Annotated in this window: 100 protein-coding genes and 1 other RNA gene (2 of these 101 cut by a window edge); 63 read left to right on the top strand and 38 right to left on the bottom strand. The window is 50.1% G+C overall.

Annotation, left to right across the window (positions count from 1 at the left end; genetic code table 11):
* Positions 1-236: the 3' end of an NlpC/P60 family protein gene (locus CDA54_RS08855; protein WP_218962392.1), read on the top strand. 292 nt of this gene lie to the left of the window's left edge; the window shows 236 of its 528 coding nt (coding positions 293-528); its start codon lies beyond the left edge, outside the window; its stop codon occupies positions 234-236.
* Positions 237-322: 86 nt separating this feature from the next.
* Here the strand turns inward: CDA54_RS08855 and CDA54_RS08850 are convergent, their stop codons facing one another.
* Together CDA54_RS08850 and CDA54_RS08845 are read right to left on the bottom strand one after the other, a co-directional pair.
* Entirely contained in the window at positions 323-1,216 is an 894-nt protein-coding gene (locus CDA54_RS08850) for a DUF2306 domain-containing protein (RefSeq protein ID WP_229748036.1), read from the bottom strand.
* A 91-nt stretch (positions 1,217-1,307) separates the two neighbouring features.
* Entirely contained in the window at positions 1,308-2,618 is a 1,311-nt protein-coding gene (locus CDA54_RS08845; protein WP_229748035.1) for a helix-turn-helix domain-containing protein, read from the bottom strand.
* Between the two features lie 219 nt (positions 2,619-2,837).
* Between CDA54_RS08845 and CDA54_RS08840 the strand changes: the two genes are divergently transcribed.
* From CDA54_RS08840 to CDA54_RS08830, 3 genes are all read left to right on the top strand, one after another.
* Positions 2,838-3,167, top strand: a complete 330-nt coding sequence (locus CDA54_RS08840) for a hypothetical protein (RefSeq protein ID WP_099034634.1) — start codon at positions 2,838-2,840, stop codon at positions 3,165-3,167.
* A 301-nt stretch (positions 3,168-3,468) separates the two neighbouring features.
* Entirely contained in the window at positions 3,469-4,239 is a 771-nt protein-coding gene (locus CDA54_RS08835) for a type IV toxin-antitoxin system AbiEi family antitoxin (protein WP_099034633.1), read from the top strand.
* Positions 4,236-5,147, top strand: coding sequence for a nucleotidyl transferase AbiEii/AbiGii toxin family protein (locus CDA54_RS08830; RefSeq protein WP_099034632.1), 912 nt, complete (start codon positions 4,236-4,238; stop codon positions 5,145-5,147). The genes CDA54_RS08835 and CDA54_RS08830 overlap by 4 nt, the downstream gene beginning before the upstream one ends.
* A 50-nt stretch (positions 5,148-5,197) precedes the next feature.
* Here the strand turns inward: CDA54_RS08830 and CDA54_RS08825 are convergent, their stop codons facing one another.
* On the bottom strand, positions 5,198-6,283 hold the full coding sequence (locus CDA54_RS08825) for a DUF2891 domain-containing protein (protein WP_099034631.1): 1,086 nt from the start codon (positions 6,281-6,283) through the stop codon (positions 5,198-5,200).
* A gap of 334 nt (positions 6,284-6,617) precedes the next feature.
* On the opposite strand from CDA54_RS08825, the gene CDA54_RS08815 reads away from it, so the two are divergent.
* The 7 genes from CDA54_RS08815 to CDA54_RS08785 all read left to right on the top strand — a co-directional run bounded on the left by CDA54_RS08815 (position 6,618) and on the right by CDA54_RS08785 (position 10,502).
* Positions 6,618-6,947: a hypothetical protein gene (locus CDA54_RS08815; RefSeq protein WP_218962391.1), complete on the top strand. Its 330-nt coding sequence runs from the start codon at positions 6,618-6,620 to the stop codon at positions 6,945-6,947.
* A 113-nt stretch (positions 6,948-7,060) separates the two neighbouring features.
* A complete protein-coding gene (locus CDA54_RS08810) occupies positions 7,061-7,798 on the top strand; it encodes a GGDEF domain-containing protein (RefSeq protein WP_099034629.1) in 738 nt (245 codons plus the stop codon).
* A gap of 105 nt (positions 7,799-7,903) precedes the next feature.
* Positions 7,904-8,335 carry a DUF4398 domain-containing protein gene (locus CDA54_RS08805; RefSeq protein ID WP_099034628.1) on the top strand — a complete coding sequence of 144 codons (432 nt, stop codon included), beginning with the start codon at positions 7,904-7,906 and terminating at the stop codon, positions 8,333-8,335.
* A complete protein-coding gene (locus CDA54_RS08800) occupies positions 8,332-9,330 on the top strand; it encodes an OmpA family protein (protein WP_099034627.1) in 999 nt (332 codons plus the stop codon). Before CDA54_RS08805 ends, CDA54_RS08800 begins: the two co-directional genes overlap by 4 nt.
* Before the next feature lie 93 nt (positions 9,331-9,423).
* Positions 9,424-9,783, top strand: coding sequence for a hypothetical protein (locus CDA54_RS19705; RefSeq protein ID WP_218962390.1), 360 nt, complete (start codon positions 9,424-9,426; stop codon positions 9,781-9,783).
* The gene (locus CDA54_RS08790; RefSeq protein ID WP_099034626.1) at positions 9,773-10,195 is read left to right on the top strand and encodes a hypothetical protein; all 423 of its coding nucleotides are present in this window, start codon (positions 9,773-9,775) and stop codon (positions 10,193-10,195) included. Before CDA54_RS19705 ends, CDA54_RS08790 begins: the two co-directional genes overlap by 11 nt.
* Before the next feature lies 1 nt (position 10,196).
* Complete coding sequence (locus tag CDA54_RS08785; protein WP_099034625.1) at positions 10,197-10,502, top strand: hypothetical protein; 306 nt, start codon at positions 10,197-10,199, stop codon at positions 10,500-10,502.
* Between the two features lie 80 nt (positions 10,503-10,582).
* Here the strand turns inward: CDA54_RS08785 and CDA54_RS08780 are convergent, their stop codons facing one another.
* The 4 genes from CDA54_RS08780 to CDA54_RS08765 all read right to left on the bottom strand — a co-directional run bounded on the left by CDA54_RS08780 (position 10,583) and on the right by CDA54_RS08765 (position 13,712).
* The gene (locus CDA54_RS08780) at positions 10,583-11,347 is read right to left on the bottom strand and encodes a Crp/Fnr family transcriptional regulator (RefSeq protein WP_099034624.1); all 765 of its coding nucleotides are present in this window, start codon (positions 11,345-11,347) and stop codon (positions 10,583-10,585) included.
* Positions 11,348-11,648: 301 nt separating this feature from the next.
* Positions 11,649-12,401 (bottom strand): Crp/Fnr family transcriptional regulator, encoded by a 753-nt coding sequence (locus tag CDA54_RS08775; RefSeq protein WP_099034623.1) that lies wholly within the window; start codon positions 12,399-12,401, stop codon positions 11,649-11,651.
* A gap of 102 nt (positions 12,402-12,503) precedes the next feature.
* Positions 12,504-13,268, bottom strand: coding sequence for a Crp/Fnr family transcriptional regulator (locus tag CDA54_RS08770; protein ID WP_099034622.1), 765 nt, complete (start codon positions 13,266-13,268; stop codon positions 12,504-12,506).
* Between the two features lie 132 nt (positions 13,269-13,400).
* On the bottom strand, positions 13,401-13,712 hold the full coding sequence (locus CDA54_RS08765) for a BON domain-containing protein (protein WP_099034621.1): 312 nt from the start codon (positions 13,710-13,712) through the stop codon (positions 13,401-13,403).
* A 178-nt stretch (positions 13,713-13,890) separates the two neighbouring features.
* Between CDA54_RS08765 and CDA54_RS19455 the strand changes: the two genes are divergently transcribed.
* Complete coding sequence (locus CDA54_RS19455; RefSeq protein WP_143452276.1) at positions 13,891-14,037, top strand: lmo0937 family membrane protein; 147 nt, start codon at positions 13,891-13,893, stop codon at positions 14,035-14,037.
* 60 nt (positions 14,038-14,097) lie between these two features.
* Positions 14,098-14,895, top strand: a complete 798-nt coding sequence (locus CDA54_RS08760; protein WP_099034620.1) for a formyl transferase — start codon at positions 14,098-14,100, stop codon at positions 14,893-14,895.
* Between the two features lie 59 nt (positions 14,896-14,954).
* Here CDA54_RS08760 and CDA54_RS08755 read toward each other — a convergent pair whose 3' ends face one another.
* The 6 genes from CDA54_RS08755 to CDA54_RS08730 all read right to left on the bottom strand — a co-directional run bounded on the left by CDA54_RS08755 (position 14,955) and on the right by CDA54_RS08730 (position 20,249).
* Positions 14,955-16,118: a glycoside hydrolase family 18 protein gene (locus CDA54_RS08755; RefSeq protein WP_099034619.1), complete on the bottom strand. Its 1,164-nt coding sequence runs from the start codon at positions 16,116-16,118 to the stop codon at positions 14,955-14,957.
* A gap of 120 nt (positions 16,119-16,238) precedes the next feature.
* Entirely contained in the window at positions 16,239-17,072 is an 834-nt protein-coding gene (locus CDA54_RS08750; RefSeq protein ID WP_099034618.1) for a DUF4392 domain-containing protein, read from the bottom strand.
* A complete protein-coding gene (locus tag CDA54_RS08745) occupies positions 17,065-18,015 on the bottom strand; it encodes a 5-oxoprolinase subunit C family protein (RefSeq protein WP_099034617.1) in 951 nt (316 codons plus the stop codon). Before CDA54_RS08745 ends, CDA54_RS08750 begins: the two co-directional genes overlap by 8 nt.
* Positions 18,012-18,716 (bottom strand): 5-oxoprolinase subunit PxpB, encoded by a 705-nt coding sequence (gene pxpB / locus CDA54_RS08740; RefSeq protein WP_244903105.1) that lies wholly within the window; start codon positions 18,714-18,716, stop codon positions 18,012-18,014. The genes CDA54_RS08745 and pxpB overlap by 4 nt, the downstream gene beginning before the upstream one ends.
* Positions 18,713-19,438: a 5-oxoprolinase subunit PxpA gene (locus CDA54_RS08735; protein ID WP_099034616.1), complete on the bottom strand. Its 726-nt coding sequence runs from the start codon at positions 19,436-19,438 to the stop codon at positions 18,713-18,715. The genes pxpB and CDA54_RS08735 overlap by 4 nt, the downstream gene beginning before the upstream one ends.
* A gap of 10 nt (positions 19,439-19,448) precedes the next feature.
* Positions 19,449-20,249 (bottom strand): putative hydro-lyase, encoded by an 801-nt coding sequence (locus CDA54_RS08730; protein WP_099034615.1) that lies wholly within the window; start codon positions 20,247-20,249, stop codon positions 19,449-19,451.
* 337 nt (positions 20,250-20,586) lie between these two features.
* Here CDA54_RS08730 and prsT point away from each other — a divergent pair, with 337 nt between their 5' ends.
* Positions 20,587-23,337, top strand: a complete 2,751-nt coding sequence (gene prsT / locus CDA54_RS08725; protein WP_099034614.1) for an XrtA/PEP-CTERM system TPR-repeat protein PrsT — start codon at positions 20,587-20,589, stop codon at positions 23,335-23,337.
* 97 nt (positions 23,338-23,434) lie between these two features.
* Positions 23,435-24,541 (top strand): choice-of-anchor A family protein, encoded by a 1,107-nt coding sequence (locus CDA54_RS08720; RefSeq protein ID WP_099034613.1) that lies wholly within the window; start codon positions 23,435-23,437, stop codon positions 24,539-24,541.
* 836 nt (positions 24,542-25,377) lie between these two features.
* Here CDA54_RS08720 and CDA54_RS08715 read toward each other — a convergent pair.
* On the bottom strand, positions 25,378-27,276 hold the full coding sequence (locus CDA54_RS08715; protein WP_099034612.1) for a glycoside hydrolase family 3 N-terminal domain-containing protein: 1,899 nt from the start codon (positions 27,274-27,276) through the stop codon (positions 25,378-25,380).
* Positions 27,277-27,475: 199 nt separating this feature from the next.
* Here CDA54_RS08715 and CDA54_RS08710 point away from each other — a divergent pair, with 199 nt between their 5' ends.
* From CDA54_RS08710 to CDA54_RS08695, 4 genes are read left to right on the top strand one after another with little or no spacing between them, the layout of a single operon-like run.
* Entirely contained in the window at positions 27,476-29,068 is a 1,593-nt protein-coding gene (locus CDA54_RS08710) for a sodium:solute symporter (RefSeq protein ID WP_099034611.1), read from the top strand.
* Complete coding sequence (locus CDA54_RS08705; protein ID WP_099034610.1) at positions 29,065-29,967, top strand: glucosamine kinase nucleotide-binding domain-containing protein; 903 nt, start codon at positions 29,065-29,067, stop codon at positions 29,965-29,967. Before CDA54_RS08710 ends, CDA54_RS08705 begins: the two co-directional genes overlap by 4 nt.
* Positions 29,968-29,987: 20 nt before the next feature.
* Positions 29,988-30,923, top strand: a complete 936-nt coding sequence (gene murQ, locus CDA54_RS08700) for an N-acetylmuramic acid 6-phosphate etherase (RefSeq protein ID WP_099034609.1) — start codon at positions 29,988-29,990, stop codon at positions 30,921-30,923.
* On the top strand, positions 30,920-32,104 hold the full coding sequence (locus CDA54_RS08695) for an exo-beta-N-acetylmuramidase NamZ family protein (protein ID WP_099034608.1): 1,185 nt from the start codon (positions 30,920-30,922) through the stop codon (positions 32,102-32,104). The genes murQ and CDA54_RS08695 overlap by 4 nt, the downstream gene beginning before the upstream one ends.
* Positions 32,105-32,714: 610 nt before the next feature.
* Here CDA54_RS08695 and CDA54_RS08690 read toward each other — a convergent pair.
* Positions 32,715-33,572 (bottom strand): MurR/RpiR family transcriptional regulator, encoded by an 858-nt coding sequence (locus CDA54_RS08690; protein WP_099034607.1) that lies wholly within the window; start codon positions 33,570-33,572, stop codon positions 32,715-32,717.
* Positions 33,573-33,678: 106 nt separating this feature from the next.
* On the opposite strand from CDA54_RS08690, the gene CDA54_RS08685 reads away from it, so the two are divergent.
* Positions 33,679-36,531, top strand: coding sequence for an FAD-binding and (Fe-S)-binding domain-containing protein (locus tag CDA54_RS08685; RefSeq protein WP_218962389.1), 2,853 nt, complete (start codon positions 33,679-33,681; stop codon positions 36,529-36,531).
* A gap of 47 nt (positions 36,532-36,578) precedes the next feature.
* On the opposite strand, the gene CDA54_RS08680 is transcribed toward CDA54_RS08685, so the two are convergent.
* The gene (locus CDA54_RS08680) at positions 36,579-37,208 is read right to left on the bottom strand and encodes a YiaD family glycine zipper/OmpA-like lipoprotein (protein WP_099034606.1); all 630 of its coding nucleotides are present in this window, start codon (positions 37,206-37,208) and stop codon (positions 36,579-36,581) included.
* A 174-nt stretch (positions 37,209-37,382) separates the two neighbouring features.
* Between CDA54_RS08680 and CDA54_RS08675 the strand changes: the two genes are divergently transcribed.
* The 4 genes from CDA54_RS08675 to CDA54_RS08660 all read left to right on the top strand — a co-directional run bounded on the left by CDA54_RS08675 (position 37,383) and on the right by CDA54_RS08660 (position 43,610).
* Positions 37,383-39,347, top strand: coding sequence for a class I adenylate cyclase (locus tag CDA54_RS08675; RefSeq protein ID WP_099034605.1), 1,965 nt, complete (start codon positions 37,383-37,385; stop codon positions 39,345-39,347).
* A gap of 43 nt (positions 39,348-39,390) precedes the next feature.
* The gene (gene msrB / locus CDA54_RS08670) at positions 39,391-39,849 is read left to right on the top strand and encodes a peptide-methionine (R)-S-oxide reductase MsrB (RefSeq protein ID WP_099034604.1); all 459 of its coding nucleotides are present in this window, start codon (positions 39,391-39,393) and stop codon (positions 39,847-39,849) included.
* A gap of 139 nt (positions 39,850-39,988) precedes the next feature.
* Positions 39,989-41,053: a WD40/YVTN/BNR-like repeat-containing protein gene (locus CDA54_RS08665; RefSeq protein WP_099034603.1), complete on the top strand. Its 1,065-nt coding sequence runs from the start codon at positions 39,989-39,991 to the stop codon at positions 41,051-41,053.
* A gap of 124 nt (positions 41,054-41,177) precedes the next feature.
* Positions 41,178-43,610, top strand: a complete 2,433-nt coding sequence (locus CDA54_RS08660) for a S9 family peptidase (protein ID WP_099034602.1) — start codon at positions 41,178-41,180, stop codon at positions 43,608-43,610.
* Positions 43,611-43,671: 61 nt separating this feature from the next.
* On the opposite strand, the gene CDA54_RS08655 is transcribed toward CDA54_RS08660, so the two are convergent.
* Genes CDA54_RS08655 through CDA54_RS08645 form a run of 3 tightly spaced genes read right to left on the bottom strand, consistent with a single transcriptional unit; the run spans position 43,672 to position 47,792 of the window.
* On the bottom strand, positions 43,672-45,111 hold the full coding sequence (locus CDA54_RS08655) for a PepSY-associated TM helix domain-containing protein (RefSeq protein ID WP_099034601.1): 1,440 nt from the start codon (positions 45,109-45,111) through the stop codon (positions 43,672-43,674).
* Positions 45,112-45,123: 12 nt separating this feature from the next.
* Positions 45,124-45,663: a hypothetical protein gene (locus CDA54_RS08650; RefSeq protein WP_099034600.1), complete on the bottom strand. Its 540-nt coding sequence runs from the start codon at positions 45,661-45,663 to the stop codon at positions 45,124-45,126.
* 11 nt (positions 45,664-45,674) lie between these two features.
* A complete protein-coding gene (locus CDA54_RS08645; protein ID WP_099034599.1) occupies positions 45,675-47,792 on the bottom strand; it encodes a TonB-dependent siderophore receptor in 2,118 nt (705 codons plus the stop codon).
* A 131-nt stretch (positions 47,793-47,923) separates the two neighbouring features.
* Here CDA54_RS08645 and CDA54_RS08640 point away from each other — a divergent pair, with 131 nt between their 5' ends.
* Both CDA54_RS08640 and CDA54_RS08635 read left to right on the top strand, forming a co-directional pair.
* Complete coding sequence (locus CDA54_RS08640) at positions 47,924-48,457, top strand: TlpA family protein disulfide reductase (RefSeq protein ID WP_229748033.1); 534 nt, start codon at positions 47,924-47,926, stop codon at positions 48,455-48,457.
* On the top strand, positions 48,444-50,105 hold the full coding sequence (locus CDA54_RS08635) for an acyl-CoA dehydrogenase family protein (protein WP_099034598.1): 1,662 nt from the start codon (positions 48,444-48,446) through the stop codon (positions 50,103-50,105). The genes CDA54_RS08640 and CDA54_RS08635 overlap by 14 nt, the downstream gene beginning before the upstream one ends.
* Here the strand turns inward: CDA54_RS08635 and nspC are convergent, their stop codons facing one another.
* Both nspC and CDA54_RS08625 read right to left on the bottom strand, forming a co-directional pair.
* Positions 50,106-51,242 (bottom strand): carboxynorspermidine decarboxylase, encoded by a 1,137-nt coding sequence (gene nspC, locus CDA54_RS08630; protein WP_099034597.1) that lies wholly within the window; start codon positions 51,240-51,242, stop codon positions 50,106-50,108. It abuts the gene before it with no gap.
* A 136-nt stretch (positions 51,243-51,378) separates the two neighbouring features.
* On the bottom strand, positions 51,379-52,581 hold the full coding sequence (locus CDA54_RS08625; RefSeq protein ID WP_099034596.1) for a saccharopine dehydrogenase family protein: 1,203 nt from the start codon (positions 52,579-52,581) through the stop codon (positions 51,379-51,381).
* Between the two features lie 399 nt (positions 52,582-52,980).
* Here CDA54_RS08625 and CDA54_RS08620 point away from each other — a divergent pair, with 399 nt between their 5' ends.
* The 6 genes from CDA54_RS08620 to CDA54_RS08595 all read left to right on the top strand — a co-directional run bounded on the left by CDA54_RS08620 (position 52,981) and on the right by CDA54_RS08595 (position 59,826).
* The gene (locus tag CDA54_RS08620; RefSeq protein ID WP_099034668.1) at positions 52,981-54,594 is read left to right on the top strand and encodes an AbgT family transporter; all 1,614 of its coding nucleotides are present in this window, start codon (positions 52,981-52,983) and stop codon (positions 54,592-54,594) included.
* Positions 54,595-54,633: 39 nt separating this feature from the next.
* Positions 54,634-55,713 (top strand): ferrochelatase, encoded by a 1,080-nt coding sequence (hemH, locus tag CDA54_RS08615; RefSeq protein WP_099034595.1) that lies wholly within the window; start codon positions 54,634-54,636, stop codon positions 55,711-55,713.
* Positions 55,714-55,749: 36 nt separating this feature from the next.
* Entirely contained in the window at positions 55,750-56,526 is a 777-nt protein-coding gene (locus CDA54_RS08610; RefSeq protein ID WP_099034594.1) for a substrate-binding periplasmic protein, read from the top strand.
* A 68-nt stretch (positions 56,527-56,594) separates the two neighbouring features.
* Positions 56,595-56,792 (top strand): hypothetical protein, encoded by a 198-nt coding sequence (locus tag CDA54_RS08605; RefSeq protein ID WP_099034593.1) that lies wholly within the window; start codon positions 56,595-56,597, stop codon positions 56,790-56,792.
* Between the two features lie 105 nt (positions 56,793-56,897).
* Positions 56,898-58,823, top strand: coding sequence for a putative bifunctional diguanylate cyclase/phosphodiesterase (locus CDA54_RS08600; protein ID WP_099034592.1), 1,926 nt, complete (start codon positions 56,898-56,900; stop codon positions 58,821-58,823).
* A gap of 31 nt (positions 58,824-58,854) precedes the next feature.
* Positions 58,855-59,826 carry a GGDEF domain-containing protein gene (locus CDA54_RS08595; RefSeq protein ID WP_099034591.1) on the top strand — a complete coding sequence of 324 codons (972 nt, stop codon included), beginning with the start codon at positions 58,855-58,857 and terminating at the stop codon, positions 59,824-59,826.
* 91 nt (positions 59,827-59,917) lie between these two features.
* Here the strand turns inward: CDA54_RS08595 and CDA54_RS08590 are convergent, their stop codons facing one another.
* Positions 59,918-61,918 (bottom strand): TonB-dependent receptor, encoded by a 2,001-nt coding sequence (locus CDA54_RS08590; RefSeq protein ID WP_099034590.1) that lies wholly within the window; start codon positions 61,916-61,918, stop codon positions 59,918-59,920.
* A 185-nt stretch (positions 61,919-62,103) separates the two neighbouring features.
* Between CDA54_RS08590 and CDA54_RS08585 the strand changes: the two genes are divergently transcribed.
* The gene (locus CDA54_RS08585; RefSeq protein WP_229748031.1) at positions 62,104-62,619 is read left to right on the top strand and encodes a substrate-binding periplasmic protein; all 516 of its coding nucleotides are present in this window, start codon (positions 62,104-62,106) and stop codon (positions 62,617-62,619) included.
* On the opposite strand, the gene CDA54_RS08580 is transcribed toward CDA54_RS08585, so the two are convergent.
* The 4 genes from CDA54_RS08580 to CDA54_RS08565 are packed head-to-tail and all read right to left on the bottom strand — an operon-like array spanning position 62,616 to position 67,920.
* Positions 62,616-63,575: a diguanylate cyclase gene (locus CDA54_RS08580; RefSeq protein ID WP_099034588.1), complete on the bottom strand. Its 960-nt coding sequence runs from the start codon at positions 63,573-63,575 to the stop codon at positions 62,616-62,618. The genes CDA54_RS08585 and CDA54_RS08580 overlap by 4 nt on opposite strands.
* Entirely contained in the window at positions 63,572-66,766 is a 3,195-nt protein-coding gene (locus CDA54_RS08575; protein WP_099034587.1) for a tetratricopeptide repeat-containing hybrid sensor histidine kinase/response regulator, read from the bottom strand. The genes CDA54_RS08580 and CDA54_RS08575 overlap by 4 nt, the downstream gene beginning before the upstream one ends.
* A gap of 8 nt (positions 66,767-66,774) precedes the next feature.
* Complete coding sequence (locus CDA54_RS08570) at positions 66,775-67,050, bottom strand: hypothetical protein (RefSeq protein ID WP_099034586.1); 276 nt, start codon at positions 67,048-67,050, stop codon at positions 66,775-66,777.
* 48 nt (positions 67,051-67,098) lie between these two features.
* Positions 67,099-67,920, bottom strand: coding sequence for an SAM-dependent methyltransferase (locus tag CDA54_RS08565; protein WP_180237166.1), 822 nt, complete (start codon positions 67,918-67,920; stop codon positions 67,099-67,101).
* Between the two features lie 739 nt (positions 67,921-68,659).
* On the opposite strand from CDA54_RS08565, the gene rplM reads away from it, so the two are divergent.
* The 7 genes from rplM (at position 68,660) to CDA54_RS08530 (ending at position 73,828) form a co-directional block, all read left to right on the top strand.
* Positions 68,660-69,088 (top strand): 50S ribosomal protein L13, encoded by a 429-nt coding sequence (rplM, locus tag CDA54_RS08560; protein ID WP_099034584.1) that lies wholly within the window; start codon positions 68,660-68,662, stop codon positions 69,086-69,088.
* A 13-nt stretch (positions 69,089-69,101) separates the two neighbouring features.
* Positions 69,102-69,494 carry a 30S ribosomal protein S9 gene (gene rpsI / locus CDA54_RS08555; RefSeq protein ID WP_099034583.1) on the top strand — a complete coding sequence of 131 codons (393 nt, stop codon included), beginning with the start codon at positions 69,102-69,104 and terminating at the stop codon, positions 69,492-69,494.
* A gap of 534 nt (positions 69,495-70,028) precedes the next feature.
* The gene (gene petA / locus CDA54_RS08550; protein ID WP_099034582.1) at positions 70,029-70,622 is read left to right on the top strand and encodes a ubiquinol-cytochrome c reductase iron-sulfur subunit; all 594 of its coding nucleotides are present in this window, start codon (positions 70,029-70,031) and stop codon (positions 70,620-70,622) included.
* Between the two features lies 1 nt (position 70,623).
* Positions 70,624-71,892 (top strand): cytochrome b, encoded by a 1,269-nt coding sequence (locus CDA54_RS08545; RefSeq protein ID WP_099034581.1) that lies wholly within the window; start codon positions 70,624-70,626, stop codon positions 71,890-71,892.
* A complete protein-coding gene (locus CDA54_RS08540) occupies positions 71,889-72,623 on the top strand; it encodes a cytochrome c1 (RefSeq protein WP_099034580.1) in 735 nt (244 codons plus the stop codon). Before CDA54_RS08545 ends, CDA54_RS08540 begins: the two co-directional genes overlap by 4 nt.
* A 180-nt stretch (positions 72,624-72,803) precedes the next feature.
* Positions 72,804-73,436: a stringent starvation protein SspA gene (sspA, locus tag CDA54_RS08535; RefSeq protein WP_099034579.1), complete on the top strand. Its 633-nt coding sequence runs from the start codon at positions 72,804-72,806 to the stop codon at positions 73,434-73,436.
* 5 nt (positions 73,437-73,441) lie between these two features.
* Positions 73,442-73,828, top strand: coding sequence for a ClpXP protease specificity-enhancing factor (locus CDA54_RS08530; RefSeq protein ID WP_099034667.1), 387 nt, complete (start codon positions 73,442-73,444; stop codon positions 73,826-73,828).
* A gap of 69 nt (positions 73,829-73,897) precedes the next feature.
* Here the strand turns inward: CDA54_RS08530 and CDA54_RS08525 are convergent, their stop codons facing one another.
* The 6 genes from CDA54_RS08525 to CDA54_RS08500 form a co-directional block, all read right to left on the bottom strand.
* Entirely contained in the window at positions 73,898-75,796 is a 1,899-nt protein-coding gene (locus CDA54_RS08525) for an alpha/beta hydrolase family protein (RefSeq protein WP_099034666.1), read from the bottom strand.
* 83 nt (positions 75,797-75,879) lie between these two features.
* On the bottom strand, positions 75,880-79,050 hold the full coding sequence (locus tag CDA54_RS08520) for a TonB-dependent receptor domain-containing protein (RefSeq protein ID WP_099034578.1): 3,171 nt from the start codon (positions 79,048-79,050) through the stop codon (positions 75,880-75,882).
* Positions 79,051-79,395: 345 nt separating this feature from the next.
* Entirely contained in the window at positions 79,396-79,968 is a 573-nt protein-coding gene (gene dolP / locus CDA54_RS08515; RefSeq protein ID WP_229748030.1) for a division/outer membrane stress-associated lipid-binding lipoprotein, read from the bottom strand.
* Position 79,969: 1 nt separating this feature from the next.
* Complete coding sequence (locus CDA54_RS08510) at positions 79,970-80,566, bottom strand: D-sedoheptulose-7-phosphate isomerase (protein ID WP_099034576.1); 597 nt, start codon at positions 80,564-80,566, stop codon at positions 79,970-79,972.
* A complete protein-coding gene (locus CDA54_RS08505; protein WP_229748029.1) occupies positions 80,563-80,889 on the bottom strand; it encodes a YraN family protein in 327 nt (108 codons plus the stop codon). Before CDA54_RS08505 ends, CDA54_RS08510 begins: the two co-directional genes overlap by 4 nt.
* A gap of 19 nt (positions 80,890-80,908) precedes the next feature.
* The gene (locus CDA54_RS08500) at positions 80,909-82,705 is read right to left on the bottom strand and encodes a penicillin-binding protein activator (protein ID WP_099034574.1); all 1,797 of its coding nucleotides are present in this window, start codon (positions 82,703-82,705) and stop codon (positions 80,909-80,911) included.
* An 85-nt stretch (positions 82,706-82,790) separates the two neighbouring features.
* Between CDA54_RS08500 and rsmI the strand changes: the two genes are divergently transcribed.
* Positions 82,791-83,645, top strand: coding sequence for a 16S rRNA (cytidine(1402)-2'-O)-methyltransferase (gene rsmI / locus CDA54_RS08495; RefSeq protein WP_099034573.1), 855 nt, complete (start codon positions 82,791-82,793; stop codon positions 83,643-83,645).
* 9 nt (positions 83,646-83,654) lie between these two features.
* On the opposite strand, the gene CDA54_RS08490 is transcribed toward rsmI, so the two are convergent.
* Positions 83,655-85,106 (bottom strand): hypothetical protein, encoded by a 1,452-nt coding sequence (locus CDA54_RS08490; RefSeq protein WP_099034572.1) that lies wholly within the window; start codon positions 85,104-85,106, stop codon positions 83,655-83,657.
* 128 nt (positions 85,107-85,234) lie between these two features.
* A complete protein-coding gene (locus CDA54_RS08485; RefSeq protein WP_099034571.1) occupies positions 85,235-86,836 on the bottom strand; it encodes a methyl-accepting chemotaxis protein in 1,602 nt (533 codons plus the stop codon).
* A gap of 164 nt (positions 86,837-87,000) precedes the next feature.
* On the opposite strand from CDA54_RS08485, the gene rnpB reads away from it, so the two are divergent.
* Together rnpB and CDA54_RS08475 are read left to right on the top strand one after the other, a co-directional pair.
* Positions 87,001-87,400: RNase P RNA component class A (rnpB, locus tag CDA54_RS08480), an RNA gene on the top strand.
* 370 nt (positions 87,401-87,770) lie between these two features.
* Positions 87,771-88,166: a DUF3718 domain-containing protein gene (locus tag CDA54_RS08475; RefSeq protein WP_099034570.1), complete on the top strand. Its 396-nt coding sequence runs from the start codon at positions 87,771-87,773 to the stop codon at positions 88,164-88,166.
* Between the two features lie 202 nt (positions 88,167-88,368).
* Here CDA54_RS08475 and msrQ read toward each other — a convergent pair whose 3' ends face one another.
* From msrQ to CDA54_RS08460, 3 genes are all read right to left on the bottom strand, one after another.
* Positions 88,369-89,007 carry a protein-methionine-sulfoxide reductase heme-binding subunit MsrQ gene (gene msrQ / locus CDA54_RS08470; RefSeq protein ID WP_099034569.1) on the bottom strand — a complete coding sequence of 213 codons (639 nt, stop codon included), beginning with the start codon at positions 89,005-89,007 and terminating at the stop codon, positions 88,369-88,371.
* A complete protein-coding gene (gene msrP / locus CDA54_RS08465) occupies positions 89,007-90,005 on the bottom strand; it encodes a protein-methionine-sulfoxide reductase catalytic subunit MsrP (RefSeq protein ID WP_099034568.1) in 999 nt (332 codons plus the stop codon). The genes msrQ and msrP overlap by 1 nt, the downstream gene beginning before the upstream one ends.
* Before the next feature lie 86 nt (positions 90,006-90,091).
* A complete protein-coding gene (locus CDA54_RS08460) occupies positions 90,092-91,141 on the bottom strand; it encodes a PLP-dependent cysteine synthase family protein (RefSeq protein ID WP_099034567.1) in 1,050 nt (349 codons plus the stop codon).
* 188 nt (positions 91,142-91,329) lie between these two features.
* Between CDA54_RS08460 and CDA54_RS08455 the strand changes: the two genes are divergently transcribed.
* The 20 genes from CDA54_RS08455 (at position 91,330) to mutT (ending at position 114,780) form a co-directional block, all read left to right on the top strand.
* On the top strand, positions 91,330-92,109 hold the full coding sequence (locus CDA54_RS08455) for a SapC family protein (protein ID WP_099034566.1): 780 nt from the start codon (positions 91,330-91,332) through the stop codon (positions 92,107-92,109).
* A 259-nt stretch (positions 92,110-92,368) separates the two neighbouring features.
* Positions 92,369-92,827: a division/cell wall cluster transcriptional repressor MraZ gene (gene mraZ, locus CDA54_RS08450; protein ID WP_099034565.1), complete on the top strand. Its 459-nt coding sequence runs from the start codon at positions 92,369-92,371 to the stop codon at positions 92,825-92,827.
* On the top strand, positions 92,827-93,762 hold the full coding sequence (gene rsmH / locus CDA54_RS08445) for a 16S rRNA (cytosine(1402)-N(4))-methyltransferase RsmH (RefSeq protein WP_099034564.1): 936 nt from the start codon (positions 92,827-92,829) through the stop codon (positions 93,760-93,762). Before mraZ ends, rsmH begins: the two co-directional genes overlap by 1 nt.
* Positions 93,759-94,079, top strand: coding sequence for a cell division protein FtsL (gene ftsL / locus CDA54_RS08440; RefSeq protein ID WP_099034563.1), 321 nt, complete (start codon positions 93,759-93,761; stop codon positions 94,077-94,079). Before rsmH ends, ftsL begins: the two co-directional genes overlap by 4 nt.
* Positions 94,076-95,821 (top strand): peptidoglycan D,D-transpeptidase FtsI family protein, encoded by a 1,746-nt coding sequence (locus CDA54_RS08435; protein WP_099034562.1) that lies wholly within the window; start codon positions 94,076-94,078, stop codon positions 95,819-95,821. The genes ftsL and CDA54_RS08435 overlap by 4 nt, the downstream gene beginning before the upstream one ends.
* Positions 95,811-97,313 (top strand): UDP-N-acetylmuramoyl-L-alanyl-D-glutamate--2,6-diaminopimelate ligase, encoded by a 1,503-nt coding sequence (gene murE / locus CDA54_RS08430; RefSeq protein ID WP_099034561.1) that lies wholly within the window; start codon positions 95,811-95,813, stop codon positions 97,311-97,313. The genes CDA54_RS08435 and murE overlap by 11 nt, the downstream gene beginning before the upstream one ends.
* On the top strand, positions 97,310-98,704 hold the full coding sequence (gene murF / locus CDA54_RS08425; protein WP_099034560.1) for a UDP-N-acetylmuramoyl-tripeptide--D-alanyl-D-alanine ligase: 1,395 nt from the start codon (positions 97,310-97,312) through the stop codon (positions 98,702-98,704). The genes murE and murF overlap by 4 nt, the downstream gene beginning before the upstream one ends.
* Positions 98,698-99,780, top strand: a complete 1,083-nt coding sequence (mraY, locus tag CDA54_RS08420) for a phospho-N-acetylmuramoyl-pentapeptide-transferase (RefSeq protein WP_099034559.1) — start codon at positions 98,698-98,700, stop codon at positions 99,778-99,780. Before murF ends, mraY begins: the two co-directional genes overlap by 7 nt.
* Positions 99,781-99,786: 6 nt before the next feature.
* Positions 99,787-101,106 (top strand): UDP-N-acetylmuramoyl-L-alanine--D-glutamate ligase, encoded by a 1,320-nt coding sequence (gene murD, locus CDA54_RS08415; protein WP_099034558.1) that lies wholly within the window; start codon positions 99,787-99,789, stop codon positions 101,104-101,106.
* The gene (ftsW, locus tag CDA54_RS08410) at positions 101,103-102,308 is read left to right on the top strand and encodes a cell division protein FtsW (RefSeq protein WP_373286060.1); all 1,206 of its coding nucleotides are present in this window, start codon (positions 101,103-101,105) and stop codon (positions 102,306-102,308) included. Before murD ends, ftsW begins: the two co-directional genes overlap by 4 nt.
* Positions 102,305-103,387: an undecaprenyldiphospho-muramoylpentapeptide beta-N-acetylglucosaminyltransferase gene (gene murG, locus CDA54_RS08405; RefSeq protein WP_099034557.1), complete on the top strand. Its 1,083-nt coding sequence runs from the start codon at positions 102,305-102,307 to the stop codon at positions 103,385-103,387. The genes ftsW and murG overlap by 4 nt, the downstream gene beginning before the upstream one ends.
* On the top strand, positions 103,384-104,835 hold the full coding sequence (gene murC / locus CDA54_RS08400) for a UDP-N-acetylmuramate--L-alanine ligase (protein ID WP_099034556.1): 1,452 nt from the start codon (positions 103,384-103,386) through the stop codon (positions 104,833-104,835). Before murG ends, murC begins: the two co-directional genes overlap by 4 nt.
* On the top strand, positions 104,835-105,767 hold the full coding sequence (locus tag CDA54_RS08395; protein ID WP_099034555.1) for a D-alanine--D-alanine ligase: 933 nt from the start codon (positions 104,835-104,837) through the stop codon (positions 105,765-105,767). The genes murC and CDA54_RS08395 overlap by 1 nt, the downstream gene beginning before the upstream one ends.
* Entirely contained in the window at positions 105,764-106,504 is a 741-nt protein-coding gene (locus CDA54_RS08390; protein WP_099034554.1) for a cell division protein FtsQ/DivIB, read from the top strand. Before CDA54_RS08395 ends, CDA54_RS08390 begins: the two co-directional genes overlap by 4 nt.
* 58 nt (positions 106,505-106,562) lie before the next feature.
* Positions 106,563-107,792 (top strand): cell division protein FtsA, encoded by a 1,230-nt coding sequence (ftsA, locus tag CDA54_RS08385; RefSeq protein ID WP_099034553.1) that lies wholly within the window; start codon positions 106,563-106,565, stop codon positions 107,790-107,792.
* Between the two features lie 79 nt (positions 107,793-107,871).
* Complete coding sequence (gene ftsZ / locus CDA54_RS08380; RefSeq protein WP_099034552.1) at positions 107,872-109,044, top strand: cell division protein FtsZ; 1,173 nt, start codon at positions 107,872-107,874, stop codon at positions 109,042-109,044.
* Positions 109,045-109,218: 174 nt separating this feature from the next.
* A complete protein-coding gene (gene lpxC, locus CDA54_RS08375; RefSeq protein WP_099034551.1) occupies positions 109,219-110,133 on the top strand; it encodes a UDP-3-O-acyl-N-acetylglucosamine deacetylase in 915 nt (304 codons plus the stop codon).
* Positions 110,134-110,375: 242 nt separating this feature from the next.
* Entirely contained in the window at positions 110,376-111,287 is a 912-nt protein-coding gene (locus CDA54_RS08370) for a M23 family metallopeptidase (protein WP_099034550.1), read from the top strand.
* 336 nt (positions 111,288-111,623) lie between these two features.
* Positions 111,624-114,320, top strand: a complete 2,697-nt coding sequence (secA, locus tag CDA54_RS08365; RefSeq protein WP_099034549.1) for a preprotein translocase subunit SecA — start codon at positions 111,624-111,626, stop codon at positions 114,318-114,320.
* A 64-nt stretch (positions 114,321-114,384) separates the two neighbouring features.
* Positions 114,385-114,780 (top strand): 8-oxo-dGTP diphosphatase MutT, encoded by a 396-nt coding sequence (gene mutT / locus CDA54_RS08360; protein WP_099034548.1) that lies wholly within the window; start codon positions 114,385-114,387, stop codon positions 114,778-114,780.
* 146 nt (positions 114,781-114,926) lie between these two features.
* Here mutT and purU read toward each other — a convergent pair whose 3' ends face one another.
* Positions 114,927-115,343, bottom strand: the 3' portion of a protein-coding gene (gene purU / locus CDA54_RS08355; RefSeq protein WP_099034547.1) for a formyltetrahydrofolate deformylase. The gene runs 438 nt beyond the window's last position; only the last 417 of its 855 coding nucleotides appear in the window; the start codon falls outside the window, past its right edge; the stop codon is at positions 114,927-114,929.

Here is a 115,343-nt window from a genome sequence, read left to right as displayed (position 1 = left end):
AAGAATTCGGCCAGCGTATTGATAGTATCGAGGCGTTACAGCCCGGTGATCTGGTGTTTCTGCAAAACACCTACGGCAACTGGGCTGAAGGTGTGATCACCCATGTGGGTATTGCCACCGGTGAGGGGGAGTATATTCACCGCATGACCTCCAACAAGGGCGAGGTGCTGATTCAACCCATACCGGCCAGGTCTTTTAACGGCGCAATCCGTCTGGATCAAAAGTGGTGTCAGTAGCGGCCGTTTAAGATCCAGTAAGGTAGTGCCAGCGGGATTTCCCCATTTGAACAGTCCGTTGCAATCCAGAGTAACTTACAGCTGATTTAAAAGACAATGGCCTCGCCGTTTATGATTTTGATCAAAAATGGGGTCAGGCCCATTACGCCAATCAGCATCATCAAAGTCAGCCCGCATAGTACGCCACCGGTAAGCAGCTTGAGTCTGTTACTTCCTTTTTCAGAAGCGTAAAAATAAAGCTGTGCCGATGCCAGTGGCAACAAAAAGCATGCAAATGTCCAGATTGGGAAAAAGGGATCGCCAAAGGCCGGATTAGCGCCTGCAACTGTCCCTGTGACCATATAGCTGAACACACCAACCCGAAGAAACCATTGTGCATTCGATACCAGGAACAGCCGTATTGCCCATTTTCTGTGACTGGCAAGTTGTTTGTTTCTTGCCGTTTTCACCGTCAAGTAGGCAAACCCGAGGATAAGAAACCCATTAATACTGGTGCCTATGGCAGACAATGTATCCGGGCTGGTGCCTCTGACCCATGACAGATAAAAGCCTGACATGGCCAGACAAAAAACGGTTAGCAAATAAACATAGCCATTTATCTTGTGGAACCTTGGTGCGACGGTGCGCAATTTGGGAATTAATTGCAGTGCGCCGCCAAACGCGACGATACCCGCACCAATCGCATGGGCGGCGAAAAACAGATTACCTGTCGAATCATTGGCGTCATAGGGCTTGCTGCCTAAGGGTTCCCAGCGGTTCCAAATTTCCATGTTGTCGTTGATCACCGAAAAGCCGTAGAACGACATAATGTAGTAGAAGAACAACCACTGGCCGAGCATGATGCTGATGAACCAAAACGTCGCGGCGTATTTTAATACATTTTTTGCTAAAACAGCCTTTGCCTGCGCTGAATACCTGGCAGGTTGAACCGGGGTATTTTTCGCATTGGATACTGAAGTATTTACTGATGTCGTTTCCAAAACTATTCTCTCTTTGCATTGACGATATAGTGCAATTTTCGAGAAAACAGGTGTGGATGACGTCCGAATGTGCCCATTCGGACCAAATTGTTCAGCTTTCTGGCTGAATTTCGAGCAAATGTGATGCTCGATACGCCGATGGCGTCACGCCCTCAATTTTTTTGAAGGCGGCGTTAAAGGTCGATTTTGATTTATACCCCACTTCATAAACAATGGTGGTCACCGGCAGATTCGTATCGGTCAGTAGCTTTTTCGCCTCATTAATGCGAAAGGAATTAACAAACTGGAAAAAGTTAGTATTGAGTTCTTGTGACAGGGTTTCTGAAATGTAGTTTTCGCTGACCGATATTTCTGTTGCTAATCGATTCAGGGATAAATCTTCATCTTTAAACAAGGTTTTTTCTGACATTGCGACGGTTAACTGAGCCGCAATCTGTCGCATTGTGTCTTTTGGCAGTAAGGCACGTCTTTTTTGCGTCTCTTTGCTATTGTCTTTCTCGGTACTGCTCAATGTCGACTGATTGAGTGCAAGGTAGGTAAACGACAGCAAAACGGACAATTCGAACACAGGTAAAAAGGCATCGAGAACAAACCAGTTAACCCCTAAAAAGGTGGCTGCGTAGTTGACGGTGTAAATAAACCAGACCAGCCCCCATAAGATTAACACCACGCGCAGCCAGTCCATGGAGCGATGCTCAATGGCCGAGAACTTATCCATCAACTGTCGACGGTGTTGGGCGTGCAACCGCAGTGTTGCCGTCAGGTAAGCGAAAGTAAAAGCGATAAACGTGATAGCGGTAAACAGGCAGGTGAATTGTGCGATTTTCCACAGTTCCGGGTCCCGGGTTGCCGGATTTGCCAATGCCAGTTTTTGCTCACCACTGATCATAAACATAAAAGGTATCATGGCAACAATCACTACCATCGGGCCGAGCAAGGCCATGGAATAGCTTTTAACCGACAGTGTGCTGTCTGACGACATGGCCATATAAGCGTAAAAGTAGAGAGCCGGCCCCAACAACATTCTCAGCGGGAGCTGAAACCCCGCAATAGCCGGTGCGTATTGATAGGCGCCAGAGTAAATGTAAAGCTCGCCAATAATATGGGTTAGCATCAGCACTAACAGACCCAACAGATAATACGTCTGCTTATGTTTAGGCTTGTTGCAGGCTTGTATAATCGCCAGGGCAACGACCCCCATCATGCTTGAGTAAATTACCGTTGGCACTACATCCACTGTCATGTCATTTTCCTGTTGCGAAGCTGAGTTTGGACGACTGATAAAACGTCTGCTTACAATCACATAGTCTTGCCCCGAGAGGGGTTGCAATGGGCTATCTGCTATCGGCGGCAATTCTATACGCCAGTGAAGCGTTTGCCCACCGCCAATTGTTAAAGACATTGGCGCTGAACCAACGCTGAGACCGGTTATGCCGTGTCACACACCGACATAACGTTCAAATGTGGGCAGGCCTTCCTTTTTGTCTTTGCATTGCGTTTTCTGGCGCTTTCCTGGCTTTTTAGCAGAAGTTAACAGCAATTTTCTGGACACGGGGTCAAGTCTTGCATCGTGCAAAAACAAGAAAAAATAACTACTAATCAATAGCTTAAAGGGATAAAGATGCAAAGAATAATAACAGGGCTGTTGCTGTTACTGGCCAGCACTTTGGCCCAGGCTAACGTCAAATGCCCGGATGCCAAGGTGCAGATGTTGTATCCCACCGAAGAGAAGACCTTTATCCAGTTGGAAGGCCAGAACTGGCAGGTGCTGGGCTTTGTCGGTGATGACGACCTGCCCACCAAAATGGCCATCGCCCAACGGGCCAAACAGCAAAGCCAGCCGGTAGAACTCACCTTCAAAAATGGCCACGACAAAGAATGCCTGTCCCGAGACGACACCAGCCCGGTCATCAAAATCAAAGCTCGGAAAGAGAAGAAGAATAAAGACTGATACCGGCCTCTTGTTTGAAAAAACGCCTTTTGTTTCTGGCGTTTTTTATGTCTGATCGGGCAATCCTTACCAGCAGGGTGAGCATTCCTTACCGGTAGAAGCGATCACCGATGACCAGCCGGGCGGGCATTGTTGTGCAGCGCCGTTAATACAGAATCCGACCTTGGTTAATAAATAAGCCGAACTCTTAACAACACATTTGGTTTATAATTGTTTTTATATGGGTACTATAAGTACCACTATATTAAATAATATAAACTGATTTATTGGCGTAGTTTAAAAATAGTGATAAGTTGGTACTATGAGTACCGAAAATAGAAGTAAAATAAACCAGTTGATGTCAACAACGCCACGTGGCGTTGTACTGACCTCTGCGTGGCTGACAGAGCAAGGCTATAGCCCTGAGCTGCAAAAGCGCTACCGTAAAAGCAATTGGTTTACCCAGCTTGAAAGAGGTGCATTGGTCAGAAGCGGCGATGCCGTTGATGAGCTAGGGGGTATCTATACCCTGCAAACCCAGCTAGGTCTGTCCATACATCCGGGGGCTAAAACGGCGCTGTCGCTGCTGGGCAAATCACATTATCTAGAGCTATCCATGCAACGTTGCCAGCTCTTTGGCGCACAGTCGGAGCAACTCCCATCGTGGTTTAAAAAGCATGACTGGAAACTGCATGTCGAATACCAGTCATCCTCATTCCTGCCAGCAGAGCTGGGTCTGACGGAATACAGCTACAAAGACTTTCAGATAAAGCTATCAAGTCCTGCCAGAGCGGTAATGGAGTGCTTGTATCTGGCACCGGAAAGCCAGCCACTACTGGAAGTGTTTGAGTTGATGGAAGGGTTAAACAACCTACGCCCTAAGTCTGTACAGACGCTACTGGAAGCCTGTACCTCTGTGAAAGTGAAACGCTTGTTTCTGTACATGGCCGAAAAAGCCGGACACAGTTGGGTTAACTATCTCAACCTGGATTCCATCGATTTAGGCAAAGGTAAACGCCAGATAGTGCCTGATGGTGTGTATATCCCTAAATATCAGATCACTGTCCCGAAGGCACTGGAAGCACATACATGAGAGAGCAATATCTACGGCAGGTGAATCTGCTACTAAACGTGATTCCCGAAGTGGCGAAGGAAAAGTGCTTCGCACTACACGGTGGTACAGCCATCAATTTATTTGTGCTGGATATGCCAAGGTTATCCGTGGATATCGACTTGACCCATATACCCATTCAGGACAGGGACGAAAGCATCAGCGCAATCAACGATTCCCTTGCCAGAGTACAGGCCAACATCACTGCTTTGAGGCCAACGATTAGGATCACGCACAAAACGGACGTTTGCAAACTTATGGTTGAAGAAGGCGATGTGCAGGTCAAAATCGAAGTCAATATGATTGGCCGGGGCGTGCTTGGGAGTACTGCCCCAGTGCAGCCATTGTGTGACGCTGCACAGGAATACTTTGATGCATTCTGCGATATACAGGTTGTTCCCTTATCCCAGCTATACGGGGGTAAGATTTGTGCGGCATTGGACAGGCAGCACCCCAGAGACCTGTTCGATGTTCACTTACTGCTTCAAGAGCACAGCTATTCAACTGAGATAAAAGAAGGGGTTATCTATGCCCTTATCTGTAGCAACCGTCCAACCCATGAGATGCTCAACCCCAACCATATTGACCAACGCGTGGCTTTTGACAATCAGTTTAACGGCATGTCAGATCGGCCCTTTACCTATGAGGACATGGAGGCGGCCAGAAGTCAGCTTATTCGGCTCGTCAATGGAAGCCTGAATGATACAGATAGGGAGTTTCTGCTGAGTGTAAACCGGCTGGTGCCGAACTGGTCGATATATGACTTTTCGCATTATCCATCGGTGAAATGGAAGTTGATAAATCTGGAGAAGTTTAAAAAATCACGGCCAGACGACTATCACGCTCATGTTGAGGCATTGCAGGTGCAGTTAAAACGATCTGATCTTTAGCCAACTGGCCCGGGGCCCGTTGGCGGTCAGCGCTGCCTTAAACAGCGCTATTATCTGGCGCTGTTTAAGGCATGAATAGCAAAGCTGCCCAGCCAGTGGCTGCCTTCATAGCTGTCGCCTATCAGGTTGGGGTAGGAATGGGCCATATGTTTATCCGCCAGCGCGTTTAAATGGTGATACTTCGGATACTGCCCTGCCAGGGCATAGAGATTCCATGCACGGCTGAAATTTAAACCATCCAGATGCACCAGCTTGCCATCGGTGCGGTCGCTGACGCTCCCTACTGCTAACTGATAGTCCGGGTCGGCCAGTTGCGGCATAAAACTCTCTAACCAGGGCAGGAACTGATCTTCAGGCAGAATGCGCTGCATCAGGCCCACTTCTTCGAGGCAGGGTGAGATAAAATCGTAGCCGCTGGGCTCCCAGCTTATGGGGCAGTTCTTATCTTCCAGAAAATACGCCTTTGCCCGCCCGGCAATAAGTTGTTGCAGTTCGCTATGTTGGCGATTCACCGCGTAGTCATAGGCAAAACTTAAACCGAAGGCGATATTGGTGTGCTCGCCCACCCGGATGGGGTAGAGCAGTCGCGGCAGGAAATCCAGATAGCGTTTAACGATCAGATCGGCCAGTGGCTGCAGGTTATTCGCCAGTTGCTGGGCCATGGGATCCTGCCAGGTATGCAGTTCATCGGAGAGTTTCAGCAACCAGGCCCAGCCATAAGTGCGCTCGAAAGAGGCATTGATGTCTTTACTGAAAAAGGCCACTTCACCGGCCACTTTGTCGGCGGTTAAATTACGCTGGAGTACGGCTTTAACCTGGTCAGCCTGCTCTAAATCCGGAAACTGGCGCAGTAAGGTTACCAGCGACCAGTAACCATGTGCGGCGCTGTGCCAGTCAAAGCATCCGTAAAAAATCGGATGATGCACAAAAGGCTCTTGCAAATCTTCTGCGCTGCCCAGTACCACACCGGTTTTATAAGGGTAAGGTGTTTCAACACAATGTATTGGTAGGGTAACCAGCTTGTTGGCCTCAGTCAGGGTAAGGGCATGAGCCGCGCTGCTTTGTGAGCTGTTTGAGTGGCTGCTCAGGCTGATAAAAAGGAGTAGGGCGGTGCCGATAAGTGTGCGAAACATCATAGTCATGCCTTGTGGACAAAGAGCGATAGCGTGAAGATTAAAACAAATTTGTTCAATTGTCGCCTGTATGCTTTGTCGCGATCTGCCTGGAGCAGCAGATTTGAATGGCCTGCAATCCGGATAAAGGCGGATTCTGTGAACCCTGTTGTTACCTCAGGCTCAGTCGTGCCCGGCTTCAGGTTGACCTCTATATTGCGACAATAACAGTACAAACCATTGTGCATTAACTGCCCTTATGCGCGTTGGCGCACCGACTCAGATTTGACCATCGTTCAGACTTTGTTCTACCGGTCAGTGCAATCTTGTACTGAAGGAACCTATAAGGAGGTCTTTTATGAACACGTACAGCGAACAGAATCGTGGTGTGAAACTCGACAAAGCGAACAAGGCCGATATGGACGATAAAATGGAAGCTACGCCAATAAAACCCGAAGCCAGTGCTAAAACGGAGCAGGCCGGGCCGTCAGCTGGTGGCAAAGTAAAGTGGCCGAAACAGGTTAAAGCTGCCAAAAGTCAGTGGGGCAAGCTCAGTGAAGCCGAAATACTGAGAAGCGACGGTGATCAGCAACAACTGAGTAGTCTGGTGCAACAGCGCTATCACATCGACCGCCATCTGGCTGATAAACAGGTTAAAACCTTTCTTGATCAGTGCAACCTTGCTTAGCAGGCGAGCAAACTGGTGAACAGGCTGTTATTTTCCTGCGTTAATGTGTGATATCGCACATTTGTCGCAGCAATATCAGGATATCTTAATAGTCTCAATACAGGAGCCCTGTTATGAAAGACCCTCAGGATTTTAACCCGTTTCAGCTGCGCAGCACCATGCAAAAACTGCGGGCCAATCGTCAGAACGGTCACAGTGATCACAATGGTCAGCAGGCACAGCGTGATGGAATAAACTGTGACGTGATGTTGCAGCGCGATATCTGGAGTCTGCAAAACGAACAATTGCAGCAGGAAAATAAGCGTTTGTTACTGGCATTGCAACAGGCCAGAATGGAGCTACAGCAACTGATGCGGGACAGTCAGTGTGATGCACTTACCGAAACCCTCAATCGCAGCATTATGCAGGATCGCATTCAGCAGGCTATCAGTATCGCCAAACGGCAACACAGTCTGTTTGCCCTGTTGTTTGTCGATCTGGATAACTTTAAACCCGTCAATGATCAGTTCGGCCACGGGGCTGGTGATGAGGTGCTTCAACTGGTCAGCGCACGCTTGCGTTCCGCTATTCGTGAAAGTGACGCCATCAGTCGCCACGGTGGTGATGAGTTTCTGTTACTGCTGAACACTATCAGCAAAAAAGAGGATGTGAAGCCATTTGTCAACAAGATGGCACATCTGTTGGCACAACCCTATCAGATAAAGAGTGGCAGTGTGTCTTTGTCAGCCAGCATTGGTGTGGCACTCTTCCCGGCAGATGGCAACAGTACTCAGGAACTGATCCATCATGCCGATACGGCCATGTATCGATGTAAAAAAGAACACACTGGATGCTCCCCCGCTTCGCTCTGAAAAAAGCTCCTGCTATGCGCGCCAGCGTACCGACAGCGTTGTGCCGTTGGGACATAGTAAGTCAGGGCGCAGGTTTCTGCGGCCCCCGACTATCAGGAGTTTCTAATGAAAACATTCATTGCCGCCCCGGTAACAATGATTCCCGCCTTGCTCAGCAAGCGGCTGCTGAAGCCAGGCTTGATGCTGGCCATTGTTGCAGTACTGATGACTGGCTGCGCCAGCTCTCTTAACGCTCCATCTGCTGAACTTGACGCCGCTGAGCGCGCCATAGGCAACGCCGAAAGATCACAGACTATTCGTTACACCAGTACAGAACTTAATGCTGCCCGCTCAGAGTTGACCGCTGCCCGCAATGCGGTGACAGCAAAGGATATGCTCCAGGCTCAGCGGCTGGCCCTGCAATCACAGGCCAGTGCCGAACTGGCACAGGCTCGTGCCGACCTGATAAAAGCTCAGGCCATTAATCAGGATATGCAACAAAGCATTGATGTATTACAGCAGGAAGTGCAACGCAACTTGTCAGGAGTAAGACCATGAACCACATAATACCCTTTGGCAAATCATTGCTGAGTATCGGTTTTGCCGCTGTCTTTGTGACCGCCTGTGCCAGTGCTCCGAAGATGCCCGACGGTGCTGCTGATGTACGCCAGCAACTCACACAGCTTCAAGGCGACAGGCAACTGGCGCTACTGGCTCCGCTGGCAATAAAAGAAGCCGAGCAGGCGGTAATCCTGGCCGAACAACCGGATAAAAACACTCAACTGACCCGTCACCGGGTGGTGATGGCAGAGCGTAAAGTGGCGATGGCCAGCACCCAGGCACAAACGCGCCTGTTGGAGTCTCAACGGGATGCGCTGAGCCAGCAACGTGATGATGTAAGACTCAACGCCCGCACTCTGGAAGCGAAGAGGGCCCGTGCGGATGCCAGCGATGCCCGTAGTGACGCCGAGCAGGCGCGCTCTCAGGCTAGTAGTGCTCAGGCAGAGGCCAGTGATGCCCGTATCGATTCAGCGCGGGCTAAACGGCAGGCGATGTTGGCTGAAAACCGTGAACAAAGCGCACTTTCTGAGGCCCGCTCTGCACGTCAACAGGCTGAAAGCTCTGATGCTGCCGCTGCTGAATTACGCACACAACTGGATGAACTCAATGCTAAACCTACGGAAAGAGGATTAGTGGTTACTCTGGGGGATGTGTTATTCGATACCGGTAAGGCTAATCTGAAAGTCAGCAGCAGTAATCATCTGCAAAAACTGGCCAAATTCTTAATGGCTTACCCTGAGCGTACGGCACAGATTGAAGGCCATACCGACGATGTTGGCAGTGATGCTTCCAACATGCTGCTGTCGCAACGTCGTGCGGAGACGGTGAAGACTTTCTTGCAGGCAAAGGGCGTAGCAGACAGTCGTCTGGATGTCACCGGTATGGGTGAAAGTACACCAATGGCCAGCAACTCAACAGTCGATGGCCGGGAGCAAAACCGGCGGGTGGAAGTAATTATTGCCAACGCCGTTGAGTTGGCGGATAAGCGTTAAGCGCGCTGGCGCACCGACCTGGCCGACCGAACCAGGCATTCTATAGCCAAGACAGCGGTACTCTTGCCGCTGTTGCATACAATCGGAGTTATTATGGAAAAGCCAACAGAAACAAATGCGGCTAAAAAAGAATTCAACAGTGGAGTGGATTCCGCGTCGGGCAGTATACATCGTGCTATCGACAATGTCGCGGAAGCGGGTTCACCGGCCATCAAACAGGTGACCGCCAGTGCACATAACACGGTGGATAAAATGGCAAGTGGTGTGAATCATGCCGCCGAGGCCATTTCAAAAAAAGGCATACAGTTGCAGCATCTGCAGCAGCAAGTAACCGAAGGCACCCGCGATCAGGTACGCAGCCACCCGTTGATGTCGCTTGGCGTCGCAGTGGCTGGCGGTATGCTTTTTAGCTGGTGGTTAAGCCATCGCCCCGGTGGGCATAATGCCAAGTGATTCTATTACAACACCCGCTGATGCGGGTGTTTCTTCAGTACCACCAGAGGTAACGGCTGAGTTGGTTGTATGGTGGCAGCAAGTCAGAGCGCTGGCCTGTGACCAACTGCAACTGCTGACGCTCGAGGGTCAGCGGGTGGCAAACAGCATGGTTGCGTTGCTGGTATTTGGTCTGATTGCAGGCTTGCTGGCCCTGACTGTGTGGTTTGGCGCACTGGCACAAATTATCATACTGGCACAGCATAGCCTGTTGTCGGCAGGTCAGGCTCTGGGGCTGGCGATGGTGGTTAATCTGTCGGGCTTGTGGTTTGTGCTGCGCCGCTGCCGCTATTACAGCAGCCTGTTACGTTTCCCGGCAACCATGCAGAGTCTGCGTCTGGCAGGTTCAGAACAGACCAGAGAGGTCGGATGATATGCAGCCCCGACAACTCAATCGAGAGATTGCTCAACTGGCGCAACAGTTACCGCAACAGCGCCTACAGTTGGGTGCGCAGACCCGCGCAGTCACCAAAGCGGTGCACAACAGGCTCAGCTCTCCGGCGGCGCTGGTCGTGGCAACCCTCAGCGGCGCGTTGCTTGGTTGGTGGTTATATCACCAGGACAACACCCCTTCCAACAACACTGACTCCAAAAACACCACCACGCGCAAACGTCTGACAGCCGTTGTAGCCTGGCTGCGCACTGTGTTTACCGCTTACATTATTCGTACATTTGTTTGAGTGGCGTTTCGGTTTTTGGCTCTGCGGGGGTATTTCTGGTAACTCAACACCGCTAAAACCGGTTTTTGTGCACAGGTGCGCTACGCCACGGATTCAGTCCTGTGTCGTGATAATGGCAGCAGACGATCTGTTTCGGACTTGACCACGCCATAGCATTCGCAGCTCAGTCGCTCCAGCTTCGCCCTGTCAGTGACAATAATATGGCCACGGCTGTAGTCAATCACGCCCTGTTTATGTAACCGGCCTGCGGCTTCGGTTACCCCTTCGCGGCGCACCCCCAGCATGTTGGCAATCAGCTCCTGGGTCATCACCAGATGATTATCCTTTAGCCTGTCCAAAGACAGTAATAACCAGCGGCAGAGCTGCTGGTCTATACTGTGGTGGCGGTTACAGACCGCGGTCTGGGCCATTTGAGTGATCAGTGCCTGTGAGTAGCGCAACATTAAATGCAGCAATTCTCCGTGGCGGTTAAACTCGGATTTGATGCGCTGACCAGGTAACCGATAGGCATAACCGGCACTTTGTACTAAAGCGCGGCTGGTGGTGCTCTCGCCGCCCATAAGCAGAGCTATACCAATCATACCATCGTGGCCGACCACGGATATTTCCGCCGATGCGCCATTTTCCATCACATAGAGCAGTGACACGATGCAATCGGTGGGAAAATAGACATAACGCAATACTTCGCCTGACTCATGCAGTACTTTGCCCAGTGGCATCTCAACCAGTTCCAGGTGTGGGAAAAGCCTTTCCTGCACTTCTGCACAGAGGGCTTTTAGTAACTGATTTTCCGTTGGCTGATGCTGTTTGGGATCAATGCACTGCTGTGATGCCAATTTAGGCATAACCTTATCCTTATCTGTGTGCAAAGAGATTGTCAGTATTAGGTAAGCAACGAATACGCTCTGTGCGATAACGCACATATAGTATCATCCGCTGCACATTTATCGCATCATAGTTTTCACTGATGTCACGCCGTTAATCCCATGGCCGGGCGCCCTTAATGCTTTTTGCTGAATTAACAGCGTCACTTAGGTGCACCACAACCTATAATATTTCAATCTTAACTCGCCGGTTTTTTACCTTTGCTGATGTATTTTCCTGACCTGGGATCTGCCTGTACAGCAGGCTGCAATTCAGATTCCTTTATGACTTACTTTGTGCGCTGATTGTCTGAGTGTCAGCTTGTGGCTCTCCGAGCATATTCCGGTAGTCGTCCAATCCCGCCTGATAGCATTCACAGGTAATACCCTGCAACGCCTGGCGATCCAGTATGCTGACCACGCCCCTGCTGTAACAGATAAGTTGTTGCTGTTGCATAATACCCGCAGCAACGGTTATGCCGCTACGACGCACGCCGAGCATACCCGCCAGAAACTGGTGGGTAAGGTAAAACTGACCGCTGTGTGCACGATCGTCGCTCATCAGTAACCAGCGCGCCAGACGCGGGGAGAGTTCATGAAAGTGAGCACAGGCTGCACTCTGGGCCAACTGAGCCAATTGTACAAACAGATATTGTTGTAGCACCCGTTGCAATTGGGGGCAGTGCAGTAAACATTGCTTCAAATCGGCAATAGCAATGCGCCATGCGGTCCCTTTGCCCTGCACCACCGCCTGCATCGGCGCGGTGCTGATACCCAGTGCCAGGGTCACGCCGAGCATGCCTTCATTGCCGATTAAGCCCATCTCCAGCGGTTTATGACCGTCCAGCCTGGTGACCAGCGAAATAAAACCACTAAGGGGAAAATACAGATAGCGGTAGGGTTGGTTTGGCTCACAAAGGACATCGGCGAACTGCAGTTTTACCACCTTACAATGTTGCAGCAAGAGCTGGCGTTCGTCCGGACTTAATAATTGCAGTAAATGATTGGTAATCACTGACGCCGTTTGAGCAGACATAGAAAAAGCCTTTAGCACTGGCTTATTGCTTTGATAAACAAGGCAGGTGCTGTGCAGCCTTGATGGGTCAATATAACGCCGCCAGCTAGCGGTTTCTGTGCGTTATGACACGGAATGGGGGTGATGACGTGACAGCGGCAACAGACGATCTGTTTCGGCTTTGACGACGCTGTAGCATTCGCAACTCAGTTGCTCCAGCCTGGCCCTGTCTGTGACAATAATATGGCCGCGGCTATAGTCAATCACACCTTGTCTGTGCAGACGGCCTGCAGCTTCCGTTACGCCTTCGCGGCGCACCCCCAGCATGTTGGCAATCAGCTCCTGAGTCATCACCAGATGATTGTCTTTAAGGCGATCCAGCGACAGCAACAACCAGCGACACAGTTGCTGCTCGATACTGTGATGGCGGTTGCAGACTGCGGTCTGGGCCATTTGGGTGATCAACGCCTGTGAGTAGCGCAGCATTAAATGCAGCATATCCCCGTGGCGGTTAAATTCGCTTTTCATGCGTTGGCCAGCTAAACGAGAGGCATAACCGGCACTTTGTACTATGGCGCGGCTGGTGGTACTCTCGCCGCCCATAATCAGGGCGACGCCAATCATACCATCGTGGCCGACCACGGATATTTCCGCTGACGCGCCATTTTCCATCACGTAGAGCAGTGACACGATGCAATCGGTGGGGAAATAGACATGGCGCAGTACATCGCCCGATTCATACAGTGCTTTGCCCAATGGCAACTCGACCAGCTCCAGATGTGGAAAAAGCCGCTCCTGCACATCTGCATCGAGGGCTTTGAGTAACTGATTTTCCGTTGGTTTATGCAGCTTAGGATCAACGCATTGCTGTGATGCCAGTTTGGGCATAACCTTTTCCTTATACCTATTATCCAGGGTGACGGGTATTCCTGTGTGCAAAGAGCCTGTCAGTATAGCTGAGTATAGGGCGCGCTCTGTACGGTACCGCACATAAAAATCAACACGCTCAGGCTTCCGCCATTATTTTATCTGCATCTTATTTTCTACCGACTTCACGCCGGTAACCTTGCGGGCCAGTCGCACGGCGGTATTAATGTCGGCTGTTGAACTGACGAAACCGCTTAGTTGTACTTCGCCTTTGAAGGTTTCAACATTAATTTCGGCCGATTCAAGCGCGTCGTTATTAAATATAGCGGCTTTTACTTTGGTGGTAATAACGGTGTCATCAACATATTCACCGGTACTTTCACTGGTTTCAGTTGCGCCGCAACCCAGCAATGTCAGGCTCAGCAGGCTAAGAAAAAATACCGCGTAGATATTACGTGTTTTCATGATCCGATTCTCACTTGTTTGATTAACTGGACTATCAGCTTAAGCCTGTCAGAAACACAGATCTGTGCGCCAGCGCACCCATGGCACAGTATTTGTTTGTTGTGTTATCCAGCGTACATACAGCCGCCCCGCAGTACTGCATAGTGAATGCTCTTGTACAGTTAACAGGTAGAAACCTATGTTAGAAACAGTGATTGTGGTACTGATTATTCTGTGGGCGCTGGGGTTGGTGTCATCCTATACCATGGGCGGCTTTATCCATATTTTGCTGGTGCTGGCACTGATAGTCATTGCCGTGCGGCTGATGCGGGGTCGCGGCGTCTGATTTGGACCTTGTTATTGCGTTATAGTATCGCCTGATCATTTTAATCAGGGATACTATGTTTTGAACATCCTTATTTTGGCGAATCAGGATCTGGCCAGTAATCTGGCACTGAATCTTTTGTTGCCGAGCCTTCAGAGACATACTCTGAGGGTTTTTTTATCTTCCAGAGTGGGTAAGCCCGGTGCGTTACCTGAACTGAAACGACTGAGGTTTTTTGAGCAGTCGCTGTGTAATGAAATGCTTTTCCCTCATTTGCCAGAACCAGGGCAGCGAGATGCGCAATATCTTTCGTTTTCTCAGTTTACGCCGCTTCTGACCTCCCCGGTGGAGATTGTTAATACTATTAATTCTGACGAAAGTCTCAGCCGGGTGTCGGCCCTGAAGCCGGATCTGATCTTAAGTATCCGCTATGGCGGCATCCTGAAAGATCCTTTGCTGGCGATACCCAAACAGGGCGTGATTAATCTTCATTCTGGCCTGCTGCCGGATTATCGTGGGGTGATGGCCACATTCTGGGCCATGCTCAATGGTGAGCGTGAAATCGGTACCACCTGCCATTTTATCGAGGATGATAGCATCGACACCGGTGGTGTTATTTCTGCTTGCCGTCTGACGGTGCATTCTGAGCGCTCTTACCTCTGGCATGTACTGCAATTGTACACCGGTGGCTGTGAGTTATTGCTGGATGCAGTAGAGCGTATCGCTTATGGTGAAAAGCCTGTTGCCAGACCTCAATCCACCAAAGGCGGATATTTCAGTTTTCCGCAAGCTGAGGATTTTACCGCTTTTTCACAAAAGGGCCTGAAGCTGGTGGATGAGGAAGAAATGCTGGAATTTTTTAAGCATTATTACTATTGAACAGCAAAAAGCCGCTTATCGCGGCTTTTTAATACCGAAACCTGCGGTTTTTTGTTCAATCAGTCAGAGCCCCTGAGATGTCGATAGAGGCTGTTCAGGAGCGTATTCTGATGATCTGAGTTATATCGCCAGAACATCACCCCGGCCAGATTATTGTCCAGCACATACTGGCTTTTGTGGCGCAGAGATTCACTGTCTTCGTAACTTATCAGTATCTTTTTCTCCGGGTTCCAGAGCCATGGCACTTTGGCTGTATCATCCCAATGCCGTTCGTAGCCATTTTTTCCGATTAAATTATTGTGCAGGTTTTTATAACTGCCGCCACCAAGTTCAAGGGTGTTGCTGTTGCCGGGCTGGAACAGGCCGTTGTTGTCGTCGCTGACCTGCATCCACATGCGGCCGTAGAAAGGTACACCAAGCACCAGTTTATTTGCCGGTACACCTGCTTTGATGTGCTGCTTTACTGCATTATCGGCGGAGTTCTGAGTACCATCAGATGGGTGACTGAACAGCCCTGCGTGGTGGCCGGTAATGGCTCCGTCAGAGGGAAAGTTGTAGTCATACGCCATGATATTGATATAGTCGAGATACTGCTGCCACTGCCCCAGTTCAGCTTTTTCAACATAATCGCTGAATCCGCCGCTGGCGATCGTCAGTAACAAGGGGCGATTAACTTCCTGCTCCAGTTTATCCAGCGCCTGGCGTAACTGGCGCAACAATATCGTGAAATTCTGCCCATCTTCGCCCCGAAAGGTATTACCGGCGCCGACCAGGCCGGGGTACTCCCAATCAATGTCCAGGCCATCGAGTTGATGACGACGGACGAATTCAATGGCACTGCGGATAAATTTTTGTCTGGAGGCGGGTTCAGCTGCCATATCAGAAAAGGTATCTGACCAGGTCCAGCCGCCGATAGAGGAGAGTATTCTGAGCTCAGGATTGCGCTCTTTCAGGCTATGCAGCTGCTGGTAGTTTTGTTGATCAAATTCAAAGCCCTCGGTCAATTTGCCATCTACAATCCTGGAAAATGCATAGTTAATATGGGTCAGTTTCTCAGCGGCAATCTGATCGGTATCTAATTCCGGCCCCGGATTAAATATGTAGCCAATGATGACGGTGCCTGGCACGTTATCCTGCGCATCATCATCAGCGGCGTTTGCTGCATATGATGAGAGTAAAATGATCAGGCTTAAAAAAAGCGATGCCATTAACCGTGTGTACATTGTCAGATCCTTTTATGGTTTTCAATTTGTCCGTGTTTACCCGGGCTCTGGGTATCAACAAGACTCAGTATGTCAGTTGGCACACGAAACAGTACCTGCAGAATAGGTGCTGAACCTGATTCAATTGATGATGTCCTGAATCTGGCGTATCAGTGCTTCACCGGCGCTAAAGCAGAGGCTGTCTTCGGTAAGGGTATTCTCCCTTGTCACCCCATCTACACTGCCTTTATCCGACAGATACTGAAGAATATCCAGCGGTTTTATCGTACTGAGCAGGTCCACCTGCTTTATCTGACCGAGCAGTGCGAGAATGCCATAGGCTGCCCAGTTAGATACATCCGCCAGAATTAACTCATCACATTCGGTGCGTGCCGGCACAATATCCAGTTTCTGTAGCGCAGAGAAAACGTTGCCCATGCCAATTTCATTGCCACCGTCACCGATGCCAATAGTCGGGCAGGGCGCATCAATAAGAAAATAGTCGAAGCAGGCGCAGCGCTCACTGATATCTTCACCGCGCATATTATGATATCGACCATTCTCAGCCAGGCCAGGTCGCTCGATGGAGAGCACCAGGCTGGGCTTAAGCCTGGCTAAAACTTGCCGGGTTTCACTGCGGGCCTGCTCCAGGGCATTCACGCTGAGTTCAATGGCTCTGAAGTCCTCTCGTATCGCCCCAAACAACGGTTTACCACACGCAATATACGGCTGATACTCCAACCGTTCAAGAGCCTGATATAACGCAATGGCACCAACCGGACCGTCGGTCTCGAAGGTATGGGTAACAGGAAAACCGGTACCGATGATCATTGTACCGCTGTTGTTGGCAATAAGTTGTGCACTGCGCAGCAGATAACCGGGTTTAAGGTGCTGGCGCAAGGGCTGCATACCGCGCAGGTTGCGCTGCACCAACAATGCCTCGATTTTCTCACTCAGCGCCTGCAGATTAGTCATGCTCACGTTCCAGTTGCCGCAGCAGTCGTGTCAGTCTGGCCTGATGCAGGTGCAACAGATTATGAGCCAGTTCGATACTCACCGGTTTAAAGGATATCCTGGTGCCCGGCCCCCACTGTGCGAGGCTGGCGCAGTCTAGAGACAATACCGAACCCAGCTTGGGGTAGCCGCCAATGGTCTGGCGATCGTTTAATAATACGATCGGCTGGCCATCGGCAGGGACCTGCACGGCACCTAAAGCAATGCCTTCAGATAACATGCTGTTTAAGCCTGAAGGAATCGCCGGGCCAGACAAGCGATAGCCCATACGGTCAGCCTGAGGGCTGATTTTATACTCACTGGCAAAGAAACGCTGCCGGCTCGTATCAGTAAAGTCCTGATACTGATACCCGGTGATTAGCCGTAACGGGTGCATTGCCCCATAGTCGGGAATGGCGGACTCAGGCAGCGCGCGGCAACGGGCTGACTCAGCAGATTGACCCACCGCCAGCTTGTCTCCCTGTTGCAGTTTGCCACCACGTAGTCCGCCAATACTTTCGCGCAGTACCGTGCTGGTGCTGCCAAACTCCGTTTCTACGTTAAAGCCGCCGCCTACCGCCAGATAATTGCGCAGACCCTGACCGGGCTGGCCAAGCTCTATAGTCTGGCCACGTTTAACCTGATGGCTTTGCCACAGAGCGTGACCGGCACCATCGATATTAACAGGGGATACCGCACCGGTAACTGCAATTATGCAGTCACATTCCGCCTTGAGGCTAAGGTTGCCCAATGTGGTTTCAATAACCGTAGCATTACTGCTATTTCCGACCAGGGCGTTAGCCAGGTTAAACGCAAAAGGATCCATCGGCCCGCCAGTGGTGAGGCCCAGATGGGCCTTTCCAAATCGCCCCTGATCAGTGAGCAGTGACAACAGTCCCGGGTTTTCAATCACGAGTTGATTCATCTGAATGCTTCCACTTTACCGCCGAGGCGAAGGAATTCGTCTTTATCAATGGCATAAAACTGCACAGTGTCACCTACAGCCACCGGCATAGGGGACTGAGCCGATTTATCAAACATCGGATGAGGACACAGACCAATCAGATTCCAGCCACCGGGAGAAGGAGCCGGATACACTGCGGTCTGACGATCGGCGATGGCAACGGCGCCGGTAGGTACCTTTTTGCGTGGCGTCGCAAGCCGTGGTGCAGCGATACGTTCATCCACTTCGCCCAGGTAGGCAAAGCCGGGGGCAAACCCTATGGCATATACCCGGTATTGGCTTTGCTGATGCAGTTCAATGACGTTGTCGGTACTGAGCCCGGCATTGTCTGCCAGTCTGGTCAGATCAGGCCCGGATTCTTCGCTGTACCAGACCGGTAGTTTTACCAGCCGGGTATTGCCGCTGTCGCTTTGCTGATTGAGCTGTTGGCTCAACAGTTGTGTAAGCTGAAAGCGAACGGCAAAGTGATCGGTTTTCAGGGGCTGATACTGAACCAGGATGGAATTGTATGAGGGAACCAGATCCACCAGTGCATCACCCAGTGTCGCTTTGATTTGTGGCAGCAGTGCACTAATAGTAGCCGCCAGCTTGGGGCTCACCTGATCACCCAGGTAAACTATTAGCGCGCCTTCTCCGGCAATATCTATGCGCGGTGTCATCATGGCAGCAAATCCCGGATTTGCTTTACCATGGCAACAGCGTGGGGGTTGTCACCATGTACGCACAGTGTATCAGGATTAAGGCTTAGCCTGGCGCCACTTGAGGTGATCACGACCCCCTCACTGGCGAGCAAAGAGACCTGTTCCAGGGTTTGCTGTGAATCCAGTACGGCATCTGGCAGGCTGCGCGGGCTTAAACGTCCGTCATCCAGATAGCGGCGATCGGCGAAGGCTTCAAACAGTAAACCGACGCCTGCTTTTTCAGCCTTATCCCGGTATGTTTGTGCTTCATTGGTGGCCAATAGCATCAGTTTTAACGGTTGCGGAAAACGACCGATGGCGTCAAGCACAGCATCGAACACGGCCTCTTTGGCCATCATGTCGTTATACAGCGCCCCGTGAGGCTTTACATAGCTGATGTGTTGCTCCTGTACGGTGGCCATTCCTGCCAGCGCACCAATCTGATAATGCAACAGATTAACAATTTCATCATGGGTATGTGCCATGGAGCGGCGTCCGAAACCCTGTAAATCGGGGTAAGCCGGATGAGCACCAATTTCAATATTATGCACTTTAGCCAGTGCCAGGGTATGTTGCATCACATCCGGGTCGCCAGCGTGAAAGCCACAGGCAATGTTGGCCTGATCAATATACGCCATGACCTGATCGTCGAGGCCCATTTTCCAGTTACCGAAGCTTTCGCCCAAATCGCAGTTTAATAACATGCTTCGCCTCTCAAAGTACCGATAGTTTGCTGTTGGGAATATCTGTTATCAGCATACAACCAGGGCTGTGGGTAATGCAAAAAGGCGGTTTAGCCTTAGCGATGGCCAGTTGCGGTGTGACACCACAGGCCCAGAATACGGGTAACTCGCCGTCTCTGATGCTGACAGGATCGCCAAAATCCGGTTTGTTGATGTCTTCAATACCAATCAATGCCGGGTCACCCAGATGCACCGGTGCGCCGTGCACAGAAGGAAATCGGCTGCAGATCTGGATCGCCCGGATAGCGGCGGCTGCGGGCATCGGGCGCATACTGACCACCATGTTACCGCTGAACCGACCCGCAGGTGTACAGGGCATGCTGGTGCGATACATCGGTACATTGACCCTTTCGGTAATATTGCGGATCTCCAGTCCGTCAGCCAGCAAGGCCTCTTCAAAGGAAAAGGAGCAGCCAAGCATAAAGGTGACCAGATCATCGCGCCATACCTCCAACAGGTTGTTAACCTGCGTTGTTGGTTGACCCTGCTCAAACAGCTGGTAGGCGGGTATATCGGTGCGTATATCCACATCCTCGCCGGCATCGCTGATGATATAATCACCGGGTTCAGCAGCCATACCAATTAACGGGCAGGGTTTTGGATTGGCCTGGCAAAAGCGCAGAAACTCATTGGCATAGTCAGCCGGAAGAATCGCCAGATTGCATTGCACGAATCCGGCGGCCTGTCCGGACGTATTGCCCTGATGTGCGCCACTGCGTATCTGCTGGCGCAGTGCATAAGGCGTTAAGGATGAAGCGGACGGGACTGACACGATAGACTCCTCAAAAAACCATAATCAATAAGGCATTTACAGGCGAATAAATTAGCATAAACGGACTACGAATACTTTACCTTTATTCCCTTGTTTTTTTAGAATAATCTATTTTAAGGTTATCTCTGGTGGATGTTTTTCTGCCCAATAGCGGTAAAACAAGAGCACACAGCCCACCCACTGCCAATGACAGTACCATGTCTGTCCGGGTCTGATTTCAGCACCCCGTATTATTGTTTTTGTGACAAAGGACCGTTGCCATATTCGTTACACAATGGTAGAAGTTCAGGCCTCAGTACTGCTGTAGTAATATGGAAACTAATCAGGGATACACATTATGGGAAAAGTTCCCTCCTTCATACTCTGTTGTCTGTTATCGACCAATGTATACGCTGACCCGGCTTTTGACTATTATGAAGCTGCCCTAAAACTTGCGGAACAACAAGATTTTGCAGCCAGCGAAATTGAACTGCGCAACAGTCTGCAACATGACCCGGACTATCTGCCTGCCCGTTTGCTGTTAGGCGATATATTACTGGCTGAAGGAAAGGCGGCAGCGGCGGAAAGTGCTTACAGCACCGCGCTGAAAATGAATGCAGACAGCCGCACTGTGGTGCTTAAACTGGCCGAAGCCAGATTAATGTTGTACCGCCATCAACAAGTGCGGTCATTGTTGCTGGAGCATCCGGAGCTGGCCGAACAGGCTGATTACCATTATTTTCTCGGGCAAACCTATCAGGCTGAGAGCAAGACTGAACAAAGTCGCGCTTTGTACGAAAAAGCACTTGAGCTGGAACCCTTACGGGCAGATATCCTTACCGCAATAGCGGAATCATTGTTTGACGGTAATCAACTGGATCCGGCCCGTCAACAGGTCGCAGCGGCACTCAAGCAACAACCAGACTACTACCCGGCCTTGCTTCTCAGCGCTGCATTACACCGTCTTGACCGACAGCCTGAGAAAGCCTTGTCACTGTATCAGCAGGCTGCGGATGTGCAGAAGGACAATGAGCAGGCGGTGTTGGGAGAGGTTATGGTGCTCACAGAGCTTGGTAATCTGTCTTCAGCCCTGACCAGAGTACTGGCATTTCGTGAGCAGTATCCGCAAAATCCCTATGCTAAATTGTTACATTCCACCATTATTGCTCAGCAGAAGGATGATCGTCTGGCCAGACAGTTGCTGGTGGACGTGCAACATCAGCTGAGTGGAATTGATGAGCAAAACAAAAAAATCAAGGAAATTAGTTTTCTCAGTGCGGTAGTGGATTATGCCAATGGCCATCAGGACACTGCCGCGAGAGGCTTTAAGCGTTTTATCCGGGAGTTTGGCGATAACGCCACCGCTTACCGTTACCTGAGTATGCTGGCTCTGCAGGACAATGATCTGGAATCGGCCAGATCCTATGTTGACCAGGCGCTGGCCATGTCAGCGACAGACGTACAGCTATACCGCCTGGCGGCATCGGTATATCGTGCACTGGGAGAGACGGATAAGAGCCTGAGCTTGCTGGAGACAGGGCGACAGAAGTTTCCTCAGGATCCCTTGCTTCAGCAGCAGTTGCTGGAGGCGCTGATCAATGAAAATCAGCTGCAAAGTGCACTGCAGGTATTGCGTGCGCAGCAAGGCGAAGATCTTAAGTCACAGGTTATGCTGGGTTTTTTGCAATTACAGAACGGTTTGTCAGAACAAGCCTGGGAGACGACTCAGAAATTGCTGAATCAGCACCCCGGCAAAGTTGAGGTGCTGCAATTGGCGGGGGAGCTCTCATTGCGGGCCGCGCAAATACCTGAGGCGATCAGGTTTTTTCGGCAGGCGATCGAGCTGGCGCCCGAGTTTAAGGCTGCGTGGTTGGGCCTGGCTGGCATTTATCTGAATCAGGGCAAGGTGGCCGAGGTTGAAAAAGCCTACACCAGCATTTTGGCTTTTGCACCAGAGGATGTCACCACGGTTAAGTTATACGCCGATCTTGCCATCAGCAACCAGAATACTCCCCTGGCTGTCAGGCTGCTTGAGTCAGTCACCGAAAAAGATAACTATGATGCTAACCGGGCGTTGCTGGAGCTGTATATTCAGGATTCTCAGCTGGGAAAGGCCAGTGCATTGCTGAAAAGAATGATGCAACACAGTCGTCTGGATCCTAAGTTGCTGCTGGCCAGGGCACGCCTGGAGGAAAATGAAGGCAAATTGAACGCCGCCGCTGAAACGCTTAAGGCAGTGTACGGCTTACTCTATGATGATGCGCGCAGATTGCAAACAGTCGCTCACCGGCAGATCGATATAAGGGATCTTGAGGGCGCCGGGCACACTCTTGCCCGGGTCAGAAAGTTGCTCAGTAACGGGCAAAACCCCGATGACTATCTGATTGCCAGGCTGGCGCTGGCAAAAGGCGATGCTGAAGCGGCTTTAACCCTGATTGATCAGGTCTTACAGCAGCAGGATGGGGATCCCAGAATGCTGGAACTAAAAGCTTATGCACTGCAAGCCAGCGGCGCGTCGCAACAGGCTCTGGACATTTTTGCAACGCTTTATGCCCGGCAGCCATTGCGTCAGCATATGCAAAGGCTGGCTCAGCTGTATACCGCGCTCGGGCAGGCTGATGCGGCGACAGACCTGTTAGAGGGCTGGCTAGAAAAAACACCTGAAGATGCCTGGGCGGTAGCTCAGCTGAGCAGTATGGCGGCCAGACAAGGTGATATCCCCGGTGCGATCTCTGTACTTGAAAATTATCCGCAGTTAAACCAGAACCCGCTCTTTCTCAATAATCTGGCTTATTACTATATTGACACAGATTTGCAAAAGGCCCTTGAATACGCCTCTGAGGCCAGTGGGCAGGCCCCGCAAGTGGCGGCATTCAATGATACTCTTGGCTGGATCCATACTAAACTCGGTCAGCCCGCTCAGGGGCTTAAGCTGCTGCGTCAGGCTCATGCCAGTGATAGCAGGAATGCCGATATCTTGTATCATTTAGCTTACACCTTAGCCGAACTCGGGCAGCTGGCTCAGGCCCGTAAAATGTTGCTTGAAGCTGAGCAGATTGCGCCAGAATCCCCTCTGGCGAAGCAAGTTAAATTCATGTTGGAAGAATAATATGCAGCCAGATCGGGCTTGCGTGAATAAAATATGACAGCGTTGTCATCGCATTAAGTTGATGTATAATTGAACAAAATTTTAATAGGGACAGATTATGAATGCGAAAAAAGTCATTGCAGCACTTTTACTGTGCGCTGCGTTGCCGGTAATGGGTGGGGCGATTGATTTTGGACAGGCGGGGGATTATAACGCCTTCATAAAGGATGATTTCAGCGTCACCAGCTCAGATGTTCAGGGACGTATTGCGGTTGGCGGCAATATGACCGTGGCAGGTGGTTATGATGTTGGTTATCGCATCAATCAGTTTGGTATGGGTCAGGGCCCAACTCTGGTAGTTGGGGGAGATGTGGTTAAGTCAGGTCCGGGCTTTCTGAATGTGTATGAGGCAGGTGAACATCAGTCGCCTCATTCCGGCGAGCTGGTATATGCCGGAACCGTCAGTGGCGGTCCGATTGAAGCTAATCTTACGCAGGTGAACCCTAATGCGCTGCCGGTAGATTTTGACAGCGCTTTTTCGCAGTTGACTCAGCTATCCAATGAGCTGGCCGCACGAACTGCCACAGGTTCCGGCGTCAGAGACATTATGCGCGCAGGTGCTCCTCTGGTATTTACGCCTGATACAACACCAGATGATAATGTGTATGTGTTTAATGTGACCCAGGAACAGATCAATGCCAATATTGATTGGTTTGTCGAAGGGGTGTCAGAAGATGCCACCGTAATATTCAATCTGAGCAACCCTAATGCCATTGCCGGTAAAAATAATTGGGCGGGTGGTGAATGTGCTGCGGGTGAAGTGGGCTGTGTGCAGTTAAGCCAGACCAATATTTCTGTTAATGGCCAGCTGTTAAGTGAATACGTGAATAAAGACAATACCGACAACAGATTGCCCAGTCAGGTGTTGTTTAATTTTGCCGGTGCCAGTCAGGTCAATCTGGCTACCGATCTCTATGCATCAGTGTTAGCGCCGCAGGCGGCCATTCATGCCAATCCTGCGCAGATCTACGGTCAGGTGATTGGCAAGTCATGGCAGGGCAATATGCAAATTAACTACGACCCCTTTACTCCGGTGGGCAGCAATCCGCCACCTCAGGTAAGCGAGCCACAAGGGATTGCTGTATTTTTGTTAAGTCTTGTAGCGCTGTTGGCCGTCCGTCGGTTGCAGTTTCCGCCTCAGACCAGGCAATTTGCCGCAGCCTGAGTTTATGCCCGGTAGTATACGGTCACTCGTCCAGAGTGACCGCTAAGCTGCCAGAGGCAGAAATCTCTGCAGCTAGAAACCTGACCAGCGATTCAAACGCCGGGCCATGTACCTGTGGGTTGGCTTCGGAGCCTTGTACCTCATTGGTGTTATATCCGTAGGTTACAAGTACCACGTCTGAGTGTCAGCGCTGCAGGCAGACATTCATGCCAATCCTGTGCAGACCTACAGTCAGGTGATTGGCAGGCCATGGCAGGATAATCGGTAAATTAACTACGACCCCTATACTCCCAACCTCTATACGCCTGATCAGCTGGCAGATACAGGCGAACAAATTAGCATAAACGGATAATGAATATTTTATCTTTGTTTCTTTGCATAGATAAGAATAATCTATTATGATTTAGTTCTAGTGGCTATTTATTGTTCATTTGAGGACGATAAGTAGTGCTTTCCAGTAGATTGCCCTCTCACTGGAGCTGCTAGTAAGCCGGTCATCTGACCGGCTTTTTTAATTTCCAGCCCAGAGTCACACGCGAAAGCCATTTTTCACCGCAGAGTCGCAGAGGGCGCAGAGGTTCGAAGGTGTTATCGGGTAGCCCGTATAAAGCGCAGCGGCATACGGGGTGATGTAAGGCGAGAGTACCCCGGATTCCGCTGCGCTGCATCACCGGCTACAGGACCATGCCTTGTTCGTGATTTTAGTGTTTTTCGTGGTTGAGGGCTTTTTACCACTAACAACACGAAAAGAATAATTCACCACAGAGTCACAGAGGGCACAGAGAAGTGAAGGGCATTAAACCGGTAATACCTCTGTGTTCTCTGTGTCTCTGTGGTTAATCGGTTGTGCCAGAGAGGCTTACCGGTAGTTGGCCAGTGGCGCTGATTTTGCCCGCTAAAAATCTGGCCAGAGACTCAAACGCGGGACCGTGGACCTGTGGGTTGGCTTCAGTGCCCGGCACCACATGGGTGTTATATCCATAGGTGGCAAGCACCAGGTCTGCCCCTGTTGCCAGTTCACTGATCTCATAGGGTGCGCGCAGGCTGACAAAAATAACCTTCTTACCGGATGCCCTGGCTTTAGCTATCTGTTGCGGAATTAACGCCTGTTGGTCTTGATGGGCTATGGCTTCTGCCTGTACCAGCTGCATATCTTCCATTCCGCCTCGCTCAACGGCACTTTGTGCCGGTGTGATGCTGGAAACCAGAAGAATATCGGCGTCCTGCATTAACTGATTGTCACGCTCTGGTAAATAAGTCTGCATGCTGGAACAACTAACACCAAGTGCGGGTAGATGGCGTCCGAGAGCCTGTTGCATAGCCAGACATTTACTTCGGTCAGGCATTAAAAGATGAAGTTTCTGTGCCTGCAGGGGCAGTGTGATAGTGCTTTTTCCAACCTGCGTCAGGGCTGCGTCAGAAAGCGCTTGTTCTGTGGCAAGGTGTTCGGGGTGGCGCAATGTGCCTTTGGCTTTGGCAATCTGTTCCTGTACCGATAGCAATTCCTTACTAACGTATTTTTGTTTTAGCGAGCTGACCCGTTCCGCTGACGCCAGGATCTCTGCTTTGTTCAGCTTCCCCTGTTGTACAGCGTGTAGCACATCGTCTATCAGCTGTGGCAACCGTTTGAGCTCGCCAGGAGTATGCAGTCTCACGGGCATCAGCACCAGATCGGTGCCGGCATGGAATGTTTCGATGACCGCCTGTGTGGGTTCAAAAAATGCGGCAATACCATCCATGTCCATGGCGTCGGTAATGATGACACCCTCAAAACCCATATCCCTGCGCAGCAGATCCGTGAGTATGGCCCGTGACAGGGTCGCGGGTCTGAGCATCTTCTCGCCACTGGCATTTTCTATATCACTGCTATCGAGTTGTGGATACTGAATATGGGCGGTCATAATCATATCCACTGCGCCTTGCTCTATGGCATAACGAAAGGGCAGAAGATCAACGTCTTCGATGGTCTTGCGATCATGTTCGACCCGGGGCAACCCGGTATGACTGTCTGTGGCAGTGTCTCCATGACCAGGGAAATGCTTCAGAGTCCCGATGACCCCCTGTTGCTGCATGGCTTTTAACTGAGCCAGCCCCAATTCGGCAACCTGCTGTGGGCGTTCACCAAATGAGCGCACATTAATCACCGGGTTCTGAGGGTTCACGTTCACATCTACGGTGGGGGCGTGGTTAACGTTAAAACCCAATGCTGCCAGTTCCCTGCCCAGTACCTCTCCGGTTTTCTGCGCAAATGCCGGACCGTGCTCCGGAAACGTTGCGCCGATGGCCATACTGCCACTAAAGGACGTGCCAAGATGACGGGGAACGCGCACCACTCTGCCGCCTTCCTGGTCAACGGTGAGCAACAGCGGTTTGCCACTCTTACCTTGCAGTGCAGCCTGTTGCAGATCGTGGTTGAGTCTGATCATTTGCTGTGTGTCGGTGAGGTTGTCGGCAAATAGAATCACGCCGCCTATTCCTGTACTGCTGACAAGTTCTGCAAGCTGTGGTGGCAGGGTTGTCATGGGCTTCTTACAGGGAGGGTCGACCGGCTCCTGTTCGCAGAAATACCGCAGGTCGATGACAATCTTTTGCGCTATTGCCCGTCGTAGCGTACTTTCATCGGTTTGAGCGTTGGTTTCAGAATTTGTCTTACCCGCTTCAGTACAGGCGGTCATCAACACTAATCCCATGGCTAAAAGCGATATATTTTTCTTTTCCCACCTGTTTTTTAGCATAAAAAGCCTTATTAATCATAGTTATAGCCTTTCCTGGAAGGGCTTGAGTCAGTAACTGTACGGTCCTGGCCGACAATAAATTAAAACTTTTACTGGTAAAAGGAATTAATTATTCATTAGAATGTAATTCTATCAACATAAAAAATTACAGCAACGCTTAATCGCTGATAAAGTGAAAGTAGCGGGCTAAGAGGTATTTATGCAAAGCCAATTTGCCTGGCAGGACTGGCTGGTGTTCATCGCTTACTTTCTGGTGATGGCCAGCACAGGCTGGTATTACAGTCGTAAAAAGGCGGCCACGACTGCAGACTATTTTCTTGCCGGTAATACGATGCCGGTATGGATGGTGGCAATTTCAGTGCTGGCGACGGCACAGTCTGCGGCCACCTTTCTTGGAGGCCCGGACCAGGGCTATCGCAATGACTTCAGCTATCTGGCTACCAATATAGGCGCTTTTATCGGTGCACTTTTTGTCGCTGCGTACCTGATGCCGAAGTTTTATCAGGCCAGAGTGACCACTGTCTATGAAATGCTGGAGCAGCGCTTTGGTGCGTCTGCCAAACGCCAGGCCGGGTTGATGTATTTGTTTGGACGGGTGTTTGCCAGCGGAGCGAGACTCTATCTGGCTGCTATCGCCGTCTCGATGATCCTGTTTGCGGATATTCAGGCCTCCAGTGTCATTACCTCGGTGGTGATTCTGACGCTGGTGGGGCTGGCGTACTCTTTTGTCGGTGGAATTCGCTCTGTGATTGTCAGTGATGTGATCCAGTGTACGGTGTATGTGGGTGCAGCCTTGTTCGTCATCTACTTTTTGTATGCGGCGATACCCGCGGATTTCTGGCAGATTATTGAGGCCCTCAGAGAGCCTCATGATCGCGAACTGTCGAAGCTGACATTGCTGGATTTTCGTCTGGACTTTACCTCATCCGGGGTTTTTACCTTCTGGTCTGCGATCAGCGGCTTTGTGCTGTTGAACATTGCCGCTTTTGGCATGGATCAGGATATGACCCAACGTATGCTCAGTTGCAAAGATGCCAAAAAGGGCGCGTCAGCACTGATATGGTCTGTGGTGCTGGTGATACCGGTAATGGCGTTGTTTATTATTATCGGGTTGCTGCTGTATATCTATTATCAGCGCCCTGATCTGATGATGTCGGCCGATGGTCAGTCTGTCGTGCCCACCTTTGAGGGCGAGCAGGTGACTATCTTTATGTACTATGTCCTTAACGAGATACCTGTTGGTGTGCGCGGGCTTGTCACCGTCGGCGTGATTGCAGCAGCGCTGTCGACGCTTAATTCGGGTCTCAATGCCATGTCATCGGTATTGGTTCAGGATTTGTACCGGCCGATGATGCAAAAGCTTAAACCGCAACATCAGGAGAAGCACTACGTGTGGGCCGGGCAAATGGGCATGATTGCGGCGGCTGTTGCGTTGGCCGGTATGGCAATCCTGTGTTTCTACTGGCAACAGTATTCCGATATGCCGTTACTGGCTTTTGCTCTGAGCGTGATGGTGTTTTCCTATAGCGGTTTGTTGGGCGTGTACTTTACTGTGCTGTTTACCCGCCGCGGCAGCGCCCGAACGGTGTTGCTGGCCCTGTTAAGTGGCTTCTTCGTTACCCTGGCTTTGCAGCCTTATATCCTCGGCCTGTTGCTGCCGCAGGACCTGCAATTTGAACTGGGTTTTACCTGGCAGCTGTGCATTGGCACCGCGGTAGCCTTCGTCGTCTGCATGGCCGGTAATAATAACGCGGATTCGGTTACTGCCGATGCCGAAGGAGTCTCACAATGAAACCGGAGTATATTCTCGGTGTCGATGGCGGTGGCAGTAAAACCACAGCCAGACTGGTGCATTTACCCAGCGGCAACAGCTGGGAAGCGCGGGCCGCAGCATCGTCATTGTCTCTGGGGCTGACGCGCTCGGTGGCGGTGATTTTAGAACTGGCCAGGGAGCTGGCGTTCAGGGCTGATTGTGGGCTGGAACAGCTCTGCGTGGTCTGTGGCCTTGCCGGTGCCGGAGAAATAAGCCTGGCCAATCAGGCTCATGAGGCGATGGAATCGTATTTTGCTCATCTGGATGTAATGACCGACGCGCGCACTTCTGCCTATGGTGCCAATGGCGGCTATCCGGTTGCGGTGGTGGCGTTGGGCACCGGCTCAGTGGCAATGCTATTGGATGAACAAGGTAACGAAACCATGATTGGTGGCTGGGGGCTGCTGGTTGGGGATGAAGGTGGTGGTGCCAGACTGGGTGTTAATGCCATCAATGCGGTTCTGTGGGAGCTGGATACCCGGGGTAAGCCGGTTTCTGCAACCGGCAAGTGGCTGTGTAGTCAGCTTGGCAGTACTCGTTCCGCCATTTTGTACTGGCTACGCCATGCTACCGCAACGCAGTTCGCCGGATTGGTACCGGGGGTGTTGGAGCGTGTCGATGAGTGCGCGCAGGCCAAATCGTTGTTTGCAGGCCACATACAGGCCGTTGAACGATTAATCCGGGCCACGGGTGACCGTTTACCTGTAGTGCTTACCGGAGGACTGGCAGAAATCTCCGCCCGGCATCTGAGTGAACCACTATGGGCTCGCATTATTCCGGCTAAGGGAAATTCTCTTGATGGTGCCTGCATATTAGCCCGGGGCCTGATGCAACCCTCTTCATCATCCGTCACTCTGACAGGGGAGTCTGAACTATGAGTCAACCAAGCAGCGATTGCATGAAATCAGAATCGCTATTGCTACAGCAGCTGGATACGATGGTGTCTGAGGGGCGTAATCCCGACACCATGGATATCGACCTGCTCAGCACCGAAGCAATATTACACAAAATTAATACCGAAGAGCAGAAGGTGGCGAAAGCGGTTGCCGCAGCGATTCCACAAATAGCAGCTGCGGTGGATCATATCGTCGATGCGTTCGCCAAAAACGGGAGGCTGGTTTACATCGGGGCCGGTACCAGCGGGCGCTTAGGAGTGCTGGACGCGGTGGAATGTCCGCCAACCTTCAGCGTATCTGATCAGCAGGTGATAGGCATCATCGCCGGCGGCGAAGGCGCTATGTATAAAGCAGTGGAAGGCGCAGAAGACGATCCGGCACTGGCTATCAGGGATTTACAGGAAATAAACTTCAGCGCTGATGATGTACTGGTCGGTATAGCGGCCAGTGGCCGGACACCTTATGTGATATCCGCACTGGAATATGCCCGGAGTATCGGTGCACCTGCTATCAGTGTGACCTGTAATCCGGAATCTGCAGTCACCCATGCCGCGGATATTGGTATTTGTGCGTTGGTGGGGCCAGAGGCTCTTACCGGCTCTACAAGGATGAAGTCGGGATCGGCGCAAAAGATGATTCTTAATATGCTGTCTACGGCCAGTATGATCCGCAGTGGGAAGATTTATGAAAACCTGATGGTGGATGTTAATGCCAGCAATCAGAAACTCTACGCACGGGCCATTCGTATCGTAATGCAGGCCACCGATTGTGATCACCAGACAGCCCGTGATGCGCTGAGTAATACAGGTTATAAGGCCAAACTAGCCATATTGCATGTATTGACAGGCCTTGATCAGCAGCAGGGGCAGGCGTTGCTGGATCAGCAAAAAGGCTTTTTGCGCCGTGCTGTGGAACAGACAAAAGGTGATGCAAAATGAGTTCATTGCGAATGCCGGTCTGGGTCCTGTTTACGCTCGCAACCCTGCTGTTTGGCTGTAGCGAAAATTCTGCCACAACGCCGATAAAAACCGGTGCTGAACAAACACAGGTTTACCTGCCTCTGCTCAGAGGTAAAGCGGTGGGCCTGGTGGTTAATCAGACATCAATGGTAGGGGAGCAACACCTGGTTGATCTGTTAATGGGTAATCAGATCAACGTGCAGCGTATTTTTGCGCCTGAACATGGTTTTCGTGGTGATCATGATGCCGGGGCTAAAGTTGACAGCGGCAGAGACAGGAAAACCGGGATCGAGCTTTACTCGATCTACGGTAAAACACGCAAACCTGCCGCTGAGGCTATTGCGGACCTGGATGTGATTGTTTTCGACATTCAGGATGTGGGTGTGCGCTTTTACACCTATATCAGTTCCATGCACTATATGATGGAGGCGGCAGCCGAGGCAGATATTCCGTTTGTGGTGCTGGATCGTCCTAATCCCAACGGAGATTATACAGACGGGCCGGTACTGGATCCGCAGTTTCAGTCTTTTGTAGGTATGCATCCTATTCCATTGGTGCATGGCATGACGGTGGGCGAGCTGGCACAGATGATCAAAGCAGAGGGGTGGTTAGAGACTGAAAGAACGCTCGACTTAACGGTGGTTCCGGTTGCCGGCTATCATCATGATCTTCGTTACGAGTTGCCGGTTAAACCGAGTCCCAACCTGCCCAATTTCAGCGCCATTCGTCATTACCCTTCGCTGGCATTTTTTGAGCCCACGGTGGTGAGTATTGGCCGGGGTACCGATTTTCCTTTTCAGGTAATAGGTCATGACAGTGTTTATCTGACAGAAGGGGAGGCATTTCGTTACACCCCCCGCTCGATTCCAGGTGCGTCAACTCATCCAAAATTTGAAAATACAGAAATAAAAGGTATGGATTTGCGTGATAAGACCGCACAGGGTTTAAATCTGGAGTACCTGCTGGCGTGGCATCAGGCGTTTGTCCGCCAACAACAGCCCTTTTTTACCAGTGAGAGTTTCTTCGATAAGCTTGCCGGTACTGACAAGCTGAGAAAAGCCATGGCAGAGGGCAAAACACAAGCACAGATTCGTGCAAGCTGGCAGGCCGACTTAGAGGCTTTTATCAAAGCCAGAGAGCCCTATTTGCTTTATCCCTGAGTTTTTACCACCACAGGACAAGAAGAATTTCACCACAGAGACACAGAGGACACAGAGGTTTAAAAGGATTTCTCACCGCAGAGACGCGGAGAGAACGGAGAAGTAAAAATGATTAAACCCTTCATACCCCTGTGTTCTCTGTGTCTCTGTGGTTAATATCAATCTCGCAGAGGCGCAAAGACGCAGAGGAGTGCGGGTTGGTGCAAGGCGAGGGTATCCCCGGATTGCGCTTCGCTGCACCACGGGCTACAGGACTACTGGAGGTAGTTTATAGATTTAAGTTCGTGTTTTTGGTGTTTTTCGTGGTTAAAGGCTTTTCAACCACGAACCATACGAAATGAATAATTCACCACAGAGGCGCAGAGGTCACAGAAGTTATAAGAGTATTTATTCTCAGCGTCTCTGCGAGATCAAACAAAGAAAAGCAGAGTGATCTCGCCAAGGCGCAGGGGCGCAGAGAAGAGCAATATTTTGTAGGGTCCAATTTATTGGACTGACTAACAAGTTTTCAGTTATCAGCTGTCAGTAGTCAGAAAAAGGCGGTGCTCTGCGGTCAATGCTGGCATTTGTTTTAGTGACTGAAAACTGATGGCTGCAGACTGACAACTTATCAGCGGTTTTTGTGCCGGTACTGGCGTACGGCCTGGTTAGAGGCTTCAAGCATTTTGCGTCCTTTGCCTGAAGCCTGAGTCAGCAGAATAAATAAGGTGTCGATAACAAATTCCTGAGCAGTACGGGCAAGAATAGACGATAAACGGGCTGAGTCTTCTTCAGATACGGTGTAAAGCCTGGCATTGGCCAGTTTCGCAATACTGTTATGACCATAACCTGTAAGACTGATGACCATACAATGATTGGCTTTGGCCAGTTCGGTGACGGCAACCTCTTCAGGGGTTTCACCGGATTCACTGATAACAAACAGCAGGTCTTTAGGACCATAATTGGCAATATTGGCTAATTGAATATGGTTGTCACTTTCCGCCACGGCGGCCATACCCAGTTTTTGCAGTTTAAAGGAGAAATCCCTTGCCACCAAAGCCGAACTGCCCACACCGCATATCAGTATACGGTTAGCTTTTTGTATCAGTTGTTCGGCTTTTTCATACGCGCTTTGTTCATTTACGGCCCGGGTATTGGTGAGTACTGAGACTTTACTGGCGAGCAGTTTCTCGCCTACTACATCAAAAGGGTCATCCAGAGAAATGTGGCCATGTAACGGAGGATGAGACTTATCCTGTTGAGTGCGCAGGCTGTCATTAATAGCAAATTTGAAATCTGGGTAGCCTTTGTATCCCAGTTTCTGAGTAAATTTAACCACACTGGACTGACTCACACCTACCTGCTGGGCCAGTTTCTGTGATGAAAGGTTGCGGATGCTTTCTGGTTGCGCGAGTACATAGTCCGCCAGGGCCTGTTCGCTGGAAGAAAGGTTGTCACGCATGGCATTTATTTTAATGAAAGTCGACATGATTCAGAGGTTGGAAAAATAAACTATTCCTTGCATTCTATGGTATTAAGAATTTTTAACAACATACTTGATGAATTTCGGGTAATTAATCACAGGTGGATTACTGATGCAGTGTGAGGCTGAAATAAATCTGCCAGTCGCTTTTCAACAAGCACTACGGGATTTTCTGCCAGCTGAAAATATTATTCAGGATCTGGCTCAGAGGCTGGCGCTAAGCGGTGATGCGAGTTTTTATCGTCTGACTCCTGAGCTGGTAGTACGGGTTGACAATATCAGTCAGCTCAGCCGTTTGTTGAAGTTTGCTACAGACCATCTTGTTCCCGTTACCTTTCGTGCAGCCGGGACCAGTTTGTGCGGCCAGGCAGTAACCGACTCGGTTTTAGTGGTGTTGTCACAGAACTGGCGCGGGGCAGAGGTGTTGGACGAGGGAGCACGAATACGCCTTCAGCCCGGCATTATTGGCGCCCAGGCGAATAAGCTCCTGCAGCCGTGGGGGCGAAAAATCGGGCCGGATCCAGCTTCTATTGATAGCTGTAAAATTGGCGGTATCGCTGCCAACAATGCCTCTGGGATGTGCTGTGGCGTCAAGCAGAATAGTTATCACACCCTTTGTGATCTGACTCTGGTGATGGCAGATGGCTCGGTGCTGGATACCGCCGATGCCGAGAGTGTAAAAGCCTTTGAGTCGAGCCATGGGCCATTATTGGATGGCCTCAAGGTATTGCATCAGCAGGTCAAAGAGGATGGGCTGCTGGCTGAGAAGATCCGGCATAAATACCGCCTGAAAAATACCACAGGCTATGGAATTAATTCGTTGCTGGATTTTGAGCAGCCGCTGGACATCCTTAAACATCTGTTAATCGGCTCAGAGGGTACCCTGGGGTTTATTGCCGATATTACTTATCACACTGTCGTTGACGAGCGTGACCGGGCCTCGGGGCTGTTTATCTTCAATCGTATCGACACGTGTTGTGAACTGGTGAGTCGTCTGCGTCAGGCGCCGGTAGCTGCGGTAGAGTTGATGGACGCCAGAGCACTGAAAAGTGTTGCCGGGAAACCCGCCATGCCACCAGGTATGGACGCGCTGAATGAGCAGGCCGCAGCATTGCTTATTGAAGTGACGGGAGATTGCGCTCAGGTCCTTACTGAGCACCTCGAAGAGATTGAGAAGATTATCGCTCCGTATACTGACGAGCTGATTGGCAGCGTTGCGTTTAGCCAGGATAAGGCCCGTAATCAGGAATTGTGGGCCATTCGTAAAGGGACTTTCCCCGCAGTGGGCGCAGTAAGGCCATCAGGTACCACCGTGATTATCGAGGATGTGGCGTTTCCTGTGCCCAGACTTGCCGACGGAGTCGAAGCATTACACAGGCTTTTTCATAAGCATGGCTATAACGAGGCTATTATTTTCGGTCACGCTCTGGAAGGGAATCTGCATTTTGTGTTTACCCAGGCTTTTAATACCGAAGCCGAAATCCGCCGTTATCAGGACTTTATGCAGGATTTGAGTGAACTGGTTACTGCAGGTTTTGGCGGTTCTCTGAAGGCTGAACACGGCACTGGCCGTAATATGGCGCCATTTGTAAAAATGGAATGGGGAGACGCTGCCTACACCCTGATGGAACGTATTAAGGCACTGTTTGATCCTGATGGTATCCTCAACCCCGGTGTAATCCTTAATGCCGATGACAAGGCCCATATTCGGCATCTTAAACCGATTCCTGCACTGGATCCTGAGTTGGATAAATGTATTGAATGTGGTTTTTGTGAACCCGTGTGCCCGTCTAAAGATCTGACCCTGACACCAAGACAGCGCATCGCTCTGTGGCGTCAGATCCAGGCCGGTGAATACAGCCCACAGACAAAACAGCAATTACAGCAGGCCTATCAGTATTTGGGTGTAGATACCTGTGCCGCTACCGGATTGTGCGCCCAGCGCTGCCCGGTAGGTATTAATACCGGCGACTTCATCAAACAATTACGGGCACAAAAACCGAAAGGGGAGTGGATTGCAAAGCAGGTGGCAAGTCATTTTGCTGGCACAACCAGGGTGGCGCGTTTTGCACTGAACTCCGTTGATCTGAGTCGGAATACGCTGGGTGAGACGCCAACCCAGGCTATCTTTAAGGGCCTGAATAAGCTTTCTGGCGGTGCGATTCCAAAATGGTACCCTGCCTGGCCAAAGGCAGCTATAAAAAACCGCCATACTGCTGTTACATCAAACCGCACGCAACCTGCTGTGGTGTATTTTCCTTCCTGTACCAACAGAATGTTTGCCACGGATGCAGGCGCCGAGGATCAGCGTCCCTTACAGGAGGTTATTGCCGCAATACTGGAAAAGGCGGGGTTTCGTGTGTTGGTGCCGGATGATATTGACCAGTTGTGTTGCGGCACGCCCTGGGACAGCAAAGGCCACAACGGGATTGCCGATGATAAAGCGTCACAAAGTATGGCGTCTCTGGCCAGACTGGCAAAGGCCGAAGGATTGCCGGTGTTGGTGGATGCATCACCCTGTGCGATGCAGCTTAACCACTATCAACTGAAGCAGCCTGGCAGCGATGTTAAGCTTTATGAAACGGCAGAGTTCTTATATCGGTTTGTAGTGCCAAAGCTGGAGATCAGCCCGCAGAAAGAACCTGTAACTCTGCATATTACCTGCAGTAGCAGGCGTATGCACACGGAACAATATTTGCTGGACCTCACCCGGGCCTGTACCGAACAGGTGATTGTTCCACAAGATATTTATTGTTGTGGTTTTGCAGGTGATAAAGGTTTTTATACGCCTGAGCTGAATGCCAGCGCATTAGCGGATTTATCCGGGCAGATACCATCTGGGTGTAGTCAGGGCGTTTCCAATAGCCGCAGCTGTGAAATTGGTCTGCATCAGCATAGTGGCATTCCTTTTCAGTCGGTTGCCTATCTGCTGGACAGAGTCAGCACCAGCAAGTGTGTGGATTAGACCGATACTGGCTTCCCGTCCCCAAACGGGAAGTAAAGTGGCCTGAATCAGGCTTTGTTGGGCAGGATACGCAGCGCCACACGACGGTTTTGCTGACGGTTCTGATCACTGGTATTGGGTACCAGAGGTTGATACTGGCCCATCCCCACAGTGGTGATACGGCGCGGATCCAGCTGCCTGGTGGTAAGGTAGTTGCGCACTGCGCTGGCCCGGGCTTCAGACAGCACCTGATTGCTCTGAGCGCTACCGGTATTGTCAGTGTGCCCCTCGATCATCAGAGTGGTTTTTTCGTATTTATTCAGAACCTTAGCAACATCATCAAGAACCCCGTGAAACCGGGACGATATCGTGGCACTGCCGGTGGCAAAGGTTATCTGACCAGGCAGTTGTAGCCGCAATTCATTGCCTTCCCGATGCACGGAGACGCCGCTGTCAGCCAGCTCCTCGCGAAATTCCTTTTCCTGCTTATCCATATAATTACCAATTGCGGCACCGGCCAGGGCACCGACGGCAGCCCCCCATACATAACGGCTTTTGGCGTTATCACCGGTTGCTTTACCCAGCAAAGCTCCGGCAACAGCGCCAATACCGGCGCCTTTTTGTGTATTGGTGGAATTCGAAGCACAACCGCCGAGGAACAATGCAGAAATGGTGAGTGCAATAATACTTTGTTTCATGATCACTTCCTGACAATATAAAGAGCATACAGAATAACGTTTTTGACTTAATCCAGGCTGAATAAAGGTTTTAGATGGATGCTAACCGGGCTGAAGATTGAAGGGCATTTTTCAATATTCAGCCATTTTCCCAAACAGAGCACAGCAATTAGCGACGATGTCTGCTGACACTTTATGACTGCACAGAAGATCAAGATTCAACAAAATCTGGCAATACGTCTGCTACGGGTATTGCGCTATAACAAAGCCCGAAATGAGCGGGCTTTGGAATTAATGCCGAGTGATAAACGGCCACTTTTTCATATTATTCCTTTCCTGTTACATGTTAATCATCCCGATTTCCCTGGCTATGTGGAACAGGCTGAAGTGCCGTTCGGCCTGAATCATTACTCGTTAAGAAAGCAGGTCAGTGAGGCGCTGACAGAGGTTTTTGGCGAAGAAAAAGCCCGTTCAGAGAAGGTACGCGGGGCCTGGCCGGAGCATCGCTGGATTGAGTCTCTGGTTCTGATGGGCAGTATCGGCACTATTGCCCAGTCATCAGGCTCTGATTTTGATTACTGGGTGTGTGTCAGGGGGGACGTGTTTGACCAACGCAAACGTGCTTTACTTCAGCAAAAGCTGGAGCTGGTTGAACAGTGGGCTGATCAACAGGGGCTGGAGGTACATTTTTTTCTCTCTGATATAGAAAAAGTACGCCACAACGACTTTGGTGAGGCCGATGGCGAGAGCTCTGGCTCTGCCCAGGCGGTATTCCTCAAAGCAGAGTTTTATACCACCAATGTGGTGGTTGCAGGAAAGTTGCCTTTTTGGTGGTTGATGCCAGATAAAGTCACGGATACACAGTATCAGGAGCTGATGGACTCACTGCAGCCCGGGCAACCGCCGGATCCACGATTGTTTATGGATCTTGGAAACTTACAGAAAATGGAGCCTGGCGAGTTGTTTGGCGCTGCAATCTGGCAAATCAGTAAGGCCATGGATTCACCTTTTAAGTCGGTGCTGAAACTGGCCAAACTGGAAGTGTTTCTGGAAAATATTGAACATAAACAGCCCTTGTGTAACCTGCTTAAAAGGAAGGTTCACAGTGGCGTACGTTCACCCGGAGAACTCGAACATGTGGATCCCTATGGATTGATGTTTGATGAGCTGGTGGAACACTATAAGGCGGCGAATGAACCACAGATTGTGGAGTTACTGCAAACCTGTCTGTATATCAAATGCGGCTGTTTTTTAAGCCGTAAACCTCAAAAGGGTGAAGATAATTTTAAGCGCCGGATTATACAGGGCTATGTTCAGAACTGGGGGTGGAGTCAGGACCGGATTTCCCGGCTGGACAATATCAGGCACTGGAGTTTCAGAGAGTTTTCATTACTGAGCAGACAGATTCATGGATTTTTAATCCTTTGTTACCGGCGTATCTCATCGGCAATCAGTCTGTCTGAGCAATCGGTCAGTGATGAAGATATGACGGTTATCGGCCGGAAACTGGATACTTACTACACGAAAAAGCCTGACAAAATTGAATATCTGCGCAGCGCGTTTGACGATGAACTCTACCGGGCAGTGGTAACTGTTAAGGCACGACACATGCCCGACAAAAAACGCCAATGGTCACTGTACAGCGGCAATCAGATTAATTGTGACGCGCAGGGGCTGGACAATGTGCTGCTTAAATCCGGTGACAACCCTGTGGATCTGCTACTTTGGGGGGTATGGAACCGTATTGTAGATAATAAAACCCGTATCTTTCTCGATTATCACACAGAACCGGTAACGGAAGAGGATCTTGATGCATTGGTGTCGCAGTGCCAGAAGGTGTTTCCTTCAATAAGGGTCTCTGCACTGAGCCGCGATGCGCTGTTGGCACCAGTGAGGCTGCTTAAGGTGATGTTTGTACTTAATTTTGAAAGCCGCCGGCAGAAAGCCGAAGTAGACAGCCTGCGGCTGATTACGCTGAACAGCTGGGGAGAGCTTGGTGTTGAGTCAGGTTTTGATGCTTTGAAGGCGTTACATCCTCAACTTGAAGATATTCACCAGGCACCTTCATTATGGGTCGCGGCGCCAGAAGGTAGTAACAAACAACGCTTGTATGAACATTTTCTCAGACGCTCAGGACTGGGCACACCAGAATTGTTGTGACGGTTCAGCCCACCCGGATTCCGGTTCAAACTCGGAGGTAACAATGCTTGATTGGAATGCAATTATGAGGTTTGCCGAAAAAGGCAATCCAGCGGCGCCACGACGGATCGATAAAACGGATGATCAATGGCGCCAACAACTCAGTGAAAACCAGTTTCAGGTAACCCGACTCAAAGGCACAGAGCGGCCTTTCAGCTCAGGCCTTTGTGAGGCCATAGAGCCGGGGCGTTACGCTTGTATCTGTTGTGACTCATTGCTGTTCGATGCCAGTGAGAAGTTTGCCAGTGGCAGTGGCTGGCCCTCTTTTACGCAACCGGCTCAGGAAGATGCTGTCGCCTACCACCTGGATGACACCCATGGCATGCAGCGCATCGAAGCGTTGTGCAATGTCTGCGATGCACACCTTGGTCATGTATTTCCTGACGGACCACCGCCAACCGGCTTACGATATTGCATTAATGCTGTGGCGCTGAAGAAGGTGGATGACAACAAGAGCGATTAAGACAAAACGTAACAAAAAGACACAAATCCGCGCAGGAAAATCAGCCCGCTCAGGAGCAGGATATATCCGGGTTGATTCGATCCTGTTTAATTTCTAGTCTCCTTAGTAAGAAACCAGACAGATAAAAGGAGTGTGTCTAATGTCAGCAGTAAAAGTCATTTCCCTTATTGTCAGCATCTTGTTTCTGGCTGCTTGCAACAGCAGTGAGGACGGGAAAGCATCCATTCCTGAGCCGGACCCCACACCTGAATTTACTTCACAGGGCCTGGACGGGCATATCATTCATCGTCTTATCAGTACACCGCAGCAGCTTTATGCCGGCACAGATCAGGGGCTGTATGTTTCTCAGCAGGAAGGACAATGGCAGCGGCTTACTGAGCAGAACTGGGAAGTGATGGATCTGGCCATCGTGGACGACACACGGCTATTGGTAAGTTATAAGATTGACGCCAAATTCTTTCTGGCTGAAAGCACTGATAGCGGGCAAACCTGGCAAATACCGCAGAGTGATTTCGGTGGCACTGATCAGCAATCGCAAGGGCTGAGCGAGCCAATCAGACGCATGCAGTATCATCAGGATAAGCTGTATGGCGTAGGCTATAACGTGTTAGCGGTATCAGAGGATTTCGGCCGTAACTGGCAATTATTGGCCGGCAGCTGGAATGGATTTGCTACGGGGATGTCAGCACTTACGGTTAACAGCAACGGTGTTGATATCTGGTACGGTGGGCAGGGAGCAATAGAAAACCCTCTGTTGATGCACTACCGTACAGACAATATGACTTATGAGGCGTTTCCTGACATAGACGAGTTGCTCTCTGTGCCAAGTACAGTAAAAGGTATCGTTTTTGCTCCGGATTCGTCTCATACCCTGTTTGTATCAGGGGAGGGAGGTATCATCAAAAGTAGTGATAATGGTGAAACCTGGCAGGCACTGAATACCAACGACAACTCGCGGTTTTATTTTGACCTGGTTCTCGATCCGGATAATAAAGACATACTCTACACCGCCGGCTGGAATAAGAATTTTGAGGATCCTCAGTCGCTGATTGTGGAAATAAGTGAAGATGGCGGACAGAGCTGGGAGTCCTATCAGCATCCGGATAATGACCTCTTTGGTGGCGTGTTCAGTATGGTCATACACCAGCAACAGCTTTATCTCGGCTTATACAAAGGTGGCGTTATGCAGGTTACGTTTCAGTAATACGGCCTGAATTATTGTCGTTTATCGTCTTATACGATACCTCTTGTTGCTATTTTGTTAGTCTGTAATTTTTGGCCCGGCTTTGCCCGGGCCAAATTTTGATGGTTAGAAAATAAGGAAATCTATGTATAAGTTTTTGAGCATATTGCTGATCATTTTATCACCCTGGATTCAGGCACAAACCCTTGACAAGACAATGATTCAGGTTGCCGGCCCGGTTCCCTTTGAGCACAGCGTCGACAGCCCGCATCTCGATGCAATCTACCAACATACTCAGAGACAGATTCAGGAAACCACTGGCAATTCAATTCACGCTTTTGGTAAACAACATAGCTGGCAACCCCTGGCGCAGTTTGATGCCGCTGAACAAGGTTTACTGCTATTTAAAATGACAGTTTCAACGACTCGCTTTTCTCAGGGAGAGCTGGTGTTGTCGGGGGTGGAGAAACCCCAGGTTTATGTTGACGGCGTCAAAGCCGACAAAGGTGACAAGGGTTACAGGCTGGCATTAATGACCGGTGAACATGAGGTGATTGTACTGGCAAAGGGTACAGAGGCCGATAAGACGCCGGAGTTTGAATTCAGCGGTAAAGATGAGCATGACAGCGTGGTCCTTTTTGGAGGCGATAAAAAGCGCCTTTCTATGCAGCAATTGTATGACAGTCAGGTTGTCTCGGCACTGCAGCTGTCTGATGACGGCGAATATGCCCTGGTGAGCTATCGAAGATATGACCAGAGTATGGGCGATACGCCAATTACCTATACCGAACTGTTGCAGACGGACTCCCAAAGAGTCAGACAAAAGTGGTCCACTTCTTTAGGCAGTGCCGTTTTTTCCGGTGACAGTAAATCTCTGGTGTATCTGCAGGGAGAGCGCCTGGTGCAACTTAATCTGGAGACGCTGAAAACACAAATATTGGCTGAACAACTAAAAGATGCCTCCGGATTTCGCTTTGTGGATAAACAGACACTGGTTTTCAGCTGGAAACAGGCAGGAGAAGATGACGGTAAGCTGGTAAAGCGTTATCAGGCCCTTGAGGACAGATGGTCCACATGGCGTGATAATAGTCAGCTGTATCAGATGGATTTGCGCTCTGGCCTGATACGTCAGTTAACGACCGCAGACAGCACCACTTATTTGCTGGATGTCAGCCCGGATAACAAGCGCCTGTTGTTAATGCGTTCTGTGGTGGATTACAGTCAGCCTCCCCATGGTAAGAATGCGCTTTTTGAGCTCAATATAGATACGTCTGAGGAACGCCTGATTGGAGAATACCGGGCACTCAATAGTGCCAGATACAGCGCCTCAGGGCTTTATGTGCTCGGCGGTCCGAATTTCTCACAGGGAGCTGGTGTGGCGTTAGCCGATCAGAAAATTGCCAATGATTATGACGGACAGCTCTACCATATGGATCTGCAGGGTGAAAAAGTCAGACCTTTATCGAAAGACTTCGACCCAGCCATCAGTGCCATGTGGGTAACGCACAAAGATAACCTTATCCTGAACGTGACGGAGCAGGACAAAACCTACCTGTATGGTTTTAACAATAACCTTTACACCCGGCTGACATCGCAGTTGGACGTAATCAAACATGTTGCAGTGGCAAAGAGCGTGAAGCCAAGATTATTGTACGCTGGCACCACGGCTTCATCACCACAGGCACTGTATACCCACAAGCCGGGTAGTAAAGCCGTCAAACTGCGTGATTCATCGGTTGAGTATGACGATACCCGGATACCGCAGATGCAGGAATTTGATTATGTAAACGCCCGCGGGGACACCATCAAGGGCCGGGTGTATCTGCCCCATGATCTGGATGAGACGCAGTCTTACCCAGCATTGGTCTATTACTATGGCGGTACTGCGCCTGTTACCCGCGGATTTACCGGTCGCTACCCTTTTAATTTATGGGCCGCTCAGGGGTATGTGGTGTATGTATTGCAGCCCTCAGGCACCTTCGGTTTTGGGCAGGACTTTTCTGCCCGGCATGTTAATGCCTGGGGAGAGTATACCAGCGATGATATTATTCAGGGCACTCAGGCTTTCCTCAAAGCCTACCCCTTTGTTAATAGCGATAAAGTCGGTCATCTCGGCGCTTCCTATGGTGGTTTTATGACCATGTATCTGGCCACGCGGACGGATATTTTCGCCGCGTCGATTTCCCACGCCGGTATCGCGAATATCGCATCGTACTGGGGCGAAGGCTGGTGGGGAGCGTTATACTCAGGTGTTGCGTCACGTGGTAGCTTTCCCTGGAATAATCCACAACTCTATACTCAGCAAAGCCCTTTGTTTCAGGCGCAGAATATCACTAATCCGATGTTGTTAATTCACGGTGACGCTGATACCAATGTGCCTCCCGGTGAGAGCCAACAGATGTACACGGCGTTAAAGTTACTGGGCAAGGACGTTGAGCTGGTGGAGTATAAAGGTGACAACCACCATATTCTGACCCGGGAGAAGACCTTCCACTGGTGGTCTACCATGCTGGCCTATTTTGATATGCACCTGAAGGAAGAGCCTCAGTGGTGGCAGTACCTTTACGAATCAAAATAGTACGCGATAAAAACCAGGGGCCCGCTTGGGCCCTGGTTCAGAGTGGAAAGCCTGCGGGTTGTTATGACTGATTCACTAGCGGGACACCCCCTGGTGTCTGCCTGGACCCTGTTTTTGTGCCTTTGCGCACGCTCCAGGCTGCAAAGGCAAGCAATGGAAGGTTCAGTTGTAATGCCGCGGGTGTAAAGCCCGCGGCACCGTGGTACAGGGTATACACAGAAACTAACAGCAAAACACTGCTCCCGGCAATGATCAGCCACAGTGATTTACTGGACTGACTGAACGCCGAAGAAAGTACCAGATTAACCAGCATCAGTACCCAGAACAGCATAATCAGCGACACGTCAGCAAAGAGCCCAAACAGGGCCGTTAATGCCAGCGCACTGACACTTCCCCATGCCACTGAATACCAGGCACGCGTCAATACAGGCGGGTGGGCTTTCTTCGCCAGCCAGATTTCCATACCAGTGACACACAGCGCGGTGAGCATAATACCCAGTACAAAATAAAGCACTTTACCGGGAATACCTGCAAAGTTACCAAAGTGCAGACGATACATGGCGTAGACAAGTTGTTTACCCCAATGCCCCTGTGCATATCCGGCTGTTCCGAGGTAATTACCTGCTGTATCGAAACGGTAGTTCTCGGAATAGATCATCTTGCCGGGTACCTGAGTGTATATTTCAATAAACTGCTGTGGTGTATTGGCTTCATGTACTGTCAGGAACAGCAACGGGTGCTGTGGGGCCAGGGTATTCATCTGCGCGATGGCTTTTTGCAGTTGTGGCTGCGCGACTTCCTGTTCAAGCACCGGATCCGGGGTGAAAATTTTCTCTACCACGGCATCTCTGTCACCATCGTGGTAAAGCTGTGCCACCACCACAAGAATCAGGCCTGCCATACCAAAATAAGTGCCGGTAACACCGATAATCAAGTGAAAAGGCGCTGCCCACAAGCCAAAACGATTGTGCAAATCAATCTGATATTGCTGAGCGTTTTCACCTCTGCGAAGCTTAAATGCATCTTTGCTGATGCGTTTGTGAGCAACGATACCGGTGACGATCAGTGTGCAGATCAGCGCACCCAGCGCGCTCACCAGAATCATGCCCCAGGAATGGGGTAAGTTCAGGTAAAGATGCAGGTCCACCAGCATCTTCGTGAAGGGCACTTGCTCTGTTTCAAGCAGGTTGCCATTGCTGTCAGCGAAGTACGCCACCGTATCGTTTTCCACAACCAGGCGGGGTATGCCTGAGGTAGGGAAAACAGCAAAAAGATGGTCAGTTGGCTCAGGATGCTTTTCAACAAAGGCGTTCATGGCCTTCTCTACCGTCGCCGCATCGGTTGTGTTCATTTCCGGTATGCCCGGTTGTTCCCAGCGTTCAAACTCCTGATGAAAAACCGCCAACGTGCCTGAGAAACAGACCAGAAACAGCAAGGCGCTTAAAAATACACCTACCCAGGCATGTGCATGCAGGGCGGATTGTTTGGTGGATTTATCCATAATGCAATGCTCCTACCCCGGGATAAATATGAGTGCCGCAGCGCTGGCTGAGGCGATAACAACATAAACAATCAGCGCTTTGGGTTTCGATTCGCAGGCCAGGTAGTGATACCCCAGCAGCCCCCATATCAGCGGCAGTAACACGACGCTTGTGGCGAGTTGCCCTGCTTCGGCAAAGGGTAGCTGGCGGCAAATAGCCAGCGAAGCTAACAGGCTGGTAAGCATAAGAACCACCAGCACCACCAGGTAATTACTGATGTGATAAAACGTTGATTTGACGGATACCGATATGTCACGGGCTTTGGGTATATTTTTTGGTGGTGGCAACTGAACCTGATTAGCACTGATAAAAGGCCAGACTAACAGACCGGGCAGGCATAGTGCGTAAACCAACCCATATTCCCAGCCCTGGCTGTATGACCACAATACGCAGGAAATCAGTAACAAAACCAGGCTGAGATAAAAAACAGCTGGGGCCCGAGCGCGCCAGCTTTGGTACACCGTAGCGATTGCGGCGACAGAAAAGCCAGCCGCAATAATTAACTGAAACATAGCATCACCTGCTAAAACTCATAAGTGACACTGGCATTCAGGGTTCTGCGAACTCCGGGGAAACAATCGCCTCTGGCCAAACAGGAGGTCAGGTACTCTTTATCCGTGATGTTACGAACATTGAGTTGCAAGTCCAGTTTTTCGGTCAACCGATATGCCAACATAAGATCCCCCAGGGTGTAGCCGGGTGTTTCATATCGAACGGCTGCATTTTCTGACAGGCTTTCACCCACATGGCGGATACCCGCTCCCATACGGAAACCGGCAAAGGCTTCGGGTTCCCAGTTGATCCACAACGATGCGTTGCTATCGGGCTGCGCTGAGAGCGCAAAGCCATTCGGGTCTTCAGCGTCGATAACTGAGGCTGCAAATTGTGCATTTATGTCACCAAACTCCAGACGCCCCTCTATTTCTGCCCCTTTGATATTTGTCACGCCCTGTTGCTGGTCAGCTTCATTGGGCAGACTATTCGGATTCGGCAGGTTTGAAATTTCGATGTCGTAATAGGCCAGGGTAATGTAGCCCGGAATATGACTCAGTTCGTACTTAACGCCCGCTTCATATTGACGCCCCTCTTCCGGCTTAAGTTGATTACCACTGGTATCCAGACCCACAACAGTTTCAAAAGACTCTGCGTAACTCACATAAGGCGCAAGGCCATTATCAAAGCCATATAACAGACCCGCAGAGTAAGATGTCTGACTGTCATCCTGCTGTGTCGTGCTGTTGTCATTGCTAACCTGGTCATGGCGCAGTCCAAGGGTCATGCGCCAGTTACCATAAGAAATCTGATCTGAAAGATACAGGCCTTTGTCTTTAACGTTTTGCCTGGGCTGATCATTGTAAATGGCATCAAAAACCGATTGATCGGGAGCGCCGGTATACTGAGGATTGGCAAGATCAAGAATGTAGCGGAAATCACCCTGCAGCGCACCGCCTCCCAGGTAGTAAGCCGAATTGGTATCGGTATCAACATTCTGATACTGCAAGCCGGCGAGCACTTCATGCTCAAACTCGCCCGTATAAAACAGTTTCACCAGACGCACATCCAGAGCATGCTGATCAAAGGTGTTATCTGCCTGATAGAAGGTTCTTGCAACATAGGTATCGGTGGGCGCAACCTGTGCACCGATAAAGGCATTCAGATACCGTGAACCACCGGTAAAGGCAGGCCAGGCCTGATGATAATCGGCTTCACCGTCACGCCAAAGGGCGGTAAAAGACAGCGAGGTGGTATCATTAATGATGTGCTCACCAAGCACCGTAACCTGGCTGGATTGGGTATCGAACTGATTGAACCCCGGTTCACCGGCGTAAACATCCTGGTCTGGCAGATAGGTGCCGTCGGCCAGCGGTAACAACGTACCTTCTACTGGAATAAACTGTGCTGCGGTATCGCTGTCGGTGTCCTGAAACAGTCCGATCACGGTGACAGTGGTATCTTCATCCGGCCGGTAAGATACAGAGGGCATCAGCACTGTTGTATCGTCGGTAACGTGATCCACCTGTGCTTCTGCGTCCCGGTAAATGCCGGTGAACCGCCCAAGCCACTTATCGTCGTCAGTCAAAGAGCCGTTGACATCAAGGTTGACCTGTTTGCGGTCAAAAGTACCGTATTGCAGAACAACTTCGCTGCCTTTACCCGGTGCCGGTGTTTTCGACACGTAGTTCATAATACCGCCTGGCGAGCCTTGCCCATAGAGAACAGAAGCCGGGCCTTTAAGCAGTTCCACCTGCTCCATGGTATAGATTTCAGCACGGGTTGAGTTGTAGCTACCGAACAGTTCCTGAATCGAATCACGATAACGTGGAATACCCAGGCCCCGCGATGACACTGAATCTACACGGGTAGAATAGCCATAGGTTTCACCGGTCACACCGGCCATATAGGTAGCACTCTGGGACAGGCTTAACGCCCCTTTTTGTTTCAGATCCGTTAAGGTTTCGATGGAAATGGTACGCGCCAGCTCGACAATAGGTGTATTGGTCTTAGTGGCCCCAAAGGGGCTGCGCTTGCCTACGACCTCAACTTTTTCAATTACCTCTTGTTTGTCTGGTGTTGCTTCCTGTGCCATTGCCGCAGCAGGCAATGCGCATACGATGGCCATTGATAACAGTGTTTTTTTCATGGTTTCCGGAGTGTTGAGTAGTGAAATGATTTACCCGACAATGTACCAAACATTAATACGCATGTGAATGATAATGGTTGCTATTAAGAATAATTAATGTGCATAACAGCCTGTGATCAGCACATAATGATGTGAGTATTCTGAGATCTAAGGGAGTCAGTGCGGTGCACTATGGTATTTATCTATTGTTTTTAATGCTGTTGAGCCCTTGCTTATCGGCCAATCAGGCAAATTCATCGTCTTTGGCCGGTGAGCTTAAGGCTGAACAACTGTTGTCACAATACCCTGAGTTTAACCAGGAATATCAACGTTATGTTCCTGAAAATGCAGAGATTCAGGCGATGCAGGTACTATACGGTAAATCTGTACTGGTGTTTCTGGGCACCTGGTGTCATGACAGCGAGCGTGAAGTGCCGAGATTACTAAAACTGCTGCACCGATCACAGGTTGATCTCCAGTCGTTGCAATTGATCGCCGTGGGGCTGGATAAAAAAGATCCATCCGGATTAGCACAGAGGTTTAACCTGCTTTACACCCCGACTATTATTGTTCTTGATGATGAACAAGAGTTGTATCGTATGGTCGAGCGCCCAAAGGGGTCACTGGCGCTGGATTTACAACAAGGTTTAACCGGCAGGGGAGAGTCACGGGATGAATCAATCTGACAGCAGTTATGCGGCCACTCACCAGGTGTTTAATCAGCCGGCGGCGCTGGAGGATTTTAACGCCTACAGTGCAGACAAGGTACTGCAATACTGGGTTGAACGTTTTGATGGTGCCTGGGGCCGTGAAAAGTTAACTCAGTTCGGACAACGTGTGGGAGGGAATCTGTTGTCAGCCGGTTTCGAGGCAAATAAACAATTGCCTGAGTTTCAGTCCCATGATCGTTTTGGCCACCGTATAGATCAGGTCAGTTATCACCCTGCCTATCATCAGTTAATGGCTCATGCCATCGAAGCAGGGCATACCAGTTTGCCCTGGACAGAGAATAAACGTGGTACCCATGTGGTGCGTGCGGCGATGGCTTATTTGCATAATCAGGCCGATCCCGGTTCAGGCTGCCCGCTGACCATGACCTTTGCCAGTGTACCGGCCATTGTCCAGCAAGCGGATGTGGCCAGAGTCTGGCTGCCGCTGATTACTTCCTGTTGTTATGACGGTGACAATAAGCCGTACTTTGAAAAAACCGGTGTTACCATTGGTATGGCGATGACCGAAAAGCAGGGCGGCTCCGATGTGCGCGCCAATACCACAACCGCAATACCAGTGGGTAAAGCCGGGCCTGGACAGTTATATAGCCTGACAGGTCACAAATGGTTTTGCAGTGCGCCTATGTGTGATGCCTTTTTAGTTCTGGCTCAAACCAATGACAAGCTGTCCTGCTTTTTAGTGCCACGCTGGCGACCCGATGGCAGCAAGAATCCGCTGCATATCCAGCGTCTTAAGAACAAGCTGGGGAATCAGTCCAATGCGAGCTCGGAAATTGAGTTTCGTGGTGCCCATGGCTGGCTGTTAAACGAGGAAGGTCGCGGCGTGCGCACCATTATTGAGATGGTCGCTCTTACCCGCTATGACTGCATGATTGGGTCAGGTGCCCTGATGGGGCAGGCTGCCAGAGAAGCCATCTGGCATACCGCGGGCCGCGAAGTGTTTGGTAAGCCACTGCACCAGCAACCGCTGATGTTAAACGTACTGGCGGATCTGGCCCTCGAAGCGGAAGCTGCACTGGCTATCTCTATGCGTATCGCCCATGCGCTGGATCATAAACAGGACCCGCATCAGGCCTCATTGATCCGCAGTGCTACTTCTATTGGCAAGTATTGGATCTGCAAACGGGCAGTACAGCATACCTTTGAGGCCATGGAGTGTATCGGCGGTGTAGGCTATGTAAATGAAAACATCTGTAGCCGTTTATATCGCGAGGCACCAGTGAACTCTATCTGGGAAGGCTCCGGAAATGTGCAGTGTCTGGATTTATTGCGGGTACTGAATAAAGAGCCGGATACCCTCAAGGCCCTGTTTGCAGAATTCGAACAGGCGCGGGGCAAGCAACACCTGTTTGATCAGTATCTGGATAACCTACTGAACGCTTTTTCTGAACAATCAGATCTTCAGGGCCGGGCCCGCCAGCTCATGGAGAAACTGGCGCTGGCCTGGCAAGCGTCGACATTGCTCAGCTACGGGGAAGAGTGGGTTGCTGAGGCGTTTGTTAACGCGCGCCTCACAGAGCAGGGTTATCATCAGTATGGCACATTACCCGCCAGTATTGATGCCAGCGCCCTGGTCGAAAGGGCACTGGTAAAACTGAGTTAATCAGGACAGCTTGTCGCGAAAATCCTCGTACTCAAATTTACGCACCAGCTCGAATTGACCGTCTTTGTGCAGTATACCGATAGAAGGGTGCTCAACGCCGTTAAAGAAGCTGGTTTTGACCATGGTGTAGTGGATCATATCCTCAAAGATAATCCGTTCACCCACCTCCAGCTGATGATCAAAGCTGTACGTATCGATCACATCGCCAGCCAGACAGGAATTACCACCGAGTTTATAATCAAAGCCCTTTTCCCCGGCAAGGCCGGCACCGCGCACCGCGGGGCGATAGGGCATTTCCAGCACATCCGGCATATGCGCGGTAGCGGAAATATCCAGTATCGCGATAGGCCCTTCATTCTCAACAATATCAACCACTTCGGCTACCAGCGGCCCTGTTTGCCAGGCCACTGCCGACCCCGGTTCAAGAATAATATCGAGCTCATACTTTTCTCTGAAGGTTTTCAGGGTGCGTATCAGATGCTCCACATCATAGCCCTCACGGGTCATCAGATGACCGCCTCCGAGGTTCAGCCATTTAAGCTTGTGCAGGTACTGACCAAAACGCTTCTCTACGGCCTGCAGGGTGCGCTCGGCAGCAAAAGAGTCGCATTCACAAAGATTATGTACGTGAAAACCTTCGATGCCGCTTAAATCCACGCCATCCAGCTCGCTGCTGCGCACGCCCAGCCGCGAGCCGGGTGCGCTCGGATCATAGAGTTCGGTATCGGCTTCCCGGTGTTCGGGGTTAATCCGTAGCCCCATCGAAATGCCGGCATCGGCGACCTGTTGCCGGTAGCGCTGCCACTGACTCAGGCTGTTAAAGGAAATATGATTAACCAGCCCGATCAAATCGTCGATATCAGCCTGTTTATAGGCTGGTGAGTAAGCATGTACTTCTTTTCCCATCTCAAATTTAGCAAGCTTGGCCTCCCAGACAGAGCTGGCGGTACAGCCCTGAAGGTACTGGCCCACAAGCGGGAAGGCCGCCCACATAGAAAAGCCCTTCAGGGCCAGAATAATGCTGACACCGGCCTGTTCCTGCACTTTTTGCATAAGTTGCAGATTCGCCTGCAGGCGCGCCTCTTCGAGCACGTAACAGGGAGAGGGAATATCGGGACTTATCATCGGATCGTTCAAGCTCACTATCCTTTATTAATAACCATAAACTATACGAAACGCACGAAAAGGCTTTTTACCGCAGAGTCGCAGAGGACGCAGAGACTTCAATCTCAATTTTCTCCGCGTTCTTTGCGTCTTCGCGGTGCAATGCTTTTTATTTGCTGAACGGGCTCTGTTCACATTCCAGTACCTGCCAGGGAAGGCCGTGCTGATTGAGCATATCCATAAAGGGATCCGGATCAAACTCTTCCATATTGAATACACCGGGCTTTTTCCAGCTGCCATTGAGCATTAATGCAGCACCGATCATTGCCGGTACGCCTGTGGTATACGAAACAGCCTGCGCCTGCACTTCTTCATGACATTTTGCATGGTCGCAATTATTGTAGATAAAGATGGTTTTCTCTTTACCGTCTTTGATACCGGTAATGTAAGTGCCGATACAGGTCATACCCTGATAGCCTTCAGACAGAGAACCGGGGTTAGGCAGCACGGCCTTGAGAAACTCCAGTGGTACAATTTGCTGTCCCTGAAAGTCCACAGGTTCAATGCTGGTCATACCGATGCCTTCAAGGACTTTAAGGTGAGTCAGGTAGGCTTCACCAAAGGTCATCCAGAAACGTGCCCGCCTGAGGCTGGGGAAGTTCTTAACCAGTGACTCCAGTTCTTCATGGAACATCAGATAAGAGGCGCGCACGCCGATATTCTGATAGTCCAGATCTTCGCGCACCGACAAGGGCTCTGTTTCTTTCCACTGACCATTTTCCCAATAGCGGCCGCGCTGGGTGATTTCGCGAATATTGATTTCCGGATTGAAGTTGGTAGCAAAAGCCTTGCCGTGATCGCCGCCATTGCAGTCGACAATATCCAGATAATGGATTTCGTCAAAATAGTGCTTGGCCGCATAGGCGGTAAATACGTTAGTGACACCCGGATCGAAGCCACTGCCCAGCAGCGCCATCAAACCCGCGTCTTTAAATTTGTCCTGGTAGGCCCACTGCCAGGAATACTCAAACTTGGCCACATCTTTGGGCTCATAATTGGCGGTATCCAGATAATCCACACCCGCGGCCAGACAGGCATCCATAATTGGCAGATCCTGATAGGGCAGAGCCAGATTAATCACCAGATCCGGCTCGACTCTCTTGATCAGTTCGATAACCTGACCGGCATCGTCGGCGTCTACAGCGAATACACCTTTAAGGCGATCTGCACCCACCTCTTGCTGCAAGGCCTCGCATTTCGACAAGGTGCGGCTGGCCAGATAAATTTCGTCAAAAATTTGTGGTAAACGAGCACATTTTTTTACCGTTACGGAACTGACACCACCGGCACCAATAATTAATACGCGAGACATAAATTCGAATCCTCCAAAGGTATCTTGTCTGTTTTACCTGCCCGCACTGTTTCAACGCGCAGTCTACAGAATTTCGGCTGCATGCTATCACCAATTTCATTTCTGGCAATAGCTGTCTGGACAACAGTTTCTGAGCTTAGTTTAAGCCCAGATTCAGCACAACCATTAAAGCCCCCGTTCCGAACTTTGCGCTGTATCTATACCATGCACTGCCAAAGCCTCTGTTTATATAAGCAATTCCCAGCATGCAAGGGGCTCTGCAAACCAGTGCATTGTAAATATGTTCAGTTTTTAGATGACGCTTTTCTTTATCTTTCCGGATAGATCACTGTGTGTCAGGAAGCACAGTGCCGTTCAATTGCAGAATGGGGTAAACTACCGCGTTTTGTACAATATTTTATGCAGTTAAGGAGTAAAACTGTGCAGGCAAAAAATAGCAATAATAATGTCTCGCAAGCCTCTGGTGGCTGGTTTAATCGTTTTCTGGCCACTGTAGAGTGGGCCGGAAACCTGTTACCTCATCCTATTACCCTGTTTGCCAGCTTTTCTCTGTTTATCGTCATACTCAGTGGAGTGTTGGGCTATTTTGACGTCAGTGTCATGGATCCCAGACCCGAAGATGCTGCAGGCAGGGCGCCGGGCGGCATGATCCATGTGGTTTCCCTTCTTAGTGCCGAGGGGCTTGCCCGAATTGTTACCGGGCTGGTGACGAACTTTACCGGTTTTGCCCCTTTAGGTACGGTCCTGGTTGCCTTGTTAGGCGTATCTGTTGCCGAGCATTCAGGTTTGTTGTCGGCGGCCATGCGTGGGCTGGTGATGAATGCTTCTCAGCGGATGGTGACCGTCACCGTGGTGCTTGCGGGGATTCTTTCCAATACCGCATCGGAGCTGGGGTATGTGGTCCTGATACCGCTCGCAGCGATGATTTTTCACTCACTTGGCAGACATCCTCTGGCCGGTCTGGCTGCGGCCTTTGCCGGTGTGTCGGGCGGTTACAGTGCTAACCTGTTGCTGGGCACCATAGATCCGCTGCTTTCCGGTATCACTGAAGCTGCAGCTCATATGATTGACCCTGAGTATATCGTCGGGCCTGAGGTGAACTGGTATTTCATGATCATCAGCACGTTTCTGATCGCGGGGCTGGGTGCTTTTGTAACCGAAAAAATTGTCGAGCCCAGACTGGGGGAATATGATCCTGAAGAGGCCACTATTGAGCTCGCGGAACAAAAGATGGAATCTCTGAGTGCTGCTGAAAAAAGAGGGCTTAAGCTGGCTGGTCTGGCGTTCCTGGTGGTCTGTCTGCTGTTAGCGCTGACCATAGTACCTGAATGGGGTATTTTGCGTCACCCTGAAACCGGCGAGGTTGCGGGCTCGCCTTTTTTACGGGGTATCGTCGCCTTTATCTTTATTACTTTCGCCATTCCTGGCTTTGTCTACGGTAAAACAGTCGGCGTGATGAAAAACGACAAGGACGTAATTAACGCCATGTCGAAAGGCATGAGCACGCTGGGCATGTACATTGTGCTGGTATTTTTCGCCGCCCAGTTTGTGGCCTTTTTTAAATGGACGAACCTCGGCACCGTGCTGGCGGTAAAAGGGGCAGCCATGTTGCAAGCCATGGGGCTGGACGGTCCCGAAGTGTTTGTACTGTTTATTCTGATGTGCGCTATGGTCAATCTGTCTCTGGGCAGTGCGTCGGCACAATGGGCGGTGACAGCACCGATTTTCGTGCCTATGTTAATGCTGGTGGGCTTTGCCCCGGAAGTTATTCAGGCTGCCTATAGGATTGGTGATTCGGTGACCAATCTGATTACGCCAATGATGAGTTATTTCGGCCTTATTCTGGCGGTAGCCAGTCAGTATAAGAAAAATCTGGGAATCGGTACGTTGGTGGCAACCATGTTGCCCTACTCGATGATCTTTTTTGTTGGCTGGACCTTACTCTTCTACGTCTGGGTATTTCTGCTGGGGATGCCGGTAGGGCCGGGCGCAGAAACCTATTATACCCCATAAGGACAATGGGCTTTGTTATGACTGTGAACTGGAGAACCAATGAAATACCGCAATAGTGAAGGATTCAGCCATCAACAAACGGATAAAGTCGGCGTGCTGGTGACTAATCTGGGCACCCCTGATGCGCCGACAAAAGGTGCTTTAAAACGGTATCTGAAAGAGTTTTTATCAGATCCCAGAGTAGTGGAAGTGCCGCGTTTATTGTGGTGGTTTGTGCTTAATCTGGTGATCCTGAATTTTCGCCCGGCCCGATCGGCGGCCGCCTATAAAACCGTGTGGACAGACAGAGGATCGCCGCTGTTGTTTCATACCCGCGACCAGGCGGATGCTATTCGCTCCGAATTGCAACAGAGATGGGGCCAATCGGTAGAAGTGGATTTCGCGATGCGCTACGGCAATCCAGGTATAGATAAGACTGTAGAAGCCATGCTGCAAAGAGGCGTGAGAAAGTTACTGGTATTGCCGCTGTATCCTCAGTACTGCGCCTCTACGACGGCCTCCACCTTTGACAAACTGAGTCAGTATCTGCAAAGCAAGCGCTGGATGCCCGAATTGCGTTTTGTTACACAGTATTGTGATGATAAAAATTATATTCAGGCGCTGGCCAACAAAATCAGGGCGCATTGGCAGGAGCACGGCCGAGCCGATAAGCTGGTGTTTTCTTATCACGGAATTCCCCAGCGCTATTTGCGCAATGGCGACCCTTACCACTGTCAATGTTTCAAAACCACCCGCCTGGTGGCGGAAAATCTGGGCCTGACTCAGGATCAGTATCTGACCAGCTTTCAGTCACGTTTTGGTCGTGAAGAGTGGCTAAAGCCTTATACCGACGCTACCTTAAAGGCGCTTCCTGCGGAGGGTGTCAGTTCTGTTCAGGTGGTATGCCCGGGATTCTCTGCCGATTGCCTGGAGACGATTGAAGAGATCGGTGTTGAGAACCGGGATTATTTTCTCGAAGCCGGCGGACAACGGTACGAGTATATTGCCGCTCTGAATGCCGATGATGAACATATTGCCGCGCTGGTCGATCTGATCAACAGACAAATGACGGGCTGGTTGCCGGTAGCGGTCGAAGAACACCGTGACGACCTCGCTAAAAAGCAGGGGGCGTCAGTGTGAGTTCATTAGGTTTCTGGTTGTAATGGCGATGCGTCTATGAACCCTGTGCAAACTATTTTTTTCGTGCTTTTAGTAATATTTCCCTCTGTGGTTGATGCACAGCAACCTAAAGCGGATAGGCTGATTATCTATACCCATGACTTTCAGCCTTACCATTATTACGAGCATCGGAAACTTGTTGGTATTAATCTGGATCTGGTGGTGATGGCTCTGGAAAAGGCAGAAATCGATTACGAATTCCAGCAGGTAAACTGGGCTCGCTCGTTAGCATTGCTGGAAGAGCACGGCAATAACGCGCTGTTATCCATGATTAGATCTGAAAGCCGGGAGGCAAGATACCAATGGGTTGGGCCTTTGGTATCTTCTTACACCTGCCTGTACCGATTGCGTGTGCGTAAAGACATTCAGGTCCATTCTCTGACAGACGTTAAGGACTATACAATCGGCCTGCTCAGAGGTGGGCAGACACATCGGTTGCTGGAAGAAAATGGCTTTGAAGACGGTAAGCATCTGGTCCCTCTGGTGAATATCAAGGACACCTACAGAATGTTGGAAAAAGGGCGGGTAGATTTGATTCCCGGCTCGCCTTTAGCTACACCCTATCAGCTGGAACAGGCAGGTATGTCGGTGTCAGAATTGTCCGAAGCATTTTGTCTGCCGGATTTCGGTGAGGCCAATTATCTTGCCCTGAGCCTGGGCGTGAACAAACGGGTCCGGGACAAATTAAATCAGGCCCTCAGTACTTTGAAAGCACAAGGTATATTCGAGACAGTTGCCGGGCAATACCGGCGCCAGTCGGTGAGTCTGCAATAGGAGTGGTCCGCAAGTTGCTGCCTGTCGGACAAGAAGTCGACAAACAGAGGCAACATACGGAGATACTCATGCGCATCAATAATCAGGACTCAGGTACTACCTTTGGTTCGATAGGAGTCAATCACGGTGTCAGTGAGTTCTCACAGAGCCAGGCTGAGCAGCAAAATAAAGCCGAACGGGAGGCGATGTCAGACTGCACTGAGAGCAACTCTCCTGCCAGCAACAAACCTTTCCTGGGCAGGTATTACTCAGTGAGCAGGATGTAAGGCTGCCAACAGACCTCGCAGCTGGCATTCTGATGAACAGCTCGCTTTGACCGGGCTAAAGAGCAGGTCTACACTAATTTTACTGTGGTTAACCGAGCTGTACTCTTGTCTGACAATCCTTCTGAGGAAACTCCCCGTTCATTAAAACCCTTATCTGCTGACCAGGCACTGGTGTTTAAGCTGGAAAAGCTGCGTCAGATACTGATCGCCAGTGAATGTTGCCTGTTGGTTGTCATAGTGCAGAGATTACTGATAGGTAGCTGGCATACTGCATTAGTGCTGGCCATTTTGGCTCTGGTGCTGGGCGGCTGCTATTATGTCGCCCGATATGGCCGACTGCAGGTTGGTGCCGCACTTTTTTTAAGCGCATTAACCATTACTACCAGTTACTTTATGTGGTCTCATGGCGGGCTTTCTGATGAAGCCTTGTTGGTATTCCCTGCGATTCTGATATTTTCTGCCGTTATTGCCAGCTATGGTCTGCTGGTATTGCTCCTGCTGTATATGCTGGGTACGGTGATATTACTCGGTTATATGAATGACACCGGTCTGTATATCAATATTGTGCAGCCTACTAGTCTGAACAGCGCTTTTCTGACCTGTGCCATCCTGGTTATTGTCAGTTTTAGTGTCTGGTTGTTATCCAGGGACTTACGCAACCTGCTGGAAAAACTTTCCAGAGAAAACCTCAGAGTATCCGAATCCAAAGATGAAATTCGCAGACTGTATAATCATGATCCACTTACTGACTTGCCAAACCGACGGCTGGCAAAGGAGTTGTTTGAGCAGTTGGTGACGCTGGCTCAGCGGGAAAACAGTAAAACAGCGCTGATATTCCTGGATCTGGATCACTTCAAAGCTGTGAATGATTCGCTCGGTCACGCCACCGGTGACGAATTTCTGAAAAAAGTCGCCCAGCGTCTCAGGGCTACCCTCCGGGACACTGATACCATCTGCCGTTTTGGGGGAGATGAATTTGTTATTCTCAGTCAGAATTTTGTTGAGGATCAACAGATTCACCAACTGGCTCAGCGTATTTTAAAAGGGATTTCAAAGCCTTTTTATATCAGTGGAAATGAGCTGGTAGTGAGTGGTTCTATAGGCATCGCACTGGTGCCCAATGATGGGGTGTCTTTCGACGAACTGTGCCAGAAAGCGGACACCGCTATGTATAGTTGCAAGGATAAAGGACGCAATAGTTACTGCTTCTATAACCAGAACATGAATCAGTCTGAGCTGGAGGTATTGCAACTGACTCAGGATTTGCGCCAGGCCATGGCAGCGGATCAACTGAGTTTGTACTATCAGCCAAAAGTGGAACTGCAAACCGGGAAGATCATAGGTGCAGAAGCGCTGTTGCGATGGCAGCATCCGCAGCGCGGGTGGATATCACCGGCTGATTTCATACCACTGGCAGAACGTGCCGGGCTGATTGTGGAGCTTGGGCGCTGGGTGCTGGAGTCGGCAATATCGCAATGCAAACGCTGGCATGAACTGGGCTATAACCACCTCAGTGTATCGGTCAATGTTTCTGCTATTCAGCTGCGCCGTGGCAATTTTGAACAACAGGTAAAAGCTGCACTCGGCAATGCGGGATTGGCGGGTAATTGCCTGGTGCTGGAACTGACCGAGTCCTTGCTGCTGGATGTGCAGCCCAGCCTGCAACTTTGTTTGCAGGGGCTCAGAGAGCATGGGGTGATATTAGCCATCGATGATTTCGGCACAGGTTATTGTAATCTGGGTTACCTGCAACGCTTTGATGTTAATATGCTCAAAATTGACCGCAGCTTCGTCAGTAAAATCAATAAGAGTAAACAGGACGAAGCTATTGTCAGAGCGATTATACAAATGGCTCACAGCCTCAATCTTGAAATTGTCGCCGAGGGAATCGAGACGGCTGAGGTGGCAGAGCAACTGCGGCGGCTGGGATGTGAAAAAGGGCAGGGCTTCTACTGGTCCCGACCCTGTGCACCAATGGATTTTATTGATTTGGTGCTGAATCGGAAAAGTGAGCCCTCTTCGACGCTTTAGTGGTGAGCAGTATTACGACCAGGAATTTCTGATGCAGCAACAGATTCGCACAACCGAAGAATGGGTGGTAATGACCATCAGTCTGCTTGGTGCAGTGAGTATCAGTCCCTTTATGGTTATGCGCCTGTTACAGGGAGACTGGTTGATCGCTACGCTGGACGCCTTTGCGGTTTTTGCCATGGCAACCATTTTTGTGTATGTAAGAGTACGCCGTAAGACCAGTCTGATGAGCCATTTACTGGCACTGGTGTCGGCACTGGCGTTGCTGGGTACGGTTGAATTACGTGGCAGCGAGCAGGTGTTCTGGGCTTATCCTTCCGTGCTGGCAATATTCTTTCTGCTCAGGCCCTGGTTAGCACTGGCCTATGTTGTTCCTACTTTGTTGATTATCTTTCCTGTGATATTCGCTGATATGGAACTGACGCGCCTGGCCGGTTTTTATCTGACCATTACTGCCACGGTGGGCTTTACCTTTGTGTTTGCATTCAGAACGCGCCAGCAACAACAAAAGCTGCTGCAGTTGGCTACTACAGATGCGCTAACAGGCGCTGGAAATCGCCGCGCACTGGAAGAAAGTTTGTTGCAGGCAGTGGCCCAATACCGTCGTGCACCTGTTGCGATGTCTCTGATTCTGCTTGATCTGGACAATTTCAAGCTGTTCAACGATGAATATGGTCATGAGGAAGGTGACCATATTCTGACTCAGGTTACGCGTATTATACGCCAGCGGATCCGGCGTACGGATAACGTGTTCAGGTTTGGTGGCGAAGAGTTTGTGATCATGGCCACAAACACCAAGCTCGAAGAGGCCGCTAAGCTGGCCGAAGAGTTACGTAAAGAAATTGCCAACGCCAGTATCAGCCACAAAAAAGTGACCATATCTCTGGGCGTGGCTGAATATCATGGCGATGAAACCGGCTTTGAGTGGCTTGGCAGGGCTGATAAAGCCATGTATCAGGCTAAGGCATCAGGCCGCAACAGTCTGTGCCTTGATCACCATTAAATTCATCTGCTGCACGATTGCATCTTCAAGCCTGCATCACATTGAACGCTAACGCCGTTGTTTCGGCACCCGAGCCATATTCTGTATTTCTTTACCATTTTCGGGTCAGAGCCAGATACAGGGAACGCGGCTGACCGACAAAGTAACGATACTGGCCAAAACCGAAATCCGCCCTTTCTGCATAATCTTTATCCATGATATTCAGCAGGTTGATACTGACTTTCCAGTCTTTTAACTGATGATTGGCGCGAATATGCACAAGGTTATGGCCAGCATATTCAGCATCGTTTTGCGGGTCGAGATAATAACGGCCCATTTTCACCCATTCCAGTTCTACCTCTGTATTCGCTGAAGTCTGCCAGCGCAGACGGCTGTTCAGCATCAGTTTCGGTGCGGTATCGATGGTATTGCCTTTAATATTGGTATTGGTCAGAGAAAGGTCATTGGCGTAGCGATGGCTGGCCCAGCTGCCGCTGAAATGCCAGCTCCAGTGAGGATTAAAACGGTATTTTAACGCCAGTTCCAGACCTTTGTGGCGGGTTTCACCATTACTGACATTGCGTCTGTCGGCATCCTGAAAAATGAAATTGCGTTTAACCATCTGATACAAGGTCAGATCGTAAAACCATCGCTGATAGTCTCCACGCCAGCCTAGCTCAACGCTACGCATTTGTTCGGCGTCCAGCCGGGCCAGGGCCTGACCCTGTTGCAATCGAAATAACTCAGTCGCCTGGGGCGCGCGATAACCGAGGCTAATATTGGAATACAGCTGTTGGGTAGGTGTCAGTTGATAAATCATTCCCACTGAGGGTGACCAATGGGGATAGCTGACCTTGTTGTTGTCCGGGCGAATAAAACGGCAATTGACGACATCATCGTCGCAGGCAGACCCCGCGGGCAGATGGGACTGATAGTCATATTCCTGCCAGTCATAGCGCAATCCCGCTGACAGGCTCAGATTACTGCTCGCCTCCCAGCGCAGATTGAGAAAAGGCGACAGATTACGAGCAATGACCTCATAGTCATAGTGTTTTCCTTGTGGAATGGCCGGCGAGAAGGGATCCGGTTGAGTTTCTGTCAATTTCCCCCGGGTCCACTCAGTATCCACACCGGCCTGGAACAGCCAGTCCTGTTGCTGCCATGCATATAATGTTTGTACCCCACCACCAACCTGACTGTTCTCTTCAATGGCCTGCCAGGGCAGGTAATGCTGTAGAAAGTCCATCTGCTGATATCTGAAATAAGGTGTAATGCTGAGTTGGTGTTGACCCCATTCACGGCTCACTTGTGTGTGGAAACGCATGGACCGGGCGTTGCGGTAAGCTTCAGGGTTGGGATTAGTGCGACGCAATGCGTCGTCTTTATATGCCTGTTTACCCTGCACATAGCCAGCGGTCTCCTGATTGAGGTTACTGAGAGCAAGGCGACTGACCATTTCCCAGTTCTGCAACGCACTGGTGTACACAAGGTTCAGTTTCTGTTGTTGGTAACCGGATTCGTTCTGGTAGCCACCATCATGGCTGGCATTACCATATAACAACAGATTGTCGTTACCAACGCGGAACTTGCCCCGTAAAAAGCTATCTGGGCCCGTCTCAACGCTAAGCAGACTTGTTGATTCAGCAGGCATAGGTGAGATAACGTTGATGATGCCATGTACCGCATTACTACCATACCAGCTGCTGCCGGGACCGCGTATGACTTCTATGCTACCAGCCTGTTCAGAATTGATTTCAAACAGTTGATTCGCGTTACAAAACCCACTGGCGCGGGTAGGGATACTATCTTCGGCGATCAGAAACGCCCCGCATCCACCGGCACCGGTGAGCACCGGTGAGCGTATGGCGGTGAGGTGCTCCTGACCATTGCCGCGGCTGATCCAGGTACCCTGAACACGATCCAGCGCCTGATTGATATGAATAGCGTTGAGCAAATCGAGGTCTTCGTCGTTTACGGTGGCAATACTCAGCGGGTTTTCAGCCATGGTCAGAGACTGGCGCTGAGCGGTAACACTGATACGCTCAAGTTCACTGGCCCGGGGAGCGGCGGATGCCGCTAAAAGGATTATGCTGAATATCAGAAATCTGGACATATTTATCCGTGGTGGGTGAGGGAAAGGTGGTCATGCTCTCATAGCCCTTATCGATAAGTCTATGTGAGGCGCGACAGAGTACTTTCTTCTGAGACAAATGCAAATTGTCGCTGTCTTCTGCCAACAGTTAGGAAGCTGGCATTCGCTATCGTTTCGTTCCCATGCCAGCAAGCCGCAATCAGCGAATGTTTGAACAGGGTAAAGTTGCCATGGCCTGTTGCGTTAATCCTGCCTGGTATAAAGAGCCACAACAGCAGCAGATACAGCTTTTCAGTTACCCGTTGTTTTATACCCAGGACATGTTTGTGTTTCCTCCCGACAGAGTTTTCAGCATAGAGAATCTGGCGGTGTTATGGACAAAGCGGGTAGCGCTTGTCAGAGGTTATGGCTATATCGGCTCAGAGAATTTTTCTGAACGTATTGAGTTGAAAAATGAACAGGCAGTACTGGAATTTATCGCGCTGGGCAGAGCCGATGTGGGCATCGTCAATGAAAGGGTATTAGACTATTTTCTGGATCGCCACCCAGGCGCTGTGTTTAAAGGGCCAGTGCATGATCGGGCAACCCTGCATATTCAGCTACATAGAAACTGGAAGCCGTTGCTGACACCTCTGAACCGTGCAATCACAACCTTGCTGGACACCGGTAAAGTTGAACATATTCTGACCCAATCGGGGGAGTCATCGTCGCAAAATCGTTAACGGGGGACTGAGCCTTGTTCTGAGTGAGCGGGAGATTCTTTGATGCCTTCGTTTTCACAAAACCAGAGAATGCGATTCTTACCCTGGTGTTTGGCCATATACAACATGTCATCGGCCATTTTTATGGCATCCTTTGGTTTACTGCCTGTATCTGGCCTGCAGGTATAGCCACCGATACTGACGGTGATATGGCAAATATCCGGATTTTGCAGATCATCCAGAGGCATCTCCTCAATGCCCTGTCGACACTGCTCCATCACATCCATACAGCCCTGTCTGTCATTGTCCGGTAGCAGAATAATAAACTCTTCTCCTCCAAAACGGGCTACCAGATCCCGGGGGCGCTGCAAACGGGAACTGAAGGCTGCGGAAACTTTTTGCAGTACTTTGTCTCCTGCGGCGTGGCCAAAATGATCGTTGTAATGCTTGAAATCATCAATATCTACCAGAATCAGTGAAATGGGGCTTTGTTTACGCATGGCAACACGCCACTCTCGTTTCAGTACATCTTCGAAGCGACGCCGGTTGGCAATGCTGGTCAGAGGATCAATATTGGCCAGCTGTTCCAACATATTCCGTTGGCGGCGCAACTCAAGGTGTAACTTTATCCGGGCCAGTACAATCGTCGTATGAAAAGGTTTTTGTATATAATCGCAGGCCCCAAGATGAAAGCCCTTTTCTTCGTGATGGGTGTCTCCCAATGCAGTGATAAAGATAACCGGAATATCGCAGGTGGTAGCGTCATGCTGTAATGCGCTCATCACCTCGAACCCATCCAGACCCTGCATTATTACATCCAGCAAAATCAAATCCGGTTTTAGCTCAGCAGCCTTACGAATCCCCTGCTGACCACTTTTGGCGAGGATGATATCCGCCTGATCTCTGAGGATATCACTTAAGATCCTAAGGTTGTCCGTTTCATCATCAATGATCAGTATTTGCTGTCGCTCGCTCATTGGGTTTCACTGTTCCTGTCGGTGTTATCTTTCCCCTTAGCTGTTGTTGAATCCGCCTGCAACCGGGACAACATTTCCTCGGCGAGCCGGACCGCTTGCTCGAATTCCACCTCCTGGACGGAACGCAGCAGCCGGTCAAAGTCTTCCGCCAGTGGGTTATCGGTGAAATCCGGCTGTAGGGCGGTTAAACGCTCCTCGACGCTGAGATCCGATTGCTTCAGTAGCGGGATAAGGGCTTTCAGTTCAACGATGAAATCTGTCGTTGCTAAAGGGGACTCTCGCTTACTCAGCTCCGGACAGTAGGGAGACAAATGGTCTGATAATGCCTCCAGTTGCTGGCACAGAGTCAGAATGTCATCGCTGCAATGTTGCTGTTGCTGAAGCTTGTTTTCGAGCGTTGAACAGCGCTGTGACAGCTCAAAAGCGCCGATATAGGCAAAACTGGACTTAAGCGAATGAATTGCACGAAACAGGTCAGACTGTTCATCGTTGGCCAGCAAGCGTCTGATCCTTGAGGCAGTATGACGTTGGTCTCGGTAGAAGCTGCGGATCAGCTTCATATATAAGCTGGTATTGCCCGCGAGCCTCTGTAATGCTTTGCTGGTATCCAGTGCGCTGAGCTCTGCAAGAGATGCTGGTATATGCTCAGGGATTGTTCTAGGGCTGTGAACCTCTGCCAACTCGGGCCTTTGTGATTTGGGTTGCAGGGCGTGACCAACAGGCTTGCGGGCGGCTAAATAGCACTGCAATTTACTATACAGCTGCGCCGGCTCTATAGGTTTGGCCAGATGATCGTCCATCCCGGCCTGATGACTTTTGTGTCGATCTGATGCCATGGCATGAGCGGTCATGGCGATAACCGGTGTGTCCAGCCCAAGCTCTTGTCTGATTTTCTGGGTAGCGCTAAGGCCATCTAAGCCCGGCATCTGAATATCCATCAGGATGAGATCAAAGGGTTGCTGCCTGAGTTTATCAACCGCCTGCAGACCATTGGTGGCAATGTCGACATTAATGCCGGTTTTTCCCAGCATGCCACGGGCAACCTCCAGATTAATACTGTTGTCATCCACCAATAGTAAGGAATAGCCACTTAAATCGGGAGCCTCGAACGAGGTCGTGGAAGCAGCCGGCTTTGAGTCAACGGCTTTGGAAGATGGTTCTAGCGGCAGTTGCAGTGGTAACGTAAAACTGAAAGTCGACCCTTTGCCCACTTCACTCTGAACCCAAATGTCTCCCCCCATCAGCTGACACAATTGTTTGCAAATGGCCAGCCCAAGGCCGGTACCCCCATATTGCCGGGTAATGGAATCATCACCCTGAGTAAAAGACTGAAAAAGCCGTTGCTGTTGTTCCTGGCTCATGCCAATACCGGTGTCAGTTACGCTGAACAGCAACATCGGACCTGGATCCTGTACGCGATTGCATTTACGAACAGACACAGTGATGTGCCCCTGGCTGGTGAATTTTACCGCGTTACTGATTAAGTTGACTAATATCTGCTGAATACGCCACGGGTCGCTGATGACTCTATCTGGTGTATTCCCATCGATATCGGTGATAAAAGATAAACCCTTATCATGGGCCTGCACGGCATTCATATTTATCGCGGACTGCAGAACTTCTCTGGGTGCCATCGCTATCTGGTCAATATGCAGCTTGCCCGCTTCAATACGTGAAAAGTCCAGAATATCGTCTACCAGTCGCAGTAATGTATTGCTGGCATCCAGTATTTTATTAAGGTGCTCCTTTCTTTCCTGACTGGAACCGGTATCCAGTGCCAGTCGACTTAAGCCCATCACGGCGTTTATAGGAGTGCGGATTTCATGGCTCATATTGGCCAGAAAGGCGGCCTTGGTCTGTGCGGCGGCTTCTGCCTGTTGGCGGGCTTGTTTTAGTTCTTCTGCCAGCCGGCTTAAGCGTTGCCGCTCACGGAAAATATGTACAGCCCATAGCGTGATCAGACCCAGTGCGCCAAATAGCATCGCCGCCATCAGCCTGGCATTCGCGGTACTTTGTTGACTGACTTGCTGCTCAAGATGTAACAGCTGATTTTGCTGTTCGAGCTGTTCTATCTGAGCGGCCTTGGTTTCGCTGTCAAACAGCGCCTGCATAACACTAAGCTGAGTGGCGCTGCGTTCACTCATATATTGTTGTTCTGTTTGTTGAGCCAATTTCAGGGTTTCAAGGGCGAGTTGTAATTTCTCTTGTTTCTGATAGACACCGGCCAGGTGGTATTCAACCTTGCTAAGGTTTGCCTTACTACCCATGTCCTGTGCGGTTTGACGGGCTTGTAAAAGCAATTGCAAAGCCTGATCCAGAGCCCCGAATCTGCTTAACGCAGAAGACTTCAGGATAAGTGAACTGAATAAGGTGTACTGAAGATTATTCTGAACTGATAGATCGATCGCTTTATCAAACAGGGCGATAGCACCGGAAATATCGTCTTTGATAAGCAGCGCTTCTCCTAACGCATTGTTGGCCATTGCTACACCCAGGTTATCCTGATCCTGTCTGTAGAGGGTTAATGATTTTGTGAAGTACCCAATGGCTTTTTCGACTTCACCCAGCTCCAGAAACACCTGACCGGTGCCTTTTTCGGCGCTGGCCAGATTATCCTCACCGGCGGCTAAACGGCGATAGTGCTGATAATACTCAAGGGCTGTTTGAAACTGTCCAGCATTCTTATAGGTATTGCCCATGTTGTTATAGCAATAGCCTTCATACAGCTGGTTGCCGGCTTCACGATAGTAACCCGCCGCATGCTGGTACTTTGTTATAGCGCGGGGGTATTCGCCGATACTTTGCAATACATTACCCTGTAGCATGAGCGCCCGGGCGCGTACCTCTGCTAAATTGTATTGCTCGGAGAGTAGTTCAGCATCTCTGGCCATTTGCATGGCTTCACCGTAGCGACCGAGAAAGTAAAGTGCATAGGAAGTGGCATTTAAAACCCGACCATGAGCCTTGGGCTCGGGGTTATCAGCAAAGTAGGTCAGCGCCTGCTTTGATAAGGTAAGGGCGTCTTCAGGTTGGTTGCGGGAAAGCTGTTCGCTTCGCTCGGCAAACCAGTTACCGCCAACTGATTGCTGCGAACTAACATGAGAAGCCCGGTTATTAACCTGCTTTTGTACACTGGCACCGGATAAAAATACCGGTGCCAGTAACGCCAGAAGATATAATAACCGGCACACGCACTGTCTCAGTGCGTTACTGTACGGCCGAGTCGACCGATATTGTTTTTATTATCATCGTTGTCAGAGGCTTTGTCCAAACCCTTCCAGTCACCGGTCTGTTCAATCAGCTTTTTCGCCAACATCTGGCGCAGAGCTTCTTTATCCATTTCAAGTATGTCGTGACACTCTTCGATGCCAGCTTGTTCAAGCATTTGCTGACGGTTTGCCTGACTGAGGTTAAAGGCATGAAGCTTATTGGCGTCAGTTGCCAGTTCTAAGTAAAAACGGCTTAGATTATCCATAATTATTTCCTCTTCTTACTATTAGTTGTTGCCTTATTGCAACGGGTTTCACATCTCAACTTCTTCGTATTCATCCCAGTGACTGATATCTGTCTCTGTAAGCCCCAGCCAGCCTAAGCGCTCTTCAGCAAAAGTGGGTTCCCGGCAGGCCGGGACATAAAGCGTAGTAATGGTATTAACATCGGCTTTGGCTAAATCAGTCAGGGCTATCCAGTCTTTACGGGGCTCGAATCCAGGCAGGGTGGGCGCTTCATACAAACACACCTGATGATCAGACGGATAGTCCATCTGCAATAATTTGCATAAGGCCTCCAGGCCCTGCTTACCCGGTTCAAATTTGTCCATGCTGTGTTCACCGGTGAGCCCCAGTTGCCATAGTATCAGTGCGGCACTGGTATCAACGTCACGGCGGGTAAGTAAAAAGCGGGTGGATTCATAGCTCTGACAGCCAGTATCGGCAGGATCCAGTCCCAGGTCTGCATACAGGCATGCATCGGCTGAGATCCCGGGAAGCATTGCTACCGGGTAGCCCTGTCCTGCGAGCACCCTGCTTGCCATACGGGTGGATGAGACAAACACCCCGGGGTGACCATAGAATATGACACAGACCGATTTCCCCTGATGCACTAAATCGATAATATACAGGGCCATCTGACGATAAATCTCAGGGCGCGAATAGCCCATATTATAAAAGCGGCCCAGATGTTCGGTGTGCGGATTAAGCTGGCGTATATGCTGTATTGAGAGGGGGTTAGGAGCAACCAGTAATACGGATTCAGCGGTTTGGATAAGACTTTGAGTTTCTAGGGTCATATGACCGGGGTGCAAACCACAACCCGCTATTGTCAGTCGTCCTTTTTGTTCATCCATAACCATTTCCCCTTTAATCCAGTTGATGAAGAATAAGAAATAATCAACGCAGACGCAACAGAAAGAAATATCAGCACAGGACACAGGCAGAGAATAACAGACCAACAGCTTAAAAACCCGGGCGGGCCATGGAGAGCCCGCCCGGTAAATACCAATTGTTTGGATAAAATTGGTATCACTCCCAAGAAAGACCAGTAGACTTGAGGAGTAGTGCAGTCTTACTTTATTGCAAATAAGAATGATTTGCAATAGCAGTTTAGGTTTTTTTATTATGAATCTCACGAAAAGAAATTTAACCACAGAGGCACAGAGGTTTTAAGGCATAGGCCCTGTAGTTCTCAGTGTTCTCTGTGACTGTGTGGTCAGTTTTGTTCTTCTAAAAAAGTTGCTGGGTCTGTCCAGCAACTTTGATTGCTCAATGCTGATGGGGACGTATCTGAATATTCAAAGGCTGCTGGATGCCTGACAACGACATTCGGACATGACCGGAGACTGAGGTTTCCACCTCACTCATCTCCCCTCTCTCCTCACTCAAATATGGATAAAATTTATCCTCGCGTTTATTTTTTTCTACTGTATAATGCGCGCCCTGCCCAGTTACACGACAGCCGCTTTTGGGAAAGCGGAACAACCGGGATGCTCGAAGGGGCAATTTACCCGGTTTAGCAGCCTTGTTGCCAGCGGGAGCTGAACAGCAAGTGCATAAGTAACTACATATTGAAATTTTGGGTAACGAGAAATGAAAACTTTTGTTGCTAAGCCGGAAACGGTAAAACGTGACTGGTTTGTGGTTGATGCCACAGACAAGACCCTTGGACGCCTGGCAACTGAAATTGCCCGTCGTCTGCGTGGTAAGCATAAGCCTGAGTACACACCTCATGTGGATACAGGTGATTACATCGTGGTCATCAACGCAGAAAAAGTTCGGGTTACAGGTAATAAAACCCAGAACAAAATGTACTATTCATATTCAGGCTACGTAGGTGGACTGAAAGAAACTACTTTCGAAAAGTTACAGGCTCATAAGCCTGAACTGATCATCGAAAAAGCGGTTAAAGGTATGTTGCCAAAAGGTCCTCTGGGCCGCGCGATGTTCCGCAAAATGAAGGTCTACGCTGGTTCTGAGCATGTTCATGCCGCTCAGCAGCCACAGGTTCTGGATATTTAAGGAGCATTGAGTAATGGCAGATAATCAATATTACGGCACAGGCCGTCGCAAAAGCTCCACTGCTCGCGTATTTATTCGCCCGGGCACTGGTAAAGTTACAGTTAACAGTCTTTCTCTGGAAGAGTTCTTTGGTCGTGAAACTGCCCGCATGGTAGTACGTCAGCCTCTGGAACTGTTAGAGATGACCGAGAAGTTTGATCTGTACATCACCGTATCCGGTGGTGGTATCAGTGGTCAGGCTGGCGCTATCCGTCACGGTATTACCCGTGCACTGATGGAGTACGACGAGGCCCTGCGGCCCGCGTTGCGCAAAGCCGGCTTTGTCACCCGTGATGCCCGTGAAGTGGAACGGAAGAAAGTGGGCCTGCATAAAGCACGCAAACGCCCTCAGTTCTCCAAGCGTTAATAAACCTGAAGTCGGCAGTTGACCCACGGGCGATAGCGCATCTCCTTGATTTGTCTGGCTATATGAAAAAATGTCTCATCACCAACAAGGTGACCACGAATTTTTTCATTACGCCATCCAAATCAGACAGATGCACTTTCACCTCGCGCGCAACTGCGGAATCCAGGTTAGAACAACCTAGTTGTTATACAAGAAACCCGGCAAATGCCGGGTTTTTTTATGCTGATGGAATGTTTTACCGCTGAAGTGTGAGAGTTTTGGTCCCCAGGTACTGTTTCCATTTTCCCTGCTATCCCGGCGAATGACTTTTGTTCGTCATTTATCCTTTGCACTTTTAGGTGAGTTTTAACGCACTCTCAGCTGCTCCGCGAACTAATCTGTTGTTTTAGCCATCATTTCCTTGTGTTTTAAAGGGGTTTTCTTTTATCATTTCCGGCTAAAATCATAACCTCAGACTTTCCTGTTACAATTGCACAACTTAAAATAAGACAATTGACCGGGAAAGCACATAATCCAACCTTTGGAGTAAAGTGGATGAGTAATGCGCCAGTAGATAATGGGCGGCGCCGATTTCTGACCATCGCCACCTCGGTAGTGGGCGGTGTCGGAGTGGTGGGTGCCGCAGTGCCTTTTATCGCTTCCTGGAATCCCAGTGCCAAGGCCCGGGCTGCCGGGGCGGATGTGGAAGCCGATATCAGTAAAATTGAGCCAGGTCAGATGTTGCGCGTGGAGTGGCGGAGCAAACCGGTCTGGATCGTTCGCCGCACCCCTGAGACGCTCAAATCTCTGGCTGATCATGAAGATAAGCTGCGGGACCCAGAATCTTTGCAGCCGCAACAGCCGGTATTTGCACAGAACCGTTATCGCTCGCTTAAAGAGGAATATATGGTTGTGCTGGGAATTTGTACTCACTTAGGGTGCTCACCTCAGCACTTGAAAGACGGTGCCTTTGCCGAACAGGTGGAGGGAGTACCTGACGGTTTCTTCTGTCCTTGTCATGGTTCAAAATTTGATATGGCGGGACGTGTTTTTGAGAGTGTGCCTGCTCCATTGAACCTGGTGGTGCCTCCCCATTACTATGTCGACGATAACACCATATTGATTGGTTCATCAGAGGGGGCAGCCTGAGATGTCTAACAAACTGCTCGATTGGATTGAATACAGAATACCGATGATGCGTGTGGCAAAGATGCACGCAGCAGAGTATCCCGCACCTAAGAATATGAACTTCTGGTACGTGTTTGGCTTTCTGGCCACTATCGTACTGATCAACCAGATCGTCACTGGCATCTGGCTGACTATGAGTTTTGAACCGTCTGCCGAGCGTGCTTTTGCCTCTGTTGAGTACATTATGCGCGAAGTGGAATACGGTTATATTCTGCGATATATGCACTCTACTGGTGCGTCGGCCTTCTTCATCGTCGTATACCTGCATATGTTCCGCGGTATGATTTATGGGTCATACCAGAAGCCCCGTGAGCTGTTGTGGGTATTCGGTATGTTTATCTATCTGGCACTGATGGCCGAAGCCTTTATGGGGTACGTATTACCCTGGGGGCAGATGTCCTACTGGGGTGCGCAGGTTATCGTATCGCTGTTTAGTGCCATTCCGGTTATCGGTGAGGATCTGGTTATCTGGATCCAGGGTGACTATGTCATTTCAGGTGCCACGCTGAACCGTTTCTTCGCATTGCATGTTATTGCCCTGCCGCTGGTGATTGTGATTCTGGTGTTCCTGCACATTGTTGCGCTGCACGAAGTGGGCTCTAATAACCCGGATGGGGTTGAAGTGAAGCGCAAGAAGGGATCTCTCAAAGAGGAAGAGAAGACCAAATGGAAGATGCACGAATATTACACTAACAAATACGATATTGTTGATGATGTAGTGCCATTTTTCCCCCATATAGTGCTTAAGGACCTGGTGGCCTTCACCATATTCCTGTTGGGTTTCGCCTACGTGCTGTTCTTCAATCCGGAAATGGGCGGCTATTTCCTCGAACATCCTAATTTTGAACAGGCTAACCCGCTGAAAACACCGCAGCATATTTTCCCGGTCTGGTATTTCACCCCCTTCTACGCCATTCTGAAGGCGGTTCCCGATAAGTTGGGTGGCGTAATCGCTATGTTTTCTGCCATCATTATGCTGGTCTTGTTGCCCTGGATTGACAGAGGCAGGGTGAAATCCTGGCGCTATCGCAGCGGCATTCACAGATATAATCTGCTGGTCTTTGCTGCGGTATTTATTTTCCTCGGTTATCTGGGCGGAACGCCACAGGAGCCCTGGAAGATAACAGCTTCGCAAATCTGTACCTTCCTGTATTTTGGCTTCTTTGCTTTGCTATGGCTGTACAGTAAGAATGAGAAAACTAAGCCACTGCCAGAGAGGATTAGCAAATGAGAAAACTTGTCGTATTGCTGAGCTTTTTAGTTCCTTCGCTGGTGTTTGCCGCAGGTAGCAGCTACCCGCTGGATAAGGCGGAGTATGATCTGACCGACAAAGCGTCGCTGCAACGTGGTGCGCAGACTTTTATGAATTACTGCATGGGCTGCCATCAGGCCCAGTACCAGCGTTACCAGCGCACATTTGAAGATATCGGGGTGCCACTTGAGCTGGGCGAACAGAACCTTCAGTTCACCGGTGAAAAAGTCAGTGATTATATGAAAGGCGCCATGCCCAAAGCCTCGGCCGAAAAATGGTTTGGTACGGCGGTGCCGGACCTGACGCTGGTTGCCCGTGTCAGAGGAGCTGACTGGCTGTATACGTATCTGCGTACATTTTATGTGGATGACAGCCGTCCTTTCGGCGTGAATAATAAGGTATTTCCTGATGTAGGCATGCCTCATGCGTTGGAAGAATTGCAGGGTATACCCTATGATAGCCACGAGGAAAAGCTGATTGACGGTGAGATGAAAGAAGTCTATGCCGGCATCAAATCTGACGGTTCCGGTACACTGAGCCCTGAAGAGTACGACCAGGCAGTATTGGATCTGGTTAATTTTATGGTGTATCTGGGCGAGCCCTCCAGGCTGGAAGCAGAAGATATAGGGCGCTGGGTGATCATCTTTATCCTGGTCTTCTTTGTTTTCGCATATCTGCTGAAAAAAGAATATTGGCGGGATGTTCACTAAATGCCCGGATTTTCAGGTATAATAGCGAAATCATCTTAATACCCAACTAACAATCTTTTGTGACTTGGGTTTAAGGGCAGTGTGCGCGTTGACACTGCCCTTTTTATCGTTTTATGAAATGGATTTATGCGCATTGATGTAATCGCAGATCCGTTATTTTTGGGTTTTGGAGGAGTGTGAATGGCCGTTGCCACCAATAAGCGTTCAATTATGGCATTGTTCTCGGATACGCTGGATATATACAGCCATCAGGTACGTATCGTACTGGCTGAAAAGGGCGTAGGGGTAGAGATCAGCTTTGTGGATCAGGCGAGTCTGCCTGAGGACTTACTTGAACTGAACCCATACGGTACCTTGCCGACATTGGTTGATCGTGAGCTGGTACTTTATCGCTCTCACATCATTATGGAGTATCTGGACGAACGTTTTCCGCATCCGCCGCTGATGCCGGTATATCCCGTTTCCAGAGGCCAGAGTCGCCTGATGATGCATCGTATTGAGCAGGACTGGTACAGCATTGCTGACCGCATTATGAAGAAAGAGGGCGATATAGAAACCGCGCGTAATGATTTACGCGAAGGTATTCTGGCGTTGGCGCCGTTGTTTGCTGATAATCCTTACTTCATGAGTGAAGAGTTTAGTCTGATGGATTGTTACCTTGCGCCATTGCTGTGGCGGCTGCCTGCGCTGGGGATAGAACTCAGTGGTAATGGTGCCAAGGACGTGAAAAACTACATGAATCGTATTTTTGACCGTCCTTCGTTTAAGGCGTCTTTGACTGATCAAGAACGCGAAATCCACAATCCGCTCTGATGACTATGACGTCGAATAAGCCTTACCTGTTACGTGCATTTAACGAGTGGATCCTGGATAACGATTTGACTCCTCATTTGGTGGTAGATGCCACCATTGAGGGGACTCAGGTACCCCAGGAACATGTACGGGACGGTCAGATTGTTTTGAATATCTCCCCTTCTGCCTGTGGTAAATTACACCTGTCTAATCTGGATGTGACCTTTGATGCACGCTTTGGTGGTGTGGCGAGGCGTCTGACCATACCTATGGCAGCGGTGATGGCGATCTATGCCAGAGAGAATGGTGCAGGTACAATTTTCACTCAGGAAGATGACGAACCGGATAATACGCCACCACCTACTGAACCACCGCCGACTAAAGGCAAGCCACAGTTAAAAGTGGTTAAGTAGTGACATAACAAACAAGTGTGAGAATCAAAAAAGGCGCCATAGGCGCCTTTTTTAGTAGTTATTGAGTTATCAGAAACACTTGTTATCCAGCCAGTCTAACAGCGCAGAATAGAACTCTGTTTTATGATTGTAGTAAAGCGTGTTGGAGAAGTGGTCGGCACCTTCAAGTTCAACATATTTATAATCTTTGCCTAGCTTTTCCAACTCTTCCACAAACAACCTGCTGTGCTCCACCGGAACGCGCTGGTCTATGTCACCATGTATAACCAGAATAGGAATGTTAACCTTTTCCACCTGGTCCAGAGGTGAAACACCTGAAATAGTCGGCCGTTGCAGTTCTCTGAGAAAAATACTGTCATGCAGGGTAGCATTGATGCGGGCTAAATCACTGACACCAGCACCGGCGACGGTACACTGATAAATATTGTTGTCACGCATTGAGCCGACAAAAGCAGAATAGCCACCATAACTCCAGCCAAACATGGCCAGACGTTCAGGGTCGGCCAGGCCTTTTTCAACCAGGAACTGAGCACCCTGATCCATGTCGTCCTGCATTTTCTGACCCCACTCATTATCGCCGGCTATCCAGTGATTCAGGCCATAACCTTCCGAACCACGAAACTGTGGTTGTATCACCAGATAGCCATGGTGAGCCAGCAGTTGTGACCACTCATCATAGATGACCACATCCCTGGCCCAGGGGCCGCCATGGGGCATGACTACTGTAGGATAGGGTTTTTCCCCTTTTGAAGGCAGGGTCACATAGGCCGGAATTTTCAAGCCATCTTCTGCTTTGTAACTGATATATTTTACATCAGACAGGTGCTGTGGCTCGATGAGAGGAAAGACTTCTCCGAGCTTATTCAGTGACCTTTTATCCTGCAGCAGATAGTAGGTCCCAGGGTCCTTATCTGAACGGGTACTGATAACAATTACATTGTCATCTTCCGAGCGACTGACCATGCGCACAAACTTATCTTCAAATAATGTTTCTATGGATTCCTGCAAGGCTTGTTCATTTACATCTGTCCAGTACACATCGGGGTGTTTAGTGGTATAACTGAAGCCTTGTAATGTACCGCGATCCTTCTCTTTAGAACTGAGTACAACCGAACCAGCGTCTACGGACTTCAGGCCAAACAAGCGTTCTGAGTACTCGCCGCTTTTTATATCGTACAGATAGATCCCCGCCTTATCTTCGCCATTAGTGGCTTTCACATAGACCTTGGCGGGATCTTCATTGGAAAAGTAGAGAAACTCAAACACTTCCCGTTTCTTAGGTGAAATACTTTTGACCTTGACCCAGTTGTCTTCTTTTGACGCGCGTGCGTATAGATCAATGGTCGTATCTGCGGTGTTAAAGCCCTGCGCAGCACGGATTTCGCCTTCGCTATCAGGAATAAAGCCACCGCTGATTTGCGTATTACCACGCAGCACTGTGCGGCTGCGTCCATTATCAATGTTGAAGCGAATAACGTCCGGAATACGGTTATTATTGATATCATATTCCAGTAATATCTCGTCTTCATCGCCTGGCAGAGAGCTCAACAGAGTAAAATTAGCCTGATTGTCGCTCCTGAAGGGAACCAGCCAGTCTCCCTTACCGTTGGCATTAACAATGGCATATTTGCTCACCCAATAGTTTTTGTTGCCATCCTGAATATTCTGACGAAAGACAACGCCCAGTTTTTTATTGTTCAGCCATTGGAAACCGGTAATTTCCATGCGTTCTGCACCAAGCCGTACAGGTTCAGCCTCTAGATTATCGATGTTATGTACCTCGATAATGTAATCACCATTTTTACTGGTTGCTCTTAGCATGGCTAAACGCTCACCATTTTTGGAAACGCTGACCTGCTGAATGGCGGGAAGCATGGCGAAGGCATCTAGTGGCAGCGTTTGTTTTGCTGACACGTACAATGACACAAGGCCTAAAAGAGTAATAGAAACTAACTTGTTACATTTCATAACTAGCACTTTTGTTTTTGAAATAAAAAAATAGCACCAACTGTCAGACAATTGGTGCTATTTCACCTGCTAATCGATACTACTTAAAAGTTCATACCGAAGTTCAAGTAGGCTGTACGACCAAACAGGTCGTAACCGATACCCAGTGGGATATTTTGTACAGAGAACACTCCATCGTCGTCGGCTTTAGGCGGCGCTTCGTCAAACACGTTGCGGATACCGAAAGTCACACTGTAGTTGTCCTGAGTGTAGTTCAGGGCAACATCATGACGATAGTAGTCTTCTGTATAAGGCACCGGGCGGCAACCTACATCGAGACCGTCACAGGCTGCGTTGGTTGGATCAAACTCTTCTGGTTCATCCAGTTCACCAGCCTGAATAAAGCGAGTGATCCAGCTAAAGCGGAAGTCGCTGTACTCTAGTGACAGGCGCGAGTTGGCTCTCCATTCAGGGAAGGCCGGCTCACCAACGTTGTCATCAATCGTTCCCAGAATGTCAAACATCTGCTCTTTCATGTTGGTTGCCAACAGGTCAAAGCTCACGCCCAGTGTCTTCTCACCGACGATAAAGTCCTGATTGTAATAAACGTTGTAATCAATACCTCTGGAGGTTTCCAGACCCGCATTGATAAAGCTGGCATCCAGTAACGTCATATCACCATTGGCATCACGAGTGATACGGCTACAGAAACCACTGCTGCCATCGGGCAAATCGGGGTTGTCATAACACTGGTCAACCATATACTGATTACCCGGCTCTACGACCGCGTTTACGATTTCGATGTCATACCATGTGGCAGACAACGTGAGATCGAATGCGTCGCTGAAGGGTTGCTCAAACACGAGACCCCATGTTTTGGCCGTGGAGTTTTCTTCACTGAGGGTTTCAGATCCTCCCGTGCTGATTTCCACATTTACCTGAGGTGTGTAGGTGTTCTGTGCGCTACCTATACCCAAAGAGGTTGGATCTACACCGTTGGCCGTACAGGCGTCAAGTACGCGCTGCTGACGAGTATCGTTTCCGGCGTTGTAAGTAGGTAATGCGTTTGGATCCAGTGGATCACCGTCTCTGGCGGCGGTGGGAACAACACAAGGGTCAGTTACGTCATTAAAGCCTGTGGTACCGTTGAGGAAGCGCTCACGTAAGTTGGGCGCGCGATAAGAGGTACCTTTAGTTCCTCGCAAAGTAAACCACTCAACCGGACGGTATACTGTCTTCAGGCTGTAGGTGGTCTGCGGATCATAGTAGCTCTCATCTGTCCAACGGCCAGAAGCGGTTACAGTCAGCTCTTCGGCGAACTTATGACCACGCACCAGCGGCAGTTCAAACTCAGTGAACACTTCTCTCATATTGCGGGAACCATCTGCTCCTTTATCTGAAAAGTAATGCTGAATCAGGCCCTGTGAAGTGGCTTCATTAGGATTGGATTCGATTTCATCTTTACGGAACTCTGCACCCACTACGACAGGTACAATTTCATCGTTCCACGGCAGGCTGAACAAATCACCAGCAATAAAGCCACTGAACATGGTTTGCTTTACTTTTGTTTCCATGTAGCGATCGGTAAACAGGTAAGCCGCTTCCGCATCGCTAAAGGTCCCACCACCGGTTTGGTATATATTCGGGGCGAACAGGTTCACCGGTACACAACCGTCTGATCCATTACCACAGGTAATGCTGCCATCGTCATTTAATACTGAGGTATTCAATGAGTTGCTCAGTCTACCGGCATGAATACCTTGTATGGTGTTCTCGCCGGTTGAAGAACTGTACGCAGCATGTACTTCGTACATCCAGTTACCCATGCCAAGGTCATCCAGGGCACCGATATTGCCTTCCAATCCCGCCAGTAAACGGTATTGAGAGACATCGACGTCACTCTGGTCACGATCACCGCGAATGTTCAGGATAGGCTGCGACAGAACGGGCCCACCAGCTGCACCAATGAATGACAGGCAGTCTTGTTCAGCGTAGATACCACAAGGGTTGTAAGGGTTTGATGCCGGTACGACAGGGAAGAACTGGCCGCCAGGGCTGAACGTATCCGAGTTTCTCTTGGCATACAAACCTTCAAAGAAGGCTCTGGTGTCGTTATCGTCACCGAAGCTATAGTCACCATTGGCCATTACCGAGTAACGCTTATTTGCACTGATAAAGTCACCGGAACGGTAGTGATCACTGCGACCATAGGCGTAGAAGGGGTCCTGGAAAGACAAATCCTGTAAACCGTCGCCATTGCCGTCTACCATACCGGCATCTGCAATACCATCACCATTGTCATCAACGGCTACCCAGGTAGGATGGAAGCCGATCAGACTGGCTGCAACACCGGTTTCGCTAAAGTTTTCAATGCCGGTATTGGTGCTTCCCGGAGTGTAGTATAGGCTACCGTAGAAATTGTTGAAAAATACACGGTTAGTCAACGGGAAGATATTACAGGAATCTTTTGGCCGTGATGAAGGCGCAAGACTTCTATATGTGTCTAAAATATTACCCTGCTCATCTTCATAATGAAGTTCAGTACACTCTCCGGTGAAGGAATTCTGAGCGATGGACTGGCTACGCTGATTGTTGTATTCAGCACCTATTGTGAAAGACCACTTGTCAGAGGTTTTGCCGTACATCACTGAGAAAATTTCTTCTTCACCACCACCCGCTTCAGGGTTTGAATAAGAACCTTCAAATTCAAAGCCTTCAACGTCTTTACGCAGGATAATGTTTGCCACACCGGCAATGGCGTCTGAACCGTATACGGTTGATGCGCCGTCGAAAAGGTTTTCCACTCTGTCGATCATCACGCCGGGGATCAGGTTAAGGTCCGCTGCTACAGGCGCGCCACCTACACCAGCAGGGGCAATACGGCGCCCATTCATCAGAACCAGTGTTCTTGCGGCACCCAGGCCACGAAAGCCGATAGTCGAGCTGCCCGGACCATTATCCAGTACAAAGCCGCCAAAGCTGTTGTCAATTTGTAGGCCAGACGCCTGAGTGCTGGTCTGAAGCATGTCTTCGGCATTAAACAGGCCCATTTCTCGTGAAACTTCGCCATCGATGACTTGTATGGGGGAAGCGCTGGAGAATTCGCTCCGACGCAGACGTGAACCGGTTATTACAACTTTTTCTACCGGCTCTTCTTCGAGCTCTTCTTCTTCAAGCAGATCTTCTGCCTGGGCCAGAGCTCCTGGTGCAATGGCCATAGAGCTCAGAAGCAGTGAATATTGAATCGCTTTAGCGACTCTGCTTTTTTTTATCATAGTGTTTCCCTGGATTATTATTCAACCAACAACTGAAGTTGATATTGTTTTTCTATATTGGTGACTACCAGCTCAAGTGGTACGAGCTGTTTCTATTGTGCGGTTACCTTTTTATTACGAATGATTGGGAAATTCAATATTTGGTAATACATTTGTAATAAATTGTAATATTTGAATGCTTGTAATTGACAGAGCAGGCTTGTGAGGGAGTTGATAAAAACAGAATTTGGCAAACGCCGGTTAGATATAACCATGCTGTGGAAAAGTGTCAGCCAGGATTTACATAAATACTACTCTTTCTTATATTTTTTTCTTTGTATTTTCCTTTTTCTGGAATACTTGGGTTCACAGGTATTCAAACGCCTTAACCACCCGCGCAACACCATCAATATTGCGTGCCACTTCAACGGCTTTATCGGATTCCTGTCGCGTCACCAGGCCCATCAGGAATACTTCTGAATCTTCCACTATGACTTTTATATGCAAGCCGTCCACCGATTTGTCAGTCAGCAATTTGCTGCGAACCTTGGTAGCCAGCCAGACGTCGTGGGTGCGTATAGAGGTCACTGTGGGGCTAGAGATGCGAATCTGATTATGTAATTTTGTCACATGAGGCACAGCTTCGGTGATCTGCTGGGCCTGACGTTTCAGGTCATCATTAGGCGCCTGCCCTACCAGCAACGTCACGCCGTTAAACACTGTGGCATTAATATGGGCATGCTGTTTAATATTGTTATTTTCTGACAATGCGCTGTTGATCCGAGAAGCCAGGGTCTTATCATCCAGCTGAGTACCCACGGTTCGCCGGTCATGAGCCACCGCGGCGGCACCCACGCCGGCTCCTATCACGACAGCGGCGCAGCCCTGTAGCAGGGCAATACTGACTATCAGAGTGAGGAGTTTTGTTGTTCGTTTCACCTTATTCATCTCCGTTATGTTCGGGGAAAAGACAATTATCAATGCCGTTGCAAAGAGTGTGAATGACCAGCTGATGGACTTCGTGGATGCGTTGGCTTTTATTTGAAGGCACCCGGACTTCCAGATCATTGGGACCTAATAATCCAGCCATTTCACCTCCGTCCTTGCCGGTGAGGGCGATAATGGTCATATCGCGATTCAGGGCCGCTTCCATCGCCATAATAATATTGCGGGAATTACCATCGGCAGAAATGGCCAACAGAATATCATTGCTTTGCCCCAATGCCCGGATTTGTTTTGAAAAGATTTCATCATAGCTGGCTTCATCAGCAGCACAGGTGATTGTTGCAGCATCACAGGACAATGCCAGTGCCGGGAGACTCGGGCGATCTCCTTCAAACCTGTTTAGTAACAGTGAGGCAAATTGCTGTGCATCCATGGCGGAACCACCACTGCCACAGCATAGTATCTTCTGACCCGCGATCAGCGTCTGAACCATCATGTAAGTGGCTTGCTCTAAGGCTTCAGGCAATATTTCAATCGCTGCTATCTTGGTCTGAATACTTTCCGTAAAATTGTCTCGTATAGTTTCTATCATAGTCGTTTTATCCACTGGATCTGGCTGCCTGTAATCGCCACGAGATCTATTCTATGGGGAATGTGGGCAGGGTTTAACCCTTTGTATTGCATAAAATGAAACAGGGCTGATTCAAACTTCCTGCGCTTGTGAGTATCGAAGTATTCAGCAGGGTGCCCAAAATGGGTCCTGGTGCGATATTTTACCTCTACAAAAACCAATTCATCGTCATCCTGCATGATTAAATCGATCTCGCCAGATTTGCAATGGTAGTTGGTGGTGATCAACGTCAGGCCCTGTGCCTTCAGGTAACGACAGGCTCTTGCCTCAGCCGATTGTCCCAAAAGGCCCGAGAGCCGTTGTTTAATCCCCGGCAAGAGAGACGACCCGATCCAGTTCAATTTTACCGAATGGCAAGCGGCGAACGATACGGTTTTGCTTATCCATGCTGAGCTCTCCTGTCAGACCTTTGATCTGCCTGCCTCTCAGTGCGTGCAATACGGTTAATTCCGGAATCAATCTGTAGGCATCGTAGCCCATGGCGAATAGGCGACTCTCACTGTCACTTCGATTTGGCCAGAGTTCATTAATTTCGGCTTTCACATCAGAGTCGGCTCCCGGCAACATCCATGGCATATCTACAAAAACCAGATTACGCAGATCTCTGAGGCTATTATTGCCCAGTTCTTTACTGAAACTTCGGCTGGTGGCGAAGACCGGCACGATGTCGGAAAAAGGGCTGATGCTGGACTCGATCATTGGATTAAGTAATTCGGTCTGCGCCGGGTTGGAAAAAACAATAATCGCGTCAACGTCTCTTCTGTTACGAGCGAAGCTATACACTTCCTGATTAATCACAGATCTCACCCGTTGGATCCGTCGCTCACTCTGGTCAATAGCCAATATGCTGTCCACAGCATTGCGCATTGATTTGTTATCGGTGAACGTAACCAAAGTGGGTTCCTGGCGCTCCAGCTCCTGCCATTGGCGTACAAATTGCTCTGCCATACGCTCAAATAACGGGCGCCCGGCACTGATCAGCATAGGCATTTTGTAGCCGCGACCATGCAGGTATCGGGCAAGTTGTCTGGCCTCATCTTCCGGAGCGAGAGAATAAAAATAGTGATGTGCCACAGATTTTTCTTGCTCAACCCGGTTTAACAATAACGCCGGAGTCGACGGGGGTAATTGTGTCAGCACGCCGGGAATATTTTCTCTTAACAGGGGGCCCAAAACAAAATCGTGCTGCAACACCAGGTTCTGTATATCGGATTCATTCAGCAGGACTGAGTCATAGAATCTGAGCTGTGGCGCATAGGTCTGCTGCCCTTTTTCAGCAAAATATGCCGCGAGAACCCCTTCTTTAATGGCCTGCCCCTGATTTCCTAAACGCCCGGACAAAGGAAGAATGACCGCAATATTCTGCGGCTGATAACGAGCCTGTTCAAACAGTTGCTGAACGGGCTCCGGAATAGGCAATGTAGGGTATTGTTGCTGCCACAAACTGATACCTTGGCTCAGCTCCAAAGAAGGAGTTTGCCGTGTCAGCCGGGCTAATTCGAGCCAGGGAGTGAGATAACCTGACGTTGCTGATGCTTCTGTCAGTTCAGTTGTATCGAGTTGCTCCAGTAATTGCCATATTTTAGGGTAATGTGATTCCGCCAGTGACGGATTCAGACTAATTAACTCGGCAAGATAATTGGCAGCCGTCAGATAGTCGTGATGATATTCGGCCAATTCAGCGCTGAACCTGAGTCGTGCAGGCAGAATATGCAGTTTATTGCTGACCTTATCCAGACTGGCTTTTGCCAGCGCGGGCTGATCAATTGCCAGTAAACACTGACTGAAAATCAGTCTGGCCTGCTCCTTCTGTACTATATCGCTGATGGCCGGTATCAGTGGTTGCAGTACTTTCAATGTGGTCTTGCAGTCACCCTGCTGGTACAGCGCTTTGACAGCACTTAGCAGTAATCCGGGTTGCTCACTTTGTTCCGCCTGCCTTGCCTGTGCGATAAGTTCTTCAGCCGTGTATGTTTGTTGCCTGGACGGCGATTCTGAGCCCTTAGTAATAACCCGTTTGTCACTGACATCTGGTGCTGTGGCACATGCCGTCAGCAGCATCATTGTAATAGACATGGTCAGTTTGCGCAGATTCAACATTGGCAACCTTAATAACTTACTGGCGAAATATCAGTACTGCTAGTTTATGATGTGGCTCATGGGAACACAATCAAAGGGTTAATCCATGAGCACAAAAGGTGAATCTGCAAGTGGTACTTTGTATATAGTTGCTACACCTATAGGTAACCTGGCTGATATCAGTCACCGGGGATTGCAGGTTCTTCAGCAGGTGGCTGTGATTGCCGCCGAGGATACCCGACACAGCAAGGGCCTGCTTGATCATTATAATATCTCAGCCCGGTTGTTGTCGCTGCATGATCATAATGAGACCCAGCGCGCCCAACAGCTATTGATGAAACTGAATGAGGGGCTGGATATCGCGCTGATCAGCGATGCAGGTACCCCTCTGATCAGCGACCCTGGTTATCAGTTGGTAAATTTGTGTCGTCGGAATACTATCCCTGTCGTACCCATTCCGGGTGCCTGTGCGTTAATTACTGCCCTTTGTGCTTCAGGACTACCGACGGATCAGTTTACCTTTTTCGGTTTTTTGCCGGTCAGAGAAATGGCGCGTAGGGAGCAACTGGCTGAGCTGAAAGATGCCAGCGGCACAGCCGTGTTCTATGAAGCGCCCAGGCGCATTCTGGATTCGGTTTTGCTGTTGATTGAAGAACTGGGCGCCGACCGACAGCTTGCTCTGGCTAAAGAGCTGACCAAGACCTTTGAGACATTCCGGACCGGCCCCGCTGCTGAGATTGCTCAGTGGTTGCAGGCAGATCCGGTACATCAGAAAGGTGAATTTGTGCTGATGGTAGGCCCCGGAGAGGACCGCAGTGGCCAGATGCCGGCGGAGGCCATAAATTTGCTCACCACATTGATGCAGGAGCTGCCCCTTAAAAAAGCCGCCGCGATTACGGCGGGGCATTATAAACTGAAAAAAAATGCCCTTTACCAGCTGGGTTTGCAGCTGCAGCAATGACCCGCAATATCAGTTCGTTTTAGTGGTTTTCTTGTTCCACAGATTCTGGTGTTTTGCATAAGAGAAGTAAGTGTAGGGATGCCAGCATTTTGGCAGTAAGTCCAGCTCTTTGCGCTCTTCAAAATTAGACACCAGTTTACTGAGGATCTCGAGCAGTCGTTCTTTACTCATACGTTCCAGTTTTTTGCGGGCCTGGGGGTAGTAAAGGTTGTTATCCTTTCCGACCCTAAGGCCCTGACCAAACTGTGAAAATGTCAGGCTTTTGGTGGCCGTCCGGCAATTGGGAACGTGCGGGTCCTCTGGATACAGCGCAGTGACTATGGCGTATTCATATCGGTCCAGATCACGGCGATCGGAGTCCTTAGGAATATAGGTGATACCAAATCCCTGGGGAAAATAGCCCACAATGCGCACAAAACTGTCGACGGCAGTCTTATTCAGGGCGCCCTTTTCGGCGGCTTTCTCCAGCACCATAGCGGCCTTGGGCAAAGACTCGTAGTCATACACCGCTTTGGTGGAAAGTACCACGGAGGTATAAACCTGTGGCACTTTGAGCAAGTTGCCGATGGACTGCTGAGGATCCAGTGAGGACTTTAACAGGGTGAAGATAAACTTCATCTTTTCATCTTCATTCTGGTTGAAATCGTCCCTTTCCTGCTTAGAGTTGCCCACATAAATGTTTTTACCCAGGCCGGTTTTAAGGTACGCGAGAGTCTGCTGATAGCTTATTTTCAGCAGGTTCAGGCGTTGATCTTTTTCCAGCACCCGAAACTCATTCAGGTCACCGTCAGGGCCCTTGAGAATGCGCTGTGCATCAGGATGATACTGGCCTATGTCCTGCATCAGAGCGGTCATCAGCAGCGGTACCTGAACATGATTGCGATAAGGACACTGACTGGCTGTGTCTTTGTTCTCCGGGGCGCTGATTCGTTGCCCCGCATGCTTGAGTACATATTGGTTGCTGATTTGATTGTCTGCCACCATGCGTTCAAGCAAAAGCAGACTCAATACTGCTTTATACAGATGTTTTGTTCGCTGGTTAGATTGCCCGACTTTTCGCTTTTCAGTGGGAGTGATCAACAACATCGTACCTAACAGTCGGGCACAATTGCGCTGGATTTCCTGCTCATCTTTGCCGTCTGTCAGGTGTAATATTTTTTCACAGATCTGGAGCAGGTTGTTCAGTCGTTCAATTCTTGCCTCCCGGAGCTTTTGCTGGTATTCCCTGAGGTTGCTCTGGGCCTTTTTCTGCTGCTGTTCGGCATTCTTGCTCGTTGCCTCACTGGCGGTCTGCAACTGGCTGTTGAGTTGAATCTGCTTTTGTTCTTCAGCAGCCTGAAGGGCAAAGTACTCTGTGGCGTGTTCGTACAGCGAATCTCTGACCGGCGTGACATCATGTATTTTGCTGATTAAGACGCGTAGTTCTTTCGTGTAGCGGCTCTCGCCTACGGTTTCACTCATAGTGCCGTACTATTCCTGACTGATTGATAAATAAACGACCCTTTAGCTTAGCAGAGATATCATCCACAGCCGATAACCCTAAGGTTATCGGCCATCTCTGATAAGCAATTATGCAGATACTAATTTTTTTAGTAACGGAAGCGGCTGACCGCCTTGCCGAGTTGCCCGGCCAGCGTCTGCAGTTGGTGAGCTGTGCTGCTGGTATGCTGAGTCGCTTCTTTATTCTGCTCCGTCATGGCGGAGAAGCGTTCAACATGCTTGGCCACTTCATCACTGGCCTGGTTTTGTTCACTCAGAGCATGGCTGATATCCTGAACCACATTCAACACGCGATCGAAGCTTTCTCTGATTTCACGGATTGCAATACCCGTCTGATCGGCCAGCTCAACCCCTTCTTCCACTTCCTTAACGCCCCGTTCCATTTGCTGAACGGTACCCTGAGTGCCTTGCTGAATACGCCCCACCATTGTTTCAATCTCATCGGTGGACTCACTGGTGCGCTGAGCCAGTGTACGGACTTCATCGGCTACCACTGAAAACCCACGGCCCTGCTCGCCGGCTCGTGCCGCCTCAATGGCTGCGTTTAATGCCAGCAGGTTAGTCTGATCGGCAATGGATTTAATCACATTGACAATCGAGCTGATTTGTTCTGATTGCTTACCTAATTCAACCACTTGTGAAGACGCATCACGCACTACATCGTTAATCCGTTTCATCGCGGCGACCATTTTCTCCATGATCTGGGCACTTTGCTCTGCACTGGAACCGGATTCTGTGGCGATACTGCTCGCTTCCTGTGCATTTTCCGACACGTGACGGATGCTTTCGCTGAGTTCCTGTATCGAAGCAGCAATGGAATCACTGGAGTTAGATTGTTCATCCGAGGAGACAGAAAGCTGTTCAGCAGTACTGGACACTGACTGGCTGGCATCGTTTAGTTCAGTAGAGGCGGTGCCGATTTGTTGCATCATCTGACGCAACTGGGTTTGCATATGGTTCATGGCTGAGAGTAACTCGGCAATTTCGTCATTGCCGCTGTCATCAATGCGGGTATCCAGCTTGCCATCGGCTACATCTGTGGTGACCTGCATAGCCATGTCCAGCCGTCTTTTTAACTGCCGGCTGAATAACCAGGCCGCGCCGACGGCTACCAGTATGACCAGAATACCGCCCAGAATCGCCGCAACCTGTGTGGTCACTGATGCATCTGCGGCATCTTCAGTACGCTGTGTCAGGATGCCCTGTTCGGTGGCGATAAACTCATCCAGTACACCCTGAAGTTTTTCCATTCTGGCTTTGCCTTCACCTCTGGCAACGAAATTAGAGGCTTGTTCCAGGCCAATGGCCCTGAGCTGAATGGCGGGGTCGATTGCATTTTCCAGCCACTCTTCATACATGGCTTTTACTTCATCAAGGCGTTTTAACTGCCCGGGACTTTCCGATACTAGCTGACGCAATGATTTAAGGTTCTTCTCAACGCCGGCTTTGCCCTCATTATAGGGTTGTAGAAAGTCCTTATTATTAGTGATCACATAGCCGCGTTGGCCACTGTCGATGCTCAGCAGGTGTTTAACGATATCATCGGCATCATTCATTACCTGCATAGTATGATTGGTCATATCGGTAGCCGCGCGCATTCCCGACAGGCTTACAGATACGGATATGGTGAGGATAATCATCACCAGTACGATAAAGCCGAATGCGGCCATGAGTTTTTGTACCAGATTCATTGTCTTAGCTACTCCCTAATGAGTGTTTGTATCCAATGAGTGTTCAGATACTAGTATCGGCGGAACTTGATTATCTTTCACTATCTTTTTTGTTTGCGATACCAATTACGCTAATCTACCTGTTCCCATAGTTTTTGTCAGGTAAAGCAGGTAGAATCGGCGCCGGAGCTGGCCAGACAATCGCCGCCCGACCACCTAATTGTATGCCATAAACGATGAATGTTGGCTGTCGTGTAATTAGGTGGTCGGGGGGAGGAAAGTCCGGGCTCCATAGGGCAGGGTGCCAGGTAACGCCTGGGCGGCGCAAGCCGACGACAAGTGCAGCAGAGAGCAGACCGCCAACCCCGGCTCGCCGGGCGGTAAGGGTGAAAGGGTGCGGTAAGAGCGCACCGCGCAGCTGGTAACAGTTTGTGGCATGGTAAACTCCACCCGGAGCAAGACCAAATAGGGTTCCTTGGCGCGGCCCGCGTCGGAACCGGGTAGGTTGCTTGAGTCAGCGAGCGATTGCTGACCTAGATGAATGATTGTCTTAGACAGAACCCGGCTTATCGGCCAGCTCCCCTTTTTTAGCGAATGGGCAATTCTGCCCTTATGCCTTATCTTTCATGGCCTGCACCTCTTTGTGCTGGCTGACAGGGTATCGTGGCCTGCCTTCCTCACAAGCCATGTTGGAGCCTCTTCTGCATCTTTATTTTTTATTCCAACGCTTTATTGCAATCAGATAAACGGGCGCATAAGCATTGGCTCAGCCGGGGTTGAAGCGGACGTACTCTAAGCTTCAGCCTGCTCAGTATCCTCATATTCCTGTGCTCATAATATTAGGTATAAAAAGCTATACTAAGGTACCGGTAAGCCTCTATCGGCTCTCTGAGCAATCGCGTATTCTTCTCTGCGTCAAGACCGACCATACCTTCTAAAGTTAAGAGGCACCGAAATGAAAAAGTCCGCAATCGCATTGTTTACCAGTTTGTCCTTTGTTGCATTCTCTCCTGTCAGTCAGGCAGATATCAATGATGATTTGGCCAATATTTGCACTATCGTGAAAAATGATGATAAGTCAGAGCTGCGCAAAAAGCTTAAATCTGTGCAGGACGATTATAAGCTGCGCCTCGGTGATTACTATGGTGGTATCAGCTGCGGTGGCAGCAGTTTGATTCGTTACGCCATGGAGACCGGTTCGGTTGAATCTGGTGTGTATATGATTAAACGCATGAGCAAATCCGACTTGTCTACTACTGAAAAAGACGGCATGGCACTAAAAGACTGGGCTGAGGCCAACGGTCACATCTCAAGTGAAATCGGCAAAGAGCTTTTGTCCAGAATCAGTTAATCAAATGCTGGCTTTGCAGTCAGCTTATGCAATACAGAATTAAGAGTCGACACGTTGTGTCGGCAAGCCTTCAGGATTCCAACAATAAACCAGTGACGCTGGTACCGAATTGGACATCACTCTTCTGAAGGTCTTGACGCCTCTTATTTCGGGAGAGTGAATTGTCCAATCCCTTCAAAGCCCCGCATCAGCGGGGCTTTTTTTATGCTCTGGTGCTGATTTTTCGCCTGATGGCTTGTAAGGGTTTCAGCAGTTTATCTTTTCTCAACCCCAAAAGTACTGCCAGCATGGCGATGTAGAGTGCGGGCTGGACAATATCGGATTTAACTGACCAGATATAGTGCAGCGCGATCAGGCAGGCAGCCAGATAGACCCAGTTATGCAGTTTCTGCCATCGCCTGCCCAGTTTTCGCTGAATGCTCTGTGTTGAGGTTAGCGTCAATACCATAAGTAGTAGCCATGCGATCATACCCACCGTGATGTACGGGCGCTTGATAATCTCCGATATCAGCATGCCCCACTCCAGTTGCAGCTCAAACAACAAATAGCTAAGCAGATGTAATATCGCAAAGAGAAAGGCATACAGGCCAAGCAAACGCCTGAAGCGAATAAACTGTGCCTGTCTGAAGTATTTTGCCAGCGGCGACATGCATAAGGACATTAATAGCAGGTTGAAGGCGCTGATACCGGTAAAATGCAGTATTGCCTTAACCGGATCGCCACCGAGTTGGTCTGTTACAGCCTGATAATAGGTTGTGCCTGCCCAGCCAATACAAAGGCTATGAATCAGCAGCTTCAGGCCCAGTATCTGCCACGGTCTGAAATGAATACGGGAAACCATCAATAGAAGCGTTTCAGATCCATGCCCCGATACAGCGGCGCCACTTCGTCATAGCCGTTAAACAGCTGCGTATCGATCCTGTTAGAGGAAAATAAGCCTCCTTTAGTGATCCGGCGTTCCCGGGCCTGGCTCCAGCGAGGGTGATCCACATTGGGATTGACGTTGGCGTAAAAACCATACTCATTGGCCGCCAGCAGATTCCAGCTGGTGGGCGGCTGTTTCTCCACAAGTCTGATACTGACGATGGACTTAATACTTTTAAAACCGTATTTCCAGGGCACCACTAATCGTATTGGGGCGCCATTTTGTGGCGGCAGACTCTTTCCATAAAGCCCCACGGCCAGTATGGTCAGCGGATGCATGGCTTCATCCAGTCTCAGCCCCTCAACATAGGGATAATCTATGCCACCACCGATAAAGGGATTCCGCTGACCGGGCATTTGCTCAGGATCATACAGTGTCTCAAAGGCAACATATTTACCCTTGCTCAGGGGTGCGGCTCTGTTGAGCAGAGATTGCAGCGGTATGCCGATCCATGGAATCACCATCGACCAGGCTTCGACACAGCGCATGCGGTAGATGCGCTCCTGAAGTTCAAAACTACTGAACAGATCTTCAAAGCCAAGAGTGAAAGGCTTTTCCACCAGACCATCAACGCGCAATTGCCAGGGGTCTACATTCAGACCCTGCGCATTTTCTTTGGGATCGGTTTTGTCGGTGCCAAATTCATAGAAATTGTTGTGACTGATGACTTTGGATTCAGGCGTCAGGGTCTGGGCGCTGTCCTGCTGACTGTAGGTTAACTCCCGGGTGTTAAACGCGGTTTCGTCATCATCACCAAACAAATTAATGGCCTGAACACCCGGGCTGCCCGCCAGTAAGGCGCCGGCGCCAATGAACCCCATCTGCTTTAGTAACTGGCGCCTTTTCAGGTAAATGGCTTCATCGGTTACGTCGTTTTCACTGCACTGGCTCGCTTTTGGGACTTTAATCAGCATGCTTGCCTTCCTGTATTTAGTAACACACCAGGTGTTGAAAAGGGGCGATATCAATAAGGACAGGCTGAAGCGGGATTTGCTTTCCTTTATACCGCGTTAATGATGTCCTTTAACTGCGCTTCATGATCAGCGGTCTTGCCAATATTGCTTTCAACCCACTGTGAATTGTAATAGGTATCCAGATATCGTTCACCGCTGTCACACAACAGCGTCACGATTGAACCGGCTTTTCCTGAGGCTTTCATCAACCGGGCTTTTTGTAGTGAACCCCACATATTTGTACCGGTAGAGGGGCCTACCTTTCTGCCCAGCATGCTCTCAAGCCATAACATGGTGGCAATGCTGGCACCGTCTGGCACCTGCAGCATCTCATCTACCACGGAAGGCACAAATGACGGTTCCACTCTTGGACGCCCTATACCTTCTATTTTACTGCCGCAGGACGTCAGACGATCATCACCGGTCTGATAAAAGGGGTAAAACACCGAATTGTCCGGATCTACAACCAGTAGTCGGGTATTGAAACATTTATAGCGAATATACCGCCCAATTGTTGCGCTGGTGCCACCGGTGCCTGCGCTCATTACCACCCATTCCGGCACAGGGAAGCGTTCATATTGCATTTGTTCGAACATACTACAGGCGATATTATTGTTGCCTCGCCAGTCAGTTGCACGCTCGGCAAAGGTGAACTGATCCATATAATGACCATTCAGGGTTTCTGCCAGTCGCTGAGATTCGGCATAAATCTGGTCACTCTTATCAACAAAATGACATTGGCCGCCGTAGAATTCGATCTGCTGGATTTTTCTGGAGGCGGTATTTTTTGGCATGACGGCAATAAAGGGCAGTCCGAGCAGCCTGGCAAAATAGGCCTCAGACACTGCCGTGCTGCCAGAGGAGGACTCAATAATGGTGGTATCCTCGCGGACCCAGCCGTTGGTCAGAGCATATAGATACAAAGAGCGAGCCAGTCTGTGCTTAAGACTCCCGGTAGGATGAGTGCTTTCGTCCTTAAGATAAAAATCGATATCTTTGAAGGCGTCAAGCTGGAGCTTGATTAAATGCGTGTCAGAGGATCTCTGAAAGTCCGCCTGTATACTCTCAATGGCATTATTGGCCCAGGCTCTGCTCATACATGTTCCTTGTCTGACTCATAAGTTCTGTCGGGTAACGCTAATGCTCTGAGGGGGCAAAAGCAAGGTAACTTCAGCAATTCTGCTCACGTTGCGATGATCAATTCCCGGGTGGGGGTGACTTTGGTATTGAAATCGGGGAAACTTGCCGCCACATAGAAATAACATTTTTTCAAAGAGGCCTTAAAATGGCAAGAAACTACGTTTTACTGGACAAAGAAGCACATAAAAATATCAAAATAAAGCAGGATCCCAGCCTGGCTCACAGTAAAGGGTCACATCTGGTGGGGATTTCCATCCGTGAATTTGCCAGAGCCGCCAGCAGTGTTCCACTGGTACTGATTAAAGATGAAGCGGCCGATCGTTATCATTGCACAGGTCTGTATGGTCTGGTTGAAGGGGTCAACCTCTATTATTCAGCAGATGGCTGGCAGAGTCATTTTGCGCCTCTGAATCTGCAACGTTATCCCTTTGACGTTCGTCCCAATGGTGAGCAACTGTCTATTTTTATAGATAAAGACAGTGACCTGGTAAATGAAAAAGAAGGTATCGCACTGTTTAATGAAGATGGTTCTGTATCTGAGTATATGGAAAGTCGTCAGAAGCTGATGTCTGAACTGGTGAACAGTGAGAATCTGACCCAGGAGTTTGTCAAAACCCTCACCGATCTCGATCTGGTTGAAGAGTTGCGTCTGGGCATTCGTTATGCCAGCGGCGAACAGCGTCAGCTGGTCGGGCTGCACAGCATCAGCGAAGAAAAGCTGATGAAACTGGACGACGAGCAGGTACTGAAACTTCACCGCAACGGTTTCCTGGGGGCCATGTATGCGATGCTCGGATCAATGGGGCAGTTAAACAAACTCGTACAGCTGTCACAGAAAAGCGAGCAGCCGATTGCTGCAATACAGATCTTGCCTAAAGAAGAGGCTCAGGGCGAAACGGCAGAACAGCCCGCTCAAGCCAACTAAAGAGTATGGGCAGTCAACCTGGCTGCCCTTTTATGTCGCCCCGTTATTTCACCCGTTTCAACTGACTTTTACGCTTCGATTTCCACTTTTTCCCACCTTATCAATCAGTTCCGGAAAAGCCTTGTGTGTCAGGCTCTATAGGGCCTGATCTATTCGTTTTTTATTCCTTGACACTAGACCATGGTGGTACCTAAACTGTGCTGTGTGGGTAAAAGTGGCAAAAAGTGGAAAAAACAATTTTAATAAGAAGGCTAGGGGAATGTTCCGCGGCGCTAATGCAATCAATCTGGACAGTAAAGGACGTGTAACGGTTCCAACCCGTTACCGGCAAGCACTGCTGGACGATTGTCAGGGACAGTTGGTGTGTACCATCGATATACAACAGCCCTGTTTGCTACTTTACCCACTTTCCGAATGGGAAGAAATTGAACTTAAGCTCATTCGTCTCTCCAGTATGAATCCTCATGAACGTCGCTTACAACGCCTGCTGCTGGGATATGCCCTCGAAGGAACTATGGACAGTAATGGCCGGTTTTTGTTATCCGGCCCATTACGTCAACATGCCAGACTCGACAAGCAACTGATGCTGGTGGGGCAACTGAATAAATTCGAATTGTGGGACGCAGAGACCTGGCAGCAACAAATTCATCAGGATATTGATACTGAGCAGCAGGGTGGTTTTGAATTAACTGAGCGACTGCAGGATTTTTCACTGTAATGTCCGTCAATCAACTTCATCAGCCCGTTTTGCTGCAGGAATCGCTGCAGGGACTGGCGCTCAAACCCGATGGTATCTATCTTGATGCCACCTTTGGTCGTGGGGGGCATTCCCGCGCATTACTGGCGTCTCTCTCAGAACAGGGGCGATTGATTGCTTTAGATCGTGATCCGGCAGCTATCGATGCGGCGGCAAGCCTGGCTGATGACAAGCGCTTTGAGATTGTTCATTGTCCCTTTTCCCAATTACTCGATGTAACCGATCAACTGGGTGTTACCGGCCAGCTCGACGGAATACTGATGGATCTGGGGGTGTCATCGCCACAGCTTGATGATGCTGAACGCGGCTTCAGCTTTATGCGGGATGGTCCGTTAGATATGCGTATGGATCCTACCCGCGGGATAAGTGCGGCCAGCTGGCTGGCAAGCGCGGAACTGGAAGATATTGTACAGGTACTGAAAGAGTTTGGTGAAGAGCGCTTTGCCAGACGTATTGCCCATGCCATCGTTACCACTCGCGATACCACAGAGATTAACCGCACTGTGCAGCTGGCAGAGCTGATTGATGAAGCCGTACCGTTTCGTGAAAAGCATAAACATCCTGCCACCCGAAGCTTTCAGGCCATCAGAATTTACGTCAATAGTGAACTTGATGAGGTCAGACAGGCCCTTAAAGGCGCGTTGGCTGCCCTCAGACCGGGAGGCAGGCTGGCGATAATCAGTTTTCATTCGCTGGAAGACAGGCTGGTAAAGCGTTTTATGCGCGAGCAGAGCCGTGGCAAACAGGTGCCCGCCGGATTTCCGATAACAGAAGCGGAACTGGATGCCAGCAAGGCGATGAAGTTGGTTGGCAAGGCGATAATGCCATCCCAGGCTGAATTGGAAGTCAATAACCGGGCGCGCAGCTCCGTGCTCAGGGTGGCGGAAAAACTATGAAGACAGCCACCCCTCATTTCAATCTTATCAGTCTTATCTGGACCGATCTGACTCGCCACCCCGGGCGGGTTTTGTTGTTTTTAATGGTAGTAATCAGCGCGTTGGCGGTCATCCTCAGTGTTCACCACAACAGGCAACTGGCCATAGGCCATGAGCAACTGATGCAACAGCGGGATCAACTGGATGTTGAATGGCGTCATCTTGTTCTGGAGCAGAGTGTGCTGACAGAACATAACCGGCTCGAATCTTTGGCGGCCAAAGAATTGAACATGAGACGCCCGGAGCCAGCAGATGAAATTGTGGTGAGAATTAAATGAGTGCCCGTAGGAATCATGCCAAACAGAACCTGCGCCCCAGATTGGTGGAGTGGCGTTTTATTCTGGTGATCACACTAGTGGTTGGGGTATTTGCTGCTCTGGTGGCCCGGGCCGCATATATTCAGGTGATTGAGCCCGATTCGCTGATTCAGCAAGGGGACAACCGCACCAAGCGGGTACGTATTACCCACGCACACAGGGGCATCATCACCGATCGTAACGGCGAAGAGCTGGCGGTCAGCATACCGGTGCGGGCGATTTATGCCGATCCAAAGGTGATTCATGCCAACGGCGGATTTTCCGATCATCGCCGCTGGCAGGCTCTCGCTGATGTACTGGGTCAGGAGTTACCCCAGATAACCAGCCGTCTGGGAAACCCCAAAAAGCGCTTTGTCTATATTCAGCGCCAGGTTTCGATGGCGATGGCCGACTATGTTGACAAGCTCGACCTCCCTGGTGTGTACCTTCGTGATGAGTCCCGGCGCTATTATTCTGCTGGTGAGACAACTGCACATGTGATCGGATTTACGGATGTTGACGACAAGGGCATAGAAGGAATTGAACGCCTTTACGATGACTGGCTGACGGGCACACCGGGCTCTCGTCAGATTCGACGCGATGCCAAGGGGCGTCAGGTTGAAATACTTGAGCAGATTGAAGGCCAGGCAGGCAAGGATCTGCAACTGACCATCGATCAGCGTATTCAGGCGCTTGCCTACAAAGAACTTAAGCTGGCGGTAGGTACCTATAAAGCGGCGTCGGGCTCTGCGGTAGTGGTAGATGTGCATTCAGGGGATATTCTGGCGATGGTCAATAGCCCCTCTTTTAACCCCAATGATCGGAGTAATGTTTCGGCGCACAGAATCCGTAACCGGGCCATCACCGATACATTCGAGCCCGGCTCGTCGGCAAAGCCGCTGGCAGTGCTGGCCGCACTGGAATTTGGCACTGTGGATCTGAACGATACACTGGACACCTCACCAGGATGGATGCGTATTGGGGGAAGCATGGTCCGGGATGGTAAAAATCATGGTGTGCTCGATTTGACCGGTGTAATTCGTAAATCAAGCAACATGGGCACCTCAAAACTGGCTTTGTCGGTACCGAAAAATCATTTTATCGACAATTATTATCAGTTTGGCCTGGTAGGAGACACCGGTACCAATCTGATTGGCGAGAGCGGTGGAATTTTTCACGATCGCCATCGCTGGTCTGACTTTGAGCTGGCGACGTTGTCATTTGGTTATGGTCTGTCAGTCACCACCTTACAACTCGCGAGAATGTACAGCATTATCGCCAATGATGGCGATAAGCTTCCCCTGAGAATGATTAAATCGCAAGCACCGGCGCAGCCTGAGTCTGTGGTATCCCCGCATTATGCAAGGGCCATGGTTCAGATGCTCGAAACGGTAGTAATGGATGGAGGAACGGCGCCTAAAGCTCAGATTCATGGTTACCGGGTAGCGGGTAAAACAGGAACCAGCCGCAAGGCGGTTGCGGGCGGATATGGCGAGGAATATGTCAATATCTTCGCAGGACTGGCACCGGTATCCAATCCTGAGCTGGTGGTGGTGGTATTGATCAATGAGCCGGGCGGAGATCTCTATTATTCCGGTGACACCGCCGCACCCACCTTTTCCAGAATCATGTCCGGGGCGTTACAGATGTTGAATATACCGCCTGATGACAAGGCAGTATCTTCGTTGGCCGCCATTGTAGGAGGGCAGCATCATGACTCGTAGTGATGTGGTTGATCTGCGCCGACTATTGCTGCCCTTTGGCATCGAAGCGCCTTCTATTGGTGTTGCACAGATGATACTGGATAGTCGTGAAGTGGCCATTCACAATCTTTTTGTTGCTGTTAAAGGGCATCATCAGGATGGCCGTGACTTTATCCCTCAGGCGGTAAGCCTGGGCGCCAAAGCCATACTTGCACAAGCGGACAAGCCGGAACAGCACGGACAAGTGGAAATGCGCGAACAGTCGCTGATCATTCATTTTTACCGGCTCAGTGAATGTCTGTCAGCTCTGGCGGCGGAATTTTATCAGCATCCCGCTGACAAACTAAAGGTGGCCGCGGTTACCGGTACTAATGGTAAAACCTCCACGGTGCAACTTATTGCTCAACTGGCCCGGCTTACGGGCGAGCAGGCCGGCACCATCGGCACGCTGGGCGCTGGTATGCAAGGTCAGCTACAGGAAGTGGCGAATACCACGCCCGATGCCATCAGTATGCATAAGTTGCTTTGTGAGATGCAGTTACAGGGGGCACAAATGGTTGCCTTAGAAGCGTCTTCTCATGCTTTGGTGCAGCACCGAATCGCCAGTATCAAGACCGATGTGGTGGTGTTCACCAATCTGACCCGGGATCATCTGGATTATCATGGCGATATGAACCAGTATGCGGCTGCCAAGCGCATGTTGCTGAATCAGCCTGGTCTGCGAGCGATGGTGCTGAATCAACAGGATCCGGAAAGTGAAAACTGGTTAGCCGTGGGCGGCCATCGTTTACACAGCGTGTTCTGCGGTTTAAAAAGCCCACATTACCCCGAACACGATCATGTGATTGCCGCAAAAGTCGACTATCTGCCGCAGGGCACCAGAATTGATATCGAGAGTTCATGGGGCAATGGGCAGGTGATGTCGCCGTTAATGGGCCAGTTCAATGTACTTAATCTGCTCGGGGCCTTAGCCACTCAGTTGATACTGGGCGCTGAGCTGAAATCACTGATGGAATCGGTACCACAACTGGCCCCGGTTCCTGGACGTTTAGAGGTGTTCCATCGGGCCGGTCATGGCGCACTGGTGGTGGATTATGCGCATACACCAGATGCACTGGAGCAGGCTTTAGTGGCCTTGCGACAACATGCCCGAGGCAAGCTTTATTGTCTGTTCGGCTGCGGCGGGGACCGAGACAAAGGTAAACGACCGCTAATGGGTCGCGTGGCGGAGGCCAGCGCCGATGTGGTGATGATTACTAACGATAACAGCCGTTCAGAAGATCCGCACAGGATTGCTGAGGATATCCTCGGCGGCATGCAGCAACCGGATAAGGCGTTGTTGGAGTTGGATCGCCAGGCTGCGATTCGTCGTCTTTTTGAACAGGCAGATGACGGTGACCTGATCCTGTTAGCCGGTAAAGGCCACGAGCCCTACCAGGTGATTGGAAATAATAAAATTAATTATAACGAACGTGAGTTTGCAGCCACATTGATAAAGAGGAACTGCGCATGATCCCGGTGACACTCGAATGGATTGCTCAACAACTGAACAGCTCATTGCAGGGCGATAATCTGACGATTAACGGTGTCAGTACTGACACGCGTCATTTACAGGCCGGTGATCTCTTTGTGGCGCTGACCGGGCCGAACTTTGACGGCCATGGATTTATTCACCAGGCCGAGCAAAAAGGTGCCAGTGCGCTGATTGTATCGCGCCCGGTAGAAACCTCGCTGCCCTGCATTCTGGTGGACGATACCCGTCAGGCATTGGGCCAGCTGGCTGGTGCTATTCGGCAGCTGGCCAGGGTGAAGGTGGTGGGAATCACCGGAAGCAGCGGCAAAACCACAGTAAAAGAAATGGTCGCCTGTATTTTATCCAGAAAAGGCAGAGTGCTGGCGACCAAAGGCAACTTTAATAATGAGATAGGCGTTCCACTGACCTTACTGGAACTTACTGCGGAGCACGATTTTGCAGTGGTGGAAATGGGTGCTAATCACCTCGGTGAGATAGCTTATACCACTTCGCTGACGCGCCCTGATGCCGCAACCATAGTCAACGCCGCCGCCGCTCACCTGGAAGGCTTTGGCAGTCTGCTTGGCGTGGCACGGGCTAAGAGTGAAATTTTTAAGAGTCTTTCTGAAAAAGGTCTGGCAGTGCTTAACGCCGATAGTCAGTTTTTGTCATTCTGGCAGGGCAAGCTGCATGATAAGAGAGTCCAGACGTTTTCCGAGCGAGAGGGCGACTTTTATGCCGAAGATGTGATTCTGGGAATGGATGGCTGTGCTCAGTTCCAGATGCATACGCCAACAGGGACGGTAGATATTTCACTGGTGGTGCCGGGTATGCACAATGTGGCCAATGCCCTTTGTGCCGCGGCGCTGTCGATGGCTGTTGGTGCAACCCTGGAAGATGTGAAAATGGGCCTGCTGCAGATGTCGAATGTGGCTGGCCGGTTGAATATCCGCCAGCTGACCAACCAGGTCCGGCTGATTGATGACAGTTACAATGCCAACGTTGCCTCCACCCGCGCCGCTATCGACTTACTGGCCAGCTTCAGTGGCCGCAGCGTGTTGATACTGGGTGATATGGCGGAGTTGGGCGAGAAAGCCCGTTACTACCATGAAGAAATGGGGGAGTACGCCAGACAAAAAGGGGTTGATAACCTGTTCAGCGTAGGTGTACTGAGTCAGCAGGCCAGTGACCAGTTTGCTCAGGCCGGAAAACACTTCACCGACAAGTCGGCTTTATTAGAATACTTACAGCTGCAACTGCAGGGTGAACAGCGGGATATCACTATATTGATCAAAGGATCCCGCAGCGCACGAATGGAGGAGATCGTGCAGCTCATTGAGGCATCCAAGCTGGGAAAGCTTGAACGCCAAAGGGAGCGAATTGCATGCTGATCTGGTTGACGGACTGGTTACAACAGTTCTATACAGGTTTTAATGTCTTCTCTTACCTGACCTTCCGGGCGATTCTCAGTACCCTGACGGCTCTGATCCTGTCGGTGCTGCTGGGACCGGTTATGATTCGCTGGTTACAGAAACTGCAGATAGGGCAGACCGTACGTGATGACGGCCCGGAGTCGCATTTGTCCAAATCAGGCACGCCTACAATGGGCGGTGTACTTATTGTTGCCACCATACTGGCCAGTACCCTGTTGTGGGCCGATCTGAGCAATCGTTATGTTCTGGTGTCGTTATTTGTGATCCTCAGTTATGGCCTGATTGGTTTTGTGGATGACTATCGCAAAGTGGTGCGAAAAGATGCCAATGGCCTGATCGCCCGCTGGAAATACTTCTGGTTGTCGCTGGTGGCGCTGGTGGTGGCGTTTTATTTATACACTAGCAGTCAACAAGCCCCGGAAACTGCGCTGCTTGTGCCCTTTTTCAAAGATGTCATGCCGCAGCTGGGACTGATGTATATCGTCCTGACTTACTTTGTGTTGGTGGGAACCAGTAATGCAGTGAATCTGACCGATGGTCTGGACGGCCTGGCTATTGTTCCAACGATATTGGTGGCGGGTGCATTCGCTGTGTTTGCCTATGTGACGGGTAATGTCAATTTTTCCGGTTATCTGAATATTCCTTTTATTCCCCTGACCAGTGAACTGGTGATCATCTGTACTGCCATCGTTGGAGCAGGATTGGGATTCTTATGGTTTAACACCTACCCGGCCATGGTTTTCATGGGTGACGTGGGATCACTGGCCCTCGGTGGCGCACTTGGAATTCTGGCGGTACTGGTACGTCAGGAACTGGTGCTGATCATAATGGGGGGGGTGTTTGTCATTGAAGCGTTGTCGGTGATATTGCAGGTGGGCTCTTACAAGCTCAGAGGGGAGCGTATATTTCGTATGGCTCCGATACACCATCATTATGAACTTAAGGGTTGGCCAGAACCCCGTGTCATTGTCAGGTTCTGGATTATTTCCCTGATCCTGGTGCTGATCGGGCTGGCCACATTGAAACTCAGGTAGTAGCGAATGCACGAAAGAGTACTGGAAAACCAACAGGTAGCTGTAGTCGGTCTCGGACTGACCGGGCATTCCTGTGTGCGTTTTTTGTGTGCTCAGGGAGCCAGAGTAACGGCCTTTGATAGCCGTTCTGAGCTTAAAACCAGCGTGCCGGATACAGTATCGGTGAATCTGGGGCCTTTCGACGCCAGTGCGTTATGTGAAACACCACTGATTATACTCAGCCCTGGTGTATCTCTGGCTGAACCGGCTATTCAGCAGGCTGTGGAAGCAGGTTGTGAGGTGATCGGCGATGTTGAACTGTTCGCTCGTTTTAATCGGCGCCCGGTTATTGGCATTACCGGTTCAAACGGCAAAAGTACGGTAACCAGCCTGACCGCCGCAATGCTGGAAGCCAGCGGTGTCAGAGCAGTGTGTGGCGGGAATATCGGCACACCGGTGCTGGATTTACTGGAACAGAGTTACGACATCGCTGTGCTGGAGCTCTCCAGTTTCCAGCTGGAGACGTTGAGCTCTTTATCGATGAGTGCCGCCACTGTACTGAATATCAGTCCCGATCATCTGGATCGCTATGCTGATGTGCAAGCCTATCGTCAGGCTAAACTGCGTATCTATAAAAATGCGGCTTTGCAGGTGGTTAATCGCGAAGATGCATTGACCTTGCCTGAATCCGGAACTGAGACCGGCGCCTCTCAGATCGGTTTTGGTTTAAACGAATCCGCACAGGGGTTGGGCTATCGCTTAAAAGACCAGTTTATTACCCTCAATGGTGAGGATTTACTGAACTTTGCACAATGTCAGTTAGTAGGTGAGCACAACCTGCTTAACGTCCAGGCCTCGGCGGCACTGGCACTGGCTGGTGGCGCGAATGTACAAGGCGTGACAAAAGCTGCCGCCAGCTTTAAGGGGCTTCCCCATCGCTGTGAGAAAGTACGGGAACATAATGGCGTGGTCTGGATTAATGATTCCAAGGGTACCAACATTGGAGCGACACAGGCAGCGATTGCCGGATTAAGGTCCCAGGTACAGGGGCGACTCATGCTGATTGCCGGAGGTGACGGTAAAGGAGCTGACTTTAATCAGTTACAAACGGCACTAGGGGCAGTCGATAATCTGATTTGTCTGGGTAAAGATGCAGAACAAATAGCCTCAATGAAGCCCGGTGCTCTGAGGGTTGCCAGTATGCAGGCAGCGGTTACAGCCGCAGATGCAATGGCTAAACCTGGTGATATGGTGCTGTTGTCACCGGCCTGTGCCAGTCTGGATATGTTTGATAACTATCAGCAGCGGGGCGAGGTATTCAGTCAGGCGGTGGAGGCGTTGATATGACTATGGCAAATACAGCCAGTCAGCTGCAGCGTCTGTTTCAGCTTCGCCATAGTGCCAGTGGCAAGCGACCCTATGATTTGGGTTTGCTGCTGATCGCCCTGAGTCTGATGAGTCTGGGGCTGGTGATCGTCACTTCAGCGTCAATGCCTACGGCAGCAAGAATGTTTGACAGTCCGTTTCACTTTGCTATTCGCCATGGGATCTACCTGGTGCTGGCGATTTCTGCGGCCCTGATCACCATGCAGATTCCGATGCGCTGGTGGCAGGCGAGTAATGTTTATCTTTTATTATTGTCACTGGTATTACTGGTGGCGGTGTTGTTGGTGGGTCGTACCGTCAACGGCAGCACACGTTGGCTGGCTATCGGTCCATTGACACTTCAGGCAGCAGAACCGGCCAAACTGTTTTTCTTTTGTTATCTGGCCGGCTATCTGGTGCGCCGATATGAGGAGGTCACCGAGAACCTGAAAGGCTTTATCAAGCCACTGGCGGTGCTGTTTTTACTCGCGCTATTACTGTTGATGCAGCCTGATTTAGGCACGGTGGTCGTTATGTTCGCGACAACGGTGGGACTGCTCTTTCTGGCCGGTGCAAAGCTGTGGCAGTTTTTCGGCCTGCTGTTAAGCGGTTTGTCGGCAGTGGTAGCACTGATCATGTTTGAAGAATACCGGCTCAGGCGAATTACTGCCTTCCTGGATCCCTGGGCCGATCCTTTCGGCAGTGGCTATCAGTTAACCCAGTCTTTAATGGCTTACGGCCGTGGCCATTTCTCAGGGCAGGGGCTGGGGAACAGCTTACAAAAACTTGAATATCTGCCCGAAGCGCACACGGATTTTATCATGGCGATCCTCGCCGAGGAGCTTGGGTTTATTGGTGTCTGCGCGGTACTGGCGCTGTTGATGATGCTGGTGATTAAAGCATTGCGACTGGGTAATCTGGCTCTCCAGCAGGAGCGGTATTTTGAGGGCTATCTGGCCCATGCTATTGGTATCTGGCTGGCATTTCAGACTGCAGTTAATGTGGGCGCCAGCGCCGGTATATTGCCCACGAAGGGCCTGACCCTGCCGCTGGTCAGTTATGGTGGTTCGAGCATGATATTGATGAGTATTGCCGTGGCCATACTCGTGCGGATTGATTTTGAGCTAAGAATGGATGGCGTACAGGCTATCAGTGAAACCAAGAAAAGGGGGAGGGGAAAATGACCCGAACCCTGATGATCATGGCTGGTGGCACGGGCGGACATATTTTCCCGGGGCTGGCTGTGGCCGACTATTTGCGTGAGCTTGGCTGGCAGATTCACTGGCTCGGTACGGCGGCGAGAATGGAAGCTGAACTGGTACCTGATGCGGGCTACCCTATTTCCTTCTTATCGGTCCAGGGGGTCAGGGGTAACGGTCTGTTGCGTTTACTGACAGCCCCGTTGCAGATCCTCAGGGCTGTATGGCAGGCGCGTAAGGTGATTCAGCAAAATCAGCCGGATCTGGTGCTGGGTATGGGGGGATTCGCCAGCGGACCGGGAGGTGTCGCGGCATGGCTCTCAGGAGTGCCGCTGCTGATTCATGAACAAAATGCTGTGCCGGGAATGACCAACAAGCTGCTTCGGTATCTGGCCAGAATAGTACTGACAGGTTTTGACGGTGCATTTGGTGTCAGTGACGATGATAAATACCAGTGGGTGGGTAATCCGGTGCGTGCTGACTTCAGTGATATTGTGCGACGCAACCTGTCAGAAGACGACAGAGTCAGAGTGCTGGTGATCGGTGGAAGTCTTGGTGCCCGGGCCTTAAACCAGTCTTTGCCAGCTGTATTGTCTTCGCTGCAGAATCTGCAGGTACGACATCAATGTGGTAAGGGTAATCAAACACAGGTAGAGCAGACCTATCAATCACTCATGAAGGGATCTGAACACTGGCAGGTAGAGGAATTTATTACGGATATGGCCGGCGCCTTTGGCTGGGCCGATCTGATTATCTGTCGTGCCGGTGCGCTGACCGTGTCAGAGGTTGCTCTGGCTGGTTTGCCAGCTATTTTCGTGCCATTGCCCCATGCTGTTGATGACCATCAGAGTAAAAATGCCCAGGTACTGGTTGAAGCCGGTGCCGCGATACTTGCACCTCAGGACACCCTGAATGACGAAGAATTCAGGCTCAGATTGCAGCAGTTGGTGAACGATCAGCAAAGTTTGCAATCAATGTCTGCGGCTGCAAGAAAGGTTGCTCGTCCGGATGCTACCGCGCAGGTAGCAGCATGTTGTCGGTTTATTGTGGAGCAGAAGTTATGACAACCCTGAATTCTTATTCCGTGCCAGAAATGCGGCGCATTAAACGTATTCACTTTATCGGTATCGGTGGTGCCGGTATGGGAGGAATAGCGGAAGTATTGCTCAACGAAGGCTATCAGATTTCAGGTTCCGATCTGCAGGTCAGCGGCATGACCGGGCGTCTTCAGGAAAAGGGGGCGAAAGTCTTTTTTGGCCATCAGCAGGATAATATTCAGGGTGTCGATGTGGTGGTGGTATCCAGCGCCATCGATTCGCAAAACCCGGAGATCCAGGCCGCCAGAGCCAGGCGCATACCGGTTATCCGGCGTGCAGAAATGCTCGCCGAACTGATGCGGTTTCGCCACGGAATCGCTGTGGCAGGAACCCATGGTAAAACAACCACGACCAGTTTACTGGCCACGATTTTTGCCCATGCAGGTAAAGATCCGACTTTTGTGATTGGTGGCCTGCTTAATAGTGCTGGTACTAATGCGCGACTCGGAAGCAGCCGTTACCTGATTGCCGAGGCCGATGAAAGCGATGCGTCGTTTCTGCATCTGCAACCCATGGTGTCTGTGGTGACAAATGTAGAAGCGGACCATATGGGGACCTATGAAGGGGACTTTCAGCGCATGCTGGATACCTACATAGACTTTTTGCATAACCTGCCCTTTTATGGTCTGGCGGTTGTCTGTGGCGATGACCCGGTGGTCAGGGAGTTGTTACCAAGAATTGGGCGCCAGACGCTGACCTATGGTTTTTCGCAACAACGGGATGTGCGCGCCACCGATGTTCGTCACGGTTTTAACCACAGTTGCTTCACAGTGCAGAGCAGCAATGGCAATGATTTTGAGGTGAAGCTGGGCTTGCCGGGCCGACACAATGTTCTTAATGCGCTTGCGGCGATAACGGTGGCACTGGAAGAAGGACTGGATGAACAGGCTATCGTTGATGCGTTATCGTCTTTCGAAGGTATCGGACGGCGCTTTGAGTATCTTGGTGAATATGACACGGGCAAAGGCCAGGCTATTCTGGTGGACGATTACGGTCATCATCCAACGGAAGTAGAAGCGACCATTGCCACAGCGCGCAGCAACTGGCCTGATCGCCGCCTGGTGATGGCTTATCAGCCACACCGTTTTTCTCGTACCCGGGATTTGTATGAAGATTTTGTACGCGTATTGTCACAGGTGGATGTATTGTTGCTGTTGGAAATTTATCCGGCCGGTGAGACACCCATCGAAGGTGTAGACAGCAGGTCATTGTGCCGTTCAATTCGCCAGAGGGGGCAGATTGAACCGGTGTATGTCTCGGATGTAGGCGAGCTGCCCAGAATTCTGGCCGGTGTCATTGAGGACAATGATCTGGTCATGACTCAGGGAGCGGGCAATATAGGCAACCTGGCCAAAAGGCTTCAGTCCCTCCAGCTTAACATCAGCGAAATGAAAAGATCCGGGGAGAAGGGCTGATGCAGGTAGCTGATTTTGGCAAGGTAGCGGTGCTGTTGGGTGGTGACTCTGCTGAGAGGCAGGTGTCTCTGAAATCCGGTGATGCAGTATTGCGGGCTTTGGTGGACAGTGGTGTTGATGCCCATGCTTTTGACCCGTCAGAGAAGCGCCTTTTTGCACTGTTGGACGAAAAGTTCGACAGGGCCCTGATCATGTTACACGGTCGTGGTGGTGAAGATGGCAGCATGCAAGGGGCACTGCAATTACTGGGGGTACCCTATACCGGCTCCGGAGTGTTGGGATCGGCGCTGGCCATGGACAAAATACGCAGTAAGCAGCTATGGCAGAGTCTGGGCCTGCCAACATCGGACTTCGTGGTGGCAGATAAATCCACCTTTGAACAGCTAAGGTGTGACGATATAATTACGCGCCTGGGTGGCACCGTTATGGTTAAGCCAGCCCGCGAAGGCTCCAGTATTGGTATGGCCAAAGTCAGCACTGCTGATGCACTGAGGCAGGCAGTAGTCAGTGCCTTTGAATATGATTCACAGGTATTGCTGGAGCGGTATATTCAGGGACAGGAATATACTGTCAGTCTGCTCCAGGGCCAGGCGTTGCCTTCAATTCGCATGCAAACCCCCCGGGATTTTTATGATTATGAAGCCAAATATCAGGCTTCCAGTACTGAATATTTCTGTCCCAGTGGATTGTCCGACGAGCTTGAACTCAGGCTGGCGGAAATCGCACAGCGCGCCTTCATAGCTTTAGGTGGCAATGGTTGGGGTCGGGTAGATTTTATGCAGGATGCAGAAGGCCACTTTTATTTGCTCGAAGCCAATACGGTGCCCGGAATGACCGAAAAGAGCCTGGTGCCGATGGCGGCGCGTGAAGCAGGAATGGACTTCGGGCAGTTGTCTCTGGCGATTCTGCAGACCAGTTTGGGGGCCGGATGAGACAGCTGGCGATCAGAGAAAACAAACGGCCTGGTCTGTGGATAGGGCTGAGTTTTCTGGCTTCTGTGTTGACAGTAATGGCTTATGGGTTATATCAGCTCAATGCCTGGCTGGAAGATGAACAGAGGTTGCCGGTCAAAAAAATCAGAGTCAGTGGTGACTTCAAATATATATCTGAGCAGGACGTTGACAGGGTTGTGCGGGCGAATCAACCAGGCAGCTTTTTTCAGCTGGACGTTAAAAAAGCCAGAGCAGATATAGAAGCGCTGCCATGGGTTTATCGGGCATCTGTTCGCAAAGACTGGCCGAACAATTTACATGTGCATCTGGTTGAGCAGGTAGCGGTGGCGCGTTGGAATCAGGATATGTTACTCAACAACCGCGCCGAGAGCTTTATGGCCAGGGTTCCACAAGGGTTGGAATTACCTGATTTGTTCGGCCCGCAGGGCAGTGAAGAGGCCGCCCTGGATGGTTACAGGGCGATGCTGGCGTTGCTGCAGCAAAGTGGTTTTGGCATCACAGAGCTGGTTTTAACGGAGCGTTTTGCCTGGCATGTAGAGTTAAGCAACGAGCTTGAGCTGAATCTGGGGCGCAGTGAGTTTATCGACAAACTACAGCGCTTTGTCGATATCTATCCCTTGCTGATGCAGGGAGAACGCGAACCGGAATATGTCGATCTGCGATATGACACAGGTCTGGCAGTGGGCTGGAAACAAGCTGATGAGCAGCAGAGCTGATTAATAATGAGTTTATTAAAAGAGCAGAAAATGAGAGCAGTAACAGTGGAGCCGACAGGTGTCTAAGGTAACGGATCGCAATTTAATCGTAGGACTGGACATTGGTACCAGTCAGGTCAAAGCCGTGGTTGGCGAGATTCTCGATGACGGTGGTATCAGTGTGGTGGGTGTTGGTACCCATGCCGCCCGGGGGATGGACAAAGGCGGAGTCAATGACCTGAATCTGGTGGTGCAATCGGTACAAAGCGCTATTAATGAAATGGAGCTGATGGCTGATTGCAGGGTATCGTCGGTCTTTATGTCCATTTCTGGTCGTCACGTGCAGTGCCAGAATGAAAATGGCATGGTTCCGATCAATAACAAAGAAGTGACCCAGGAAGATGTGGACAATGTGATCCACGCGGCCCGTTCGGTTCCGATTGCAGCTGAAAGGAGGCTGTTGCACGTACTGCCACAGGAATTCACTATTGATGTGCAGGAGGGGATCAAGAACCCTGTGGGCATGTCTGGTGTCAGAATGGAAGCCGAAGCGCATATTATTACCTGCGCCGACGATATGGCCAAGAATCTGGTCAAATGCGTGGAACGTTGTGAGCTGAATGATGATCAGCTTATTTTCTCCGCGCTGGCATCGAGTTATGCCGTACTGACGGATGATGAAAAAGAGTTGGGTGTCTGTGTTGTTGATATTGGTGGTGGCACCATCGATATTGTTATTTACACCGATGGCGCCATTCGCCATACAGCCGTAATTCCTGTGGCCGGAAATCAGATCACCAGCGATATTGCCAAGATCTTCCGCACGCCTTTAAGTCACGCCGAAGAAATCAAAATCAATTATGCCTGTGCACTCAAAGACATGGTCAGCATGGAAGAGAGCATTGAGGTACCCAGTGTAGGAGGACGTCCGCCCAGAGCCATGTCCAGACATACCCTGGCAGAAGTGATTGAGCCACGGTATCAGGAATTGTTCGAACTGGTACATGAACAGATCCGTGCCAGTGGCCTGGAGGAGCAGATCGCTGCAGGTATAGTTCTGACAGGCGGCACGGCGAAGATGGAAGGAGCAGTTGAATTTGCCGAAGAGATCTTTCAGATGCCGGTTCGTGTCGGGCAGCCCCTGGATATCAAAGGGTTGTCTGAGTATGTGGAAGATGCCACCTTCGCTACCGTGATCGGACTATTGCAATATGGAAAAGAACACTGGCGAGCGAGACAGTTGGCTCAGAAGAAAGCATCCCAGGGTATTTGGCACAGAGTTCAGAGTTGGTTTAAGGGTGAGTTTTAGTCACTGTTAAAGATAAGTTTAGCGGGATCTGACCCGGCAAAGGGCCGGATGTTGTTAAGAAAAAAACCGGAGAGAGAGTATGTTTGAATTAATGGATAGTCATAACGAAGAAGCAGTAATAAAAGTCATAGGTGTAGGCGGCGGCGGCGGTAACGCCGTGGAGCATATGCTGGCACATAATATTGAAGGTGTTGAGTTTATTGCGGTAAATACCGACGCTCAGGTGCTCAGAAGCTCTAAAGCCAATGTCACCTTGCAGATCGGCTCAGGTGTTACCAAAGGGCTGGGCGCCGGAGCAAATCCGGCTATCGGCCGTCAGGCCGCTGAAGAAGATAGCGAAACCATTCAGGAGTGTCTGCAAGGCGCTGATATGGTGTTTATTACTGCTGGTATGGGTGGTGGCACCGGCACGGGAGCTGCACCAGAAGTGGCACGTATCGCCAAAGAAATGGGAATTCTCACCGTTGCGGTGGTGACTAAGCCATTTCCATTTGAAGGGCGTAAGCGCATTGAGTTCGCTGAACAGGGCATTGATGAGTTGTCTAAATACGTAGACTCGCTGATCACCATTCCGAACGAAAAACTGCTCAAAGTCATGGGGCGTGGTACGCCACTATTACAGGCATTCAGTGCGGCAAACGATGTACTGCGTGGTGCGGTGCAGGGGATTGCTGAGCTGATTACCCGCCCGGGTTTGATCAACGTGGATTTCGCCGATGTGCGCACTGTAATGTCAGAAATGGGCATGGCAATGATGGGTAACGGTGTGGCCAGCGGTGAAGATCGCGCCGAAGAAGCGGCTGAAGCAGCCATCGCCTGTCCGCTGCTGGAAGACATCGATCTTTCCGGTGCTCGTGGGATCCTGGTTAATATTACCGCCGGTCCTGACTTTGCGATTGACGAGTTTGAAACCGTGGGTAATGCGATTAAAGCCTTCGCTTCTGAAAACGCAACCGTAGTTGTGGGAACGGTTATCGATATGGATATGTCAGACGAGCTGCGGGTCACCCTTGTAGCTACCGGCATTGGTGCCGAGCGCAAGCCTGAAATTTCCCTGGTCAGTAACCGCAGTTCAGGGCGTCAAAGCAGCGAAGCCACTGAGTTTAAGTTGCAGTCAGCAGGTCAGGCTGACAGAGCGGCTCAGGCCCAGGATAAAACGGCTGCGGTGACGCCATCAGAGGAAAAATCCGAGCAGAACAGTGATCTGGAGTATCTCGATATTCCTGCGTTTTTGCGCAAGCAAGCGGATTAAACCGGGTTGAATATTGCACCTTTATGGTGATTGGTTGTCACACTAAATTCATATTGGCGGATAAGTTCAGGTTTTTCTGTAACTTAGCCAAAACAGAAATTTTGACAAAGTGTGGTCAAACCACTAAAATACGCGCCCTTTTTGCATGCTGATTAATTTTTGAGCTATAGCGAGATGATCAAACAACGTACTCTGAAGCAATCTGTACAGGTAACCGGAATAGGTCTGCATAAAGGTGACAAGGTCACCATGACTCTCCGACCCGCGCCTGCGAACACTGGGATCGTGTTCCGGCGTGTTGATCTTGTTCCTTTTGTAGATATTCCTGCCCGTGCTGATGCGGTAGGAGATACGATGTTGTGTACTTGCCTTAGTAATGAAGACGGTATCAGCATTTCTACTGTAGAGCATTTGTCCTCTGCCCTTGCCGGTATGGGAGTCGACAATATTATCGTCGAAGTGGATGCCAACGAACTGCCGATCATGGATGGCAGTGCGAGCCCGTTTATTTTCTTACTGCAGTCTGCAGGCATTGAAGAGCAAAATGTTGCAAAGCGTTTTATCCGCGTCACCAGGAACGTCCGCGTGGAAGATGGCGAAAAATGGGCGGAGCTCAGACCTCACAATGGTTTTCGGGTGGATTTCAGGATTGATTTTGAGCATCCGGTGATCAGCCAGACCCGACAGCATATGATCATGGATTTTGATACTTCCTCTTACATTGATGAAGTCAGCCGTGCCCGTACCTTCGGTTTTATGAAAGATCTTGAGTATATGCACTCCCATGACCTGGCGCTGGGTGGCAGTATGGAAAATGCCGTTGCACTGGATGAATATCGGGTACTGAATCAGGAAGGTCTGCGTTATGAAGACGAATTTCTGAAACACAAAATTCTCGACGCCATCGGCGATCTGTATCTGGGTGGCCACGCTATTATTGGTGAACTCTGTGCTTACAAGTCTGGTCATGGTCTTAACAATAAGTTACTGAACCAGTTATTGGCACAAAAGGACTGCTGGGAATATGTCAGCTATGAATCTGAAGACAAATTGCCAATTCAATTTGGTTTACCGGTGATGGTCGGGTAAATGATAGCCAGAAAAAATAATGCCGCACTCAGCGGCATTATTTTTTTCGGCATATTATATGCGTGAATTCAGCAATATTGATACAAGCGGTATAGATACCGGTACATGGTTATGATTTCAAACGTCCGACAAACTTTTTTTTAACGTCAACTCAGTTTAGAATCAGAATAATGTGCATCGCCCGTCAATTCTGGCTATCGCAAGTTTTACGGTGTCGTTGAAGTGTTAAAGTAAGGGTAGCAATGAGTTTTACGCTGGAAATCAGTACGAATAAGAAAAGCTTTCGCTTTAGCCTGAGTCGTCGGCAATTGCTTGCCGCGATTGTGCTGACCCTGGCAATGACCTTTATTATTGCGGCTCGTGGAACCGATCCGCTGTCAGATGGTGCGCAGAGGGTTATGTATACCCAAACCGGTTTGAGGCAACAGCAGCAGGAAATTGAGCAACTAAAACAAACCACCGAAGAGCAACTGACCGGAATGCTGGTGAAAATGGGTGAAATGCAGGGGCAATTGCTCAGGCTCAATGCGCTTGGCGAAAAGCTGGTTGCAGGATCTAACCTGAATCCTCAGGAATTTAATTTTTCTGATTTACCCGCAACAGGCGGCCCAACTCATGAGCTTGCAAATCTGGACTTAGCCTCGGCTGACAATCTCATTAGCCGCATGGATAACATGCTGGCGGAACTGGATAATAAGACCAGGCAATTGCAGGTGCTTGAATCTGTATTACGTCATCACCATATTGAAAGCCAGAGTGCAATTACCGGGCGCCCCATTAATTCGGGCTGGTTGTCTTCATACTATGGCGTCAGGAAAGATCCTTTTTCCGGAATGCCAGCGATGCACAAAGGTATCGATTTTGCCGGAAGTGAAGGCGATGACGTAGTTGCAACGGGTGCAGGGCTGGTAACCTGGGCCGGAGAGCGATATGGTTATGGGAATCTGGTGGAAATTGAACATGGCAATGGCCTGATCACCCGCTATGGCCATAATAAATCACTCGAGGTTCATGTGGGCGACGTGGTGACCAAAGGCCAGGTGATTGGTGTGATGGGCTCCACCGGACGGTCAACCGGGCCCCATGTGCATTATGAAGTATTGAAGAAAGGAAAGCAGATAGATCCATTGCCATTCGTATACCGAAAAGGCTAAATCCCTGACTCCTGTTTGATCTTTGCACAATCGGCTACGGCCGATTGTTTTGTTTGTCTCATCCGTGAGACAAACCCGCTGCGCGGGCCAGCTAAAGCTGTCCTGAAACGCTCCGGACGTTTCTTGGTGTTTGTCTCATCCGTGAGACAAACCCGCTGCGCGGGCCAGCTAAAGCTGTCCTGAAACGCTCCGGACGTTTCCTGGTGTTTGTCTCCTCGGTGGAGGCAGTTACACCGCGAGGAGCAGAAAAAAAAGAGGGACTTTTGTGCTGTTGCCGTGATGTTTCCCTGGCACAAAGTTGATAATTGAATCTAAATAATTGGAAGCCGTAAATCCATGTTTTCGAGCATTTTTACAAAGATATTTGGTAGCCGTAACGACAGAACAATTAAAAAGCTGCGTAAAGTGGTCGATGCCATCAACCAGATGGAATCTGAGTATGAGGCGCTCAGCGATGAGCAGATTAAGCAGAAAACCGCTGAATTCAAGGAGCAACTGAGCCAGGGGAAAAGCAGCGATGATATTCTGCCGGAAGCTTTTGCTGTGGTACGTGAAGCCAGTAAACGTGTATTCAAAATGCGTCATTTTGACGTGCAGATGGTCGGCGGCATGGTGCTTCATGAAGGCAAAATTGCGGAGATGCGTACCGGTGAAGGTAAAACCCTTACCGCCACCTTGTCGGCTTATCTTAATGGCGTGACCGGTAAAGGCGTGCATGTGATAACAGTGAATGATTATCTGGCTCGCCGTGACGCCGAATGGAATCGCCCGTTATTTGAATTTCTGGGGCTCACCGTCGGCTGCAACGTGCCAGGTATGTCTCATGAAGAAAAGAAAGCCGCCTATGCTGCGGATATTACCTACGGCACCAATAATGAATTTGGCTTTGATTATCTGCGTGACAATATGGCGTTCAGTCCCGATGACAGGGTTCAGAAGCCCCTGCATTATGCCGTTGTGGATGAAGTGGATTCGATCCTTATCGATGAGGCCAGAACCCCGCTGATTATCTCCGGTCAGGCTGATGACAGTTCTGAGCTCTATCAGCGGGTTAATGCGATTATTCCCGAATTGCAGCTGCAGGAAAATGAAGACGAGGAAGGCAAGGAAGGTGATGGCGATTACACCATCGATGAAAAGGCCAAGCAGATTCATCTAACCGAACGGGGCCAGGTGCATGTGGAAGACATTATGCACAAGAACGGTCTGTTGCCTGAGGGCGAATCACTGTATGCGGCCGCCAATATTTCCCTGATGCACCATGTTAATGCCGCACTCAGGGCACATAAGCTGTTTCAGCGGGATGTGGACTATATCGTCAAAGAGGGTGAAATCGTCATTGTCGATGAACATACAGGGCGTACTATGGAAGGTCGTCGTTGGTCTGAGGGATTGCACCAGGCTGTAGAAGCCAAAGAGGGGGTGAAGATTCAGCACGAGAACCAGACGCTGGCTTCCATCACCTTCCAGAATTACTTCCGTCTGTACGATAAACTGGCAGGAATGACCGGGACAGCAGATACCGAAGCCTTTGAGTTTCAGTCCATCTATGGTCTCGAAACGGTGGTGATTCCTACTAACAAGCCGATGATAAGAGATGACAGAGCAGACCTTATCTATCTGACTGCCGAAGAAAAATATGAGGCCATCATTGCGGATATTAAGGAATGTGTGGAGAAAGGCCGCCCGGTTCTGGTAGGTACTATCTCTATTGAAAACTCAGAGCTTTTGTCCCGCGTACTTAAAAAAGGCAAGATCCCTCATAAAGTCCTGAATGCTAAATTCCATGAGCACGAAGCCGACATTATCGCTCAGGCCGGTCGACCCGGTGCTGTAACCATTGCGACCAACATGGCAGGTCGTGGTACGGACATCGTACTTGGAGGTAACTGGCAGGCGGAGCTGGATAAGATCAAAGATCCTAAGCCTGGTACCGTAGAGCGTATTCAGAGTGAATGGCAGGAAGAGCATGACAAGGTAATTGAGGCCGGTGGCCTGCATATCATTGGTACCGAACGCCATGAATCCCGCCGTATTGACAATCAGCTGCGCGGCCGCTCGGGCCGTCAGGGTGATCCCGGTTCCTCACGTTTCTATTTGTCGCTGGAAGATTCACTGATGCGTATCTTCGCTTCAGATCGGATGGCCAATATGATGAAGCGTCTTGGAATGGAACGTGGCGAAGCCATTGAACATCCCTGGGTTACCAAAGCCATAGAGAATGCACAGCGTAAAGTAGAAGCCCGCAACTTCGACATTCGTAAGCAGCTGCTTGAGTTTGATGATGTTGCTAATGATCAGCGTAAAGTGATCTATGAACAGCGCAACGATTTGCTCAATGAATCCGATATCAGCCAGACCATAGAGGCAATACGCGATGATGTGGTGGATACGGTGATCAGCCAGTATATTCCTCCTCAGTCGCTTGCCGAATTGTGGGATGTGCCTGGTCTGGAAGAACGTCTTAAATCAGATTTTCAGGTGGACCTGCCTATTGGGCAGTGGCTGGATGAAGACGATAAGCTCTATGAAGAAATCCTGCGTGAACGGATTAAGGAGGCCATCGTCAAGGCTTACAAAGCCAAAGAGGAGATGGTCGGCGCGTCTGTACTGCGACAGTTTGAAAAGGCTATTATGCTGCAAAGCCTGGACAGCCACTGGAAAGAACATCTGGCGGCCATGGATCACCTCAGACAGGGTATTCATTTGCGTGGTTATGCACAGAAAAACCCCAAGCAGGAATATAAGCGCGAGTCTTTTGAGTTGTTTACCGAAATGCTTGAAAACCTTAAAGTTGAGGTGATAAGCGTACTGAGTAAAGTGCAGGTCAGGGCTGAATCTGATGTTGAAGCGGTAGAAGAGCAACGTCGCAAGAGCCATGAGAACCAGACAGAACGTCATCCTGGCGATGGTCAGGGCGCCGCTGGTACACCTCAGACGCAGTTTCGTGAAGGCCAGAAAGTAGGCCGCAATGAACCCTGCCCTTGCGGATCGGGTAAAAAATACAAACAATGCCATGGCAAGTTGTCATAGCATACTGTGATGAATACAACAGGCCGGTTTTTCCGGCCTTTATTTTATAAATCAGAAATTATCTATGCCAAAAAAACAAGTCAGAGTCGCCGTTGGCGTTATCCTTGAAGGCGATCGGGTGTTCATCTCGTTGCGCGAAACACGCCTTCATCAGGGTGGAAAGTGGGAATTCCCCGGCGGTAAATGCGAGGAAAATGAAACGCCAGCCCAGGCGCTGGTGCGTGAGCTACATGAGGAAACCGGGATTAAAGTAAATACCGCAGTGCCTTTTATGCAAATTGAGCACGATTATGGAGACAAGGCGGTGTGTCTCGAGGTATTTCTGGTGCGGGACTTTTCTGACCAACCCCATGGGCGCGAAGGCCAGCAAAGCCAATGGGTGCCGTTAACATCTTTGCCAGAGTATCCTTTTCCTCAGGCCAATAAGGCGATAATTGAAAAATTGCTCGGGAAAAAGTAAAAAGGGGTCGTAGTTAATTAAGTAAAAAGGGGGCGTAGTTAATTTATCACTAGATCTGTCTATGTCGTAACAGACACAGAGTAAATTAACTACGACCCCTTTTTACGACCCCTTTTTCCCGCCTCTGCTTTCTCAGGTGTAATGTCTCAGGCAAATACCACGGTCTTGTGCTGGTGGATAATCACTCTGTCTTCCAGGTGATAGCGCACACCATTAGCCAGTGCCTGTTTTTCGCAATTTTTACCCTTACGAACCATATCCGCTGCAGTATCACTGTGGCTGATACGCATCACTTCCTGTTCAACAATCGGCCCTTCATCCAGATCTGATGTTACATAGTGGCAGGTGGCACCGATTAGCTTAACGCCACGATCATAGGCTTGCTGATAGGGGCGTGCGCCCGCGAAAGAAGGCAGAAAGCTATGATGGATGTTGATCGCCTTACCGGCCAGATCCTGGCACAGGTCATCGGGCAGAATCTGCATAAAGCGGGCGAGTACGGTCAGGTCAATCTGATAATGAAGAAGTAATTTACGAATGTCACTGAACGCCTGTGGTTTACC

The sequence above is a fragment of the Lacimicrobium alkaliphilum genome (assembly GCF_002591895.1).
Lineage (GTDB): Bacteria > Pseudomonadota > Gammaproteobacteria > Enterobacterales > Alteromonadaceae > Lacimicrobium > Lacimicrobium alkaliphilum.
The sequence above is the reverse complement of the archived record's forward strand: the minus strand, read 5'-3'. Positions and strand labels throughout refer to the sequence as shown.

What these genes read in the sequence shown, in the direction of transcription:
- CDA54_RS08845 (WP_229748035.1), bottom strand. Translation starts at nt 2,618, where the DNA reads ATGTCTTTAACAATTGGCGGTGGGCAAACGCTTCACTGGCGTATAGAA.
- CDA54_RS08840 (WP_099034634.1), top strand. Translation starts at nt 2,838, where the DNA reads ATGCAAAGAATAATAACAGGGCTGTTGCTGTTACTGGCCAGCACTTTG.
- CDA54_RS08835 (WP_099034633.1), top strand. Translation starts at nt 3,469, where the DNA reads ATGAGTACCGAAAATAGAAGTAAAATAAACCAGTTGATGTCAACAACG.
- CDA54_RS08830 (WP_099034632.1), top strand. Translation starts at nt 4,236, where the DNA reads ATGAGAGAGCAATATCTACGGCAGGTGAATCTGCTACTAAACGTGATT.
- CDA54_RS08825 (WP_099034631.1), bottom strand. Translation starts at nt 6,283, where the DNA reads ATGATGTTTCGCACACTTATCGGCACCGCCCTACTCCTTTTTATCAGC.
- CDA54_RS08815 (WP_218962391.1), top strand. Translation starts at nt 6,618, where the DNA reads ATGAACACGTACAGCGAACAGAATCGTGGTGTGAAACTCGACAAAGCG.
- CDA54_RS08810 (WP_099034629.1), top strand. Translation starts at nt 7,061, where the DNA reads ATGAAAGACCCTCAGGATTTTAACCCGTTTCAGCTGCGCAGCACCATG.
- CDA54_RS08805 (WP_099034628.1), top strand. Translation starts at nt 7,904, where the DNA reads ATGAAAACATTCATTGCCGCCCCGGTAACAATGATTCCCGCCTTGCTC.
- CDA54_RS08800 (WP_099034627.1), top strand. Translation starts at nt 8,332, where the DNA reads ATGAACCACATAATACCCTTTGGCAAATCATTGCTGAGTATCGGTTTT.
- CDA54_RS19705 (WP_218962390.1), top strand. Translation starts at nt 9,424, where the DNA reads ATGGAAAAGCCAACAGAAACAAATGCGGCTAAAAAAGAATTCAACAGT.
- CDA54_RS08790 (WP_099034626.1), top strand. Translation starts at nt 9,773, where the DNA reads ATGCCAAGTGATTCTATTACAACACCCGCTGATGCGGGTGTTTCTTCA.
- CDA54_RS08785 (WP_099034625.1), top strand. Translation starts at nt 10,197, where the DNA reads ATGCAGCCCCGACAACTCAATCGAGAGATTGCTCAACTGGCGCAACAG.
- CDA54_RS08780 (WP_099034624.1), bottom strand. Translation starts at nt 11,347, where the DNA reads ATGCCTAAATTGGCATCACAGCAGTGCATTGATCCCAAACAGCATCAG.
- CDA54_RS08775 (WP_099034623.1), bottom strand. Translation starts at nt 12,401, where the DNA reads ATGTCTGCTCAAACGGCGTCAGTGATTACCAATCATTTACTGCAATTA.
- CDA54_RS08770 (WP_099034622.1), bottom strand. Translation starts at nt 13,268, where the DNA reads ATGCCCAAACTGGCATCACAGCAATGCGTTGATCCTAAGCTGCATAAA.
- CDA54_RS08765 (WP_099034621.1), bottom strand. Translation starts at nt 13,712, where the DNA reads ATGAAAACACGTAATATCTACGCGGTATTTTTTCTTAGCCTGCTGAGC.
- CDA54_RS19455 (WP_143452276.1), top strand. Translation starts at nt 13,891, where the DNA reads ATGTTAGAAACAGTGATTGTGGTACTGATTATTCTGTGGGCGCTGGGG.
- CDA54_RS08755 (WP_099034619.1), bottom strand. Translation starts at nt 16,118, where the DNA reads ATGTACACACGGTTAATGGCATCGCTTTTTTTAAGCCTGATCATTTTA.
- CDA54_RS08750 (WP_099034618.1), bottom strand. Translation starts at nt 17,072, where the DNA reads ATGACTAATCTGCAGGCGCTGAGTGAGAAAATCGAGGCATTGTTGGTG.
- CDA54_RS08745 (WP_099034617.1), bottom strand. Translation starts at nt 18,015, where the DNA reads ATGAATCAACTCGTGATTGAAAACCCGGGACTGTTGTCACTGCTCACT.
- pxpB (WP_244903105.1), bottom strand. Translation starts at nt 18,716, where the DNA reads ATGATGACACCGCGCATAGATATTGCCGGAGAAGGCGCGCTAATAGTT.
- CDA54_RS08735 (WP_099034616.1), bottom strand. Translation starts at nt 19,438, where the DNA reads ATGTTATTAAACTGCGATTTGGGCGAAAGCTTCGGTAACTGGAAAATG.
- prsT (WP_099034614.1), top strand. Translation starts at nt 20,587, where the DNA reads ATGGGAAAAGTTCCCTCCTTCATACTCTGTTGTCTGTTATCGACCAAT.
- CDA54_RS08720 (WP_099034613.1), top strand. Translation starts at nt 23,435, where the DNA reads ATGAATGCGAAAAAAGTCATTGCAGCACTTTTACTGTGCGCTGCGTTG.
- CDA54_RS08715 (WP_099034612.1), bottom strand. Translation starts at nt 27,276, where the DNA reads ATGCTAAAAAACAGGTGGGAAAAGAAAAATATATCGCTTTTAGCCATG.
- CDA54_RS08710 (WP_099034611.1), top strand. Translation starts at nt 27,476, where the DNA reads ATGCAAAGCCAATTTGCCTGGCAGGACTGGCTGGTGTTCATCGCTTAC.
- CDA54_RS08705 (WP_099034610.1), top strand. Translation starts at nt 29,065, where the DNA reads ATGAAACCGGAGTATATTCTCGGTGTCGATGGCGGTGGCAGTAAAACC.
- murQ (WP_099034609.1), top strand. Translation starts at nt 29,988, where the DNA reads ATGAAATCAGAATCGCTATTGCTACAGCAGCTGGATACGATGGTGTCT.
- CDA54_RS08695 (WP_099034608.1), top strand. Translation starts at nt 30,920, where the DNA reads ATGAGTTCATTGCGAATGCCGGTCTGGGTCCTGTTTACGCTCGCAACC.
- CDA54_RS08690 (WP_099034607.1), bottom strand. Translation starts at nt 33,572, where the DNA reads ATGTCGACTTTCATTAAAATAAATGCCATGCGTGACAACCTTTCTTCC.
- CDA54_RS08685 (WP_218962389.1), top strand. Translation starts at nt 33,679, where the DNA reads ATGCAGTGTGAGGCTGAAATAAATCTGCCAGTCGCTTTTCAACAAGCA.
- CDA54_RS08680 (WP_099034606.1), bottom strand. Translation starts at nt 37,208, where the DNA reads ATGAAACAAAGTATTATTGCACTCACCATTTCTGCATTGTTCCTCGGC.
- CDA54_RS08675 (WP_099034605.1), top strand. Translation starts at nt 37,383, where the DNA reads ATGACTGCACAGAAGATCAAGATTCAACAAAATCTGGCAATACGTCTG.
- msrB (WP_099034604.1), top strand. Translation starts at nt 39,391, where the DNA reads ATGCTTGATTGGAATGCAATTATGAGGTTTGCCGAAAAAGGCAATCCA.
- CDA54_RS08665 (WP_099034603.1), top strand. Translation starts at nt 39,989, where the DNA reads ATGTCAGCAGTAAAAGTCATTTCCCTTATTGTCAGCATCTTGTTTCTG.
- CDA54_RS08660 (WP_099034602.1), top strand. Translation starts at nt 41,178, where the DNA reads ATGTATAAGTTTTTGAGCATATTGCTGATCATTTTATCACCCTGGATT.
- CDA54_RS08655 (WP_099034601.1), bottom strand. Translation starts at nt 45,111, where the DNA reads ATGGATAAATCCACCAAACAATCCGCCCTGCATGCACATGCCTGGGTA.
- CDA54_RS08650 (WP_099034600.1), bottom strand. Translation starts at nt 45,663, where the DNA reads ATGTTTCAGTTAATTATTGCGGCTGGCTTTTCTGTCGCCGCAATCGCT.
- CDA54_RS08645 (WP_099034599.1), bottom strand. Translation starts at nt 47,792, where the DNA reads ATGAAAAAAACACTGTTATCAATGGCCATCGTATGCGCATTGCCTGCT.
- CDA54_RS08635 (WP_099034598.1), top strand. Translation starts at nt 48,444, where the DNA reads ATGAATCAATCTGACAGCAGTTATGCGGCCACTCACCAGGTGTTTAAT.
- CDA54_RS08625 (WP_099034596.1), bottom strand. Translation starts at nt 52,581, where the DNA reads ATGTCTCGCGTATTAATTATTGGTGCCGGTGGTGTCAGTTCCGTAACG.
- CDA54_RS08620 (WP_099034668.1), top strand. Translation starts at nt 52,981, where the DNA reads ATGCAGTTAAGGAGTAAAACTGTGCAGGCAAAAAATAGCAATAATAAT.
- hemH (WP_099034595.1), top strand. Translation starts at nt 54,634, where the DNA reads ATGAAATACCGCAATAGTGAAGGATTCAGCCATCAACAAACGGATAAA.
- CDA54_RS08610 (WP_099034594.1), top strand. Translation starts at nt 55,750, where the DNA reads ATGAACCCTGTGCAAACTATTTTTTTCGTGCTTTTAGTAATATTTCCC.
- CDA54_RS08605 (WP_099034593.1), top strand. Translation starts at nt 56,595, where the DNA reads ATGCGCATCAATAATCAGGACTCAGGTACTACCTTTGGTTCGATAGGA.
- CDA54_RS08595 (WP_099034591.1), top strand. Translation starts at nt 58,855, where the DNA reads ATGCAGCAACAGATTCGCACAACCGAAGAATGGGTGGTAATGACCATC.
- CDA54_RS08590 (WP_099034590.1), bottom strand. Translation starts at nt 61,918, where the DNA reads ATGTCCAGATTTCTGATATTCAGCATAATCCTTTTAGCGGCATCCGCC.
- CDA54_RS08585 (WP_229748031.1), top strand. Translation starts at nt 62,104, where the DNA reads ATGTTTGAACAGGGTAAAGTTGCCATGGCCTGTTGCGTTAATCCTGCC.
- CDA54_RS08580 (WP_099034588.1), bottom strand. Translation starts at nt 63,575, where the DNA reads ATGAGCGAGCGACAGCAAATACTGATCATTGATGATGAAACGGACAAC.
- CDA54_RS08570 (WP_099034586.1), bottom strand. Translation starts at nt 67,050, where the DNA reads ATGGATAATCTAAGCCGTTTTTACTTAGAACTGGCAACTGACGCCAAT.
- CDA54_RS08565 (WP_180237166.1), bottom strand. Translation starts at nt 67,920, where the DNA reads ATGGATGAACAAAAAGGACGACTGACAATAGCGGGTTGTGGTTTGCAC.
- rplM (WP_099034584.1), top strand. Translation starts at nt 68,660, where the DNA reads ATGAAAACTTTTGTTGCTAAGCCGGAAACGGTAAAACGTGACTGGTTT.
- rpsI (WP_099034583.1), top strand. Translation starts at nt 69,102, where the DNA reads ATGGCAGATAATCAATATTACGGCACAGGCCGTCGCAAAAGCTCCACT.
- petA (WP_099034582.1), top strand. Translation starts at nt 70,029, where the DNA reads ATGAGTAATGCGCCAGTAGATAATGGGCGGCGCCGATTTCTGACCATC.
- CDA54_RS08545 (WP_099034581.1), top strand. Translation starts at nt 70,624, where the DNA reads ATGTCTAACAAACTGCTCGATTGGATTGAATACAGAATACCGATGATG.
- CDA54_RS08540 (WP_099034580.1), top strand. Translation starts at nt 71,889, where the DNA reads ATGAGAAAACTTGTCGTATTGCTGAGCTTTTTAGTTCCTTCGCTGGTG.
- sspA (WP_099034579.1), top strand. Translation starts at nt 72,804, where the DNA reads ATGGCCGTTGCCACCAATAAGCGTTCAATTATGGCATTGTTCTCGGAT.
- CDA54_RS08530 (WP_099034667.1), top strand. Translation starts at nt 73,442, where the DNA reads ATGACGTCGAATAAGCCTTACCTGTTACGTGCATTTAACGAGTGGATC.
- CDA54_RS08525 (WP_099034666.1), bottom strand. Translation starts at nt 75,796, where the DNA reads ATGAAATGTAACAAGTTAGTTTCTATTACTCTTTTAGGCCTTGTGTCA.
- CDA54_RS08520 (WP_099034578.1), bottom strand. Translation starts at nt 79,050, where the DNA reads ATGATAAAAAAAAGCAGAGTCGCTAAAGCGATTCAATATTCACTGCTT.
- CDA54_RS08510 (WP_099034576.1), bottom strand. Translation starts at nt 80,566, where the DNA reads ATGATAGAAACTATACGAGACAATTTTACGGAAAGTATTCAGACCAAG.
- CDA54_RS08500 (WP_099034574.1), bottom strand. Translation starts at nt 82,705, where the DNA reads ATGTTGAATCTGCGCAAACTGACCATGTCTATTACAATGATGCTGCTG.
- rsmI (WP_099034573.1), top strand. Translation starts at nt 82,791, where the DNA reads ATGAGCACAAAAGGTGAATCTGCAAGTGGTACTTTGTATATAGTTGCT.
- CDA54_RS08490 (WP_099034572.1), bottom strand. Translation starts at nt 85,106, where the DNA reads ATGAGTGAAACCGTAGGCGAGAGCCGCTACACGAAAGAACTACGCGTC.
- CDA54_RS08485 (WP_099034571.1), bottom strand. Translation starts at nt 86,836, where the DNA reads ATGAATCTGGTACAAAAACTCATGGCCGCATTCGGCTTTATCGTACTG.
- CDA54_RS08475 (WP_099034570.1), top strand. Translation starts at nt 87,771, where the DNA reads ATGAAAAAGTCCGCAATCGCATTGTTTACCAGTTTGTCCTTTGTTGCA.
- msrQ (WP_099034569.1), bottom strand. Translation starts at nt 89,007, where the DNA reads ATGGTTTCCCGTATTCATTTCAGACCGTGGCAGATACTGGGCCTGAAG.
- msrP (WP_099034568.1), bottom strand. Translation starts at nt 90,005, where the DNA reads ATGCTGATTAAAGTCCCAAAAGCGAGCCAGTGCAGTGAAAACGACGTA.
- CDA54_RS08460 (WP_099034567.1), bottom strand. Translation starts at nt 91,141, where the DNA reads ATGAGCAGAGCCTGGGCCAATAATGCCATTGAGAGTATACAGGCGGAC.
- CDA54_RS08455 (WP_099034566.1), top strand. Translation starts at nt 91,330, where the DNA reads ATGGCAAGAAACTACGTTTTACTGGACAAAGAAGCACATAAAAATATC.
- mraZ (WP_099034565.1), top strand. Translation starts at nt 92,369, where the DNA reads ATGTTCCGCGGCGCTAATGCAATCAATCTGGACAGTAAAGGACGTGTA.
- rsmH (WP_099034564.1), top strand. Translation starts at nt 92,827, where the DNA reads ATGTCCGTCAATCAACTTCATCAGCCCGTTTTGCTGCAGGAATCGCTG.
- ftsL (WP_099034563.1), top strand. Translation starts at nt 93,759, where the DNA reads ATGAAGACAGCCACCCCTCATTTCAATCTTATCAGTCTTATCTGGACC.
- CDA54_RS08435 (WP_099034562.1), top strand. Translation starts at nt 94,076, where the DNA reads ATGAGTGCCCGTAGGAATCATGCCAAACAGAACCTGCGCCCCAGATTG.
- murE (WP_099034561.1), top strand. Translation starts at nt 95,811, where the DNA reads ATGACTCGTAGTGATGTGGTTGATCTGCGCCGACTATTGCTGCCCTTT.
- murF (WP_099034560.1), top strand. Translation starts at nt 97,310, where the DNA reads ATGATCCCGGTGACACTCGAATGGATTGCTCAACAACTGAACAGCTCA.
- mraY (WP_099034559.1), top strand. Translation starts at nt 98,698, where the DNA reads ATGCTGATCTGGTTGACGGACTGGTTACAACAGTTCTATACAGGTTTT.
- murD (WP_099034558.1), top strand. Translation starts at nt 99,787, where the DNA reads ATGCACGAAAGAGTACTGGAAAACCAACAGGTAGCTGTAGTCGGTCTC.
- ftsW (WP_373286060.1), top strand. Translation starts at nt 101,103, where the DNA reads ATGACTATGGCAAATACAGCCAGTCAGCTGCAGCGTCTGTTTCAGCTT.
- murG (WP_099034557.1), top strand. Translation starts at nt 102,305, where the DNA reads ATGACCCGAACCCTGATGATCATGGCTGGTGGCACGGGCGGACATATT.
- murC (WP_099034556.1), top strand. Translation starts at nt 103,384, where the DNA reads ATGACAACCCTGAATTCTTATTCCGTGCCAGAAATGCGGCGCATTAAA.
- CDA54_RS08395 (WP_099034555.1), top strand. Translation starts at nt 104,835, where the DNA reads ATGCAGGTAGCTGATTTTGGCAAGGTAGCGGTGCTGTTGGGTGGTGAC.
- CDA54_RS08390 (WP_099034554.1), top strand. Translation starts at nt 105,764, where the DNA reads ATGAGACAGCTGGCGATCAGAGAAAACAAACGGCCTGGTCTGTGGATA.
- ftsZ (WP_099034552.1), top strand. Translation starts at nt 107,872, where the DNA reads ATGTTTGAATTAATGGATAGTCATAACGAAGAAGCAGTAATAAAAGTC.
- lpxC (WP_099034551.1), top strand. Translation starts at nt 109,219, where the DNA reads ATGATCAAACAACGTACTCTGAAGCAATCTGTACAGGTAACCGGAATA.
- CDA54_RS08370 (WP_099034550.1), top strand. Translation starts at nt 110,376, where the DNA reads ATGAGTTTTACGCTGGAAATCAGTACGAATAAGAAAAGCTTTCGCTTT.
- secA (WP_099034549.1), top strand. Translation starts at nt 111,624, where the DNA reads ATGTTTTCGAGCATTTTTACAAAGATATTTGGTAGCCGTAACGACAGA.
- mutT (WP_099034548.1), top strand. Translation starts at nt 114,385, where the DNA reads ATGCCAAAAAAACAAGTCAGAGTCGCCGTTGGCGTTATCCTTGAAGGC.